This is a genomic window from Nonomuraea maritima (assembly GCF_900100395.1).
Lineage (GTDB): Bacteria > Actinomycetota > Actinomycetes > Streptosporangiales > Streptosporangiaceae > Nonomuraea > Nonomuraea maritima.
This window is the reverse complement of the sequence record NZ_FNFB01000003.1, coordinates 285,396-397,899: the sequence shown is the minus strand read 5'-3', so window position 1 is coordinate 397,899 and position 112,504 is coordinate 285,396. Positions and strand designations below refer to the sequence as shown.

The window sequence follows — 112,504 nt, the reverse complement described above, 5'->3', positions numbered from 1 at the left end:
GGCCGCTCCCGGCGAGGCCGTCACGTACGTGGACGCGCACGACAACGAGACGCTGTTCGACGCGCTGGCGTACAAGCTGCCGCAGCACACCTCGATGGACGACCGGGTGCGCATGCAGCTGCTGTCGCTGGCGACGGTGCTGCTGGCCCAGGGGGCGGCGTTCGTGCACGCGGGGTCGGAGCGGCTGCGGTCGAAGTCGCTCGACCGCAACTCCTACGACTCGGGCGACTGGTTCAACCGGCTGCTGTGGGACTGCTCGCAGGGCAACGGCTTCGGCGCGGGCCTGCCGCCCAGGGCCGACAACGAGGCGCGCTGGCCGTACGCCCGCCCGTTGCTGGCCGACCCCGCGCTGCGGCCCGGCTGCGCGGCGATCGACGCCGCCCGCGCCGGGTTCGGGGAGCTGCTGCGGATCCGGGCCTCCTCGCCGGCGTTCGCGCTGGGGTCCGCCGACGAGGTACGGCGGCGGCTGTCGTTCCCCGGCTCGGCGGACGGCGTGATCGCTCTGCACGTCAGGACGGACGGTCTCGACCCGCGCTGGTCGTCCGTCACGGTCGTCTTCAACGCCACACCGCACCCGCAGGTCCAGGACGTCCCGGTCGCGCCAGGGGAGACGCTCGCGCTGCACCCCGTCCAGGCGGCCGGACACGACCCCGTCGTGCGCGCGTCGGCGTACGACCCGGCCACCCGCGCGCTCACGGTCCCGGCGCGGACGGTCGCGGTGTTCGTCGGGTCTCCTGCCGGGTAGGGCATCCCTGATGCGGGTATGTCCCGCAGCACTGGCGTTGTGCCGCACGGCGACGCAGACTGGATAGACGGCGATCGCGTGGAGCAGTGGAGCACCCGTGGACAATCACCTTGATCACATGCCGGTCCTTTCGCGCGGCAGGCATCGCAACCCCAAGCGCGGTGCGTGTTTCATGGAGCTGGCCTCGTACCTGGCCGGTGAGCGCTGGAGCGACCACCCGTCCTGCACCCACCCCTTGCTGGCCGCACTCGCCCGGCTCATCAACGACAACACCGGCGACGAGAGCAGGGCCAAGCTGGTCGGGCTGGTGCCGTCCATCATCGGGCTGACCAGCGACGACCTGCGGGTCGACGCGCGGATCGCGCTGCGCTGCGCCACCACGGCGCTGCCGGTCGCGGCGGCCGAGCGGCAGCTCGCGCTCGCGGTGTCGGTGCTCGCGGCCGAGGAGATGCTGGCCCGGCTCGACGGCGCGCCGTCGGGGCGGATGAGCGAGCGGAGCCGGCGCGCCATGGAGGAGGTGCCGCAGGCGGCGGAGCAGGCCAGGCGCTTCAGCAGGGCGGCCAGGATCACCGAGCGGGGTTTCCGCCGTTACGCCGCGCCCAACGCGGTGCAGCTGTCGGTGGTGGGCATCGTCCAGGCGTGCGCCCCCGACCCGGACGCGCTGCTGCGGCAACTGCTCGAGGACGCGATCACCGACTGCGTCGCCCTGATCCGCGGCCCCTCGGTGACCGTCCCCACCGGTCTGCTGGCCGGTCAGGGGCGCACGTAGCGGCGGAAGGTGATCCCCGAGGCGAGGCAACGGTTCTCGACCAGGCGCAGCGGTAGTTCTTCCCGTACGGGCAGGTACGGCTTGCCGCCTCCGGCGATCACGGGGAACGCGTACACCCAGAACTCGTCGATCAGGTCGATCAGCGACGCGGCCAGCTCGGGGCCGCCGAGCTGGAGGGTGCCGTCGATCTCCTGCTTGAGCCGCGTCACCACGGACGCGGCGTCCACGCTGCGGACGATCGTGACGCCTTCGGGGACGTTCTGGACGGTGTCGGAGAAGACGTACCGCGGCGTCTCCTGGTACAGCCGGGCGAACTCCCGCTCGACGGCGGGGGCGCCTTCCTTACCGAGTTCCTGCGTCCAGGGCTGCTCCATAGCCTCGTACAGCCGCCGCCCGAACAGGAACGCCGACATCCGGCGAACATGCTCGTTCGCCTCCTGCCGAAAATCCTCGCTCGGTTCGAAGAAATCCATCCCGCCGCCGGCCTTCTCGATGTAGCCGTCGACCGAGGCGTTCATCCAGTAAATGATCTTGCCCACCGACTCCTCCTCTGCTGTCGTCCGAAGGACAGACCGCCCGAAGCCCCGGAACTGGCCGGTCGCTGACTCAACGGGCGCTCGGGGAGTCCTGCCGACCACCGACTTGTGCTGCTGAGCGTCGCAGCCGGCCCGGAGAGTGCCCTCACTCGGCCTCTTCGCGTTCCCCGTCGGCCCCGCGGAGCCGGAGTGCGCGCTCGGCGATCCCGCTGGAGAGCCTGCCCGTCACCGATCTGGCGCGGCCGAGGGTCTCGTTGCCGAGGTGCCTGGCGGCGCCGACGCCTTCGGCTCCCGTCTCCAGGACCTTGTCCCTCACCTCGGCGACCGCGTCCGCCCATCGCCTCGCCTCCCATGACTGCCGCTCCCGCTCGATCCCGAGCCGCTCGTGGAAGTCGGCCACGGCGGTCGCGACATGCTCGCTCGACCGCACCACGGCCCGCGACGTGGTCGGGTGCAGCAGCACCTTCGCGTTGGCCAGGTCGGCGGCCGCCGCCATGCGGGACAGCAGCTGCTCGGTGCTCTGCGAGATCAGTTCGAGCCGGTTCCGGCGTGCGGCCCGCAGCGCGAGGCGATGCCGGTCGAGCTCGTCAGGGGACGCGTCCAGTACCCGGTCGAGTTCGAGCACGGCGATCGCGTCCTGCAGCTGGAAGCAGCGAGCCAGCACGGCGAGCCACTCCAGGACCTTGCGCTGGGCTTCACCGGACGTCCTGACGAGCTGCCCGATCGAGGTCTTGCCGTCCATCTGTTCCATGAGCGCGTCGAGCTGCCGCAACGCGTACGCCTGGGTTCGTGCGATCGTCGCCGGGGCGGCCTGCACTTTCGACCACGTGACCTCGGAGACGCGGCCCACCTCCTCGCGGACCGTCATGACCTCCTCGACGACGAGCGCCACGCCGATCATGTCGGCCAGCACGGCGTCCTTCTGGGCGCGGAGCACGTCGTCGACCTTCTGGTCGATCGTGGCGAGATAGTCGGTGATCTCGTCCATGGTCAGTCGCATCGCGACCTGCGCCATGATCCCTGCGGCGCCCGCCAGAAGCGCCGGGTTGGTCATGGGTCCCTTCGCGAATTCCACGAAGCCTTTGATCTGGCCGCTGTTCCCCTTCAGCACCCCTGTGCTGAGACCCGACGTCGCACTTTTCCTCAGCCCGTACTTCTCGACCAGCCGTGCGGACTCATTGGTCAGCTTCATCCATCGACCTGAGTTGGCGACGACCTCGGAACCTGTCTGCGCGGCGCAGGCCCCTGCTGTGAGAACAGATTCGAGCCGTTGGACGCCGAGGTCCCTCGACGACAGCCCCTCGGAGGTGAGGAAGCGTTCGACGTCGGCCGGATTCCCGATGACCGCCAGCCCGTCGCCATCACTGATCAGCTGAATCTCGTTGTCCATCGTCGACTCCTGAAATATGGGCGGCTTCGCGGCGGTGTCTCCGCAGGACGGAGCTCACCGTCCTGCGGGCGGATGTCACGTTGACTTCGATGCCTCTGACTTGACGCTGGTTCTGCCGCCCGAGGCGTTTTCTGTGGGCTGCAAACTTGACCGTTTCTCCGGCATGTTGCGGGACGCTTCCTGGCACGGTCACTCTACGATTTCGCCATGCGCTGGTAAAAGCGGCTGCCCCGAGGTCATCGGAAAGTAAGTCGTCACCGGCGAACACCCACAGAAGGCCCGCCGTCGCCGCGGCGGATTTTGCCTTTTTCCGCATATGTCGGTTCCGGGGCGCGTAGTCGCCCCTGTTCCGGCATTCCCATAAGTCATGGAAGTCGAAGGAGAAGCCGGTGCCGCAGAGCGCACCGTCCGGCCGACCGGACAAGTCAGACAACCGCGCCACACTGACCGTGGCGGTCCCCTCGAAGGTCCTCGTGACGTCCATTCGCGCGCTGAGGTGGATCTTCTTCCTGGGCGCCATCGTCGTCCTCGCTCTCAACGGGGTCGACCCCACGGTGCCGGCGCCGTTCGTCCCGCGCCTCTGACGTCGCCGGCCACCTTCGCGCCGGAGGTCCGGTCGGCCGGACCGGCCTCCGGCGGCCCGATCACGAGGCGTCTTTTCCCAGGCCAGGCAAGCCTTTCCTTCGTTGCAGATCTTGATTCCCATCTGCCAGATTTGGGACAAAGCCGAAGAAGCGGAGGTATTTCCATGACCATCGAGCTCGATCGGCCGTACTCGCCCGAACAGCACCACAGCCACCGTGACGTGAACGGCGGCTGGCTGCGTCCGGCGGTGTTCGGGGCGATGGACGGGCTCGTGTCCAACTTCGCGTTGATCGCCGGCGTGGTCGGCGCCGCCGGGGCCGGACGCGGTGCGGTGCTGGCCGGGTGCGCCGGGCTGGTAGCCGGGGCCTGCTCCATGGCCGCCGGCGAGTACACGTCCGTCAAGTCGCAGACCGAGCTGATGCGCGCCGAGATCGCCGTCGAGCGGCGCGAGCTGGCCCGCAACCCCGTGGGCGAGCAGGCCGAGCTGGCAGCGCTCTACCGGTCGCGCGGGCTCGACGCCGAGCTGGCCGAACGCGTCGCCGAAGGGCTGTCGGCCGACCCCGAGCAGGCCCTGCGCGTCCACGTACGCGAGGAGCTCGGCGTCGACCCCGACGACCTGCCCTCTCCCCGCCTGGCCGCCGCGTCATCGTTCTGCGCGTTCGCCGTGGGAGCGCTCGTACCGCTCGCGCCGTTCCTGCTCGGGGGGTCGGGGCTGCTGGTCGCGCTGGTGCTGAGCGTGCTGGCATTGTTCGGGTTCGGGGCCGCGGTGGCGGTGATGACCGCGCGCCCGTGGTGGCGGGGCGGATTGCGCCAGCTCGTTCTGGGCGTCGGCGCCGCCACGGTGACCTTCGGCCTCGGTCACCTGCTGGGCGTCGCAGTGTCCTGACGTACTGCTGCGCAGGGCGCCTCCCAGTGGAGGCAGACGGGAAGCCTGCTCCGCGCGTCCAGCACGACCCGATCACCGAGCGGCTTCTCCAACCGCACGACACCCGTGCCGGATGCGCCGACGCCCGCACACATGCCGCCCCTCGGGTGCTGCTCCTGGACCTCGACTCCGAGGACCACCACGTCGGACCACTCCTCGGCTCGCGGGTGGACGGTCGGCGGCCGGCGACGTGAGCAGATGCCGTACTCGTAGGTCACCTGCAGCGTGCGCTGGTCGAGCACCTCGAAGCCGCTGATGTCGGCGGGAAGGTGGTCGCCGATGGCGTCCTCGACGGTGCCGAGCGTGCGGCGGTCGACCGCGACGCGGACGATCGGGCCGGGCAGGTTCGAGAAGCGCATCCGCCACGCCGGGACCGTGGCCATGCCGCGCAGGGTCCGCAACCGCGTGGTGGTGAAGGTGGCCGCGGTCAGCTTGTACGCCCGATCGTCCTGGGCGGAGGCCTCCTGCTCGTAGGGCGACAGCGCGATCAGCGCCTGGCGGGCGCTGATGACGGGGACCCGCAGGGTGGAGCCGTCGTCCCAGCGGATCTGCGCCCGGTGCGGGGTCGCGGGGAGCGGACCGGCCACGGCGAAACCGAACTCCTCGTCCCTCGAGATCCGCTTCCGCACGTCTCTCGGGATCTTGTTCAGGCCCTCCGTCGGGACGAATCCGGCGCGCCAGATCTCCGCAGCGCCACTGGTCCGCCAGGTCCAGACGGCGCGGATCGCGTGATCGTGCAAGGTGAGCCGTCCGAGGAGCAGGTGGTCGCCGCCGGCGAGCACGGTCACCGTAAGGAGCATCGCGAGTAATCGCAGCATCCGAAGATTATCGGGGTGCTCCGTCAGGGCATGCTGTGAAATCGGCCGTTCCAGGGGTGAGCGCTCGAAGGACGTTCAGCAGGTACCCCTTGGACCACACCACCAGGAGGAACCAGTGTCGTACCCCCAACCGCTCACCCCTGAAGAGGCACTCGCCGACGCGAAGGAGCGGTTGAGCCTTCCGCGTATCGTCGTGATCTGCGGCTCCACCCGTTTCATGACCGAGATGACCGAGGCCGATCTGCGGGAGACCACAGCCGGGAAGATCGTCGTCAAGCCGGGTTGCGACATGAAGAAGCCGCACGAACTGTGGTCCGACCCCGTCGAGGCCGAGGCGCTGAAGGCCCGACTCGACGATCTGCACCGAGCGAAGATCCGGCTCGCTGATGAGGTGCTCGTGGTCGGCGACTACATCGGAGACAGCACCCGAGCCGAGATCGCCTACGCCCGGTCTCTGGGCAAGCCCGTACGGTTCACGCACCCAGAAGTCGACCCCGACGCCCTCACATACGCGCAAAATCGGTTGCGCGGGTCGTCATGATGATGACATGACGTGGACAGCACCCGACGTAGAGCGGGGCACCCGGACGGACATGGCCTGTGGCGAACGCGAGATGCTGGACGACTGGTTGAAGCTCCGCCGGCTGTTCCTGCTGCGCAAATGCGCCGGCCTCACCTCCGAGCAACTGAAGACCGCCTCCGTGGAGCCATCGAACCTGACGCTGCTCGGCATCCTGCGCCACATGACGGAAGTCGAGCGCTGGTGGTTCCGCGAGAAGTTCCTGCACGAGAACTTGCCCGAGCTGCACATCACGGAGGAGTACGAAGACGGCGACTTCGACCTGGTGGCCGACGCCGACGCCGAGGCCGACTACGCCGCCTTCCTCGCGGAGACGGCTGCCTGCGACGCCGCGGTCGCGGACATCGACCTCGACGAGCCGGCCGACGACCCCCGGGCGCCGACCGGCAAGGTCAGCCTCCGCTGGATCTACATCCACCTCCTGGAGGAGTACGCGCACCACACCGGGCACGCCGACCTGATCCGAGAGCGCATCGACGGGGCCACGGGAGCGTAGCCGCTCTCCCGGCACACCGGTCCTGCCACGCCGCCGTCGGACGCGTCGCCGCCCTTCCCGCTCGGGTCCGATCCCGGCATCCTGCCCATTTTGTCCTTCGGGGTCGCCCCCTTCTGCCTGGCCTTCTCGTCCTCGACGGCATTCTCCAGCGCGGTGATGACGTCCTGGCCGAGGTGCATCCCGGCAGCGTCGTGGTGAGCGCGCACAGTGGTGGAGTCGACGCTGACCAGGGACAGGTCCGCTCCACCCCGCTTCGCGGCCTCTGTGATCAGTCCTTCCAGCAGGGCTTGGAAGACGCCTGCGTCACGCCACTGCCGGAAGCGGTTGTTGCACTCGCGTCACGTAAGAAGATCCAGCATCCCCACATGAGCCACCGCCCGCGGAGAACGCACCCCGGGGTCTTGAACGGCCCTCGGAGCGAGTTGGGGTTCCGGCCGCCAGGAACAGGAACGGCGAGCCAGGGCCTGAGGTCCGGGCCGTGGTCCATATGAGACCGCCTGCGGGCTTCAGCCTGCCGAGGTGCGTTTCGTGCCCGAGGCGCGGATGTGCTGACTGAGAAAGAGAGCGGCGCGGTCCAGTGCCTCGTCGCCTTCGTCCAGGACGCCGGCGAACGCCTGGAAGACATGTGGAACGTCGGCGGTGATGTCCAGGATGACGTCCACTCCGGCTTCCCTCGCGCGCGTGGCCATGCGTGTGGAGTCGTCCAGAAGTATTTCGTTGGTGCCCGCCTGCAGAAGCATCGGAGGGAAGCCGGTCAGGTCGGCGAGGGTGGCGGGACTGAGCATGGGCTGTTGCGGATCCTGTCCCGCAAGGTACATGGTCCCGGTGTGCTCCAGGCCCTCACGCGTGAAGAACGGGTCGATGCTCGCCTTGGTGTCCATGCTCTCGCCTGTCCGGGTCATGTCAAGTCCAGGGGAGAACGCCACGATTGCGGCGGGCATAGGCAGGCCCGCCTCGCGGGCGGCGAGGCAGGTGGTGACAGTGAGGCCGCCGCCGGCGGAGTCCCCGGCGAACGCGATCGCCGAAGGGCCTTCGCCGCTGTCGAGAAGTGCGCGGTAGGCGCTCACTCCATCCTCGATCGCGGCCGGGAACGGATACTCAGGGGCGAGCCGGTAATCCAGGGAGAACGCCCTGAACCCTGTTTTGGTCACCAGGTTCCCCGTCAGCGACATCGCCGTCTCCGGCGAACCGACCACGTAAGAGCCGCCGTGAAAGTAGAGGATCGTCCCGGCCTTCGGAGTGCCGACCGGCTCGACGAGCACCGCGGGGCGATGGCCGAGCGTCGCAGTCCGGGTGCGGATCCCAGTCGGGACGATCATTTCCCCCATCATCGCCCTGAAGCCGGCGCGAATCTCCTCCACCGACCGAGGGGCCTCCGGCTGAGGCCGTCGGACCATCGCGTCGATCTCCGCGCGCTGCTGCCTGCTCATTGTCGCCTCCATCGCGAGTGCATGCCAAGGAACTATATGCCTAGGCATGCAGGATAAAATATATGCCATGGCATCTAAGTCAAGCCGTGGCCCGATCGACCTCCCGGGCTTCTTCGCCGATCTCGTCCGCTGCGAGACACGCCTCTACAACGCGCTGAACGACCGCCTTCGCGAGCGGCACGGGATCGTCACCTCGCAGTTCGAGTTCCTGCGCTTCCTGCGCGACCACCCCGGGTCCCGGGTCGCGGACCTCGCCACCGAATTCGCCATCGGGATCGGCGCGACCAGCAAGGGCATCGACCGCCTGGAGAAGCAGGCATGGGTCATACGGCGAACTAATCCATCGGATCGCCGCTCATCACTGCTGGACCTGACCGCCGCCGGCCTGCAACTCGTCGAGGCGGCGGAGGCGACCTTCACCAAAGCGCTGGCCGAGCTGACCGCGGACGTCCTGGGCGGTCCCTCAGGACCGGCCGCCGCACAGATCTTCTCGGAGTTGCGCTCTGTACTCGAACGCGACCAGATCGGCCTGCCCACAGGCTGACCGGCATGCGCATCCAGTGCGTGTTCGTCAGCGCGGACGACGGCGAGAAAGGCATGGGCGAGCATGACCAGGGTGACCCAGCGACACCACGAGGTGAAACGGCGGACCTGGTGCCCTTCCAGTCCGGCCAGGCCCTTTCCGGACTGGAAGGTCTCCTCCACCCGCCATCTCGACCCGGCGACCCGCACCAGCCGGCGACCGGCAACGGGAGTAAGCCAGTTCACCGGTGGTGCGGTTGCGGCGGATCAGTGGTTGGTGGCTGCCGAGGCGGGGTTCGGCCAGGTCGATGACGGCCCAGTCGTAGAAGCGGTGCCCCTTGCCGCCGGCCCCCGCCGACGGCTTCAGCCAGGCCCACTTCGGCACCTTCACGGCCAGGGCATCCGCGCGGAACTTCCCCGCGCCCGTGGTGACTTCGGCCGAGCAAGCAACGGCGAGCACGTAGCCGACCTGGCGCTCTTCCAGCGCGGCCCCCAGCTTGGGGTTGCCGCCGTAGACCTCATCGCCCGCGACCCAGCCCACACGGTGCCCGGCGTCAAGGAACCGGCCGATCATGCGGGCGGCCGGCTCCGGCTTGGTCGCGAAGACGGTGTCCTCGCCCGGTCCCGCCGCCCGGCAGCGGGTCCGGGTCGCACGTCCACGAGCGCGGGACGTACAGCTCGCGGTCGATCGCCGCGTGTCCGCGGCGGCCTGCATGGACGAGGTGGACAGCGACCTGAGCGTTTTCGATCCTCCCGGCGGTGCCGGTGTACCGGCGCTGTGCGTGCCCTTCTTCACGTCCCCGGTCTCATCGACGACCAGCACCGCATCGTCGTCGTGCAGATGTTCCAGCACGTACTCGCGCACGTCATCGCGCACGGTGTCGCGCACGGTGTCGCATCCCACTCAGCCCGGCCGAGCAGGTGCTGCATTCCATGCGGACTGGCCTGCCCGGCCCGCTCGGCGATGCTCCAGCAGTTCTTGCGCGGCAGGTCCGACAGCAGCCCCAGCAGCAAGTCCCGCACCCGACGCCGGGGTTCAACCCGCGCGAACCGGCCCGCTATCCGGGACATCAGGACCTCGAACGCCTCCTGCCAGCGGGCAGGGTCTAGGCTGCGACTCGCATGATCTTCAGTCTTCACACACCGATGATCAACGGTGGCAAGCCACTCCCGACGAACGCCCCGATTTCATACCAGCTGATAATCGACCTGCTTTCGACCTGGCCAGAGGCGATAGGGAAAGGTCAAGGGCATGCCCTCGCCGGGCGGGCAGGCTCCGGGATGAGGGAAGGTCAGTGCGGACGATCTTGCTTGGTGGTGGTGCGGGGGACCGGTGATCCATCCCATCTGCCTGCCCCAGGGGCTACCAGCCCAGAAGGGGCGCGGACGGAATACGGCAGAAACGGGCCCGTACACGCGAAGGACCCGATGAGCGGTCATTACACTTCGCAGATGCTCGATCCCACAAGCCGCCCCCCTCTACAACTCCAACCGATGCTTCGCCTGCTCGCGACCCATCGAGTTGATTGGGTCATGACCGGCTCGACCGTGCTCGCCCTCTACGGCGCGGACCTCACCCCGAACGATCTCGACGTGACACCCCACCTGGAACCGTCCAACCTCCAAAGGCTCGCAGACGCGCTCCACGAGATCGAGGCGATACCCGCCTTCCTCCCAGACTGGCAGGAAGACTTCACCATCGATCACTGCCGGGCATGGCGCCCAGTCCCCGCCACGGCGGAGCAGCTCGACTACCTGTTCGTCACCCGCCTGGGCATGTTGGACGTCCCGCCACGCTTATGCGGCACGTACGACGAGCTCATGCCGAGTGCCAGACGAGTGGACATCGGAGACTGCCAGGTGACCGTCTGCGAACCGGACGAGATCCTTCGTCGGCTCGAAGGCCGCACCCGGCCAAAGGATCTCGACCGCGCGGCCGCCTACCAGTGGATCCGGGCACAGCCCTCGACTCACCGACGCCCGACAGGGGTAGATGGACTCCTGGCTCGGCTGGCCCACCGCGAGTCGCTCAGCTGAATCCAGCGTCCGTCGGTCACGTCCACGGACGTGGTGTATGAATCGATCTTCGAGTGATCCTATTTTCTGCAGGTCAAGCGGTAAGTGTCTGCGGGAGCGGGTTGGGGGCCGGTGTGTCGCCGGCGATGAGCCGGAGACGGGCCTTGGCCAGCACGTCCAGGCCCATGTAGCGGCGGGCTTCGGTCCATTCGTCGGTCTGCTCGGCCAGCACCGCCCCGACGTTCTTCCTGCACGCGACCCAGCCGCACCGCTCCCCGGCCGCCGCCCTGGCCCAGGGCATCCGCCGCACCTGCCAGAGCCTGCAGCTTCCCACCCCGCCCTGGCTGCGATGTTCAGTACAGCCTGCGCCTCACCCGAGGCGACCGCCTCGCCGAGCCCGGCACCCCTTCGCCGAGCCACCGTGGTGGCGACGACCGGCGCACACCGGCGAGGAGTACGTCCACGTCCAGGAGGTGCTGTACGGCGAGGCCGACAACGACTTTTGGGTCGGCACCGCGGATGACACCAGCCACTAACATTAGTTCCGCGCCCACCCGCTGGAGCGCCCGCCCCCGGTCACGACGCGCGAAGACCGGGCCGCATCCCTTCCGTGTCCCGCACGGGGCACGCAGCGTTCGCCCGCCGTCTCATGCCAGGAGGACACATGCAACGCGGTGAAGTCTGGTGGGTCGACTTCGATGAGCGCCGCCCGGTCGTGCTGCTCTCGGACGAGGAGTCATCCGGGTTTCAGGCGATGCAGGTCGTCGCGCCAGCGGGCGTCGACATGGGCGGCCTGGGCGTTGAAGTGCCCGTAGGAGCCCCGGAAGGACTGCCCTTCGAAGGCGTGCTGCGGTTCGCGTTCCCGCGTCCAGGCTTTACTCCGTGCACATGGCTGACCACCGTGGCCCGGGACGACCTGATCGAGCGGGCGGGCGTGTTGTCCTCCGTGAAGCTCAGCGAGGTTGGAGAAGCCCTCCGTGCCGCTGGGGAGAGGAGGGAGTGGACCCCGATGACGGCTGCCAGGATCAGCGAGATCAAAGATGCCCGCCGTCTCGAAGGACTCGAGCAGCGGACGCCTGCGCTGCCCAGCTCGATCTCGTCGACGACTGACCGCTGCCCCCTCTCCACCGCACTCCAGCAACAAGATCACGATCTACGGCTGGAGTACTAGGGGCGGCTGGAGGCGGCCAACCGGACGCCGAGGGCGATGAGGGTGAGGCCGGTCAGGGCGTCGACGGTTCTGCGGACGCCGGGCCGGGTGAACACCTTGCGTAGTGTCCCGACGATGGTCGCCACCAGCAGGAACCAGGCGATGGTGCCGGTCAGCGCGATCGCCGCGAGCATCATCGCGTTCGGCACCGAGGCGTGCGAGCCGACGAACTGCGGCACCAGCGCCACGAAGAACAGCGCGGCCTTGGGGTTGAGCACGTTGGTCAGCAGCCCTTCGGCGAACGCCGCCGCCCGGCCGCGCCTGGCGGGCTCCGGCACGTCGAGCGCGAGCGCGCCGCCGCCGCGCAGTGCCGAGCGCAGCGACCTGATCCCGAGCCAGCCCAGGTAGGCTGCGCCGACCACCTTCACCAGGGTGAACGCCGCCGCGGAGGCGGACAGCAGCGCCGCGATGCCGGTGGCCGCCGCCATCACCCACACGCATACGCCCAGGGCGATCCCCGCCGCTGCCGCCATGCCGTGGCCGCGCCCCGAGACGGCGGAGCGGCGTACGACCACCGCGAAGTCAGGCCCGGGCGACATCGCCCCGAGCACGATCACGCCGCTGAACGCCACGATCTGCGCCATGGACAACATAACCCGCATCCTACGAGCCGCCCCCGGGACCGCCCTCTGCAAGAACGCTCGGCCCCACACCGGCTTGGCAGGCCCTGTGGGCGGCGTCGCCGCAACGGTTGGACGACGCACCCGCCCGAGTCCGTGGGCGTTCAGCGGGCGAGCTTCACGATCTTGCTCGAATAGACCGCCACCGACCAGCGGGTCTGGCGGTCGTGGTCTCCTTCCGGCACGTCCACCTTCCCCGAGATGGTGACCTTTGTACCTTCAGGGATCTTCTCGGTCCACAGCATCCCGTTGGTCTCGTCCAGGGTCCGGTGGCCGCAGATCCATGCCCCATGGGAGGGTTCGTCGCCGATCTGGTAGGTGATGGGGAGCCGACCCGCCAGATGGCCCGTGCACCGGTGCTCGATCCGGAAATAGCCGCCCGGACTGGTGACCGTCAGCGTGAAGGACGAGTCACGCGGCCACACTCCCGAAGCCTGCCCAGCGAGCTGCTGGGTACCCAGTCGGGCGGGGAAGGCCTCGATGGGATCCGGTTCGACGGGCCGGGCCGGCGGCGTGTACTCGTAGACCGCCAGGGGCCAGTCGGCGGGCTGCCCGGATGCGCGGGTGGGGCACGGTTCGTCCTTCTTGCAGACCTCATCGGTGATGTCGAAGGCGATGGTCACCTCGTCGGCGCTCTTCGGCACGCTGACCGAGTCGAGAACCATGCCCTGTCCGGTGAGGCATTGCTGGAACCAGGTGTGGGACGGTTCGCCGTTGACGATCATCCTCGGTCTGGCCATGTGGACAGGGTCGCCCTCGGGGCACAGCACGGCCACTTCCAGCGGCTTGCCCGAGACCGGGACCGTGACCGACACCTTCTTCTCCCCCGCCGACCGGGCTCTGAGCGTGGTCGAGGCCAGACGGCGGTAGGCGGAGCCGTCGCCGGAGGTGAACCGTGGCGGCAGCTCGGCCGGCTGGACGGCTGTGGTCGGCTCGTGCGACGGCACGGCCGGGCCGGGATGCAGCAACGCGGGGATGAGGACGCCGGCGGCGGTCAGCATGCTCACGCCCGCCAGGGCGGCGCCGGCGGACCGGCGGCTGCTGTCCCTGCGGATGCGCCGCTCGAGCTGGGCGATGCGCCCGGGGTTGTCCGGCGCGCCGGCGCTCATGTCGTCGAACAGATCACGCAACTTGCGCTGGACGGGCGTCATCCCAGCTCTCCTTCCATACGGGACGCCACCGCCGGCGGCGCGATCTCGGGGTCGATGCGCAACTTGGCCGGCGCCTTACTGCTCTGGCTCTTGACGGTGCCGATGGAGCAGTTCAAGATTTCGGCCACGGCGGCTTCCGGCAGGTCCTCGAAGTAGCGCAGCACCAGCACCGCCCGCTGGCGTGGTGGCAGGCGTCCCAGCGCCGCCCAGAGCACCGCCCGCTCGTCGGTCATGTCCGCTGCGGCAGTCTCGGGTGGTGCGTCCGTGGGCAGTTCACGTCGCCAGAGTCGCCGTCGCCAGGACAGGTGCGTGTTGACCAACACCCGGGACACGTAGGCGTCCGGATGCTCACCCACGCGGCCCCAGACCCGCCACGCGCGCACCAGCGCGGCCTGGAGCAGGTCCTCCGCCTGCGCCCAATCACGGCAGAGCAGGTACGCGGTTCGTAACAGTCGCGGCGATCGCGCCTCGACAAATGCCACAAAATCCGCTTTATCTCGCATCGGCCGTGCCCTTCCCGTCGTACCGGCTCCCGTTATGACCCGCTGGAGCCCGGCAACGGTTGCCCACCTCCTTCGAGGGCTTCGACCGACCTCGTCCGGCACGCCGAGTCAGGCGCCCGCGTACGCTGCGACGCCTCGCCTCAGGGCCAGGCCCGCTCCTACGGACCCCCTGGTGCCGGGCAGCCGGTGTCGCGTACCGGCGGGTGCAGCCGCGCGACCGGCAGTGCGTCGAGCCTGGCCGCGGAGTGCCACGTCAACGCGAGGCTTCCTCCCGTCGCCGGTCTTCGCCGGCCGTGGCGGGGATGGCGGCGTCGATGAGGGCGGCGGCGATGGCGGCGGCGGTGGGGAAGGCGTCGGCGTCGAGGACCCGGGTGCGGGCCGCGGCACCGTCGATGAGCAGCGCGAGCTGCTCGCCGAGCTGTTCGGGGTCGGCGGCGCCGGCTTCGCGGGCGGTGTCGGCGAGCCGCGCGGCGACGGCTTTCTTGTAGTCGCGTGCGTACTGGGATGCGGGGTGCTGGGGGTCGTGCAGTTCGACGGCGGCGCCGATGTAGGGGCACAGGGGGGTGGTGGGGGGGACGTCGAAGGCGGCGAGGAGCCGTTCGCGGGGCGTGAGGTCGGTGCGGTCGAACACACCGGACAGAACGGAGGGGTCGAACCGGCGCAGGTACTCGGCGACGAGTTCGTCCTTGCCGGTGAAGTGCTGGTAAGCCGTGCGCTTGGACACCTGGGCGGCCGCGCACAGCTGGTCCATGCCGGTGCGGTTGATGCCCTGCTCGCGGAACAGCTGCTGGGACGCGCTGAGGATGCGCTCGCGGGCGCCCCGGCCCCGGCGGCGACCCGTGGGGCCCTTCTCCAACTCCGTCATGGGTCCATGGTACGCCGCCGGGTAACGACCGGTGTACATAGTTTGCGCCCCGGCCGCCTGCCCCGTACAGTAAGCACACAGATCGGTGTACATAACACCGTCACCCTGGTGCGCACGGCACCACCGACCCAAGGAAGCGACTATGGGAAAGCTTGACGGCAAGGTCGCGGTCATCACCGGCGGCACCACCGGCATGGCGCTGGCCGGCGCGAAGCTGTTCGTCGACGAGGGAGCGCACGTCTTCATCACCGGCCGCCGCCAGGAGGCCCTGGACGAGGCCGTGAAGCAGATCGGCCGCAACGTCACCGGCGTCCAGGGCGACGCCGCCGACCTGGACGACCTGGACCGCCTGTACGACACTGTCAAGCGGGAGAAGGGCAGCCTCGACGTGCTGTGGGCCAGCGCCGGCGGCGGCGAGCCCGCCCCGCTCGGCGAGATCACCGAGGCCCAGTTCGACACCTGGTTCGGGTTGAATGCCCGCGGCACCCTGTTCACCGTCCAGAAGGCCCTCCCGCTCTTCAACGACGGCGGCTCCATCTTCATGACCGGCTCCAACGCCTCCCTCGGCGCCTTTCCCGGCTGGAGCGTCTACGCCGGCAGCAAGGCCGTCCAGCAGGCCTGGGCCCGCGTCTGGCTCAACGAGCTCAAGGACCGCCGCATCCGCGTCAACGTCCTGACCCCCGGCCAGGTCGCCACCGCCAAGCAGGAAGAGCTGTTCGACGAGGACACCAAGCGCCAGTTCGAGTCCCTCATCCCCCGCGGCCGGATGGGCCGCCCCGACGAAATCGCCACGGCCGCCCTCTTCCTCGCCTCCGACGACTCCAGCTACGTCAACGGCATGGAACTCGTCGTCGACGGCGGCACGACCGCCATCTGAACCGAACAACCACCAAAGGGCAGGACATCTCGTGAGCAACATCAGCATCATCGGCACCGGGAACATGGCCCGCACCATCGGCGCGCGAGCGATAGCGGGCGGCAACACCGTCGAGGTCATGGGCCGCGATCAGTCCAAGGCCGCTGACCTGGCCAAGGCTCTCGGCGGCGGCGCAACGACAGGAGCATGGGGCACCGCTCCGGCCGGGGACATCGTCATCGTGGCCCTGTTGCACGACGGTGTCGTGCCGGTCGTCGCCCAGTACGGAGACGCTCTCGCCGGCAAGGTCATCGTCGACATCAGCAATCCCTTCAATGCCACGTTCGACGGGCTGGCCCACCGCGAGGAGACCTCGATCGCGCAGGAAGTCGCCAAGGCGGCCCCGGCCGGGGCCGGCGTGGTGAAGGCGTTCAACACCGTCTTCCGTCATGTCCTGGAGAAGGGTCGGCCCGACGTCTTCATCGCCGGCGATGACGCGCGGGCCAAGGCAAGCGTGGAGGCGTTCATCGAGAGCCTCGGTATGCGCCCACTGGACGTTGGCGGTTTGAAAATGGCGCACTGGCTGGAAGGAGCGGGCGTGGTCACGGTGGGCCTCGCCAACCATGGGGTGGGGCACTTGAACTTCGCCCTCAGCATCACCGAACTGCCCGGCTGAGCACGGCGACAGGTGTCGTCGACCGGGTCGGGCACTCGCAGCGGGTGCTCGATCTCGCGATCCGCCCGTATTCCGCACCTCGGCGCCCCCACAGGCCGAACCGAAGCGGGAGGTGTGCGGGGGCGCCGGGTCCGTCAGGGTGCGGTGTCGCAGAGAGCGGCCCTGCGGGATCGGTCAGGAGCGGTACTGGTCGCGGGGTGGGCTCGGTCAGCGGGTGCGGCGGCGTTTCTTGAGAATGGCCCGCAGGGTCAGGAGGAGGACGACGGCCACGATCTGGCCGCCGACAACGATGCGGTTGACGTCGACGGCGGGGCGCCAGATGGCGTCGCCGTCCTTCAGGACGAACACCCCCGCCGGCGTGGCGGCGAACCCGTAACCGCCGCCGCTGCCGCTGCCTTCGTCGCCCTTGTCGCCCCTGCCCTGCCCCTGGCCTCCGCCGCCGCCCTGCGCGATGCGGGCGACGGGGATCACGACCACGTCTCCGTGCCGGACAGGCTCCCCGAAGACACGCTTGACGGTGGCGATGTCTTTCGACTTCTCCACCAGCTCCATGAGATTCATGAACCCATCGTGGCTCCGGGGACCCGTCTCAGTCGAATGTCGTGGAGATGGAGTGCCAGCCGCCGGGCGGGATGCTCTGCGCCGGCTCAGGACCCCAGGTGCCCTTCTCGTACGGCAGCGGCGGCTCGGGCAGGTCGAGCACCGGCTGCACGATCCGCCACGACTCGTCCACCAGGTCGAACCTGGCGAACCTGCGCGGGTCGCCGCTGACGGCGTCGGCCAGGATGCGGACGTACGCGGCCTCCAGGGGGCCGAGCACCTTGGTGAAGTCGACGCTGACCGGCACCGGCCTGGTGCGCTGCCTGCCCGGCTCCTTGGCCAGCAGGTCGAACGTCACCCCGGCGTCGGGCTGCAGCCGGAACCTGATGAGGTTGGGGCTGTCAGGGGCGTCGCCGTGCTCGAACATCGCCACCGGCGGCTGCCGCAGCTCGGCGACGATCTCCAGGTCGGTGGTGGGCATCGCCTTGCCGGCGCGGATGCACCACGGCACGCCCGCCCACCGCCAGTTGTCGATGCAGGCGCGCAGCGCGACGTACGTCTCGGTGGTGGAGCCGGGACGCACGCCGTCGGTGTCGAGGTAACCGACGTACTGGCCGCGTACGACGTCGGAGGGCGAGATGGGCTGGACGGCGCGCAGCACCCGCCACTTCTCGTCGAGCTGGGCGCGGGCGTCCTTGGACGGCGGCGGGTCCATGGCGAGGATCGCGAGCAGCTGCAGCAGGTGGTTCTGGACGACGTCGCGGATCGCGCCGTTGGCGTCGTAGAAGCCGCCCCGGTCGTGGATGTCGAAGTCTTCCGCCATGGTGATCTGGATACTGCGGATGAAGGAGCGGTTCCAGATGGGCTCCAGCAGCATGTTGGCGAACCGGAACACCATGAGGTCTTCGACCGGTTCCTTACCGAGGAAGTGGTCGACCCGGCGCAGATGGTCTTCGTCGAAGTACTTGAGCAGCTCGTCGTTGAGCTCGCGGGCCGACTGCAGGTCGTGGCCGAACGGCTTCTCGACGACGAGCCGGGCGTCGCGGTTGAGGCCCTCGCCCGCGAGACCCTCGGCGACCGCGGCGAACAGCGCCGGCGGCACGGCGAGGTAGTGGACGAGGAACCCCTTGCCCTCGACCTCGTCGCGCAGCTGGGCGAACACCGCTGGGTCCTGGTAGTCGCCGCTCACCAGCCGCAGGTTGGACGCCAGCTTGTCGAACGCCGCGTCGTGGACGCCGCCGCACGCCTCGCGGACGTGCTCGCGCAGCCCGTCGAGGTCGAGGTCGGTCCTCGCGACGCCGATGATCGGCAGGTCGAGCCGCCGGTCGGCGGTCAGCCGGTAGAGGGCGGGCAGGATCATCTTGCGCGCGAGGTCTCCGGTGATCCCGAACAGGATCAGCGCGCCGGCCTGCTCAGGCACGACGCCCCCGCAGCTCGCGGTAGCGGCGGATGAGCTGCTCGGTGGAGGCGTCGGGGAACTCCGTCGGCGGCTCGTCGGAGGTGAGCGCGGGCGCGAGGTCGAGCGCCATCTTCTTGCCGAGCTCGACACCCCACTGGTCGAAGGAGTCGACGCCCCAGATGGTGCCCTCGACGAAGACGATGTGCTCGTAGAGGGCGACGAGCTGCCCCAGCGTGGACGGGGTCAGCTTCGGCGCGAGGATCGTCGAGGTCGGGCGGTTGCCCGGCATCACCTTGTGGGGCACGATCGCGGCCGCGGTGCCCTCGGCGGCGATCTCGTCGGCGGTCTTGCCGAAGGCCAGCGCGGAGGTCTGGGCCAGCAGGTTGGCGGTGAGCTGGTCGTGCATGCCCTCGCGGTCTTCGTAGGGCTCGGCGAACCCGATGAAGTCGGCCGGCACGAGGCGGGTGCCCTGGTGCAGCAGCTGGTAGAAGGCGTGCTGGCCGTTGGTGCCCGGCTCGCCCCAGAAGATCTCGCCGGTGTCGGTGGTGACGGCGGTGCCGTCGGCGCGGACGGACTTGCCGTTGGACTCCATCGTGAGCTGCTGCAGGTAGGCCGGGAAGCGGTGCAGCCGCTGGCTGTAGGGCAGCACGGCGCGGGTCTCGGCGCCGAAGAAGTCGGTGTACCAGATGCCGAGCAGGCCCATCAGGACCGGCATGTTGGCCTCGAACGGCGCGGTGCGGAAGTGCTCGTCGACGGCGTGGAAGCCGGCCAGCATCTCGCGGAAGCGCTCGGGGCCGACGGCGATCATCAGGGACAGCCCGATGGCGCCGTCGTAGGAGTACCGGCCGCCGACCCAGTCCCAGAAGCCGAACATGTTGTCGGTGTCGATGCCGAACTCGGCGACCTTGGCCGCGTTGGTGGAGACGGCCACGAAGTGCTTGGAGACGGCGTCGTCGCCGAGGGCCTCGACCAGCCAGCGGCGGGCGACCCGGGCGTTGGTGAGCGTCTCGAGCGTGGTGAAGGTCTTGGAGCTGACCACGAACAGCGTGGTCTCAGGGTCGAGTCCGGCGAGGTTGCCGGTGATGTCGGCGGGGTCGATGTTGGAGACGAACCGCGCCGTGATGCCGGCGTCGGCGTAGTCGCGCAGCGCCTCGTAGGCCATGGCGGGCCCGAGGTCGGAGCCGCCGATGCCGATGTTGACGACCGTCTCGATGGGCTTGCCCGTCGCGCCCCGCCACTGCTTGTCACGTACGCGGTCGGCGAAGTGGCTCATCTTGTCGAGCACGGCGTGCACGTCGGCCACGACGTCCTGGCCGTCGACGACCAGCTCGGCGTCGCGCGGCAGGCGCAGCGCCGTGTGGAGGACCGCGCGGTCCTCGCTGACGTTGATGTGCACGCCGCGGAACATGGCGTCGATGCGCTCGCGCAGCCCGGCCCGCTCGGCCAGCGCCAGGAGCAGGTCGAGCGTCTCCTGCGTGACGCGGTGCTTGGAGTAGTCGAGGAAAAGGTCTGCGGCGGTCACCGTCATGCGCCCGGCACGGCCCGGATCCTCCGCGAAAAGCTCGCGCAGCTGTCTGCCCGCCAGCTCGTCGTGGTGCTTGCCCAGGGCCGCCCACTCCTGGCTCTGGGTGATATCGCCGTTCACTCGTTCCTCCTCGCGTAGGGCCCGGATCGATCACGCGCCGATCCCATCGTCCCGTAACCGCATACCCAGACAGGTTGATTCCGCGCACGGCTGATTGGACTTTTGGCGCCTTACTACCCATAGCGGAACGGCGCCCCGGGGTTCAGCGAGGTCCGTGGTGGAAGCATCAGGAGATGGAGCACATAGACGCGTACTGGAGGGCGGCCAACTATCTGTCCGTCGGCCAGATCTACCTACTGGACAATCCGCTGCTCACCGAGCCGCTGCGTCCTGAGCACATCAAGCCGCGCCTGCTCGGCCACTGGGGGACGACGCCCGGCCTGAACTTCTGCTTCGCCCACCTCAACCGGGTCATCCGCGAGCGCGACCAGGACATGATCTACATCTGCGGCCCCGGGCACGGCGGGCCGGCCGCGGTGGCCCACGCGTGGCTCGAGGGTTCCTATTCCGAGCGTTATCCGGACGTCTCGCAGGACGCGGAGGGCATGCGGCGGCTGTTCCGCCAGTTCTCCTTCCCCGGCGGGGTGCCGAGCCACGTCGCGCCGGAGACGCCGGGCTCGATCCACGAGGGCGGCGAGCTGGGCTACTCCCTCGCCCACGCGTACGGGGCCGCGTTCGACAACCCCGACCTGGTGGTGGCCTGCATCGTCGGCGACGGCGAGGCCGAGACGGGCCCGCTGGCGGCGAGCTGGCACTCCAACAAGTTCATGGAGCACCGGCGCGACGGCGTCGTCCTGCCGATCCTCCACCTGAACGGCTACAAGATCGCCAATCCCACCGTGCTGGCCCGCATCCCGTTCGACGAGCTCGTCAAACTCATGGAGGGGTACGGTTACCGCCCCCACGTCGTGGGCCCCGACCACGCGGAGATGGCGGGCACCCTCGACACCGCGTTCGAGGAGATCGCCCAGTACAAGGCGGGCGACGCCGACCGGCTCCCGATGATCATTCTGCGTACGCCGAAGGGCTGGACCGGGCCGCGCGAGGTGGACGGCAAGCCGGTGGAGGGCACCTGGCGCGCCCACCAGGTGCCGCTGGCCAAGGTCCGCGAGAACTCCGCCCATCTCGGGATGCTGGAGGAGTGGATGCGCTCGTACCGGCCGGAGGAGCTGTTCGACGCCGACGGGCGGCCGGTGCGGCAGATCCTCGGCACGGTGCCGCGCGGCGAGCGCCGGATGAGCGCCAACCCGCACACCAACGGCGGCGAGCTGCTGGAGCCGCTGCGGCTGCCCGACTTCCGCAAGACGGCGGTCGAGGTCAAGTCGCCCGCCACGCAGTCGAGCGAGCCGACGCGGGTGCTCGGCGCGTTCCTGCGCGACGTGATCGCCGAGAACCCGAGCACGTTCCGGCTGATGGGTCCGGACGAGACGGCCTCCAACCGGCTGACGGAGGTGTTCGAGGTCACCGACCGGGCCTGGGACGCCGCGACGCTGCCGACCGACGAGGACCTTGGCCCCGACGGCCGGGTCATGGAGGTGCTGAGCGAGCACCTGTGCCAGGGCTGGCTGGAGGGCTACCTGCTGACCGGGCGGCACGGGCTGTTCAACTGCTACGAGGCGTTCATCCACATCGTGGACGCGATGTTCAACCAGCACGCGAAGTGGCTGGAGTCGTCGCAGAAGATCCCGTGGCGGCGGCCGGTGGCGTCGCTGACGTACCTGCTGTCGTCGCACGTGTGGCGGCAGGACCACAACGGCTTCAGCCACCAGGACCCGGGTTTCCTCGACGTGGTGGTCAACAAGAAGGCCTCGGTGGTGCGGGTGTACCTGCCGCCGGACGCCAACACACTGCTGTCGGTGGCCGACCACTGCCTGCGCTCGCGTGACTACGTCAACGTGATCGTGGCGGGCAAGCAGCCGGTGCTCGACCTGTTCACGATGGAGGAGGCGATCGCGCACAACACGCGCGGCCTCGGCATCCTGCCGTGGGCCTCCACCGACGACGGCACCGAGCCGGACGTCGTGCTGGCCTGCGCGGGCGACGTGCCCACGCTCGAGACGCTGGCCGCCGCCGCGCTGCTGCGCGAGCACCTGCCGCAGCTGAAGGTCCGCGTCGTCAACGTCGTCGACCTCATGCGGCTGCAGCCTCCGACGGAGCATCCCCACGGCATGTCGGACGCCGAGTTCAACGCGCTGTTCACCGTCGACAAGCCGGTCATCTTCGACTTCCACGGCTATCCGTCGCTGATCCACGAGCTCACCTACCGCCGCCACGGGCACGACAACATCCATGTACGCGGCTACAAGGAGGAGGGCACCACGACGACGCCGTTCGACATGGCGATGCTCAACGACATCGACCGCTACCACCTGGTGATGGACGTGATCGACCGCGTCCCCGGCCTCGGCTCCAACCAGGCCCATCTGCGCCAGCACATGAGCGACCAGCGGCTGCGGGCCCGCCAGTACACCCGTGACCACGGCGAGGACCTGCCGGAGATCAGAACGTGGACATGGCCGGCCGCATCCTCGTCCTGAACACCGGCTCCTCGTCCGTCAAGTACGAGCTCGTGGACATGCGCACCCGCGAGCGGCCCGCGCGCGGGCTGGTCGAGCGCATCGGCGAGGAGCAGGGACGCCTCGTCCACCACGTGGGCGACGCCCCGCCGTACGAGCGGCGGCGCCGCTTCGCCGATCACGGCGAGGCATTGTCCGCCGTCATGGCGACCTTCCGGGACGCGGGGCCCGAGCTGGACCCGGTCGCGGTCGGGCACCGGGTGGTGCACGGCGGCGACCGGTTCGACCGGGCCGTGCTGGTCGACGACGGCGTGATCGCCGCGATCGAGGAGCTGGCCCCGCTTGCGCCGCTGCACAACCCGGTGAACCTCGTGGGCATCCGGGTGGCGCGCGCCGCGTTCGCCGGGGTGCCGCAGGTGGCGGTGTTCGACACCGCGTTCCACCTGACGTTGCCGCCGGAGGCGTACACGTACGCGGTGCCGCGCGAGTGGGGGGTGCGGCGTTTCGGGTTCCACGGCACCTCCTGCGCGTACGTGTCCGGCCGCGCCGCCGCCTTCCTCGGCCGCGACCCCGCCGAGCTGAACCTCATCGTGCTGCACCTGGGCAACGGCGCCTCCGCGACCGCGCTGTCCGGCGGGCGCAGCCTCGACACGTCCATGGGGCTGACCCCGCTGGAGGGGCTGGTCATGGGCACCCGTTCCGGCGACGTCGACCCGGCGCTGGCCGGTTACCTCTCCCGCGTGCGGGGCCTGGACGCCGAGCACACCGAGCTGGCGCTCAGCCGCGAGGGCGGCCTGCACGCGCTGGCCGGCAGCGGCGACATGCGCGAGGTGCGCGCCCGCGACGACGCCGAGGCCCGCCTCGCGCTGGCCGTCTACACGCGGCGCATCCGCAAGTACGTCGGCGCCTACTACGCGCTGCTCGGCCGGGTGGACGCCGTGGTGTTCACCGGCGGCGTGGGCGAGAACGACGCCGCCACGCGGGCCGAGTCGCTCGCGGGTCTGGAGCGGCTCGGCCTCGTCGTGGAGCGGCGGCTCAACGAGTCGGGCTCCCGGCAGGAGCGCGCGGTGTCGCCTCCGGGGGCCGAGGCGGCGGTGCTGGTGATCCCCACGGACGAGGAATGGGAGATCGCCCGTCAGGCCCTCGCCCTCGTGGCCGAGGGCCGCTGACCGTCCTCTTCCGAGGTCCCGAACCTCCGGTATACCCGGCCTTTCCACCACATTGATCTTCGGCATGCCCGAAGGTGCCTCGTACCCGAAAAGTCCCTCGCGCAGGCATCGGCTGGACTTTGAATGGGTATTCCGTTGGTAAGGTGTCCGGAAATATGCCGCTCTGGACAGGTGGGATAGGTGGAGGTCGAACAGACAGCGCTGCCGGGGATCGGGCTACGGCACGATTTCACCACGCGGAAAGGACAGCGGGTGGGTGTCATCTCCCACCGCACGGGCCGCCGCGATCTGGTGATCTACGACGCAGATGACCCCGACGCGGTCTGCCACGTGGTCAAGCTCAACGACGAGGAGGCCGACGCGCTCGCCGAGCTGCTCGGCGCGCCGCGCATCGTGCAGCGCCTCAACCAGCTCCACCAGCAGGTGGCGGGACTGATGAGCGTGCAGCTGCCGATCCCCGCCGGCTCCCCCTACGTCGGCCGCCCCATGGGCGACGCCCGGGTGCGTACGCGTACGAGCGCGTCCGTCGTGGCCGTGGTCCGCGGTGAGCAGGTGTTCGCCAGCCCCGGTCCAGATTTCGTGTTCCGCACAGGTGATGTGGTCGTGGTCGTCGGCAGCGAGGACAGCACGGCCGAGGTGGCCGACATCCTGGCAGACGGGTAGGACCGCGGGTGCACCATACCGCGATCATTTTTCTTGAGTTCGGTGCTGTCGTCCTCGGCTTGGGCGTGCTCGGCGCGCTCGCGTTGCGCGTCGGCATCTCCCCGATCCCGCTCTACCTCATCGCCGGGCTGGCGTTCGGCACGGGTGGCGTGCTGCCCCTGGCCACCAGCGAGGACTTCATCTCGGTAGGCGCGGAACTGGGCGTCATCCTGCTGTTGCTCACACTCGGCCTGGAGTACAACGCTGACGAGCTCGTGACGAGCCTCACCAGCAACGCCCGGGCCGGCATCGTCGACCTGGTGCTGAACGCGGCCCCCGGCGCGATCTGCGCGCTGTTGCTGGGCTGGGGTCCGGTGGCGGCCGTGGCCATGGCGGGCGTGACGTACGCCACCTCGTCGGGTATCACGGCGAAGGTCCTTTCCGACCTCGGATGGATCGGTAACCGGGAGACGCCGACGGTGCTGTCGCTGCTGGTCTTCGAGGACCTCACGATGGCGGTCTACCTCCCCGTGCTGACGACGGTGCTCGCCGGGCTGAGCCTGGTGAGCGGCGCCATCGCGGTGGGCATCGCACTGGCGACCGTGAGCGTCGTCCTCGTGGTCGCCCTGAAGTTCGGGCGCTTCATCGAGGCCTTCGTGTCGAGCCCCAACAACGAGGTGCTGCTGCTCAAGGTCGTGGGCCTCGCCCTGCTGGTCGCGGGCCTGGCCCAGCAGCTGCAGGTGTCGGCCGCCGTCGGCGCGTTCCTCGTGGGGATCGCGCTGTCCGGCCAGCTGGCCCACGAGGCGCAGGCGTTGCTCGCGCCGCTGCGCGACCTGTTCGCGGCGGTTTTCTTCGTGTTCTTCGGACTCCAGACCGACCCGGGCAAGATCCTGCCGGTGGCCGGCCTGGCCGCCCTGCTGGCCCTGGTCAGCATGATCACGAAGTTGCTGACCGGCGCGTACGCCGCCAAACGGGCCGGCATCGCCAAGGCGGGCCAGGCCCGCGCGGGTATCGCGATGATCCCGCGCGGCGAGTTCAACATCGTCATCGCCGGCCTGGCGGTGGGTGCGGGAGCGCACCCCGACCTGGGCGCGCTGGCGGCGGCGTACGTCCTCATCCTGGCGGCCTTCGGTCCGCTGGCCGCCAAGCTGGTGCAGCCGTTCATCACGGCCATCGCCAAGCGGGCCTGACGCACGACCGGGAAAGGGGCGAGGCGCGTCGTTCGGACGACGCGCCTCGCCCCTTTCCCGCGTCAGCGAGCGTTGATCATCGCCGCGGCCGACGAGGAGAGGTAGTCCCAGAGCTGTCGTTCGAGGTGCGGTGGCAGGTGTGACTCCTCGACGGCGGCGCGCATGTGACGGAGCCAGGCGTCATGCGCGGCGAGGTCCACGTGGAACGGCGCGTGGCGCATGCGCAGGCGTGGATGGCCACGCCGCTCGCCGTAGGTGCGGGGGCCGCCCCAGTACTGCATGAGGAAGAGCCTCATGCGCTCCTCCGCAGGACCGAGGTCCTCCTCCGGGTACATGGCGCGCAGCAGCGGGTCGCCCGCCACGCCCTCGTAGAAGCGGCGGACCAGCCGGCGGAAGAACTCCTCGCCCCCGGCCGCCTCGTAGAAGGTCGCCGGGCTGTCGGTCGCGGGTTCGATCTCGCGTCACCTGCTTCGGTCGGAATCACTCGCGGGCCGCCCCCGCTCGACCGGCCCCCGTACGGGACATCAGGCGCATCCGGGCCGGTCAACGGAGTACGCGAACCGCATCGTACACCAACGATTAGTGCACCAATCGATCGGCTACACCGTGTGACCGGTCAGCTGTTCGCTCAGGTCCCACAGGCGGTCGGCGAGATCCGGGTCGACGGCGTAGGGCATCACGCCCACGGGCGTCTCCACGCGGCCCACCATCATGTCGAGGTTCTCGTCGTGCGAGGTGAGCACCGGGGAGACCTCGTTGTTCTCGCAGTAGACCCCGCCCATGCCCTCGAGCTGCTGGGCGGTGGCGCACCAGACGATGGTGGACGCCCCCTGCCCGGCGGTCTTGCGGCCCGAGTACGGGTCGACGACGCGCTCGCCGTGCTCGTCGACGAGGCCGTTCGTCCGCAGGAACTCCGGAGTGGTCCACGGGCTGAGGTTCGTGCCGATGATGAGGCCCGGGTGCAGGGAGAAGCCGCGGATGCCGGCGGCCTCGCCCCTCCGGTCCAGCCCGACGGTGAACAGGATGTTGGCGGTCTTGGACTGGCCGTAGCCGAGCCAGCCGTCGTACTCGCGCCGGTGGAAGTTCGGGTCGTCGAAGACCACGGGCGACAGGTGGTGCGCCCAGGCCGAGACCGTGACCACCCGCGCGCCCTCCGCCTGGCGCAGGGCGGGCCAGAGCCGGGTGGTGAGCTGGAAGTGTCCGAGGTGGTTCGTGGCGAACTGCGCCTCGTACCCGCGGGCGTCGCGTGTCAGCGGTACGTTCTGGATCCCCGCGCTGTTGACGAGGATGGGCAGCGGACGTCCGGTGGCGAGGAACCTGTCGGCGAACGCGTCGATCGAGGCCGGGTCCATCAGGTCGAGCTGCTCGATCTCGACGCCGTCGATCCCCGCCAGCATGGCGCGAGCACGGTCAGGGAAGCGCGCCGGGACGACCACGGTGGCGCCGGCGGAGCACAGGGCACGGGTGGTTTCCAGGCCGAGGCCGGAGTGGCCGCCGGTGACGACCGCGGTGGTGCCCGTGAGGTCCGTTCCCTTGATCACTTCGGCGGCGGTCGACGCGGCGTCGAACCCGGAGCCGATCGGCTGTTGTGGACTGGACATGTCGCGAAATTTCTCCTCAAGAAGGGGTCTGCGCATGCCTCGCGCCCCCGGGCGAGGCATGCGCGGTCGGGGCGGTGGCCCGCCCGAGAACGGCTGTCAGGCGATCGCCGTGGAGCGGCTGAGCGGCTCCCACGTGACCATGTCGGCCAGCAGAGCCTCGTGGTGGGCGCGCAGCGCGTCGACCGCGTCGCCGCCGAGGACGATGCGGAGCGGCGGGTTGTCGGCGTCGAGCACCTTGAGCACGGCGGCGGCGCCCTTCGCCGGGTCGCCCGGCTCCTTGCCCGCGATCTCCGCGACCATCTGCCGGAGACCACCTGAGCTGGCCTCGTAGGCCGGGTTCTCCGGAGCCAGCACCATGTTGTTGGTGATCTTCGTACGGAACATGCCCGGTTCCACCAGCAGGACCCGCACACCCAGGGGCGCCAGTTCACTCGACAGCGCCTCGCTGAAAGCCTCGAGCGCGTGCTTGGCGGCGTCGTAGCCGCCCAGCCCCGGGTAGACCATCCGGCCGCCCAGGGAACTCATCTGCACGATCGTCCCGCTGCCCTGCTCGCGCATCAGGGGCACGATCGCCTTGGTGACCTCCGCGGCCCCGAAGAAGTTGACCTCCATCAGCGACCGCAACTGCTCCATCGAGGTCTCCTCGACGGCCCCGATCATGGTGAACCCCGCGTTGTTCACGAGGACGTCGACGCGTCCGAACGCCGCCAGCGTCGCCCGCGCCGCGGCCTGGACGGAGTCCGGGTCCGTGACGTCCAGCGCCGCCGTGCCGACCCGGTCGCCGCCGATCTCCACCAGGTCGGCCAGCGTCTCCGGACGCCGTGCGGTGGCCATGACCCGGTCGCCGGCGGCCAGCGCGGCCAGCGCCATCTCGCGCCCGAACCCGGTCGAGCAACCGGTGATCAACCAGACGCGGCCCTGCGTTTCGCTCGTCATTCCCTACCCCTTCAAACGTGGTGTTTGCCGAGGTCAATGGTGGTGGTGGCGCAGCGGAGCCGTCCAACACCTGCTTCTTGTCACAGTTGTAGGCTTTTCTTGTGAGTCCCGACCTTCGGCAGCTGAGGTACTTCGTCGCCGTAGCCGAGGAGTCGAGCTACACCCGGGCCGCCGAACGGCTCCTGGTCAGCCAGCAGTCGCTGTCGCAGCAGATCGCGCTGCTGGAGCGCATGCTGGGCGCGAAGCTGTTCGACCGCGACACCCGGGGCACCAGCCTGACCGCCATCGGCGCGCTGTTCCTGCCCGAGGCGCGCGCGGTGCTCGACCGGGCCGACGAAGCGGTCAACGTCGTGGCACGGGCCGTACGCGGTGAGGTCGGCAGCCTGCGCCTCGCCTTCCTCGCCACCACCACGAACCACCTGCTCCCGCCGATCGTCAGGACCGTCCGGCGACGCCTGCCGGGCATCAGACTGACGACCGAGTGGACGACGATCGCCGATCTGGTCGAGGGCGTGCTCAAGGGCCGCTACGACGTCGCGTTCACCCGGCCTCCGCTGGTGGCCGGCCTGGAGACCAGGACGCTGATCAGCGAGCCGGTGTGCGCCGTCCTGCCCGAGGACCATCCGCTCGCCGGGCGGAGCGAGCTGACGCTGGGCGAGCTGGCCGGCGAACGGTGGGTGCTGACCCCGCGCAGCTCGTGGCAGCCCTGGCACGACGCCTTCGACCGCTCCTTCCGTACGGCGGGGTTCACCCCCGACGTGGTCCAGCGGGACGCTAACGTGCAGGGGCTGCTCGGCCTGGTGGCGGCCGGTGTCGGGATCACCCGGCTGGCCAGGTCCGCCCGCGATCTCCGGCGCACCGGCGTGGTGTTCGTGCCGCTGGCAGGGGAGTTCGTGCCCACAGAGATGGTGTGGTCGTCCGGCAACACCTCACCCGCGTTGCACGGACTGCTGGACGTGGTCACCGAGCTGGCCGCCTCGACCGATCTCACCGAGTCCGGCTGACGCGGCTCCCGGCAGGCGCCGGGAGCCGGCGCGCGTCAGTGGTCCGCGTCCGTCTCCTCCTGTCCGGGGGTGCGGCGCGAGGTCCTGAACACGATCCACGCGCCCACCACGATCAGCACCGCGAGGCCGCCCCAGACCCACGCGGGCACGCCGGGCTCCGTCCCGGCCGCTGCCGGCGACGGTGTCGTGGCCGCCGGTGCGGCGGCCACGCCGGAGGACGACGGGGTGGAGGCGGAGCCCTTGACGCGGAAGGGGATCTCGCCCTCGATGGGGTGCCCGTCGGACGAGACGACCCGCCAGCCGATCACGTACGCGCCGGGCGCCAGGGGCTGCGGGACGTCGGTGAGCACCTTCGGCCCGTCGAGCCGTGGCTTGTCGAGCGGGATCGCCTTCCCTGCGGCGTCGTGCAGCACCACGAACGGGAACTTCACGCTCGCGTTGTACTCGAGCTCGATCTCCGCCACGGAGGCGACCTCCGCGTCCTTGGCGGGCGAACTGCTCTTGAGGCTGTCGTGGGCGTACGCCGGCGCGGCCTGCCAGGTCAGGACGGCGGCGCAGGCGAGCGTGGCGAGGCCCGCTCCGAACCGGCGCCAGGACGGAAACTTCATGATCAACTCTCTCCAGGGGGCTCTCCGGGCGGCCCGCTCGCGATGCGGGGCCCGGACTCGTACCGGCGGACTGTCGGCAACCGCTGGCCACGGCCCCCGAGCGCGGACCGGCCGCGGGCGCGTCGACGCGCCCGCCGGTCGGCGCGACGGCGTCGAAGGACGGGACGGGCAGGGTCAGCGGGACGTGACCGGTGGGCCCCTGCGGGTGATCGCGGCGGCGACGATCCGGCCCGCGCCGGCGGGCACCGCGTACGGGAAGAGCGGCAGTGACGGCGGGCGCGGGCCGGTGTCCACGGCGGTCGGCGCGGCGGCGAAGAGGCGGATGACCGGGCGGGGCGCGCCGTACAGGCGCAGCATCAGCCACAGCGCGCGCTCGCCGCGGTGCAGCCACCACGCCGTCAGGGCCGCCACGGTGAGGTGGACGAGCGCCATGCCGGACGCCGTGTGCCCGTGACCGGCGACGTGGCCGGGCGCCAGGTGCTCGAAGAGCTGGTGCAGGACCGCCTGCGTGGTGACGGTGGCGGCGAGCACCGCGGCCGGGCCGCGTTCGCGCCCGTCGATCACGTACGCCAGAGCGAGCACGGCCAGCACCGCGGCGACGAAGGCCTCGAACGGGACGTGACCCCCGCCGGCCAGGATGTGTCCGGTCACCGACACCGCGCCGCAGGCCGTCGCGAACACGACGGCCCTGGAGAGGCGGAGCACCGCTGACGCGCGGGACACAGGCCACATCCTTCCACACGGCCCGCCCCGCTCCCGCGGCAAGACCGCCGAGGGCGGTGCACAAGGGCGGCGCGGTCAAGGGCGGCGCGGTCAGGGGCGGCGTGGTCAGGGGCGGCAGACGCGGTCGACGAGGTCGCGCCAGCCGCTCGTGAGGCGCCGCTCGGCCCTGTCGGCGGCGGCGTCGAGGGCGGACGCCGACACGTACAGCAGGAGTGGCGCGTCGAGTGCGGCGGTGAGCTGCATCGCGAGGAGATCGAGGTCGGCGGCGCCGAGGGGGATCCGGCCGAGGAGCATCCGGATGTGGGCGCGCGACAGCGGCGTCTGCGTGCCGGTGGGAACGTTCTGGCGGCCGTCGATGCTGTGGCGCGCGATCTCCCGGTGCTCCAGCAGGAACCGGATGCGGGCCTGGCCGTAGGCGATCAGCCGCTCGCGCGGCGGGGCGTCAGGGCCCAGTGGCGGCGGGCCGGACAGCACCTGCTCCTGGAAGCCGCGCTCGCTGTCGTCGAGCAGCGCCTGGAAGATGCCGGCGCGGGTGCCGAAGCGGCGGAACACGGTGCCCTTGCCGAGCCCCGAGCGTTCGGCGAGGGCGTCCATCGTGAGGCGGTCGGGGCCGGATTCGGCGAGCATCTCACGGGCCGTGGCGAGCAGCAGTCGCCGGTTGCGCGCCGCGTCGGCGCGCTCGGCGCGCGGCGCTCCCCAGGACACATCAGACGCGTTCACGCACCCCACCCTAACGGCGTCCAGATAAACGGGGTAAAGTCCGTTTCCACGTTCGCCACGGCGAACATGCCCAACAGACCGAGAAACAAGGAGCAAGCCCATGACGACGATCGACGCCTCCGAGCGCTTCACCACGCTGCCCGACGACGCGGCGCTCGCGGCCACCGTGACCGCGCTGGAGGGCAACGGGTTCACCGTCGAGGTCGTCGACGACCTCGACGCCGCCCGGCGGGCGACGCTGGCGCGCATCCCTGACGGCTCGTCGGTGATGACGAACACCTCGGTGACGCTGAAGGAGACCGGCATCGAGGACGCCATCAACGCCGGCGGTCCGTACGACTCGGCGCGCAACCGGATGAACGCCCTCGACTACCAGACCCAGCTGCAGGAGATGAAGGCGATCGCCGGGCAGCCCGACTACGCCCTGGGCAGCGTGCACGCCGTCACCCACGACGGGGCGCTGCTCATCGCGTCGGCCTCCGGCAGCCAGCTCGCCTCGTACGCTTGGGGCGCCGCCCACGTCGTCTTCGTGGTGGGCGCACAGAAGATCGTCCCGACGCTGCAGGACGCCCACGACCGGATCCACCAGCACAGCCTCGTGCTGGAGGACGTCCGCGCGCAGGCCGCCTACGGGCAGCACAGCAGCGTCAACAAGATCATGGAGATCCGCCGGGAGTTCCCGGGACGCGTGCACATCGTCCTGATCCGCCAGGTCGTCGGCTACTGACGGATCCCTGGCGAAACGGCAAGCGACACCTGGCCTTCGCGAGAGGTTATCCGCCGCGCGCGGAGGGCAGCGGGCCCGGATGGACTCTGCCTTGGGCGCCGGCGAACTGGAAGCCCGGGTCCGCAGCGTGCTGTCGGACGCGGGCTTCTCCGTCGGTCCGTCGCCGGTCTCCACCGACGGCGGGCTGTCCGTCTGGCACGACCCCGCGCGCGGCGTGGTCGTCGCCTGGGACGCCACCGCAGGGGAGCTGACCCGGTACGGCATCGTCCGCACGGCCGTCCGCCTGGCCCTGAACGCCGTCCTGCGGCACGCCGGCCACCACGTCGAGGAGGACCCGAACGGCCTGGAACTGGTCGTCACCTCCTGACCGTCCCCTGCACGCCCCTGCCGCCTGGGGCTGAAGGCCGGACACAGCGTGGGGCACCGGACGACCTCGCCGGGGTGGTGAACTGCGGGCGGCGGCAGGGGCGCGGGTCAGGGACGCCCGCCTCAGGCGGGCTGCAGGGCGGCAGCGCGGCTCTCGCCGTGGATGTGCAGGTCAGGACGGAAGGACGCGAGGTAGGCCGCCCGGTCGTGGAACGTCCCGGCGAGCGCGTCGCCGTAGTCGATGAGCTCCAGGTGGTCCGCGCGGCGGGTCTCGTACCGCAGGTGCAGCAGGCGGTCGAGCAGCGCCTGGTCGCCGGCGGCCGCGGTGACGCAGTCGGCCAGGATCTCGGCGTCGCGCAGCGTGTAGCTCATGCCCATGCCGGTCATCGGGTGGCAGGCGAACGCGGCCGAGCCGAGCAGCGCGGCGTTGCCCCGGTGGTAGGCGCCGACCCGCAGCGACGAGACCTTGATCCGCTGCCAGGAGGCCGGCCCCAGCACGTCGAAGGCGTCGAAGCTGTCGGTGACGAACTTCTTGAGCTGGTCCATGAGGATCGGGATGCCGTCCTCGAAGATCATCCGGTCGTCCTCGGGCGGCAGGCCGACGAACACGCGCGCCTCGTCGCGGTCGAGCGGGTAGAGGTAGGCAAGCCAGCCCTCCGAGCTGAAGTAGAGCCGGTTGAGCTCGGCGATCCCGGCCGTGAGCGGCACCGTGGCGACCCGCATGATCAGCCGCTCGTACGGTGTCACGACCTGGTCGACGCCGAGGACCTCGCGGACCACGGACCTGGAGCCGTCGGCCCCGACCACCGCGCCGGGCCGCAGCCGCCGGCCGTCGGTGAGGGTCAGCTCCTGGACGAGGTCACCGTCCGTGGCGATGTCGTCGACGCTGGCGTCGAACCAGAACTCGACGCCCTCCATCGCGCACGAGGCGTAGATGAGCTCGACCAGCTCGCGGTAGGGCTGGATGAGGAAGCCGCCGTCGGGGAAGCGGCACTCCTGGATGGGGTCGCCGTCGTGGTAGTAGCGGATGGTGTCGCGCCTGATGCCGTGGCGCCCGGCGAGGTCGGCGAGCCCGTGCCGGGCCAGCACCCGCAGTCCCGGGGGCTTGAGGAAGTCGGCGCCCGCGCTCGGGATCGACGGCCCCTGCTCGATGACGACGACGTGCCGGCCGCGGCGGGCCAGGAGCAGGGCGAGGAAGCAGCCTCCGAGCCCGGCGCCGACTACGGCTACGTCACACGATGTGGTTGCCATGACAAGAGCCCTTCTCAAGGTGAACTAGTTCGTGTGCCCGTGGATCCCGGCCAGCGGCCCGGGTTCGGACGCGCGCGGCCGCGGGACGCGGTCCGTCGCGGCGGGCGAGCCGGCGGCCGGGCGAGGGTCGGCGGCCGGGTCAGGGGCGCGCGTCTCGGCCGGCAGCAGCGCGTCGGCCTCGGCCGCCACGGTGGCGAGCGTCATGCGCAGTTCGAGCAGCAGCTTGCGGGGCACCTTGACCATCACGTCGTCCGGGTCGGGACGGGTACGCGTGATCTTGGTCAGGGCGAGCGCGCCGATCAGCACGGAGATCGCCACGCACAGCGCGAGCGCTCCGGCCAGGCCGGCGGACGGACCGGTCATGAACGGGTGGTCGATCACCACCGACACGACCGCGACGCCGACCGCGCCACCGACCATGCGGGCCATGGTGGCCGCGCCGACGGCGGAGGCGTACTGGTGGGGACGGGCGGCCAGGGTGGTGGCGACGGAGGTGCCGGGCGCGAGCGCCCCGACCCCCATGCCGACCACGACGCTGGCGATCAGGCCGAGCAGGGTCGGTCCGACCTGGGTGAGCACGAGCACGCACGCTCCCCCGCACAGCAGGGAGCCGGCGTAGATGAGCCCGTACGCGCCGACCCGCTTGACGAGGCGTCCGGCGACGAAGCTCGTGACGACGACGGCCACCGACGTGGGGGTCAGCCACATGGCGACCTCCAGCATCGGGTAGCCGAGGTGCAGCAGGTACAGGGGCTGCACGGTGAGCAGCCCGTACGACAGGGCGCCGAAGCCCCAGGTGGCGAGCCAGCCCCAGACGAACTTGGGCCGCCGCCACAGGGCGAGGTCGATCGCGGGCAGCCGGTGGTGCCTGGCCTGCGCGAACGCGCCGCCCAGCAGGGCGAGCGCCGCCAGCGCGAGCCACAGCACGTCCATGCCCCAGGCCATGGCCTTGGAGATGGCGAGGACGATCACGGCGATCCCGGCGGCGAGCAGCCAGGCGCCGAGGACGTCCGGCTTGCCCTTGGCGGCGGCCCGCCCGCCCGGCGGCAGCCAGGCGCAGGCGACCAGCAGGGCGACGCCCATGACGACGTCCGGGACGAACAGCGACCGCCAGCCGACGGTGGCGGCCAGCCAGCCGCCGCCCGCCTGCATGAGCAGGCAGCCGAGGCCGGAGGCGGAGCTCCACAGCGCGATCGCGCCGCGCCGCTGTGCCTCCGGCAGCTCGCCGAGCAGCAGTCCGAGGCTGGCCGGGATCATCGCCGCGGCGCCCGCGCCCTGGACCGCCCGCGCGGCCAGCACGAACGACCAGGAGTCGACGGCGACCGTGGCGATCCCGCCCAGCACGAACACCACGAGCCCGACCGCCAGCACCCGGCGGCGGCCGAACAGGTCGGCCCAGCGGCCCGCCGTGGCGAGCAGGGCCGCGATGGGGATGAACGCCGCGCTGGTCAGCCAGACCAGGTCACCGAGCGGCATGCCGGCGCCGGCGGGCGTGTAGCGCAGCACGCCGACGGCCAGGGTGGTGGCCGTGGTGTCGGCCATCACCGTCAGCATGACGCCCGCGCCGACCAGGCGCAGCATCACTCCGTGACGGCGGCTTACGCCGGCCGGTGCCGCCGCCCGGGCGGCCGCTGGTGACGAACGCACGTGGATCCTCCTGGGAGAGCTTCGGTGGTCTGCGCCGGCACGGTCCTGCCGTGCCGGCGGTGGTGCGGGGACAGTGCGGGGACAGTGCGGGGACGAGCGGGGGTCAGGCGCCGTACCGGCCGGGCGAGATGAGGCCGTCGGGGTCGAGCGCCGTCTTGAGCCGGTGCAGCATGCCGAGGCCGGCGGTGCTGGTCTCGGACCAGACGGCGGCGGCGGCGTGGTCGATGTCGGAGCGGTAGATGGCGCAGCCGTGTCCGCGCAGCAGGGCGGTGGCGTCGTTGCGGAGCTGGTGCGCGCGGTGGGCGCCGAACGGCGTGCCGCGGTCGAAGAAGATCTGCATGACGCCGTTGGCGATGTGTTCGCTGACGAGGTTCCACTCGACCATGAGGGCGGTGGTGTGGGCGTCGATCGCCGTCTGGAGCGCGGCGATGATCTGGTCGGTCTTGGCGGCGTCCATCGGCATGAGCGGCAGCATCGCGAGGAAGCCCATAGGGCCCTGGTCGATCTGGTCGCAGGAGGTGACGCGCAGCGCGTGGTGGACGCCGATGCACGTCGGGACGCCCTGCGACATGAGCGCCCTGGGGTAGAGCGGGTCGTCGGGCCCGACCTCGGCCGCGTCGACCACGCGCAGCGCCTCGGCGCCGTCGACCCCGGCCAGCGACTTGCGCAGCAGCTCCTCGGCGAGTTCCACCGCGGCGTCGCTGCCCATGAGCGGCCCGAGGACGGTGAACAGGCTCGGGTCGACGCCCGCCGGCAGCGTCCAGTCGCCGTGTGAGGGGACGAGCGACAGCTCGCGTACGCGCATCAGCCCGTCGGCGGGGTTGCCGCGGCGCAGGAAGCCGGTGAGCGCGCCGAGCGCGGTGCCGGCCTGCTCGCGCGGCAGGCGCCCGTGGACGACCGCGATGGTCTGCGGGCGCGGGATGAGCGCGACGGCCATGGCGGTGACGATGCCCAGGTTGTGCTGGACGAACGCCTGCGTCATGTCGGGCCCGGCGACCCGGCCGTGGTAGCGGCCCGCGGAGTCGAGCCCGCCGGTGGTGACGACGCTGCCGTCGGCGAGGACGGCCTCCAGCCCGGCCACGTCGTGGACGCGGGAGCGGATGGAGCCGTCGCCGCGGTCGAGCGCGTTGCCGAGGACCGAGGTGTCGGCGCACGAGGCGGTGACGTTCAGCATCCAGGGGGTGTCGCGCAGCTCGGCGGCGAGCTGGGCCTGGGTGACGCCCGGCTCGATGACGGCGTAGCCGGCCTCCAGGTCGAGGCTGCGGATGCGGTTCATGCCGCCGAGGTCCACGAGCACGTTGTCGTCGGTGACCGGCATGGCCGAGCCCATGCCCCAGTTCCTGCCGGTGCTGATGGGGTACAGGCGGCGCTTGGTCGCCGCTGCCTGGCGGACGAGGGCGCGTACCTCGCCGAGGGTCTGCGGCGTCTCGATGCCCGCCACGGATCGCGGCTGGTGGCCACCGACGTCACGCGACCTCAGCTCCACTCGCGATAGTCCCTGCATGATTCTCCTCAAAGGGTGCGGTATCGCTCTTCCGGCTCCCGGCCGGGAGCCACGGGGCACACGTCAGGCGGTGTGCAGTAGGTCGTCGATCGAGCCGATGGCCTGGTTGGACATCTCGCGGATGTCCAGCAGCCGCTGTTCGACGAACACGTCGGCCACGTCGGCCACGTCGGCCGCGAAGTCGCGGGAGCCGGACGGGACGACGGGTGCGGGGCGCTCGTGCCGGCCGTACGGGTGCCGCCGGACGTGCTCGGTGTCTCGCTGCTCGCGCCGGGGGCGGGCGGGCAGGTGCGGGGGGGTTCGCATGACGGGAGCTCTCCTACCGGACTCGGATGGGGTTTTCCGGGTGACCGCTCGCCGTTGAGCAGGTCGTGGGGTTCAGCGGGCGCCGTCCGCCAAGCCGGTGGTCCCGGCCTGGTGGGTGACGGCCACGGGGATCACCCGCGGCACGCCGTGGTTGATGACGCTCGCGGCGATGCGGCGTTCGGCGAGCCCCATGTGGGGCCGTCCGGCGCCGACGGAGCTCGGCCGTGCGGTGGCCGAGCTGCGGATCAGGGAGCTGGCGTGCACCCAGCGGCGCGATTCCGCCAGCACCTCGCGCTGGGCGCGGCGCAGGTCGCGGTGCCGCGCGTGGTGCTCGCAGACGGCCTGCGCCAGCACCCGCGCCATGACGAGGTGCTCCTCGCAGGCTGCCGCGACCTTCGCCTCCAGCCCGGTCACCTGGGCGAGGAGCAGTTGCAGGTGTGCGAGGCCCGAGCTGCGCTCGAACCCGTCGAGCTCCGCGAGCCGTCCTGGCCAGCGCAGCCGCCGCTCGATCGAGGCGCACACGTCCGCGACCACCGTGGCGGCGGGCAGGGCGTCCAGGTCGTCGGCGCCGAACCGGCCCTCGAGCTGGACGGCGCGCTGCGCTGTCGGCCCGAAGTCGGCGAGCCTGCGCAGCCCGCTCTGCAGCAGGCGTACGCGGTTGTGCAGGCAGGCGGCGCTCCAGCCGAGCACCAGCAGGCGGTCGGTGTCGGCCTCGCAGTGCCAGCCGACCAGCGCCACCTCGCGGGCCATGCGATGGTGGAGCACCCACGGCTCGGGCCCGCCGACCGGCGCGGGGGCGTCGGTCCACACCTGCAGGCCGCCCGGGGGCAGTTCGGCGACGCCGACCTCGATGCCGGGCGGCGCCACCCTGCGGCAGATCCGCCGGACGACCCGCTGCTGCGCGGCGGTCTCCGGCGCCATGGGCACAGGGGCGGGCAGCACCCGCTCGGGTGCTACCGGCGCCCTTGGCTCGATGCTCATCTGGGGCCACCTCCAGACCCGCAGGTCCTGTCGGGTACGTAAATTGACACTTAATGGTGCCGGTCCTGATGGTCGTCAGAGCGAGCGGATCTGTCAACTGCCACTTAACGAATCCAGTATGGATCGGTTGGCCGGCAGATCGGGCGGGTAATGAACTGGCGATTTCGCGCCGGTTGATCCCGGGTTACGCGACATCGCTGATCTAGAGTTCCGTACGGCGTTACTGGTGGTTGACGAGCGCGAGGGAGCGAGCCGTGCGGGTGACCGCAGCCGTGGTCACGGTCATGTCGATGACCGCCTGGCCTGACACAGAACCGGTTCCCCCGCCGGCCGGGACGCCGTACTGCGTCCTGTCGGAAGACGTCCGGCCCGCGGGGCCGGACGGGACTTACCTGATCGACAGTGCTTCCTCACCCGGATGGATACAGCCGCAGCCCGCGCCCCCGGGGCGCGAGCCCACGCCGTCCGAACGGCTCGCCTTCGCGGGCTTCCCGAACGTGTCGGTGTTCGACGTGACCGGCCCAGGAGGCGTCCCGGCGCAGAAGGTCATGACGACCTACGCGACCAACCTCGACGAGGTCATCACCCTGATGAACGGGGCGGCGATCTCCGGGGACGGCGGCGTCACCTTCGGCGAGACGGGCGAGACGCCGCTGCGCGAGTCGCCGGTCGAACTGCACGACGGCCGCTACTTCGCCACCGAGTACTATCCGGACCGCACCGGCCCGTACACCGCCCGGCTGGGCATCCTCACCTCGTCCGCGGTGCGGGCCGGCGAGAGCTGGCTGCGTACCGAGGCCACCCTGCACACCCCTGACGAGCTGATGAACGGCGGCGCCGCGTACGGCAGGCCCGTCCAGCTCGCCGACGGCACGATCCTCGTCACGGTATACGCCCGGTACGTCGCCACCGGCACGTACCAGGCCGAGCTGTACGCCAGCGACGACGGCGGGGTGACCTTCCACCGGCGCGGGGTGATCGCCCGGCCCGCCGGCGGCCTGTGGTTCACCGAGGCGAGCGTCGCGCAGGCGCTCGACGGCAGCCTGCTGGCGGTGGTGCGCCGCGACGGCGCGAAGTACTCGACCCTGCACCAGGCCCGCTCGCACGACGGCGGACGCACCTGGACGCCGCTGCGCGAGGTGCGCTTCGCTGGCATGGACTGCGTGGTGCGCGGCGTGGCGCCACGGCTGCTGCTGACGCCGGGCGGCCTGCTCGTGCTGAGCGCGGGCCGTCCGGACAACTGGCTGGCCGTCTCCCCCGACGGGCTCGGCGAGGAGTGGACGGAGCCGCGGGTGACGTACCACAACCGCGACGGCATCTGGGACGCGCATGGCTCGTCCGGCTACACCAGCATCGCCGCGGTCGGCCCGCATCGGCTGATCCAGGTGGTCGACAACTGCAAGCTGCCGGGGACCGGTCCCGACGGGACGCTCAACGAGACGGCCTGCCCGGCGCACGGCAAGTTCGAGCACGGCGGCTGGTACGGGATCAGGCGCCTGCTGTTCACCGTCGCCACTCCGGGGCGACGGCTCGACCTGGACGCCCTGCGCCGCAGCGGCGAACTGCGGGTCTCCACGACGATGAACTGGACCAGCCCCTACCGCCCGCGCTCGGGGCCGGCGGGCGCGCTCGACGGGAGCACCGGCTACTGGTCGAGTGCCGTGGCCACCGGGGTCGGCAGCTACGAGCTGCACTTCGACCGGCCACGGCGACTCAGCCGCATCGGCCTGAGCCTGCGTCCCGGTCATCCGGCCGGGGCGCGCGTGTACGCGTCCGCGGACGGACGTTCCTGGGGCGAGCCGGTCGTCACCATTCGCGACAGGACGGATCACGCGATGCGCTACAGCGTCCTCGACCGCACCGCCCGGCACCTCAGGATCATCACCGATCCCACGCTCGACTGCGACCCGGAGATCGGCGCGTCCTGCAGCATGCTGAACGAGGTCGAGCTGTACTCCTGACCGGTCGCCCCGGATTCGGGCGGCCGGAACCGCGCGGCGGAACGGCGTCCCCGGAGGACCGTTTCACGGACCTCCGCGGGACGTCGCCGTGCGGCTGCACTCACGCTGTGGTTCGCACAGGTGAGCCGGTGAACTCCGGTGCGCTCGACACCGTGTGCTCTCATACGGTCGGCGGGGGCGTCCTGCCGGTTCTGTCGTCGCGGCCGAACACGTCGCCTCTCGTCTCGCCCTCCTCGTCGATCTCCAGCCGCTCCTTGCGGATCTGGCCCTCGACGACCTCCTCGTGCCGGATCTCCTGCTTGCGGACGTGCACGCGCTCGACCGGCCGGGTCTCCTTGCCGACCACCGGACGCTCCTCGTGCAGGACGATCTGGCGGTCATCCTCGCCGATCTCGAACGTCCCCGCCGTCTCGCCGTTGCTGATCGGCTCGCGCTCGATCACGATCTCCTCGTGGGTGAGCGGGATCGTCTGCTGGACGGTCTCGGTGTCGACGTACTTGTGCAGGTGGACGCGGCCCTTCTCGCGGCTCTCCGTCCCGACGCGGAGCCGCTCCTCCGAGCGGATCATCTCGATGTCGGTCTCCTCGGTGAGGCCCTCGCGGGTCCCGCCGGTCGTGCCCGCCGCGAACGGCCTGTCCGTCGTCCCGCCGGTGGGCGTGCCGCTCACACCGCCCGCGCCGCTCGTCGTGCCTGCCTGTCCCGTCGTTCCGCTCCTTCCCTGTACGTCCTTCTCGCCGACACGCTGGCGCGGGACGGACGACGGCTGCATGCCGTAGTAGCGGTAGAGGTCGGCCTCCTCGTCGAGCGACAGGCGGTCGTCGACGTCGACGTTCGGCGCGCCCTTGATCATCTCCTTGTCGTAAGGGACTCGTACCTCGCCGCCCGAGCGGCGGGCGTTGGCCAGCGGGACGAAGGTCTGCTTCATCCCGAAGAACCCCGTGCGTACGGTCACCCATTCGGGCTCGCCCGTACGGTCGTTGAGGTAGACCTGTCCCACCTTGCCGATCGCTTGTCCGTCCGACCCGACCACGTGGCAGTCGAGAAGGTTGCGGATCTCTGTGTGCATAGCCACGACGATCCCCCTGACATGATTTCGTCCTGGTTCAAATGGGACAAATACCCTATGTACCCATAACGCCCCACTGGAGTAGCCCAGTTTTCGGCCAACGGGAAACACCTCTCCATATCCCCCCGCAAAAGTTCCGGTGCCATATTCCGGCCCCCCGGAAAAGAAACCCCACGCCGACCAACCCCACACCACACGCGCGGGCGAACTGAGCGGCCGAGCGCGGGTGAATGAGGAGCTCAGCGCGGCTGTGTAGCTGAAGGCGGGCGGGATGGGTAGGCGGCCGGCGTGAGCGAACTCCTCGTCGAAATCCCCTACTCCCACCTCCACCCCGGCCTCATCCTGGACGCCCCCGCGGGCACCACCGACTTCCTCGTGGTGTTCGGCGACGGGTCGGAGGCCCGCGCCGAGCTGCTGCGCGACCACGCGGATCGCCCGCTGCTGAGGGTCGGCGGCTACGTGACCGCGCACGGGGCCGTGTCCGACGAACGCGTGTGGACGATCCGCGAGATCGCCCCCCACGGCGACCGCGACCGCATCCGCCTGGGCGACGCACTGACCTGACATGCCGCTCCGCCCTGGAGCGGCGTACCGACCTGGAGAGGCACGCCGGCCTGACGCGGCGCCGACCAGAGGCGCGGCTGCTCTGCTCTGGAGAGGCGTACCGAACTGAAGCGGCGTGCCGGCCTGGAGAGGCGCGCCGACCCTCAGTGGTGCGGCGAGTGGGGCTACCACCACGTGCCGACTCGGCCCATGTGCAACCCTCACCTCCCTCAGCGAGGGGCAAGGGGCGATGGCGGGGAGCGCAGAATGGGATGGAAGTTTCTGTGGTTTTGGGATGAAATATCGGCATCGTTGAACGAGCCACCTGGAGACTGCTGTGCCGCTGTTCGATCTGCCGTTGGAGGAGCTCCGCGGCTACCTGCCCGACCGCGACGAGCCCGCCGACTTCGACGCGTTCTGGTCCGCGACCTTGGCCGAGGCGCGGGAGTTCGACCTGGCCGCCGAGTACGTCCCCTATGACCTGCCGTACGCGAACGTGGACGTGTTCGACGTGTCGTTCACGGGTTGGGGCGGGCATCGGATCAACGGCTGGTTCCTGCTGCCGCGCGGCGCGCAGGGCCCGCTCCCGTGCGTGATGCACTACATCGGCTACGGCGGCGGACGCGGTTTCCCGCACGACCACCTGCTGTGGCCGTCCGCGGGATACGCGGTCTTCGTGATGGAGACGCGCGGCCACGGCGGCGCCAACAACGGCCGCCCGGGTGCCACCGGCGACCCGCACGGCAGCGCGAACCCGCAGGCTCCCGGCATGATGACGCGCGGCATCCTCGACCCGTCCGACTACTACTACCGGCGCGTGTTCACCGACGCGGTCCGCGCGGTCGACGCGGCCGCGGCGCACCCGGCGGTGGACGCGTCCCGCATCGTGGTCGGAGGCGCCAGCCAGGGCGGCGGCATCGCCCAGGCGACGGCGGCGCTGCACCCGGCTGTCCGGGCGGCGCTCGTCGACGTGCCGTTCCTGACGCATTTCCGGCGGGCCGTCGAGATCACGGCGAGCGACCCGTACCAGGAGCTGGTCCGGTTCCTGTCCACCCGGCGCGACACGGCCGAGCAGGCGTTCCGCACGCTGTCGTACTTCGACGGGCTGAACTTCGCCGCCAGGGGACGGGTGCCGGCGCTCTACTCGGTGGCGCTGATGGACGACATCTGCCCGCCGTCGACGGTGTTCGGGGCCTACAACCACTGGCAGGGCCCGAAGGAGATCACCGTGTGGCCGTGGAACAACCACGAGGGCGGTGGCGGGTACCAGTCGGAGGAGCAGGTTCGCTACCTGCACAAGCTGTTCGGCGAGAGCTGAGCCGGGCGTCCGCCGCGCCGGGCCACGCGGCCCGGGCGCGGCGGTGCCGCCTCACATGTTCTTCTCGGTCACGAGGAAGGACACGCTGCCCTGCTCGTCGGCACCGGCGTCCAGTGACTTGTCCTCCAGCACGGTCGCGGCCACGGGGTCCAGGTAGACCCGCGCGCCCTCGGTCTCGACCACCGCATCCGCCGGTTCGGGGGCGGTCGCGAGGGTCAGGGTGAGCGAACTGGCGCCCTCTCCCTGGGACGAGATGCGGATCCCGCTCTGGGAAGGCTCGGGCGCCGTCGCGGTCAGATCACGGATGGCCTGGGCTGCGTTGGCTGTCAGGGTGAGCACTATGGCTCCTCCTCACGTTCGAGTGCATGAGTTGCCTGCCATTCCCCAGCGCTCTGCCCTCAACCCTTCATGACCTCATCTTTGCCGACACTTCGCCGCCGATCGTGGCGCTCGACGCGCGGATCATGGCGTGCAGAATGGGCGTATGGACATCCCGGCGCTCCGGCGGGCCATGGTGGCGGCGGTGCGCGAACGCCACGACGTCAGCGAGCCGGTGGCGGCGGCCATGCTCGCCGTACCACGCCATCTTTTCGTCCCGGACGTCGGCCCTGAGCAGGCCTATCGCGACGAGCCCATCGTCACCAAGCGTGACGTGGAGGGCCGGCCGGTCAGCTCGTCCTCGCAGCCGACCATCATGGCGATCATGCTGGACCAGCTCGGCGTCGAGCCCGGGCACCGCGTGCTGGAGATCGGTACGGGCACCGGCTGGAACGCCGCCCTGCTGGCCCGGCTGACCGGGCCGGACGGCCACGTGGTCACCGTGGACATCGACGAGGACATCGTCGCGAGCGCCAGGCGGCACCTGTCACAGGCCGGGATGTCGCAGGTGGAGGTGCTCTGCGCCGACGGAGCCCGCGGCGCCCCCGTGGGCGCCCCGTACGACCGGCTGATCGCCACGGTCGGGGTGTGGGACATGGAGCCGGCGTGGCCTGCTCAGCTGCGGCCGGAGGGGAGGCTCGTGGTTCCGCTCGACCTGCGCGGGGTCCAGGTGTCGGCGGCCATGGAGCGCGCGGACGGCCACTGGGTGAGCAGGTCGGTGGCGCCCTGCGGGTTCATGCGCATGCGCGGCCCGTCGGCGGGGCCCTCCGCGCTGGTCATGCTGCGCGAGGACCCGTACCTGTGGCTGGAACTGCCTGAGGCGCGCGAGGTCGGCGACGTGGCCGCGGCGCTCGACACGGGGGCCCGCGACGTGGTCGCCATGGAGCGGGTGCGAGGCACCCCGCTCGACCTCCACTCGGGCGTCACGCTGTGGCTGGCGCTGCACGAACCGCGCTGGTGCACGGTGGCGGGCAAGCTGGGCCGCGGGTACGGCGCCACGGCCGGGCTCGTCGAGGGTGACTCCATGGCGCTGCTGGCGCTGGAGGGCTCCCTGCTGGCGCGCGGCCACGGCCCCCGTGGCGGGCGGCTCGCCGCCGACCTGGCCGCGCATGTCAGGGCGTGGGACGACGCGGGCCGTCCCGGCATCGGCGACCTGAGGATCGAGGCGCACCACGAACCGGTGTCCGGCGCGCCGATGACGATCGAGAAGCGCCACACGACCCTGATTCTGAGCTTCGGCTGACCGTCGCCGGGCCGGTCGGCCGAGACCGTCACTCCTCCAGCGACCGCAGGGCTTCGGCGACGGTGTCGCCGGCGCCGGTCGCGCTCACGCCTCCGTCGCGGTCACGGGCGATCGCGGTCACCCCGCCGAGCGGGCCCGAGGCCAGCGTGATGGTGTGGCCTTCCGACAGCAGCGCCTCGGCGACCTGACGGCAGGCCGCCGGGCGGGCGAGCAGCCGCCGGGCGGCGACGAGGGCGGCGACCGGCCTGCGGTGGCGGGCCAGCAGCACCAGACCCTCGTCGTACGGCTGGGCGATCTGGCGGACGAGGTCGCCCAGTTTGGCGCGAGCCGTCGAGAGCGGCAGCACCGGCAGCCCGCTCAGCACCCCCGGCACCTGCGACAGCGGCACCAACGCGGCCCACTCCCAGCGCTCGCGGGTGATCAGCGTGACGGCGCCGTCGCCGGCCGCCCGCACGAGGGAGCCCCAGCGGGCGCGGGCGTCCTCCACGCCGACGGGGGCTCCGTAACGGGCTTCAAGCTCTCCGTACGGCAGCGGCTCGGTGTTGATCATACGAGAAACCGTAAGCCGCCTTACGGATATTTCGCAAGCCGCCTTACATCTTCGCTTCCTGGAAATTCAGCAGACCTGGTGCACTGGTCTGACCAGTCGCTAAGGTGCCGGTATGGGATATGACGCGCTGTTCCGCCTGGACGGGCGGCGAGCCGTGGTGATCGGGTCGGGGAGCGGCATCGGCAGGGAGGCGGCGCTCGCGCTGGCCGCGCACGGGGCATCCGTGGTGTGCGCCGACCGCGACCTCGACGCCGCCGAGGAGACCGCCGCCGGCTGCGGCGCCGAGGCCGCGCTGGTGGACGTGCTGGACGCCGACGCGGTGCGCGACCTCGCCGCTCGGCACCCGGCCGACGTGCTCGTGTTCACGGCGGCCACGAACGTGCGCAAGCGGCTGCTCGACTATTCCGGCGAGGAGTTCGACCGGGTGGTGGCGCTCAACCTGCGGGCGTCGTTCGACGTGGTCAGGGCCTTCGGGGCCGGGATGGTCGAGCGCGGGCACGGCTCGATCATCGGCTTCGCCTCGATCCGGTCCTCGGTCACCGAGCCGGGGCAGGGCGTCTACTCGGCCACGAAGGCCGGGCTGGTGCAGCTGCTGCGGACCGCCGCGGCCGAGTTCGGCCCGCACGGCGTCCGGGTGAACGCCGTCGCGCCTGGTGTGGTCGAGACGCCGCTGACCAAGCAGATCAAGGACAATCCTGCCTGGTACGACGCCTACGCCGCCAAGAGCGCGCTCGGCCGCTGGGCGAGGGCCGAGGAGATGGCCGGGGCGGTGGTCTACCTGGCGAGCGACGCCGCGAGCTTCGTGACCGGTTCCGTCCTCCACGTGGACGGCGGCTGGACGGCCGTCGACGGCCGCTTCGACCCGCCGAACTGACGCGACCGCCCCAGAGCCACCCGACCACACGCGCACGACCACACGGACGGCCGGAGCCCGGAGGCCCCGGCCGTTCACCTGTGGGCTACGGGCGGATGATGGCCATGCGGGTGACGGTCAGCTCCTCGATGGCGAAGCGCGGACCCTCCCGGCCGGCTCCTGAGTCCTTCACTCCCCCGTACGGCATGTTGTCCGCCCGGAACCCCGGCACGTCGTTGACCACCACTCCCCCGGCCTCGATCCGCTCGATCGCGGCGAACGCCGTCGCCAGCGAACGGGTGAACACCGCGGCGTGCAGGCCGTACCGTGACCGGTTGACGGCCGCGAAGGCGGCGTCGAGGTCGGGCACCGAGCGGACGCACACCACCGGTCCGAAGATCTCCTCGTCCCAGGCCGCGGCCCCGTCCGGGACCCCGTCCAGCACCGTGGGCGCGATGACGCGCCCGTCGCGGCGCCCGCCCGTGAGCGTCGTGGCTCCGGACGCGGCGATCCAGTCGAGGACGCGCTCGGTGGCCCGCTCGTCGATCAGCGGGGCGACGCGGGTGTCCGGCAGGCGAGGGTCACCGACGGAGACGTCCTTGACGCGCTCGGCCAGCAGCGCGAGGAACTGCTCCCGTACGGGCTCCTCCACGAGCACCCGCTGCACCGAGATGCACGCCTGGCCGGAGGCGTAGTAGCCGCCGCGGACGACCGCGTCGGCGGCGGCCTCCAGGTCGGCATCCGCCGCCACCACGAGCGCGGCGTTCGAGCCGAGCTCCAGCAGCACCTTGGTGGGGGCCGCGTTGCGCGCGATGGCGTGCCCGGCGGCGGCCGAGCCGGTGAACGACACCGCGCCGATCCGCCGGTCCTCGACGAGGGTCCGGCCGACCTCGACGTCCCCGGTGACGAGCTGGACGCCGGCCGGGGGCAGCGCACCCGACTCGCGCAGCAGGTGGACCAGCCACAGCGTGGCCAGCGGCGTCGCCGGGGCCGGCTTGACGATGACCGGGCAGCCCGCCGCCACGGACGGTGCGATCTTGTGGGCGGCAAGGAGCAGCGGGTAGTTGTAGCCGGTGATGCCGACGACGACGCCGATGGGCCGGCGCGTCCAGAAGCCGACCAGCCCTTCGCCCGAGGGCAGCAGGTCGAGCGGCACCGTCTCACCGTGCAGCCTGGCCACCTCCTCGGCGGCCGTGGCGAGGGTGACGAGCGTGCGGGCCACCTCCACACGGCAGTCCACGAGCGGCTTGCCGGTCTCCAGGACGAGCAGCCGCTCGAAGTCCTCGCGCCGCTCCGCGAGCGCGTCGTGGGCGTGCAGGAGCGCGGCGCGGCGGGCGTGCGAGGGCAGCGCGGCCATCGCGGGCGCGGCGGCGAGCGCCTCCTCGAGGGCGCGGCGGGCGTCCGCGACCGTGCCGAGCGGGGCCGCGGCCACCACGGAGCCGTCGTACGGGAAGATCACGTCGGTGGTGCCGGTGGTCTGCGTCCATCCGTCGCCGACGGGCAGCCCGGCGGGCCATGCGGGGTCGAACATCACGTCTCTTTCCGTAGGGCGTCTTTCCGTAGGGCGCTCGGGAACACGTCGAGGTACGCGGGCGCGCCCTCGCGTCCGGTGGCGGCCAGGACGGCGTGCGCCACCGCGCGGCTGAACACGTCGGCGGCGGCTGCCAGGACGTCCTGGAACGTTTCCTGGTCGGGGGCGGGGCGGGTGCAGGTGCCCAAACCGAAGACGGTGTCGCCGTCCGTCATCGTGTGCGCCGGTCTGATGGCCCTGGCCAGGCCGTCGTGGGCCACGGCGGCGAGCTTGCCGCACTGCGCCTTGGTGAGGGTGAGGTCGGTCGCGACGACACCGATGGTGGTGTTGAAGGACGGGCCCTTCTCCGGGTCCCAGGCCCTGGCTTCCTCGGGGGTGGGCGGGCGCAGGTGGTCGAACTCGCCGGGGAGGCCGTACCTGATGCCGGCGAGGGTGGCGTCGTGGGGGTCGAGGACCGAGCCGGCGGGGTTGGCGACGGCGAGGGCGGCGACGGTGACGCCGCTGGGGAGCACGACGCTCGCCGTCCCGACGCCCCCGGCCAGCCCACCGGCAACAGCCCCGGCCCCCGCCCCGACAGACCCGCAGGCGGTGGCCCCGGCCGTCACGAACCCCTCAGAAGCCGCAACACCTCGCGCACTCCCCACCCCTCCCCCACCGTCTGGCGCTGAGGTCCCTTCAGGGGAAAAGCGGGGCCCGCCGGGCGAGAGGGGCACCCCTCCCCCACCGTCCGGAGCTGAGGTCCCATCAGGGGGAAAGGGGGCGCTTCTGGACGAAGAAGACGCCCCTCCCCCGCCGTCCTGCGCTGACGTCCCCTCAAAGAGAAGGGGGGTGCTGCTGGACGAGGGGGACGTGCCTTTTCCGCCGTTCGGGGGTGGGGTCTCTTCTGAGGGGAAGGGGGCGGTGCCGGGTGAGGGGGGTGCGGGGGCGGTTCTCGCGGGCGTGGGGGACGGGGCTGGGGTGCGGGCGGCCTCGTAGGCGGTGGTGCCGAAGGCGGCGTCCGGGGTGGCGCGGAAGGTGCCGCCGCGGGCGAGGTCGAAGATGACGGCGGCGGGGACGATGGGGACCGCGCCGTTCGCCACCGGGTAGCCGATGCCGGCGTCCGCGAGGCGGTCCATCACCCCGCAGGCCGCTCCCAGCCCGAACGCGCTTCCGCCCGACAGCACCACCGCGTGCACCCGCTCCACCAGGTTGCGCGGGTCGAGCAGCTCGGTCTCCCGCGTGCCGGGGGCGGCCCCCCGCACGTCCACCCCCGCGACCGCCCCTTCGTCCGGCGCGAGGACGACGGTGGTCCCCGTACGGTAGCCGCCGCCGATCCGGTGGGCGTGGCCGACCCGGAGCCCGGCCACGTCCGCCAGCGAGTTCGTCGGCCCTGGACGCATCAGTGGGTGCCGTTCAGGAAGCGGTGGGCGGCTTCGGCGAAGACCCGGGTGCAGCGGACGATCTCCGCGATCTCGACGTACTCGTCCGACTGGTGGGCGATCCACTTCCCGCCGGGCCCGTACACCACGGACGGGACCCCGCCCCAGTGCGTCAGCACGGTGCCGTCGGTGGAGCCGGGCACACCGCCGTACACGGGCTCCTCCCCCGTCACGGCGCGGTGCGCGGCGGCCAGCGCGGCCACCACCGGGTCGGTGACGGGCACGTCCACCGGCGGCCGGTCCACGAGCACCGCCACCTCGGCGGTGATGCCGTCGCCGCCGGCGAGCGCGGCGACCCGGCCGGCGATCTCCTGGTGGTCGACGCCAGGAATCGTGCGCACGTCGACGAAGACGGACGCGACCGCGGGGATCACGTTCACCTGCTCCTCGGAGCCGGCCCGGAGCACGGTCGGCGTCACGTACACCGCGCCGAGGTGCTCGTGGGCGGGGTGGCGTTTCTGCAGCTCGTCCTGGAGGGCGGCGAGCCCGGCGAGCAGCGCGCCGGCGGCGGGAACGGGATTGCGGCCGTGCTGCGGCATCGCGCCGTGCGCCATCTTGCCGGTGAGGTCGACCCGCAGCCGCAGGGCGCCCTTGGCGACCGCGCAGATCTCGCCCGCCTCCGGCTCGGCCACGATGGCGCCGTCGACGTCGGCGGCGAGCCCTTCGGCGACGAAGTGGTGCGCCCCGATCATGAGGCCCTCCTCGTCGGCCAGCGCGCACACCTTGATCCGCCCGGGGAAGGGCCCCGCCTGCTGCAGCGCGCGGGTGGCGTAGAGGGTGGCGGCCAGGCCTGACTTCATGTCGGCGCTGCCCCGCCCCCAGAGTTTCCCGTCGCGGATCTCGCCGCCGAACGGGTCGACGGTCCAGGTGGACAGGTCGCCCTCGGTGACCACGTCGGTGTGGCCCTCGAACATCAGCGTCGGCCCGTCACCGCCGCCGCCCTCGACGACGGCCACCACGTTGGGCCGGCCGGGCTCGACCTCGTACACGACCGGGTCCCAGCCCCATTCGCGCATCTTCGCCTCGACCAGCTCGGCGGCGGGCCGCTCCGCGCGCCCGCGCGCCGGGTCGTTGGTACTGGGGATGCGGACCAGGGCCTGGGTGAACGCCACCACCCCGTCGGCATCGACGTCGATCAAAGCAACCCCTCCAGAGTCGGTACGGCTTCCAGCAGCTCCCGCGTGTACGGGTGGGCGGGCGCGGCCCAGACGTCGTCGACGGGCCCGGCCTCCACGATCTGCCCGGCGCTCATGACGGCGACGGTCTCGCACACGTGCCGTACCACGGAAAGGTCGTGCGAGACGAAGACGAGGGTGAGCCCCAGCTCGTCGACGAGGTCGGCGAGCAGGTTGAGGATCTGGCCGCGTACGGACACGTCGAGTGCGCTGACGGGCTCGTCGGCGACCAGCACCTTCGGGCGGGGGGCGAGCGCGCGGGCGATCGCGATGCGCTGCCGCTGCCCGCCGGAGAACTGGTGCGGGTAGCGGTCGGCCGCCGTGGCGGGCAGCCCGACGGCCTCCAGCAGCTCCGCCACCCGGTCCCCCGCGGGCAGGCCGAGGGCGACGAGCGGTTCTGCGACGAGGTCGCGGACGCGCATGCGCGGGTCGAGCGAGCTCATCGGGTCCTGGAAGACGATCTGGAGGTTCTCGCGCAGGAAGCGCAGCCGCCGCTCGGGCAGGCCGGTGATCTCGCGGCCGTCGAACCGGATGGTCCCGCTGGTGGGCTGGTCGAGCCCGCACAGCAGGCGCAGCAGCGTGGACTTGCCGGAGCCGGACTCGCCGACGATGCCGTAGCGCTCGCCGCGCCGCACGGTGAGCGACACCTCGCGCAGCGCGTGGACGACCGCGCCGGGGCGGGTGAGCGAGGTGCGGGGGCGGCGGTAGACGCGGCTGAGGTCGCGCGCCTCGATCATCGCGTCGGCCGGCGTCTCGTCGACCTGCGTCGCGTCAACCGGCGGGGTGCCAGCATGCGAAGGCATGTCCGTCTCCTGTCAGCGCGGGCGCCGTCTCGCAGGCGGGGGTGGCGTGCGGGCAGCGGTTGCGGAACACGCAGCCGCTCGGGAACCGCCCGGCCGCGGGGACGCTGCCGCTGATGGTCGGCAGCCGGGTGCCGCGCGGCGTGAGCCTGGACGCGGCGAGCAGGCCCTCGGTGTAGCGGTGGCGGGGGTGGGTGAACACCTCGCGGACGGGCCCGGACTCGACGACGCGGCCGCCGTACATGACGAGGACGCGTTCGCAGACGGAGGCGACGACGGCGAGGTCGTGCGTGATGAACAGCAGCGCGGGCGCGACCTCGGCGATGAGCTCCAGCATCTGTTTCTGCACGGTGACGTCGAGCGCGGTGGTCGGCTCGTCGCAGATCAGCAGGCGCGGCTCGTTGGCCAGGGCGATGGCGAGCATGACGCGCTGGCGCTGGCCGCCGGAGAGCTGGTGCGGGTAGGCGCGGGCGATCTCGGCGGGTTCGGGGAGCCGTACGCGTGCCAGCAGCTCGACCGCGCGCTGCCTCGCGTCCTGGCGGGATCTGCCGTGCAGGGTCATGACCTCGGCGACCTGGGCGCCGACCCGCATGAGGGGGTTGAGCGCGGTCATGGGCTCCTGGAAGACCATGGAAAGCTCGCTGCCGCGCAGTCTCTTGACCCGGGCTTCCTGGACGCCGACGAGGTCGCGGCCGCCGAGCCTGGCCGTGCCGGAGGCGACGACGCCCTCGGGGAGCAGTCCCATGAGCGACAGCGCGGTCAGCGACTTGCCCGACCCGGACTCGCCGATCAGGCCGACCCGTTCCCCCGGGCCGATCGTGAAGGAGAGGTCGTGGACGAGCTCCACGGAGTCGGCGCCGACGCTCAGCCCTTCGACGGTCAGCAGGGCGCTCACCGCTCCTCACCGCCTCGGATTCTGCTCAGTTTGGGGTCGAGGTGGTCGCGCAGGCCGTCGCCGAGCAGGTTGAAGCCGAGCACCGCGACGGCGATGGCCAGGCCGGGCCACAGGGCCAGGCGCGGGGTGGAGAACAGCAGCTCCTGCGACTCCTGCAGCATGCGTCCCCACGACGGGGTCGGCGGGCGGGTGCCGAAGCCGAGGAACGACAGCGCCGCCTCGGCGAGGATGGCGATCGCGAACGACACCGACGCCTGCACGATGAGCACGGAGCCGATGTTCGGCAGGACGTGCCGTACGGCGATCGCCGTCCGCCGCCGACCGGCGGCGCGGGCGGCGAGGATGTAGTCGGTCACCATGACCTGCAGCGTGGCGGCGCGGGCCACGCGGGCGAACGCCGGCACGGTGGCCACCCCGATCGCGATCATGGCGGTGAGCGTGCCGGCCCCGTAGACGGCGCCGAGCATGACGGCCAGCAGCAGCGCGGGGAAGGCGAACACGAGGTCGTTGACCCGCATGATCAGCTCGGACAGCCAGCCGCGCGGCGTCATCCCGGCGGCCAGGCCGAGCGGCGTGCCGACGAGCGCGGCGATACCGACCGCGACGATGCCGACATAAAGGGTGGTACGGGCGCCGACCATGAGCTGGCTGAGGGTGTCGCGGCCGAACTTGTCGGCGCCGAGCAGGTAGCCGCCGCCGGGCTCGCGCAGCTTGCGGGCGGCGTCGACCAGCGTGGGGTCGTGCGGGGTCCAGAAGAACGACACCAGGGCCGCGAGCACGACGAGCCCGACGAGCGTGCCGCCGACCAGGAGCCCGGCGTTGGTCCGGCCTCTCATCGCAGCCTCGGGTCGAGCAGGCGGTAGGCGACGTCCACCACGAAGTTGATCAACAGGACGGCTGCCACGAGGACCATCACCACGCCTTGGACGAGCAGCAGGTCACGCTGGGCGACGCCGTTGAGCAGCAGGTCGCCGAGCCCGGGGATGACGAAGACCCGCTCGACCACGACCGCGCCGATCAGCAGCGTGGCCAGTTGCAGGCCGAGCACGGTGACGACGGGGATCGAGGCGTTGCGCAGGCCGTGCCGCCACAGGGCGCCGGTGGCGCCGCGGCCCTTGGCGCGGGCGGTGCGCAGGTAGTCCTCGCGCATGACGTCGAGGACGGCGCTGCGCACGTAGCGGGTGAGCACCGCGCCCTGGACGAGGCCGAGCGACAGCCACGGCAGCACCAGGCCGCGCAGCCACTCGGCGGGGTTCTCGGCGATCGGGACGTAGCCGCCGGACGGCAGCGCCTGGGCCTGCACGGCGAAGACGAACACGAGCAGGATGCCGGCGAGGAAGGCGGGGATCGCGATGCCGAGCTGGCTGGCGACGCTGATCGCGGCGCCGAGCAGGTTGCGGTGGTGGACGGCGGCGAACGTGCCGAGCGGCACCGCGATCAGCAGCGCCAGCACCATGCCGCCGAGCACCAGCACGGCGGTGACGCCGAGCCGGTCGCCGATCTGCGGGCCGATGGGGGCGCCGGTGACGTAGGAGGTGCCGAAGTCGCCCTGCGCGAGGCCGCCTGCCCAGTCGAGGAACTGCACGACCGGGGCCCGGTCGGTGCCGAACTGGCTGCGCAGTTCTGCGACCGCTTCCGGGGTGGCGTTGACTCCGAGGGCGATCTCGGCCGGGTCGCCGGGCAGCAGCGCCATGAAGGCGAAGACCACCACCGCAGCCGCGGCGGTGCTCGCGAGGAGCACGCCGAGCCGTTTGACGAGGTACAGGGTCATCCGTGGAGTCGGGTCACTGCTTGGCGAGCGCGGTGAAGTCGAAGGACTCGGCGATGGCGTTCTTGGGCAGCCCGGTGACGCCCTTCTTCGCGACGATCAGGTTGGGGAACAGGAAGAGGAAGTCGGCGGCGGCGTCGTCGGACAGCAGTTTGGCTGCCTGCTTGAGGTCGTCGGCCTGATCCTGCTCGGAGGCCTCGTCGGCGGCGGCGAGGAGCTTGCCGAACTCGGGGTTGTCGTACCGGAAGTAATACGATTTATCCGCAAAAATCCCCATATCGCGGGGTTCGACGTGGTTGATGATGGACATGTCGTAGTCCCCCTGCGTGAACACCACGTCCAGCCAGCGGGCGGGGAACTCCAGCGGCTCGATGTCCGCCGTGATGCCCACCTGGGCCAGCTGCGACTTGACGACCTGCGCGCTGTTGACCGCGTACGGCAGGTTGGGGATGCGCATCTTCACGGTGTACGTCTTACCGCCCAGCAGTTCCTTGGCCTTGGCCGGGTCGTACGGATAGTCGCCGGTGCGGTCCTCGTACCAGGGATCGGTGGGCGGCACCATCGAGCCGATGAGCTGGCCGCGGCCGGCCCAGGCCGTGTCGAGCAGCGCCTTGTGGTCGATGGCGTACCTGACGGCCTGCCTGACCTTCTTGTCGTCGAACGGCGGGCGGCCGTTGTTCATCGACAGCACCACCTCACCGTTCGTGGTGCCCTCGACCGTCTGGAAGCGGTTGGGGTCGGCGAACTGCTGCAGCGACTCGGGCGCCTGCACGCTGGAGATGACGTCGATGCCGCCGGTCAGCAGCGCGTTGTTCATCGCCGTCGCGTCCTTGAAGTACTTGAGCGTGACGGCCGACAGCGCCGGCTTCGTGCCCCAGTAGGACGGGTTCTGCTTCAGCTGGATGGAGTCGCCGCGCCGCCACGAGCCGAGCACGTACGGGCCGGTGCCGACGGGCTTGTTGGCGAGGTCGGAGATCCCGGTGCGGCTGAACATCGCGCCGAGCCTGGTGGCCATCGAGTAGAGGAAGCCGTTGCTCGGACGCTTGAGGGTGACGACGACGGTGGAGTCGTCCTTCTTCTCCACCTTGTCGATGACGTCGAGCTGAGACTTGATCTTCAGCTTCCAGTCCGTTGCGACCCGGTCGAGCGAGAAGACCACGTCGTCGGCCGTGAACGGCGCGCCGCTGCTGAACGTGACGTTCTTGCGCAGGGTGAAGGTGTAGGCCTTCCGGTCGTCCGAGACCTCCCACTTCTCAGCCAGCAACGGCACGATCTGGCCGCTCTGGTCGAGCTTGACGAGACCCTCGTAGACGTTCACGAGCAGCGCCTGGGGGATGGCGACGCCCTCGGTGGAGGTGAAGTCGAGGTTCGCGGGCTCGGCCACGAATCCGACCGCCAGCGTCTGACCGGCGGCGGCGCCCCCGCCGGCTCCGGTGTTGCCGCCGCCGCTGCCGCAGGCGGCGGTGCCCAGCAGGAGACCGCCGACGGCGATCCAGATCCCGATGCGCCTCATCTCTTACAGCCTCCTGGCTAGTGCACTGGTCGGACCAGTAGGCTACGCACATTGCCAGTCGGCGACGACTCGGGTCAAGGGGGGCATGACGTGAGTGGTCCGAGGTTCGAGCCCGTGCGCGCCGTACGGGCTTACGAGCGGGTCGTGGAGCAGGTCGAGGAGGCCATCGAGAGCGGCACGCTGTCACCGGGCGAGCGCTTGCCGAGCGAACGCGAGCTGATGGTGCAGTTCTCCGTCAGCAGGTCGACCGTGCGCGAGGCGCTGCGGGTGCTGCAGGCGCGCGGTCTGGTGCAGTCGCGGCCCGGCGACCCGAACGGCGCCGAGGTCCTGCCGTTCACGCCCGCCGCGCTGCACAAGTCGATGACGACGCTCGCCCGGGTGGAGGAGCTGTCGCTGGCCGAGCTGGTGCAGTTCCGGATGGTGCTCGACTCGGCGGCCATCCTGCTGGCGGCGCGGCTGCGCACCGCGGAGCAGCTCGGCGAGATGGAACGCGCGGTCGCCGGCATGCGCGCCTCGGTCGAGCGGGGCGAGGACGCCTTCAGCGCTGCCGACGCCGCCTTCCACGAGGTGGTGGCACGGACGGGCGGCAACAAGCTCATCCAGATCTGCACCGACGTCGTGCGCTCGATCGTGGTCCGGCTGATCTCAGAGAAGATCGCGGGCGCGCCCGACCGCGAGCAGCTGATGCGGCGCAGCATCGGCCACCACGAGGAGGTCATCGCGGCCATCCGCGCCGGCGACGGCCCGCGGGCGGCCCGGCTGTCCAGGGAGGCGATGTACGACTACTACGCCGACTACGTGCCGGCCGCCGAACGCGGCGTCCTGGAGGCCCTGCTCGACTGATCCGCCCTCCCGAGTGACCTGGCCCACAGGGGTGTTATGTTGCCCACGTGGCCTTCGACGGGGACGGGCTGGCAGAGTCCTTTCTGCGTGAGCCGCGGCGATACACCAGCCATCAGGTGGCCGAGATGGCCGGGGTGCCGTTCTATCGAGCGCGGCGGTTCTGGCGCGCCCTCGGGCTCCCCAACGTGCCCGACGAGGCGGTCGAGTTCACCGACTCCGACGTCGAGGCGCTGCGCACACTGGTCGGCATGGTCACCTCGGGCATCTACGACGAGGAGCACGTCCTGCTGATGGCCCGGTCGCTGGGTCGCGCCATGAGCCGGCTGGCCGACTCGCAGGCCGAGCTGGGCGTGGAGGCCCTCGACCAGGCGGGCGTCCCGCTGGCCGAGCGCCCGCGCGCCTGGCGGCGGCGGGCCGAGCTGGTGGTGCCCGACCTCGCACGGCTGCTGGTCTACGCCTGGCAGCGTCAGCTCACGGCCGCCGCAGGACGCATCGCCGAGCAGGACATGAGCGCCGTACGCCTCGCCGTCGGCTTCGCCGACCTGGTCGCCTTCACCCGGCTGAGCAGGCAGATCACGGCGAGCGAGCTGGCCAGGCTGATCGACGGGTTCGAGGGCCGCTCGGCCGACATCGTCACCTCCACCGGCGGGCGGGTGGTCAAGACGCTGGGCGACTCGGTGCTGTTCGTGGCCGACCGGCCCGACGTGGCGGCCGAGATCGCGCTGCGCCTGGTCGAGCCGCACGCCCTCGGACGCGACATGCCGGAGCTGCGGGTGGGGATGGCGTTCGGGCCGGTGATCTGGCGCATGGGCGACGTGTTCGGCACGACCGTCAACCTGGCCAGCCGGCTGACCGCGCTGTCACTGCCAGGGACGATCCTCGCCGACCCCGACTTCGCCGGCGAGCTGTCCGACACCCACGCCTACCGGCTGCGCGAGGTCAACCGGCTGTCGGTGCGCGGGCTGGGCGAGCTGGCCCCGTTCACCATCACGCGTGCCGCGCGCACGTGAGCAAGTTCAGGAGGTGGCCGTGACTGACCGTGCCGTGATCGAGGGCCGGCCGGTGGACGACGCGCAGGCGCGCTGGGCGCTGCAGGCCCGGTACGGCCACTTCACCGCCATGCAGGTCAGGAACCGGCGGGTGCGCGGGCTGCAGCTGCACCTCGACCGGCTGCGCAACGCCAACCGCGAGCTGTTCGGCGCAGGGCTCGACGACGCGGCGGTGCTGGAGTCGATCCGCACGGTGCTGGGCGACGAGCGCGACGCGGCCGTGCGGGTGTACGTGCTGGAGGGCGACCGTCCGTGCGTCGTGGCGACCGCGGGCCCGCCGCGCGACCCGCTGCCCGGGCCGCTGCGCGTGCGGCCGGTCGTCTACCAGCGCTACCTGCCGCACATCAAGCAGGCGGGCGGGTTCCAGCAGGCCCACATCGTGCGGACCGCCAACCGTGACGGCTTCGACGAGGCGCTGCTCACCTCCGAGGACGGCCTGATCAGCGAGGGCGCGATCACGAACGTCGGCGGGTTCGCGGGCGGCCGGCTGGTCTGGCCGGACGCGCCGATGCTGACCGGCATCACGATGTCGCTGCTGCGGCGCATGGACGTGCCGCAGGAGCGGCGCCCGCTGAAGGTGGCCGACCTGTCCGGGTTCGACCAGGTGTTCCTGTGCAACTCGTGGGGCGTGATGCCGGTCGGCGAGGTGGACGGCGTCGCGCTGCGCCAGGACGCCGCGCTGACGGAAGGCCTGAGCGCCTTCTACGACGGCATTGCCGGCGACCCGGTGGATTGATCCGGCGGACAACCGCGTTGCACCGGTACGTGACCGCGTACTCGATTCTGGACCGTTCGCTCGTCCGGCAGGGCTCGACCCCGGCGCAGGCGCTGCGCGACACCGTACGGTTCGCCCGGCAGGCGGAGGAGCTCGGCTACCACCGGTTCTGGGTGTCGGAGCACCACGGCGTGCCGGGTGCGGCGGGGTCGGCGCCGACGGTGCTGGCGGCGGCCGTGGCCGCGGCGACCTCGCGCATCCGGGTCGGCACGGGCGGCGTGATGCTGCCCAACCACCGGCCGCTGGTGGTGGCCGAGCAGTTCGGCGTGCTGGAGTCGCTGTACCCGGGCCGGGTCGACATGGGGCTGGGACGTTCGGTGGGCTTCACCGGCGGGATCCGCCGGGCGCTCGGCCACGGCAAGGACGACGCCGACCGGTTCGGCGAGCAGCTCGGCGAGCTGCTCGCCTGGTTCACCGGCGATCAGAGAACGCACCCCGGCGTGCACGCGCTGCCCGCCGAGGGGCTGCGTCCGCAGGTGTTCGTGCTGGCCATGGGCGCGGGCGCGGAGATCGCCGCGGAGCTGGGGCTGCCGATGGTGATCGGGTCGGGCCCCCGCGCGGTGGACGCCGCGGCCCGCTACCGTTCCGGTTTCCGCGCCTCGGCGTGGGCGGCGCGGCCGTACGTGATGGTGGCGGTGGACGTCGCGGTCGGCGCGAGCGCCGAGGAGGCGGCGCGGCTGCAGCTGTCGGAGGCGTGGTCCACGGCGCGCTCGCGCACGTCCGGGTCGTTCCCGCCCCTGGCGCCCGCCGAGGAGATCGAGCGGACGCAGATGAGCGCGCGGGAGCGGGCGTACCTGGAGGAGGCGCGGAAGGGGCGCGTGCACGGCACGGAGGACGAGGTCGCCATGGCCCTCGGCAGGCTGGTCGAGGCCACCGGCGCCGAGGAGGTGCTGGTCACGATGAACACCCACGATCTCGACCGCCGGCTCGACTCCTACCGGCGGCTCGCGCGGGTCTTCGGAGGCTGAGATCCGTCCCCTCAGGGGGCTTAAGATCGGCCGCATCGGCGGCTAGGATCACCCGAACATCGCTCTGCCGGATGAAGGGTGTTCCATGATCCGTCAGCACTCCCTCGGCGATCTGCTGCGGCGCTCGGCCGCGCGCCACCCGCACAAGACCGCCATCGTGTACGGCGACATCCGGCAGAGCTACCGCGATCTCGACCGGGAGGTCAACCGCGCGGCCAACGCGCTGGCGGCGCGGGGCGTGGTCAAGGGCGACCGGTTCGCCGTCCTCAGCCACAACAACCACGCGTTCGTGGTGGCGTACCTGGCGCTGGCGCGGCTGGGGGCGATCTCGGTGCCGGTCAACTTCATGCTGAGGGCCGCCGAGGTGGCGTACATCCTGGAGCACTCCGGGGCGAAGGGCATGCTCGTCGAGGAGGCGCTGCTGCCGGTGGCCGCCGCCGCGGTGACCGAGCGGGTGACCGTACGCGGGGTGATCGGCGAGGCGTGCGACGGCTGGGAGGCGTTCGCCGCATGGGCGTCGCACGACGACGACAGCGAGCCGGGCGTCGAGATCGCCGACGACGACCCGATCCAGATCATGTACACGAGCGGCACGGAGTCGCGTCCCAAGGGCGCCACCCTGTCGAGCCGGAGCCTGATCGCGCAGTACGTCACGTGCGTGATCGACGGGCAGATGACCCACGACGACGTCGAGGTGCACGCCCTGCCGCTGTACCACTGCGCCCAGCTGCACTGCTTCCTCACGCCTGGCCTCTACCTGGGGGCCACCAACATCGTCCTGCCCGGCGCGAGCCCGGCGGCGATCCTGGCCACGATCGAGGGCGAGCGCGCCACGAAGCTCTTCTGCCCGCCCACCGTCTGGATCTCGCTGCTGCGCCACCCCGACTTCGACCGCCGTGACCTGTCGTCGCTGCGCAAGGGCTACTACGGCGCCTCGATCATGCCGGTGGAGGTGCTGAAGGAGATCGCCGCCCGGCTGCCCGACGTACGGCTGTTCAACTTCTACGGCCAGACCGAGATGGCCCCGGTCGCCACGATACTCGGGCCGGACGAGCAGCTCACCCGGCTCGGCTCGGCCGGCAGGCCCGCGCTCAACGTCGAGACCCGCGTCGTGGACGACCGGGACGAGCCGGTGCCCCCTGGCGTGGTGGGCGAGATCGTGCACCGCAGTCCGCACGCCATGCTGGGCTACTGGAACGACCCCGACAAGACCGCCGAGGCGTTCAGTGGCGGCTGGTTCCACAGCGGCGACCTCGGCGTCATGGACGCCGACGGCTACCTGTCGGTGATCGACCGCAAGAAGGACATGATCAAGTCCGGCGGCGAGAACGTCGCGGGGCGCGAGGTGGAGGAGACGATCTACCAGCATCCTGCCGTCGCCGAGGCGGCGGTGTTCGGGCTGCCCGACGACAGGTGGATCGAGGCGGTGACCGCCGCGGTCGTGCTCCGTGCGGACGCCGAGCTCACCGCCGGCGAGCTGACGTCGTTCCTGCGTGACCGGCTGGCTCCGTTCAAGGTGCCGAAGCGGGTGTTCTTCGTCGGCGAGCTGCCGAAGAACGCCTCCGGCAAGGTGCTCAAGCGGGAGCTGCGCCAGACCCTGGGATGACATGACTTCCCCATGATCGCGCTTCACCCTGGCCGCGAGCGGGAATTTCCTCTCGGCCACGACTTCCCCCGACGCCAGGGGACCCCCCGTGTCGACCGAGAGAGGCCGCATGCGAAGCCTTCCTGAGCTCCTGCACCGCACCTTGTTCCGGACGATGTCACTGCTGTCGCCGAAGGGCCAGGGCGTGATCCTGCGCCGCTACTTCGACTGGTGGCACCGCAGCCCCGACCCGTGGAAGCTGTCGAGCGACGGCTACGAGCAGCACAAGTACCGTTCGACGCTGGAGAACCTGCCCGCCAGGCCGTACGTACGGATCATGGAGGTCGGCTGCAGCGAGGGGGTGTTCACCGAGACGCTCGCGAAGACGTATCCCGAGGCGGAGATCACGGGGGTCGACGTGTCCGAGCGGGCGTTGGAACGGGCGCGGAGCCGGATGCCGGACGCCGGCCGGGTGCGTTTCCTGCGGGCCGACATCCTCACCCACCGGGCCGAGCCGCGCTACGACCTGGTGTTCTGCTCCGAGACCCTTTACTATCTGGGCCGGCACGACCGCCTGCGCCGGGCATCCGACCAGCTCAGCCGGCTGCTGGGGCCGGGGGGCGTGCTGGTGGCGGTGCATCCGTGGCCCGAGGCCGTCCGGCTGCACCGGTTCCTCGACGCGCACGCCTCGCTGTCGCGCCTGACGGAGCGGGTCTACACGGCCCCGCCGCGGCCGTTCGCGGTGACGGTCTACGGCGCCAGGTAGCGATCTGGGCGAGTGGTCCGGATTCCGGGTAGTAAATGCCACTCTTTGCCGGTACGCGGGATCTGCCATCGACACGGATGACGATCGCGCGGCTACGATCAGATACTGCCGTTTACCAGTTGTTCCAGCGGCGCGCGCTTCGAGGCCGAGGCGGTGTCCGGTTTCCCCCCGCCGCTGGAGTCAGGCCAGGGGGAAGGCCATATATGAACACGTTGCCCAACTTCGTCACCGGGCCCGCGAACTTCCTTGACGAGCGCATCGGGGGCGCGAGCTTCCTCAAGCGCAACCTGCGCAAGATCTTTCCCGACCACTGGACGTTCCTGCTGGGCGAGATCGCGCTGTACTCGTTCATCATCCTGCTGTTGACCGGCACGTTCCTGACCTTCTGGTTCGAGCCGAGCATGGACGACGTGATCTACAGGGGCCCGTACGCGCCGCTCAGAGGCGTGGAGATGTCCGCGGCGTACGCCTCGACGATGGAGATCAGCTTCGAGGTGCGGGGTGGCCTGCTGCTGCGCCAGATGCACCACTGGGCGGCTCTGCTGTTCGTGGCCAGCCTGGTCGTTCACATGCTGCGTGTGTTCTTCACCGGCGCCTACCGCAAGCCGCGCGAGATCAACTGGTTGATCGGCATCGGCCTGTTCACCATCTCGCTGTTCGAGGGCCTCACCGGCTACTCCCTCCCTGACGACCTGCTGTCGGGTGCCGGGCTGCGGATCACCCAGGGTGTGCTGATGTCGTTGCCACTGATCGGGTCGTACCTGTCGTTCTTCCTGTTCGGCGGGGAGTACCCCGGCGAGGCGGTCATCGCCCGGTTCTACTCCATGCACATCCTGCTGATCCCGGGCATCCTGCTGGCGCTCATCACCGCCCACCTGGTGCTGATGTGGGTGCAGAAGCACACGCAGATGCCCGGCAAGGGGCGTACGGAGACGAACGTGGTCGGCGCACCGCTCATGCCCGCGTTCATGGGCAAGTCCGGAGCCTTCCTGCTGTTCACCCTCGGCGTCGTGGCCGGACTGGCGACGTTCACGCAGATCAACCCCATCTGGATGTTCGGGCCCTACACCCCGGCGGACATCTCCGCCGGGTCCCAGCCGGACTGGTACATGGGCTTCCTGGAGGGTTCCCTGAGGCTCATGCCGTCGTGGGAGATCAACCTCTTCGGCACGGCCCACGCCGGCACGCTGCCGTTGAGCGTGCTGATACCGGCGCTGTTGCCCCTGGGCCTGATCATCACCGGCCTGGTGCTCTTCCCGTTCCTCGAACGCTGGGTGACCGGCGACCGCAGTGAGCACCACGTCGCCGACCGGCCGCGCAACAACCCGCACCGCACCGCGATCGGCATCTCGGCGATCACCTTCTACGGGGTGCTGTGGCTGCTCGGGGCCAACGACGTGATCGCGGCGAACTTCCACATCAGCCTCAACTGGACGACGTACATCGGCCGGGTGCTGATCTTCGTCGGCCCGGCGCTGGCGTACTTCATCACCTACCGGATGTGCCTGGGCCTGCAGCGGTCGGACGCGAACGTGCTCAGCCACGGCGTGGAGTCGGGTGTCATCAAGCGGCTGCCCCACGGGGAGTTCATCGAGGTCCACGCGCCGCCGGCCGACGACATCGAGGCCCACGTGCTCGGCAAGAAGCCCGTCCCCATGCTGCCCGCGGCCCGGGGCGACGGGCATCGTCACGTCCCGCCCAAGGAGGCCCGCAGCCTGATGGGCCGTCTGCGGCTGAAGATGAGCCGCGCGTACGGGGGCGAGAAGGTGCCGCTGGAGACGGACCACGAGCACGAGGAGACGTCCGTCGCCAGACGGGACCACTGACCCGACGCCCGGCCGCGCCGCGCGGCCGGGCCCGTCAGGGGCGGGGGTCGGCGGGGTGAGGGGCCGGGCGGCGGTCGAGGGCCTGGATCCACTTGACCGCGACCGCGGCCACCTGGACGAGTTCGGCCCGCAACAGCTCGGGGTCGCACTCGGCGAACGCCTCCCGCACCTCCTCGGCCAGGATGTGCCGCCAGGTCAGCCTCCCGGCCCTGGCGGCCGTCTCGGTCTCCTGGCGGGCGCGATCCGACTCGGCCTCCGCGCCGTCGCCGCCGGTGCCGTCCGGCAGGATCTGCATGCCCCACCTGGCGTCCTGCGCGGCCCGCTCGGCCGCCACGTCCTCGAGCGCCCGCGCCAGCGAGCCCGGCACCCCCGCGTCGCCGTCATGTGTCATGCGCCCAGTCTGGACCATGATCATTTAGAGCGGGACGGAAGCCCGGCCCCAGCGCCGTACGGCCGGAGCAGGCATGGTCGCGGAAGGCACGGGCGATCGGGGTGAGCCGGTCGCCGGCCGGCCAGCTGACGCCGATCGTGCGGAACACCCGCGGCTCCAGCGGGATCTCCACGACGTCCGCCGCCGACGGCTGGTCGGAGCGGGGCAGGACGGCCACCCCCAGCCCGGCGGCCACCAGCCCGCGCACGGTCTCCGACTCCTGGCACTCGAACGCGATCCGCGGCTCGAACCCGGCCGCGGCGCACAGGTCGTCGGTGATCTGGCGCAGGCCGTACCCGGGTTCGAGCGTCACCAGTTCCTCCCCCGCGAGCTCCGCCGCCCCCACCCGCCGCCGGGCCGCGAGCCGGTGCGACGACGGCGCCGCCAGCACCAGCTCCTGGTCGGCGAGCGGCCGGCTGACCAGGTCGGGGTCGTCCAGCGGCATGGGGGCGGCGAACACGAGGTCCACCTCGCCCTCGCGCAGGGCGCGCAGCACGTCCTGGCGGGAGCCCTGCACGAGCGCGAAGCGGACGCCCGGGTGGCGCTCGCGGAAACCGCCGATGAGGGACGGCACCAGCGTGCGTCCCAGCAGGTGCAGGAATCCCAGGACGACCCGGCCGCTGCCGGGGTCGATCTCCTCACGCACCTCGCGGGCGGCGGCGGACACGGCCGCGAGCGCGCGCGTGGAGGCGGCGGCGAGAGTGCGGCCGGCCCTGGTCAGCCGGATCCCGCGTCCCGACGGGAGCGCCAGCGGGGCGCCGACGATGCCGGCCAGCGCGGCGAGGCGGCGGCTGGCGGTGGGCTGGGGGATGCCGAGCAGTTCCGCCGCGCGCGTGACCTGGCCGGTCTCGCCGACGGCCGCCAGCAGGGCGAGCGACGGGGCCAGCCGGGCGGCCAGCTCCTCATCCGATTCATACGTCACAGTATGAATTATCGGCTATGGGCGCATTGGACGTATTCTTCCGTGCTGCCTAGCGTGAAGAAGGTGGTTACCGTCCAGGATGTTCGCGTCGACACGCGGCGGGTGAGTGCGGCCGTCGCGGCCGCCGGGCTGTCGTCGTTCGCCCTGCTGTACGCACCGCAGCCGGTGCTGCCGCAAATGGCGCGGGCGTACGGGCTCGACCCCGGCAGCGCGTCGCTCGCGATCGGGGTGGCGACCACCGCGCTGGCCGTCGCGGTGCTGCCGCTGGCATGGGCGGCGGGCGCCGTCGGGCGGCGGCGGATGATCCTCTGGTCGGTGCTGGTGGCGGCGCTGATCGGGCTGTCACTGCCGCTGGCGCCGTCCTTCCCGGTGCTGCTCGCGCTGCGGGCGGTGCAGGGGGTGGCGGTCGCCGGGTTCGCTGGAGTGGGAGCGGCGTACCTCGCGGACGTGCTCGGGACGGCGCGGCTGCCGACGGCGGTGGGCGCGATGATCGCCGGCAACTCGGTCGGCGGCATGCTCGGCCGCCTCGGCGCGGGCTTCGCCACCGGCCCCCTCGGCTGGCACGGCGCCCTGCTCGCCGTCGCCGCGGTAGCCCTCGCCTGCGCCACCTTCACCGCCCTCACCCTCCCCCGCGAACCCCGCACCACCACCGCACCCGAGCGCGACCTCCTCCACCCGGCGCTCCCCCGCGAACCCCGCACCGCTCAGGCGCTCGCCGAAAGGGGCGGCGCGATGGGGGTGCGGCGCGTGGGTCCCCGGGGTGGCTCGCGGCCGCGGCTGGGGGCGGCGATCGTGACGCCGATCCTGGTCGGCGGGCTGGGGATGGGGGCGTTCGTCGCGCTCTACAACGCCGCCGCGTTCCGGCTGTCCGCGCCGCCGCTCGACCTGAGCCCCGCCGCCGCCTCGCTCGTCTTCCTCTCGTACGCGATGGGCACCCTCACCTCGGCCGCCGCCGGCCGCCTGGCCGCCCGCCTGGGACGTACGCCCGCGGTCGTCACCGCGCTGGCCGTCACGGTGGTGGGCAGCCTGCTGACCGCGCACCCGTCCCTGCCGGTGATCGTGCTCGGGTTCGCCGTGCTGACGGCCGGGTTCTTCGCCGCGCACGCCGTCGCCAACGCGTGGGCCACCGCCGAGGCGCCGCCCGCCGCCCGGGGCCGCGCCGCCGGCCTCTACACCCTCTGCTACTACCTGGGCAGCGGCGTGGGCGGCACGGTGGGCGGCATCGTGTACGGCCACGCGGGCTGGTCCTGGCTCGTCGGCCTGACCTCCGCGTGGCTGCTGCTGGCCGCCCTCGCCGTGCTGGTGGCGCGCCGCCGTCCCGTACGGGTGGCCGAGGCGACCGGCTGAGCTCACGCCGGCAGGCTCTTCACAGCCGGCCTGACGCGCCGTCGGCATCGTCTCGAGAGGGTGGATCACGACGCGTCCTTTCGCCGTGGGCGCACCACGGCCGGCCTAGGGGGTCTTGCGGCGGTAGGTCCGCATGGCGAAGGCGTACGCGACGACGAGGATGCCGGCGCACCAGGCGAGGGCGACCCAGATGTCGGCGCCGACCGGCTGCCCGGTGAACAGGGCGCGGATGGCGTTGACGATGGAGGTCACCGGCTGGTTCTCGGCGAAGGCGCGCACCGGTCCTGGCATGGTGGCGGTGGGCACGAACGCCGAGCTGAGAAAGGGCAGGAAGATGAGCGGGTAGGAGAACGCGCTCGCGCCCTCCACGGTCCTGGCCGACAGGCCGGGGATGACGGCGATCCAGGTCAACGCCAGGGTGAACAGGATCAGGATGCCCGCCACCGCCAGCCACGCAGACACCCCCGCCCCCGACCGGAAGCCCATGAGCAGGGCCACGAGCATCACGACCGCGAGTGAGACGAGGTTGGCGACCAGCGAGGTCAGCACGTGCGCCCACAGCACCGACGACCGCGCGGTCGGCATCGACTGGAAGCGCTCGAAGATGCCGCCCTTCATGTCCATGAACAGCCGGTAGGAGGTGTAGGCGATGCCCGAGGCGACCGTGATGAGCAGGATGCCGGGCAGCAGGTAGTTCACATATGAGCCCGTCCCCGTGCTGATCGCGCCGCCGAAGACGTAAACGAACATCAGCATCATGGCGATCGGCATGACCGCGGTCGTGATGATGGTGTCCGGACTGCGCGCTATATGGCGCAGTGACCGTCCCAGCAGGACGGTGGTGTCACCGAGGAAATGCTTGCTCATGGCGGCTCGTCATCCCTTCGTGCCGACGAGGGCGAGGAAGACGTCCTCGAGGGTCGGCTGCTTCTCGACGTATTCGACCGTGGCGGGCGGGAGCAGTTTCCTGAGCTCGGCCAGGGTGCCGTTGACGACGATCCGGCCCTCGTGGAGGATCGCGATCCGGTCGGCGAGCTGTTCCGCCTCGTCCAGGTACTGCGTGGTGAGCAGCACCGTCGTCCCCCTGTCGGCGAGCTCCCTGACGGCCTGCCACACCTCGATGCGGGCCTGGGGGTCGAGCCCGGTGGTCGGCTCGTCGAGGAAGATGACGGGCGGATCGCCGATCAGGCTCATCGCGATGTCGAGGCGCCGGCGCATGCCTCCCGAGTACGTCGCCGCCCTCCGCCCGCCCGCGTCGGTCAGCGAGAACCGTTCCAGCAGGTCGTCGGCGATCTCCCCTGGATTCTTGAGGTGCCGCAGCCGGGCGACCAGCACGAGGTTCTCCCGTCCGGTGAGAATCTCGTCAACGGCGGCGAACTGCCCGGTGAGGCTGATCGACTCGCGCACGTCCGCCGCCTGCGTGGCGACGTCGAAGCCGTTCACGCGCACCGTGCCCGCGTCGGCCCTGAGCAGCGTGGACAGGATCCGCACGGCGGTGGTCTTGCCGGCTCCGTTGGAGCCGAGCAGGGCGAAGATGCTGCCCCGCGCCACCTCGAGGTCCACGCCGCGCAGCACGCGAAGCTCCTTGTACGACTTCTGCAGGCCGCACACCTGGATCGCCGGGGCGGGCTGGGTCGTCATCACTCTGTCCTGTCCTGTGGTGGGGTGGCGCCGATGGCGCGGTCGACGGCGCTGGTGAACCGGTGGCGTTCGCGGGCCCGGTACTGGCCGAGGGGGTAGTTGGACATGAAGGTCTCGACGAACTCGATGGGGTCGTCGCCGAAGATGTCGCGGATGGGGGTGGCGTCGGCCGCGCTCCGCTCGAACAGATCCGCGAGGTCCTCGTACATCTCCATCGCGCCGGAGCCGTCGACCGGCCCGAAGTGCATCAGGTAGCGCTCCAGGGCCTCGACCGCGATGCGGTAGTTCTCGGGCAGCCGCTTGATCCGTGCCTTGTACTGCCGGTAGCGCTTCTTCTCCTCCAGTGGTCCGGTGACGATCTCCAGGTACTGCAGATAGCGGTTCTTCGGCTCGTCCGACCCTGTGGTCATGTCTCCTTGCCTCCTCAGCGGGGCTCTGCCGGCCGTTCGGCCAGGAAGCGCCGGGTGCGCCACCTACTTGGTGGTACCGAGTACCAGTACAAAGTAACACTGACTACCGGTACCTAGCAATACCGAATAGCTGGAGCGTGCAGGTGCGGGGCGTGGTGATCGCTGTGCGCGATCGGTGAGCTGTTCACGGCGTCCACCATCGCCGAAGGCGCTGACACCGGCCTGTTGCCGTACTGACACGGCAACGCGGCAGGGGCGTCCGTTCGCCGTGCCCGATCGCAGCGGGCACGGCCTGACAAAGGTGCGGGCGCGGCGGCAGGCGGAGTGTCGCCGGACAAGGACTCCGCCCGGCGGATGTCACTCTCCGGCCGCGCCGGCCTTCCCGCCGATGGACTCCTGGTAGATGTCCGCGTACGTGCGCGAGTCCTTGATGAGGTCGTCGCAGAAGGCCGCGACGTCGGTGCCGATGAGCTCCAGGACGCCCCTGCCGCCCGCGACGCCCTCCTCGAAGAAATCGAGGATCCCCTCGAGCAGGTCGCTCGATCCGACCTTGAGAAGGTACTTCTGGGATCTCCTTGTAGACGATCCGGTAGTCGGGCGGGAGCGCCTTGACCCGCGCCATGTGCGCCCGCCACTGCCTCTTGCCCTCGACGATGTCCTGGATGCCCACGTCAGCCTCCCAGCCGGCCCAGCTTCTTCGCGACGTTCCTGTTGAGCTGCTCGCGCCACCGGTCGCGATGGCTGCGAGCCCCCTCTCCGCCGGCCAGCGCCGCGCAGAAGCCCGCGATGTCGTCACCCAGCACCGCGCGAACGCCCTGCCCATCGGCCGCCGTCTCCTCGAGCAGCCCGAGAGCACTGTCGAGAATCGGCATCAGCTTTCGACCCGTGAAATCCGCGTACGCGAAGAGATGACCTTTGATCTCTTCCCACGCCGCCCGATGGTCGGCGGGCAGCGCCTCGGCACGGACTTCGAACGCCTTCCAATCCCTGGTCAGGTCGCTGCCTGTCACGGCCTCCCAGACGTTCATCTCCCGCCCTCCCTGAGCTTCTCGATCCGGGACGTGACGTACTCCCACTTCTTCCAGAACGTCGCGAGCCTGTCGCGGCCCGCGTCGTTGAGCGCATAGAACTTGCGCGGCGGGCCCACCTCGGAGGGCCGTTTCACCACCTGGACGAGCCCGTTCTTCTCCAGCCTCAGCAGGATGGTGTAAACCGTCCCCTCGACGACGTCGGCGAAGCCGAGTTCGTTCAGCCGGCGCGTGATGGCGTACCCGTACGTCTCCTCGCTGCCGATGATCTCCAACACGCAGCCCTCGAGGGTGCCCTTCAGCATCTCCGTCAGGTCGTCCACCATGGCCCTCTTCATCCTGGTACCTTGTACCACCGAGTACCACTACACGGTAGCACGGAGTAGTAGTCAGGGGCAGTGCCCGTCAGGCGGGCGTGGTGCGTGCGAGGGCGTCGGTCAGCCACAGGTGCGTCGCGCCGAGCGTGGCGCGCTCGCCGCTCACCTCGCCCACCAACCGCCAGTAGCGGCGCAGCCGGGGATCCGGCTCGGCCGCGGCGACCAGCTCCCGGCGGAACGCCGGCGAGTCCGCGCGCCGCCGGGCCGTGGCGTGCGCGGCCACGAACCGGTCCAGCTCGGGCCCCTCCCGCGGCGGCTCTCCGGCCAGCACGAGGGGTTCGGCCAGTGCGCACGCCTCGCCGACCCCGTACAGCAGGCTCTCCTCGTCGTCGATCACCTGGAGGCCGGCCAGGGCCGCGGAGCGCAGGGCGCCCGAGAACGCCCGGTCGGCCGTCAGCGCGACCATCTCCGCGTACGCGACCACCTGCGCCGGCGTCGGGGCGACGGGCGGCTGGGGCACGGCCATGGTCACGAACGAGGTGAAGACGCCTTCGGGAACGGGGGCCACCCTCTGTCGCCGCCAGAACTCCACCAGCGTGTCGCGGGCGACGACACCGTCCTCCACCCCGGCCAGCAGGTCGAGCCGGGCTGCCCGGTCGGCGGGGCCCGCCGACTCCACCGCGCTCAGCGCGGCGCGCCGCCAGGAGAGACCGGCGAGCCGGACGTCCAGCGAGGCCCGCTCGGCGGCCACGGCCTCGGCCACGGAGCTCTCGCCCGCCAGCACCCGGGCGATCGCGGTGAGCCCGAGGCCGAGCCCGCGCAGCCGCCGCACCATGCCCAGGGTCTGCACCGCCGCCCGGTCGAACCTGCGGTGGCCGCCGGTGCTGCGCACGGACGCAATGATGCCCTCGTCGCAGTAGAAGCGGACGGTCCGCACCGAGACCCCGGTCAGCCGGGCCAGTTCACCGATCCCGATCGTGTCCTCGCGCAACGGCACTTGAACCTCCAGTGGGCTGGAGTTCCTACGGTAATCGCGACGAGAGGAGTGACGTCATGATGGCGGAGGACCTTCAGGAGCAGACTGCCGCGCTGGCGCGGGCGGCCGTCGCGGGCGACCCGGACGCGACGGTACCCACCTGCCCCGAGTGGCGGCTGCGCGACCTGGTGGCGCACATCGAGCAGGCGCTGCGCTGGGCGGCCGAGCTGGTGCGCGCGGCCGCGCCGCTGCCGATCCCCGACCCGCGCGCGGCCGACCCTGGCGCGATCGGCGGGTGGGAGCGCCGGCTCGCCGACGGCGCCGAGGAGCTGATCGAGGCCGTACGCGACGCCCCCGGCGACGCCCGGGTGTGGTCGGTGCTGGGGCCGGTGCCGCCGGCGTTCTGGCTTCGCCGGATGCTGAGCGACGTCACCGTCCACCGCTACGACGCGGCGGCCACGACCGGCGCCGGGTTCGAGATCTCCCCGCGGCTGGCGGCCGACGTGATCGGCGAGGGCATGGAGCTGCTGTCGGCCCCCGAGGCGGAGGCGTTCAAGCCGGACCTCGTCGAACTGCGCGGCACGGGCGAACGGCTCGCCGTCCGCCCGCACGCGATGGACGGCTGGCTGGTCACCAGGACTCCGGACGGCATCCGGGTGGCACGCGGGAACGCGGGCGCGGACGTCACGGTGTCGGGTCCGGTGACGGAGCTGATGCTCGTGCTCACCGGACGGGTGCCGCCCGCCGAGGGCGGCGTGGCCGGTGATCGAGGTCTGCTCGACCACTGGCTGGCCTGCACGAGGTTCTGACTGCTACAGCTCGACGTGGGTGTCGGGGTCGCCGCCGGTGCGGCCGGAGCCGTCGAGGGCGTTCATGCGGTCGAGTTCGTCCGGCGAGAGGCTGAAGTCGAACAGCTCGTAGTTCTGGCGCATCCGTTCCTGGTCGGACGACTTCGGGATGGGCACCGCGCCCATCTGGGTGTGCCAGCGGAGCACCACCTGGGCGGGCGTGCGGGCGTGGACGGCGGCCAGCTCGGTGACGACGGGGTCGCCGAGCAGCTTGCCGGCGCGGGCCAGCGGGCTCCACGACTCGGTGACGATGCCGTGCTCGGCGTGCCAGGCGCCGAGCTCGCGCTGGGCGAAGCCCGGGTGCATCTCGACCTGGTTGACGACCGGCCACACGCCGGTCTCCGCGACGATCCGCTCGATGTGCTGCCGCGTGAAGTTCGACACCCCGATCGACCGCGCCAGCCCCCGCTCCCGCAGGTCGACGAACGCCCGCCAGGTGTCGGCGTAGAGGTCGCGCTCGGGCAGCGGCCAGTGGATGAGGTAGAGGTCGACGTAGTCGAGGCCGAGCCGAGTGAGGCTGTCCTCGAGGCCCTGGACGGCGGCGTCGTAACCGTGCTGGGAGCCGCGCAGCTTCGTGGTGACGAACAGGTCCTCGCGCGGCACGCCCGACTCCCTGACGCCCGCCCCGACGCCCGCCTCGTTGCCGTACGCGGCGGCGGTGTCGATCAGCCGGTAGCCGAGCTGGGCCGCCAGGACGACGGACTGGCGGGCCTCCTCGTCGTTCATCGGCCAGGTGCCGAGGCCGATGCGCGGCATGGAGCGGCCGTCGGAGAGCTTGACGGTCATGGTGAGCTCTTCCTTTCCTCGGGAACCCGGAGCGCTGCCACCTTACTCCGAGCGTTCCGGTACGGATTTCCGCCATCGAGGTCGGCGGTCCTCCCCCATGGTGGGTGTCCTCCCGGCTGCCTAGCGTGGCGAAGCGTGATCGAACTCAAAGGCTTGACCAAGCGGTACGGCGATCGGCTCGCGGTCGACGACCTGTCGCTGGAGCTGAGACCGGGCGCCGTGACGGGATTCCTGGGCCCGAACGGGGCAGGCAAGTCGACCACCATGCGTCTGGTGCTCGGCCTCGACCGTCCCTCGGCGGGCACGGCGCTCGTCGGCGGGGTGCCGTACCCCCGCATCAAGGACCCGCTGCGCACGGTGGGCGCGCTGCTCGACGCGCGGGCGCTGCACCCGGCCCGCAGCGGGCGGGCGCACCTGCTCGCGTTGGCCCGAAGCAACGGCATCCCCCGGCGGCGGGTGGAGCAGGTGCTGGAGACGGTCGGCATGGCGGACGCGGCCGGCAGGCGCGCCGGGGCGATGTCTCTCGGCATGAGCCAGCGGCTCGGCATCGCGGCGGCGCTGCTGGGCGATCCTGAGGTGCTCATGTTCGACGAGCCGGTCAACGGGCTCGACCCCGACGGGGTGCGCTGGGTGCGCGGGCTGATGCGCTCGCTGGCCGCCGAGGGCCGCACGGTGTTCGTCTCCAGCCACCTGATGAGCGAGATGCAGCTCACCGCCGACCATCTCGTCGTGATCGGCAAGGGCCGTCTCATGGCCGTGATCGACGTGCGCATGCCGCCCGCGCACAAGGACGACGGGTTGCGCGCGGCGCTGGAGATCCGCGAGAGGCTGCCCGGCGTCGGGGTGCTGGTGCTGTCGCAGTACGTCGAGCAGCACTACGCCGCCCGGCTGCTGGCCGGCTCTCCCGAAGGGCTCGGCTACCTGCTGAAGGACCGCGTCTCGGAGGTCGCCGAGTTCCTCGAGTCGCTGGAGCGGGTGCGCGCGGGCGGCACCGCGTTCGATCCTGAGGTGGTGCGGCAGCTCCTGGCCCGCACCACCCACGCCGACCCGCTGAGCCGGCTGAGCCCGCGCGAGGGCGAGGTGCTGCGCCTGCTGGCGGAAGGGCTGGTGAACGCGGCCGTCGCCGAACGCCTGCACGTCTCGCTCAGCACGGTCGAGAAGCACGTCAACGCGATCATGGACAAGCTCGACCTGCCCCGCCGCGTCCTGGCCATCCTCCGCTACCTCGAAACCTGATCCGGCACGCCAGGTGCCTGAGTGGTGGGCTGCCGTCAACGGCGCAGGCCGTCCACGACGACGGCGAGCATGCGCTGGGGGCGGTCCGCTGTGGTGGGGACCTGCTCGTTGACGAGGACGATGCCGTGCACGACGAGGAGCAGATCTCCCAGGTCGACTCCTTCCCGAACTTGTCCCGCGGCCTGGGCGCGCGCCAGCAGCTCGGCGCCGGCTCGCTTCATCTGGTGGCAGCTGGTGTTGACGTCCGTACCCTCCTGCAGCTTCGCGCTCATCACGCTGGCCGCCAGGCCGCGCCCGCAGGCGCCGCTCACCAGGTGTGACTGCAACCAGGTGAGGAACGCTTCGAGCGGGTCCTTCGCGTCGAGCAGCGCGACGGCTTCGTCTCGCAGGCTGTCGGCGATCCGCAGGAAGACCGCCTCCTGAAGGTTCCGTCGCTCGGGGAAGTGGCGGTAGAGGGTGGCGATGCTGACCCCTGCGCGGCGCGCGATCTCCTCCAGCGACGCGTTGGCGCCGTGCTCGTCGAAGACGGCGTCGGCCACGTCCAGGAGTTTCTCGTAGTTGCGCCGCGCGTCGGCGCGCATCCGCCGGGCCGCGGGCGCCGTCCCGGTCTGGCTCCGCATGTCGGTGAACCTCCAGTGTGGCCTCCGGTTGCAATCGGAGGCATCCTACCTTTAGAGTCAAACGTAGGGTTCCTACGATTATGGATCGACGCCCTCGATGGCGCGTAGCGCCTGGTCAACAACCCCTTCAACCTCGACATCTGGAACTCAGTCATGCCACACCACCTTCTGCGGGGACACGTCGCCCTCGTCACCGGTGCCGGATCGGGAATCGGTCGCGCCTGCGCCCTTGGCCTCGCCGAGGCCGGCGCAACCGTCGCCGTCACCGACCTCAACCCCGACACCGCCCGGCAGACCCACGAACTCATCGCCGAGCAGGGCGGCTCATCGGCCGCCTACACCCTCGACGTCACCGAGGACAGTGCCTGGGAGGCGGTGCTCAACGACGTCCGCGCCACGTTCGCGCCGGTGATCGTACTCGTGAACAACGCCGCGCTGAAGGCGTCGGTCGCCGGGGACGGCGGCCTGCTCGACACCCCCGTGCCCGTCTGGGACCGTGTCTTCGCGGCGAATCTGCGCGGACCCATGCTGGGCGCCCGTCGGGTGCTGCCTGACATGCTGGAAGCGGGCACCGGCTCGATCATCATGATGACCTCGACGTCGGCCCTGCACAGCGTCGCCGGCTTCGCCACCGCCTACTCCTCCGCGAAGGCCGGCATGATCGGCCTGACCCGCATGATCGCGGCGACCTACGGCACGCAGGGCGTACGCTGCAACGCGATCGCCCCCGGTGTGATCATGCTGGGCGACGACACGGCCAGCCAGGAAGCCTTCCGCGAGTCCAGCGGCGGCCTCACCCAGCGGCCAGGACGCCCCACCGACATCGCCTCCACCGTCGTCTTCCTCGCCGGTCAAGCCGGCGAGTACATCAACGGACAGGTCCTCGTCGTCGACGGCGGCCTCACCACGCACATGCCCGGGCTGTCCAAGAAGGCCCGCGCCTGACACATTCCGCAGGCCCCCGCGTCGGCCTCACCGCGGATCACGTCGCCATCATTCCTGCGCATCCCTCATGGAGCTTCTCATGAACATCGTGGACGGCCAGCTTCACGCGAACCAGATCGGTCCGCACTGGCAGACAGCCGACCTGGAGACCACGCTCAACGCCACGGTCGTCGCGATGGACGCCGTCGGCGTCCACGCCGCCGTACTCGACGAGTTCACCGGGCTCGACGACAACTACCACATGCTGCCCGGGAGTTACCACGCCAACGGCGCATGGCGGCCGGAGCGGCCCTTCTCCGAACTCGCCGCGGCCACCTACCCGGACCGGTTCGTGTGGTTGACCCGCGTCGACCCCCACGACCCCGACCTCGAGGAACAGGTTGCCCGCGTGCACGCGAAGCCAGGCTGTGCGGGCATCCGCGTGCATGCCGGCTTCGACGGTGGCGTGTGGCGGGATCCGTCCTTCCTCCAGGGCGGTTACAACGATCTGTTCGCCGCCTGCGAGGCCCGGCAGGTGCCCGTGTTCATCATGATCACCCCACGGCTGGACACCCTTGAGCCGTACCTGAAGCGGTTTCCCGAACTGCCGTTCATCATCGACCACATCGGCGTCAGCTGGCCGGCCGCCGACGCCTCACCGACCGAGCGGTACGCCCGCCTCGACCCGGTCCGCGCGCTGTCGCAGTACGGCAACGCCTACCTCAAGTGGTCACATGTCGAGCGGCTCGCCGCCGAGCCGTACCCGTACCCGGACCTGATGCCGCACTTCCGCAAGGTCGTCGACGCCTTCGGCGCCGAGCGGATCCTCTGGGCGAGCGACCACACGCAGGCGGTCAAGTCCGGTCTCTCGCCTCACCCGGCTCCCTACTCGCACAGCCTGCACTACCTCCTCGACTCTGACGTGTTCTCCGCCGCCGAGAAGGAGTGGCTGCTGGGCAGGACGGTTCGTACCGTCCTGAACTGGCAGCACTGACCCCGACGCGACCTCCTGCGGGCGCTTCTGCCGAAGCCGGTGCGGAGGCGGAGGGCCGGCCATAAGATTCTCGCCCACTGGCGACGAATCGGTTGAGAGGTCATGTGTTCGGGATCATTCGCCCGTGCGGTGCGCACGGGTGCCCGTCGTTGCGCGAGGCGTGGCGGGCTCACCTGTGCGGGCTGTGCCTGACGCTGCGCGACGGGCACGGGCAGGCGGCGCGGCTGGCGACCAACTACGACACGTTGATCATCTCGGTGCTCGCGGAGGCGCAACTCCCGTCCGGGGCGCCGCGCCGTACGGCGGGGCCGTGCGCGTTACGGGGCTTGCGCCGAGCCGAGGTGGTCGACGCGCGGGCGCGCGGCGCCCGGCTCGCGGCGGGCGTCTCGCTCATGCTGGCGGCGGGCCGGATCCGCGACCACGTGGCGGACGGCGACGCGGCGTTCGGCACCGCCGGGGCGCGCACGCTGCTCGCCACCCGGTGGGAGGCGGCGGGCGCCCGCATGGCGGGCGCGGTGGGGTTCGACACCGAGCCGCTGTCGGGGACGGTCGCCCGCCAGCTCACCCTGGAACGCCGCTGCGCCGACGGCGGTCGCCGCGGACCCGACGCGCTGCTGGAGCTGACCGCTCCGACCGAGGACGCGGTCGCGGCGGCGTTCGCGCACACGGCGGTGCTCGCGGGCCGGCCGGACAACGCCGCCGCGCTGGCGGAGGCAGGCAGGTTCTTCGGCCGCGTCGCGCACCTGGTGGACGCCTACGAGGACCTGGCGGAGGACGAGGCGCGCGGGGCTTTCAACCCGCTGACCGCCACCGGCACCGGCGCCGCGGAGGCGCGGCGGCTGTGCGACGACGCCGCGCACGGCCTGTCCCTCGCGCTGGCCGAGGTGCGCTTCGAGGACCGTCACCTGGTGGACGCGCTGCTCGGCACCGAGGTCCGCCGCGCGGTGGAGCGCGCCTTCCGCGCCCCCGCCCCCGCCGCCGAGCGGCGGCAGCGGCCGGGACGGCTGCGCAGGTGGTGGGCCGGTGGGGCGATCCTGCTCACCTGCGGCCTGTGGCGGCCGGAGTGGAGCGAACTGAACGGCGAGCACTGGACCGACCGCTGCTGGGTCACCCGCCATGCCGACAACTGCACCGACTGCTGTGACTGCTGCGACTGCAGCAGCTGCGTCAAGTGCTGCTCCTCCTGTTCGGACGGCTCTTGCTGTGGCGGCTGCTCCTGCTGTGACGGCTGCTCCTGCTGTGACGGCTGCTCCTGTTGCGACTGAGCCACCCGGACCGCGTTCAGGCGTTCATCCACTCGGGGATGTCGTCGAGGAGCGCGCCCAGCTCGTCGAGCAGCTCCTCCCCCACCGTGCCGCCCGCCCGCGCCACCTCCTCCACCTGCCCGCACAGCTCGGCCTCGCGACTCGCGCCGACGGTCGCGCAGGCGCCCTTCAGCCGGTGCGCCAGCGCGGCCGCCAGCGCCGGGTCGCCGTCGCGCACCGCCCGGCGCAGCTCGTCGAACGTGCTCGCGGCGGTCGCCCGGTACGCCTGCGCCACGTCCGCCAGCGCCTCCGCCGACAGCCCCGCCAGCTCGGGGGGCAGCCCGGCGGAGGCCGTCCACTCCGGGATCCTGGCCAGCACCCGCTGCCAGTCGACCGGCTTGGCGAGGTGGTCGTCCATGCCCGCCTCGAGGCAGCGCAGGCGGTCCTCCGGCATGGCGGCGGCGGTCATCGCGATGATCGGGGTGTGGACGTCCTCGCGGGCCCTGATCTCGGCGGTGGCGGCCAGGCCGTCGAGCACCGGCAGCTGGCAGTCCATGAACACCAGGTCGTACCCGCCTGCCAGCACCGCCCGCACGGCCTTGGCGCCGTCCTCGACGCCGTCCGCCTCGTGCCCGGCCTGGCCGAGGACGAGCAGCGCGACCTGACGGCTCACCTCGTCGTCCTCCGCCACGAGGACCCGCACAAATCTGCGCACGTCGCCCGCCTGGTCGATCTCGCGCGGCTCGCCTGAGCGCTCCGCCGTGCCGAGGGCGTTCTCGACGGCGTTCTCGACGGCGTTCTCGACGGCGGCGAGCAGGCGCCGGCGGCTGAGCGGCCGGGTGATCGACTGCACCCGCTCCCCCACCGCGCCCGGCCAGGCGAAGGCCGCCCGTCCCGGGGTGACGACGACGATGACGCCGGTGTCCTGGAACTCCGGGTCGGTGAGGATGGTGTGGGCGAGCGAGCGCGACTCCCCATCGGCCCCCGTCGCGGGCTCCGCGCCGAGCTCCAGGGCGACCACCGCCAGCTCGTACGGGCTCCCGTCCCTGGCCGCGGCGCGCAGCAGCTCCAGGACGGACTGCTCGTCGCGTCCCTCGTCGATGCGCAGCCCCGCCCCGGCGAGGAAGCGCGCGGCGAGGGCCCGGTCCTGCGGGCGCGGGTCGGCGACGAGGGCACGCCGTCCCGCCAGCGCCGCGTGCTCCGGCTCGGTCCAGGTCAGCACGTCGAACGGCAGCGTCACCCAGAACCGGCTGCCCACGCCCTCGACGCTGTCCAGCCCGATCCGGCCGCCCATGAGCCCGACGAGCTGCCGGCTGATGGCCAGGCCCAGCCCGCTGCCGCCGGTGCGGCGCGTGATGGGCGAGTCGACCTGGCGGAAGACGCCGAACACGCGCTCGCGGTCGTCCTCGCCGACGCCGATGCCGGTGTCGGCCACCGCGAACCCGAGCACCGCCCGCTCCTCGCCCGGCGCGCCGTCCTCCAGCGTGACGTGCAGGTCCACGCCGCCCTTGACGGTGAACTTGAGCGCGTTGCCGATGAGGTTCGTCAGCACCTGGCGCAGCCGTTCCGGGTCGCCGCAGACCTGCCGGGGCACGCCCTCGTCCAGATGCAGCGTGAGCCAGAGCCCCTGCTCGTAGGCGCGCGGCGCGAACGGGGCCACCACCTCGTCGCACAGGCGCGGCAGGTCGAACGGCACCGCGTCGACCTGAAGGTGTCCCGCCTCGATCCTGGACAGGTCGAGGAAGTCGTCGAGCAGGCGCAGCACGTTCTGCGCCGACGACTGGGCGGTGCCGGCGTAGTAGCGCTGCTCGTCGTCCAGCCGGGTGCCCATGAGCAGGGAGTTCATGCCGAGCACGCCGTTGATCGGGGTGCGGATCTCGTGGCTGATCTTCGCCACGAACTCCGACTTCGCCTTCGAGGCGGACAGGGCCTCGTCGCGGGCGGAGGCCAGCTCGGCGGCGTAGCGGGCGAGGGTGGCCTGGGCGCGGCGGCGTCCGTGCTCGCTGCGGATCTGCAGCGCGAGCCCGATGAGGATGAGCAGGGCGAGCAGGGCCGCGACGGTGAGCACGTTGGCGCGGACCTGCTGGGCCCCGGCCAGCGCCACGGCCGTCGACACCTCGGCGGTGACCGTCCAGCCGATGCTCGGGATGGGCTCGGAGGCCGACAGCACCCCGCCGTCCATGCCGCCGTGCTCGCCGCTCCATGACTGCCCGGCGAGGGCGGCGTCCACCCTCGGGTCCTCGCGCAGCGAGGTGAGGGCGAGCAGCTTCCTGCCGGGGTCGGCGACGAGCACGCCGGCCCGGTCGGTGATGAGCAGCCGGATGTCCTGCGCCTCGGCGGCCTCCTCGGCGAACTCCTGGATGGCGTCGAGGCTGTAGACGACCGCGAGCATGCCGAGCATGCCGACGCCGTCCTGGCTGGGGATGGGCGCGGCCACCGCGACCGCCCGCGACACCCCGACCATCGTCGGCGTGTACGCCTGCGACACGTGCGCCTGGGGCCGGTCGCGCACGGCGCGGTACCAGTCGGTGCTGGTGATGTCCTGGGGCAGCACGGCCGGCGGCTCGGCCCCCAGCATGCCGCCCTCCGGGGAGATCATGATGAGGCCGCTGACGCCGTCGCGCATGCGCCGGAGCTCCTCCAGCCAGTCGGGCAGGAGAGCGTCGTCGGAGGCGCCCGCCGCCTCACGTACCCGGGTGCGCTGCGCGAAGGCGGTGACGAGCTGCTTGAGCGAGCTCATCTGCTGGTCGACGAAGACGCGGCTGACGGACGCGGTGGTCCTGACCCGGTCGCGGACCTCGTCGCGCATCGCGTTCTCCGCCAGGGAGATGCTGGAGGAGGTGAGCAGGGCCAGCGGAAGCAGTCCGAGAAGCGTCCACAGGGCCGTCACCGCGAGCAGCCATCGCACCGCCGTCCGCCCCTCCCTGCCCGACAACGGGTAACAGATTAGGTGGAAAGGCGGCCGAGCGCCTTTTCCCGCTGAGCAGAACGAGCAAAACTCGAAATTCCCCAATAAAACGCGCTTAAGCTGCAGAGATCTACTTTATGGACGAGGAGCGTGGCGGTGCCTGAGCTCAGGGACATCACCGTTCTCATCGTGGACGACGACCCGGTCGTCACCGCGGCCCTGCATGCCCAGGTCAACCGCGTCCTGCGCTTCAAGGTCGCGGGGATCGCCCACACCGGGCACGCGGCCCTGGCCGCGGCGAGCCGCTTCGCGCCCCGCCTCGTGCTGCTCGATCTGCACCTGCCCGACATGCCCGGCCTGGAGGTGGCCCACCGGTTACGCCGCCCCGACCAGCCTCCCGTCGACGTCATCGTCATCTCCGGACGCAAGGAGTCGGCGACCGTGCGCGCGGCCATGCAGCGCGGCGCCCTGCACTACCTGGTCAAACCCATCCGTACGGGCACCCTTGAGCAGACCCTGCTGCGCTACGCGGCCACGGCCGAGCAACTGGAGTCGGGCGGGCGGTTCACCGAGCAGCAGGAGATCGACCGCCTCTTCCGTTCCATGCACCACGACCAGACGGCCCGGCCCGGGAGCATCTCGGCGGCGACCGAGCAGGCGGTGCTGGACGCGCTGGCCGAGGTGGAGGAGGACGCCTCGGCCCAGGAGCTCGCCACGCTGATCGGCGTCAGCCGCGCCACCGCCCGCCGCTACCTGGAGCACCTCGCCGACCGCGGCCTCGTCGAGGGCCGTCCGAGGTACGGGCCCACCGGGCGTCCCCAGCACCGGTACCGGGTACGGTGACCGGCTTGCGCGTACTGCTCGCCGCGGTGCTGCTCTGCCTCCTGCCGGTCGGCTGCGGCGGGGCGAGTCCGTTCCCCGAGGGCTCCACGATGGCGCGGATCAGGGAGCGCGGGGTGCTGACCGTGGGCATCAAGTTCGACCAGCCGATGTTCGGCTACAAGGACCCGGTCAGCGGGCGCATCACCGGCTTCGACGCCGAGATGGCCCGGCTGGTGGCCAAGGACCTCACCGGCAGCGAGCGCAACATCAGGTTCGTGGAGACCGTCTCGCGCGAGCGGGAGAACTTCGTCTCCCAGGGTGTGGTGGACCTCGTCATCGCCACGTACTCGATCACGAAGACGCGTGCCCGGCGGGTGTCCTTCACCGACCCGTACTACTACGCCGGGCAGGACCTGCTGGTGCGGGGCGGCGACTCCACCATCGACGGCGTCGAGGACCTGGCCGGCAAGACCGTCTGCACGGCGAAGGGCTCCACCTCCGTCGAGCGGCTGCGCGAGGTGGTGCCGGACGCCGAGCTGGAGATCGTGGACGCGTACAGCATCTGCGTGCCGGCGCTGGTGGCCGGGCGGGTGGACGCGCTCAGCACCGACGACACCATCCTGCTCGGGCTGCTGGCCCAGCATCCGGCCGCGCTGCGGCTGGTCGGCAAGCCGTTCGGGCGCGAGCCGTACGGGATGGGGGTCCGCAAGGACGACACCCAGTTCCGTGACCATCTCAACGGGCTGATCGCCCGGTGGCTGCGCGACGGGCAGTGGGACCGCGCGTACATGGCCACCATCGGCGTCACCGGCGCAACCTCCACCTCCTCCCGACCGGCCACCCGCTGACCTCCGCCCGACTCCCACCGGTCCAGCCCCCATGACCTCGCGAGCACCCCCTCCGGCTGACGCCCGCCCGACCCCCGGGCGGGAGGAGTCGGGCGTCAGCGGGCGGTGGGGCGGCAGCCACCCACTGCGGGGCTTCTTGTGTGTACAAAAGAGGACATGTCGCTCCCCCATGGCCCCTTCCACGGCCGCAGCATCGCCGCCCTCGCCGACGACCTCCGTGCCGGCCGCACCACCTCCGCCGACCTCACCCGCCGGGCCCTCGACGCCGTCGCCGCCCTCGACGCCGAACTGAACGCCTTCGTCACCGTCGACGCGGACGGGGCGCTCGCCGCCGCCCGCCGCGCCGACGAGGAACTGACCGCGGGGACCGACCACGGTCCGCTGCACGGCGTGCCCGTCGGGGTGAAGGACCTCGTGGAGGTGGCCGGCCTGCCCGCGACCATGGGGTCGCGGCACTTCGCCGGGTACGTCCCCGGGACCGACGCCGCGTGCGTGACGGCCCTGCGCCGGGCGGGCGCGGTCGTCGTCGGAAAGACCACGACGCACGAGTTCGCCTACGGGCCCACCGGCGACCGTTCCGCCAACGGCCCCTCGCGCAACCCGTGGGACCCGCGGCGCATGTCGGGCGGCTCCAGCGGCGGCAGCGCGGCGGCCGTCGCGGCCGGCATGGTGCCGCTCGCGATCGGCACGGACACGGGCGGGTCCGTCCGCATCCCGTCCGCCCTGTGCGGGATCGCCGGGTTCAAGCCCGCGTACGGCGCCATCCCCGCCGACGGCGTGTTCCCCCTGTCACGAACGTACGACCACGTGGGCGTGCTCGCGGGCGACGCGGCAGACTGCCTGCTCGCCTACCGAAGCCTGACCGGCCCGCTGGAGGACGCGCCCGAGCCCGCGCGGGTCGCCTGGCTCGATCCCGCGAACCTCTTCCCCGGCGATTCCCGCGTGGCGGCCACCGTCCGCGCCGCCGCCGAGCAGCTCGGGGCCAAGGACGAGGTCCGGCTGCCGGACGGGGCCTTCGAGGAGCTGCGGGAGACGTACACGGTCGTGCAGAGCTGCGAGGCGGCGGCCGTGCACGCCGAGCGGATGGAGCAGGCCCCCGAGCGGTTCGACCCCGAGGTGCTCGAACGGCTGCGGCTGGCCGCCGAACTGCCCGGCTGGCGCTACGTCCAGGCGATGGAGGCGCGCACGCGGCTCGCCGCCCTCACCGACGTGCTGTTCGCGCGGCACGACGTGGTGGCGCTGCCGACCGTACCCGTCGTCGCGCCGCACCTCGACAGCCGCGAGATGGAGGCGGACGGCCGCGCGTTCGCGGTGCGCGCCGCGCTGCTCTCGCTGACCAGCCCGTGGAACGTGCTCGGCCTGCCCGCGCTGACCGTGCCGGCCGGGACGGTGGACGGCCTGCCGGTCGGCCTCCAGCTCGTGTGCCGCCCCGGCGACGAGGCGTTCCTGTTCGCCACCGCCGCGTCCTGACGTCTCAGGTACGGCGCCAGCGCGACTCGCCGAAGCAGTAACCGGCGAACAGCAGCAGCCCCAGCGCCACCACCACGAGGAGCCACGGCCCGAAGGGCGTGTCGGCGAACTGCCGCAGCGTCGCGTCGATGCCGCCCGCCTCCTCGGGATCGTGCGTGATCGCCGCCTGGACGACGAGGATCCCGGCCAGCGCGGCGATCACACCTCTGGCCGCGTACCCGCCGAGCCCGAGCCGGTCCATCACCGTACGGGCCCGCGGGGACATCCGTCCCAGGTCGAGGTCCTCGCGGAACCCCTTCGTGAGGCCCTGCCTGACCCAGTACACGCCGAGGGCGACGACGCCGAGCCCGATCGCCCCCACGATGAACGGGCCGCCGGGCAGGTCGAGCAGCTTGGCGGTGAGGTCCTGCGACTTCTGGTCGTCGGACGGCGCCCCGTGGGCGGTCAGCACGCTCAGCAAGGTGGCGAACACCAGCGCGTACACGCCCGTGCGCGCCACCGCCTCGACCCGGTCGAGGGCCTTGCCGTGGCCGAACAGCGCCTCCGACGCCTGCCACAGTGCCAGCGCGGCGAACCCCACCGCCATGATCCACAGCAGCACGGAGCCGAACGGCAGCCCGGCCAGCGTGGAGATCGCCCCCGACTTGTCCGCCTCCTGCGAGGCGTCGCCGAAGGCGATCTGCACGGCCACGATCCCGATCAGCGCGTACAGCACTCCGCGGCAGGCCAGCCCGACGCGGGTCAGCACCTCCATCGGCCGGCTGGACGTCGCCCGCCGGGTTGCGGTCCTCGCCTCTTGCGCAGTGTTCACCGTTCCTCCATCAGGTCCGCCGGAGAAACCCGCATGCCCGGAAAACCGCCGCCTAGGCGTCACGGGAACTTTTCGCTGGTGCTGGGTACGGGAACGACGTGACCCACGACCAGCAGGGCCTGGCGATGACGGGCGCCGGGGCCGTCGCGGCCCGCCACTACGACCGGGCGATCGATCACCTGCTGCACTTCCGGGCCGAGGTGGCGGGCGAGGCGGACGCCGCGCTGGCCGAGTCGCCCGGCTTCCCGATGGGCAACGTCCTGGCGGCGTACCTGCGGCTGCTGACCACCGAGGCCGCGGACGCGCGCGCGGCGCGGACGGCGTTCCTGGCCTTCCTGCGCAGGGCCGACGAGAGCCGGCTCGACCCGCGTGAGCGCGCTCACGTGGCGGCCGTGCGGGCGCTGCTCGACGGCGACCTGCTTACCGGCGCCGCGCGGCTGGCCGAGCTCACGGTGGCGTACCCGCGTGACGTCCTGGCGCTCGCGGCCGGTCACCAGCTCGACTTCCTCACCGGCGACGCGCGCATGCTGCGCGACCGGATCGGCGGCGCGCTGAACGCCTGGCACGAGGACGACCCGCACTACGGACGCCTGCTCGGCATGTACGCCTTCGGCCTGGAGGAGGCCGGCCACTACGACCGGTCGGAGGAGGTCGGGCTGCGGGCGGTCGAGCTCGACCGGCGCGACGTGTGGGGCGTCCACGCCGTGGTGCACACGTACGAGATGCAGGGCCGCTTCTGCGACGGCCTGCGCTACCTCGACGCCCGGATGCCCGACTGGTCGGCCGGGACGTTCTTCAACGTGCACACCTGGTGGCACTACTGTCTGTACGCGCTGGAGGCCGGCGAGGAGGCGCGGGTGACGGCCGTCCACGACGCGGTGATGAGCGGCGGGCGGTCGTGCATGGAGCTGCTCGACGCGGCGGCACTGCTGTGGCGGCTGCACCTGGAGGGCTCCGACCAGACGGACCGCTGGCAGGCGCTCGCCGACGCCTGGCAGGAGCGCGTCGCCGAGCCGTTCTACGCGTTCAACGACATGCACGCGGTCATGTCGTACGTGGGCGCCGGGCGGTTCGGCGCGGCCGAGAGGCTCATCGCCGGGCGGGAGGCGTACGCGCTGGAACCGCGTCCCGGGGTCACCAACCGCGACATGACGCTGCGGGTCGGGCTGCCGGTGTGCCGGGCGATCCTGGCGTTCGGGCGCGGCGACCACGAGGCCGTCGTCGACCTGCTGTACCCGTTGCGGCACCGGGTCAACTCGTTCGGCGGCAGCCACGCGCAGCGCGACGCGGTGCAGCGGACCCTGCTGGAGTCGGCGCTGCGCGCCGGGCGGCTCGACCTGGCGAGGATGCTGGTGAGCGAACGGATCAACCTCCGCCCCTGCAGCCCGTACAACTGGCTCAAACAGGCGACCCTGGCCGATGCGGCCGGCAACCACGCCGCCGCCGCCACCGCCCGCACCCACGCCATCCACCTCTCCCGTACGAACGCCTCCCCCAACCCACACCGCCGAAGCACACCCACGGCCCCACCGACAACGAGCAACAGGCGAGCCGGTGAGGATGCGGCGCGCGAAAGTGTCGGGGGCGGCGAGTAGGGTTCGGGCCATGGATCGCCAACTCACCCTCATGGTCGTGCACGCCCACCCCGACGACGAGTGCCTCAGCACGGGCGGCGTGCTCGCCCGCTACTCCGACGAAGGGGTCCGCACCGTTCTGGTCACCTGCACCAACGGCGAGCAGGGCGACGGAGAGGGCGGCGCCAAGCCGGGCGAGCCGGGTCACGACGACGCCGCCGTGGCCGCCAAGCGTCTGTCCGAGCTGCGCGAGTCCGTCTCCCTCCTCGGGATCAAGCATCTCGAGCTGCTCGGCTACCGCGACTCGGGCATGGAGGGCTGGGACGGCAACGGCCACCCCGACGCGTTCGCCAACGTCCCGGTCGAGACGGCCGCCGCCCGGCTCGCCGAGCTGATGGAGCGCTACCAGCCGCAGGTCGTGGTCACCTACGACGCGACGGGCGGCGGCGGGTACGGCCACCCCGACCACGTGCAGGCCCACCGCATCACCGTCGCGGCCACCGAGCTGTCCGGCATCCCGGCCAAGCTCTACCACACCGCCATGCCGCGCTCGTCGATGAAGCGCATGTTCGAGATGATGCGCGAGAGCGGCCTCGACCTCGACTTCGAACCGTCCGACGACTTCGGCACCCCCGACGAGCTCGTGACCACCGTCGTCGACGTCGCCCCCTACGTCGAACGCAAGCTCAAGGCGCTGCAGGCCCACGAGAGCCAGGGCGACAACATCTTCCTGTGGCGTATGCCGGAAGAGCTCCGCCAGGAGGCGTTCTCCCACGAAGCCTTCGAACGCGTCCTCGACCGAGGCGACGTCTCCCCCGCCGACGAAGACGACCTGTTCGCCGGCCTCCGCAACTGACCCCCACCCCACACACCGGGCTCCGTGGGGTGTGGGGTGGGTCAGCTCCCTCGCCAGCGCCCCACACGCCTGAGGGCTCGGCGAGGTGTGGGGGCGTCAGCACCATCCGCGGCGCCCAGCCCCCTCCTCGACCCACCGCCCCGCACGGGGGTGGAGCGTGGGGGTGTCAGATCCTCCCGTTCCGCGCGGAGCCGGGGGTGGTGGTGGGGCGGTGGGGTGTCAGATCCAGCCGCGGCGGGTGGCTTCCATGGCTACCTGGAAGCGGGTCTGCGCGCCGAGGCGGCGCATCAGCTTGGTGATGTGCCGCTGCACCGTCCGTTCGCTCCAGCCCAGCGCGCGGCTGGCCGCCTTGTCCGTGGCTCCCGACGCCAGCAGCGTCAGGAGCCGTTCCTCGTCCTGCGACAGCTCGGTGCCCTGCGGCGTCAGCCGTACGGGCACGCTGCGCTCCCATAACGCGTCGAACAACGCGATCAGCGCGTCCAGCAGCGGCGACGGATGGATCAGGTACGACGCGGTGACCGCGCTGTCGCCCGCCCGCAGCAACGGGATCATGGCCAGCCGGTCGTCGGAGATCGCCAGCTTCATCGGCAGGTCGGCGGAGATGCGGGCCTGTTCGCCGTGCTGCATCCCGGCCGTCACGTCGTCGAGCCAGCCGGGCAGCTCCAGCACGCTGGTGTCGTAGATGACGCGGTACTTCACGCCGCGCCGCAGCAGGTCGAGTTCGACGGGGTTCGACTGGGTGTGCTGCTCAGGCGCGGCGTACGGCGGCCGGTCGAAGCCGCGCATCTCCACCTGGGTGCTCTGCTGCATCTGGACGAAGCGCTGGTTGACCTCGTCCCGTCCCGAGATGACCTCGATCAGCTCGCCGGGGTGGGCGAAGCGGGTGCCGGCGCGGTAGGCGTCCATGAGCACGCGGATGTGGGCGCGCACCCCGTCGAGCTCGCGTTCGCGCTCGCGCAGGATCGTTTCCAGGCTGCTGTCGGGTGGGGCGGCGATGTAGCGGGTGGGCCGGCCGGCGGAGCGGGTGGCGAGGCCCAGGTCGCTGAGCGACTGCAGGACGCGCCGCGTGACGGTGGCCGGGAGGTGGGAGTCGGCGGCGAGTTCGGCGGCGGTGGCCTGCGCGCGGCGGACCAGAGCGGCGTACACCTTCTCGTCCTGGCCACTGAGTCCGATGGCCTGCAGCACGGCCGCCTCCCCCGATGTCTGGTTCACGCCAGGTGACGGAAACTCGTCACCCGAGAATCTTGTCAGGAAATATCGGGAGATGTCAGCGTTCTAGCGCACCATCGGCCCCAAGGGCCACAGGAACACAAGGAGTGCCATGCCGCTGACCACCCGCCCCTCACCCAGACGTCTGCTCGCAGCCGTCTTACCTGCGGTGTTACTGACCGCGGGCACGTCAGGGACGCTCGTGCCGCTGATCGCGGCCCCCGCGGAGGCGCAGGCCGTCACCGTCGAACCGGGCGCCCAGCCGAAGATCGACCCCAAGCTGGCCGAGCAGATGAAGAGCGCGCGCGGCCGGATCGAGGCGGTCGTCGTGCTGCGTACGGTCCAGGAAACGCCCGCGATCGAATCGCGCGCCGAGGCCCGCGCCGCACTGACCGACAGCGCCGAACCGACGCAGGACCCGGTCGCCGCGCTGATCGCCCAGCGCGGCGACACCGTGGTCAACCGGTTCTGGCTGAAGAACATGCTCCTGGTACGGGCCACCCCCGCCACCCTGGGCGCCCTCGCCGAGCTCGACCTGGTCGACCGGATCATCCCCAACTTCACCCTGACGGCCCCCGACCCGGAAAAGCCGGAGCAGGTGGCCACCCCCAAGGCCAAGGCCGCCGCCTCGGGCACGACGTGGGGCCTGGCGAAGATCGGCGTGGACCGGGTGCGCGACGAGCGCGGGCTGACCGGCAAGGGCGTGCGCGTCGCGGTGCTCGACACCGGCATCGACGCCACCCACCCCGACCTGGCCGGCAAGCTCGCCACCGCCGACGCCTCCGACCCGAAGCATCCCGGCGGCTGGATCGAGTTCGACCCGTCCGGCATGCCGGTGGCCTCCGAACCGCACGACAGCGCCTTCCACGGCACGCACGTGGCCGGCACCATCGCCGGAGGCGACGCGTCCGGCACCCAGATCGGGGTGGCGCCGGGCGTCGAGCTGATGGCCGGCCTGGTCATCCCGGGCGGCACGGGCACCCTCGCTCAGGTGATCGCCGGCATGCAGTGGGCCATCGCGCCGTACGCGGCCGACGGCACCCCGGTGGGCAAGCCCGCGGACGTGGTCAGCATGTCCCTGGGCGCCGAGGGCTACGCCGACGAGTTCATCGAGCCGGTCAGGAACATCATCAAGGCCGGCGCGTTCCCGGCGTTCGCCGCCGGCAACGACTGCGTGGAGGGCGAGTCCAACAGCCCGGGCAATGTGTACGAGTCCGTCGGCGTGGGCGCGACCGACGTGAACGACGACGTGGCCGACTTCTCCTGCGGCAGCAACGTGCAGCGCACCGACTGGTTCAACGCGCCGGCGGACTGGCCCGCCACCTATGTCGTGCCCGACGTCTCGGCTCCGGGCGTGGACGTGGTCTCGACCATCCCGGGCGGCGAGTACGGCTCGCTCGACGGCACCTCGATGGCCACCCCGCACGTCAGCGGCACGGTCGCCCTCATGCTCGAGGCCCATCCCGACCTGACGGTGGAGGCGACCGAGGAGATCCTCGCCGGCACCTCGGTCTCCGACGACCGCTACGGCCCGCGTCCGAACCGGCGCATCGGCCAGGGCCGCATCGACGCCTACGCCGCCGTCGCCGAGGCCTCGCTGCAGAGCGGCGTGCACGGCACGGTACTCGACAAGCGCGGCCACAAGCCGCTGGCCGGCGTCAAGGTCTCCACGGAGAACGGCCGCAGCACCGTGACCGACGCCGAGGGACGCTTCGAGGTGCGGCTGCCGGCCGGCACCCACGCGCTGACCCTGTCCCGGTTCGGCTACAAGGACCTCGTCCGCAACGTCGGCGTCCAGGACGGCAAGCTGTCGGACGTGCGCTGGGACCTGGACCGGACCCACTGGAGCACGATCACGGGCACGGTGACGTACGAGCCGACCGGCTTCGCCGTCCCCGGCGCCACGGTGTCGGTGGTCGGCGTGCCCGACGAGCTGACGGCCACGACCGACGGCAAGGGCCACTACACGATCAAGGACGTGCCGGTCGGCGACCGCGAGGTCTCCGCGCACGCCGCGGGCGTCTCCCGCTCCAAGCCCATGCAGGTCACGGTGGGTAACGGCAAGGCCCGCGCCGACGTCGTCCTGCCGCGCCGCCCGCAGACCGAGCGCGTGTCGGTCGGCTCGGGCGGCCACCAGGGCAACCACGACTCGTGGTGGCCGAAGGTGAGCGGCGACGGCAGCGTGGTCGTGTACGCGAGCTTCGCCTCCAACCTCGTCGACGACGAGGACAACAACGGCGAGCTGGACATCTTCGCCACCGACCTGCGCACCCGCACGACCGAGCGGGTCTCGGTGCCGACGGGCGGCGGCCTGGCCGACTCGTTCTCGCTGACGCCGTCGGTCAGCCATGACGGACGGTACGTCGGGTTCAGCAGCGGCGCGACCAACCTCGTCGACGGTGACACGAACGGCCAGACGGACGCGTTCGTCCACGACCGCCAGACGGGCAGGACCGAGCTGCTCTCGGTGTCGTCCGACGGCACCCAGGGTGACGGCATGACGGGCGCGCCCGTCCTCAGCGGTGACGGCCGCTACGCGGTCTTCATCAGCGACTCCACGAACCTGGTGCCCGGCGACACCAACGGCCGCACCGACGTGTTCCTGCGCGACCGCCAGGCCGGCACGACCGTGCGGGTGTCGGTCTCCCAGGACGGCGCCCAGCTGAACGGCCAGGGCCGCGAGCCGTCCATCAGCGGCGACGGCCGGTACGTCGCCTTCCAGAGCGACGCCTCCGACGTGGTGCCCGGCGACACCAACGGCGTGACCGACGTGTTCGTGCTCGACCGCCAGACGGGTTCGGTGAAGCGGGTCGAGGCACCCCGCCCGGACACCGACTCCACCGCGCCGGTGCTCAGCGCCGACGGCAACGTGGTGGTCTTCGGCAACGGCCTGGGCCTCGGTGAGCTCTACGCGCAGAACCTGACGACCGGCAGGACCGACATGGTGTCGATCACCCGGGACGGCCAGGGCGCCAACGCCCTGACCTACGGTCCGAGCCTGACCGCCGACGGCGGCAAGGTGGTGTTCTCCAGCGACTCGGCCAACCTCGTCGAGGGCGACACCAACGGCCGCAACGACGTGTTCCTGCGTGACATCGCGGCGGGCACCACCACGCTGCTGTCCCGCGACCCCGACGGCGGGGCGGCCGACGACCGCTCTGAGATACCGTCCATCAGCGCCGACGGACGGTACGTGGCCTACCAGACGGTGGCGAACAACCTCACCGAGGGCGACACCAACCACCGCTCCGACATCTACGTGTACGACCTGGTGGCCGGGCCGGAGTCGCTCTTCACGCTGAGCGACCTCAAGGTCTCCGCCGACCGGTCGGGACGTGTGGACGTGCGCGCGACGGTGACGAACATCGGCGAGCAGGAGGGCTCGTACCAGGCGGTGCTCCGCGTGGACGGCGAGGAGAAGCAGCAGCGCACGGTGTCGCTGAAGCCCGGCCGCGACGCGAAGCTCTCCTTCGACGTACGCGGCATCGCCCCTGGCGACCACGTGATCGACCTCGGCACCCTGACCGGGACCATCACGATCAAGCACTAGCCGACGCGGACCGCCCGAACAGCGGCCCACGTCACCGCGGAAACTCCCCGCACCAACACCGCAGGCCCGCCCACCTCGGGCGGGCCTGCGCCTTTTCCTGGCCCGCCGAACGGGGTCACTCCCTTGGAGGACCCGCCTGTCCCTCCCGGACGGCCCTGCCTGTCCGAGGACCCGCTGAGGGATGAGCGGTGAGCCTGGTCAGTCGGCGGGGACGGTGCGGTAGCCGTTCCAGACGAAACGGGCGGTCGTGACCGCGTCGTCGCCGTCGCCCGTGATGAGCTGGTGGATCGCGATGCCGTCGAGCTCGCGGTACTCGCACCACTCGTGGTCGGACGTCAGCACGAGATCCAGCCCCAGGTCGACGAGCAGGTCGAGCACCTGGCCGCGGTTCGTCCTGTCGACCCCGACGAACACCTCGTCCAGCAGGATGAAGCGGGGGCATCCGGGGTCGGTCTGGTAGTGCGCGGCCACGGCGGCGAACAGCGGCAGGTGCAGCGCGATCGCCTTCTCCCCGCCCGACAGCGCGCCGTGCAGCTTCCTGGTCAGCTCCTGCCACCCCTGCCCGTCGCCGCGGTCGAGCTTGACCGCGAAGCGGTGCCAGGCCGTGTAGTCGAGCACCTTCATGAGCTGGTCCTCCCAGCTCGCCGAGGAGTCGTCGGCGCGTGCCTCCTCGACACGTTCGCGGAAGAACACGTACAGCGCCTCCCTGTCGGCCTCGCTCAGCCCGGCGGGGTCGCTCAGCAGCAGGTCGCGCGCGGCGCGCGTGCCCGCCGACTGCGCGGGATCGACCTGCCACACCAGGCGGACGGCCACCCGGGAGGCGGTGCGGACGCGTTCGAGCCGCTGGTTCATGCTCTCCACCAGCGCCGTCGCCTGCCGGATGCGGTCGGCGAGGTGCCGCCGCGTGTCGCCGGCGAGCGTACGGTCGAACAGGTCGCGTTCGGCGTCGGTGATGGCCGCCCGCCGCTCGTCGCGTTCCCCGCGCAGCGCCCTGCTGAGCGCGGCGGCCCCGGTGCGGACGCCGTTGACGGTCGCGGTGAGCACCTGGACGTCGTCGTCGGGGGCGAGCTCCAGGTCGGCGCGGCCGGCGAGGATCTCGCGGGCGTGGTGGAAGGCGTCCCGCAGGCGGGCCTCGGCCTCCCTGACGTTCTTGTGCTCGTACGGCACCGTGGCGAGCTGCCCCGCCACCGACCGGGCGGCCTCGAGGACGGCCCGCACCCCGGCCCCGGCGGGCAGCTCGACCGTCACCTCCGCGTCCACCGGCAGGTGTCCTGCGACCAGCCGGCGGAACCGGTCGGACGCCTCGTCGCGCACCCGCCCGGCCTCGGCGTGCCGGTCCTCCGCGGTGCCGAGCTCGCCGCGCAGCCGGCCGAGCCCGGCGTTGAGCCGGGCGAGGTCGTCGTGGCCGGTCTTGATGACGCGGCGGCACGCCTGGTAGGCGTCCTGGACGTCGCGGAGCCGGTCGAGGACGTGTCCTGGTTCTGGGGCGTCGACGGCCGACTCGACGGCGGCCAGCCGCTCGGCCAGCACGACGGCCTGCGAGGCGGCCTGCTCGGCGCGTTCGACGGCCTCGACGGCGAGCCGTTCGTACTCGTGGGCGGTCTCGGCGGCCGGTTCCGCGCGTTCGCGGGCGGCGCGGGCGTCGGCGCGCCGGTCGTGCCAGAGGGCGGCGGACGCCTCGGCGGCGCGCAGCGCCTCCTCCAGGTTGTCGAGCGCGGGCGCCGCCGTGGGCAGCCCGTGGCGGGCGGCCAGCTCGGTGAGCCCGCGCAGCGAGCGGCCGACCTCCTGCTCGCGCTCGCGCAACCGCTCCTCGCACAGCCGCAGCTGGTCCTCCAGCAGCGCGACCTTCCGCACCGCGACGTCGCGCGCCTGCACGGACTCGGCGTACGGGCGGCGGTCGGGCCTGCGGCGCAGCTCGGCGCCGAGGGTCTCGCGCTCGCCCTCGACCACGGCGAGCAGGTGGTCGCACTCGGCGATGCGCCCGGACAGCGCGCTGATGCGGTCGTCCAGCTCGGCGACGCGCCGCCGCCTGGCGCGCTCGCGTGCGGTGGCGCCGATGTAGGACGGCTCGGGCTTGACCCAGCGGCCCGCCGCGGGGCCGAGCCGCCAGGTGCCGTCGGCGCCGATGACGGCCGGGTGGTCGACGCCGATCGCGGTGGGCGCGAACGCGATGCCGCCGAGCACGGCGTCGGCCGGCACCGGCGAGTCGGGCTCGGTGAACAGCACGTGGGCCAGGCTGTAGCCGGGCGCGGGCCGCGACAGCGCGGCGACGGCGAACGCGTCGTGCTCGCCCGGGTCGAACCCGCCGTCGGGACGCAGCCACAGGTCGAGCAGGCCGGAGGCCTCGAGCGCGGCCTCGACGCCGGCCTGCGCGACCGGGTCCAGCCCCGACCGGAACGCCACCGCCCGCCACAGCGGCGTGCCGGCACCCCGCCGGGCCGCCGCGCCCCTGGTGTGCGGGGCGGGGGGCTCCATGACGGCCTGGTCGTCGAGGCGCGCGCGGGCGGCGGCCAGCTCGGCGCGCTCGGCCGTCAGGCGCTGGCGTTCTGCGGTGACCTGCTGCTCGCGGGCGGCCAGCTCGACGGCGGCCATCGTCCGTACGGTGCCGACCAGCTCGTCGGCGCGGGTGAAGTCCTCGGCGAGGGAGGCGAGCGTGCCGGGGTCGAGCTGGAGCTGCGTGCAGCCGCCCGCCCATTCGCCGAGGTCGGCGGACAGGTCGCGGGACCGTTCCGCGCACAGGCGCTCGGCCCGTTCGTGGGCGTCCTGGGCGGCGGCGAGCTCGTCGCGGGCGCGGTCGCGGTCGAGCTCGGCGGCGGTACGCCTGCGCACGGCGTCGGCGTGCTCGGCGCTGCCCGCTCTGACCTCCCTGATCTGCGCGGCCCGGCTGGTCACGGCGGCACGCAGCAGCTCCCTGGTCCGCCGCCCGGCGTCCGCGGCGTCGTCGCCGCCGCCGTCGGTCGGGTCGGTCGGGTCGGCCGGCTCGGCGTGCTCGGACTCCTCGTGGACGGCGAGCAGCCCGGCGCGTTCGGCGGCGCGGCGGGCCTCGGCGCGGGCGCGTTCGGCGAGCGCGCCCGCGGTGCGGGCCGCGGCCTCGGCCTCGGCCGCCAGCGCCTGCTTGACCGTGACGGCGTGCGCCCACTGCCCGGCCTGGTCGCGCAGTCGGGCGGCGGCCTCGTGCGCCTCCTGCGCCTCCGTGCGCAGCCGGTGCAGGTCACGGCCCGACTTGTACGCCTCGCTCTCCTTGAGGCCGTCGATCTGCGCCGCCAGGGCGAGCTCCTGCGCCTCCTGCTCGGCCAGCCGGGCGGTGGTGGCGGCCAGCTCGCGTTCGGCGTCCTTGAGCGCCTCGCGCCTGTCCTTGAGCTCGGCGGTCAGTGACTCGAGCGCCGCGCCTGACGAGGTGACGGCCGCGGCGGCGGCCCGCAGCACGCGCTGGGCGTAGCCGCGCTGCCGGCCGGCGAGGCGGTCGGCCTCGGCCACGTCGCGGTCGAGCAGCCGCAGCTCCTCCCGCTGCCGGTCGAGCCGCTCGAAGCCCTCGGCGATCTCGTGGATCTCGCCCTCGCCGAGCGGCGGCAGGGCGCTCGACAGCAGGTCGGACAGCAGCCCTGGGTCGAGCCGCTCGGACAGCTTCGGGGTGCGCAGCTGGCGCAGCGCGGTCAGCAGCGAGTCGTAACGCTGCTCGTTGAGCCGGGGGTAGAGGGTCCGGCGCACGACCGTGCGGTAGGCGTCGGCGGAGTCGTACACCGTTCCTGAGACGCCGAGTTCCTCGACGAGCTGGGCCCGGGTGAGTGGCTGGCCTCCGTCGCCGCCGAGCCGGATGCCGTCCGGGGTGTCCACCCGCGCCTCGGTGGTGAAGTAGGCGGCGGTGACGTTCTTGGTGTGAACGGTCGCCTGCAACCGGGCGCCGCAGGTGAACCAGCGTCCGTCGGAGTGCGCGAACTCCAGCCACACGTAGCCGACCCGGGTGGCGCCGCCTGCGCCGTCGCCCATGAGGTTCCAGTGCATGGTGCGCTCGGTGCCGCCGAACGTGGACAGCCGGCTGGGCTTGAGGCTCGCGTCCAGCAGGAACGGCAGCAGCAGCTCCAGGACCTTCGACTTGCCGCTGCCGTTGGGCCCGCGCAGCAGCAGCCTGCCCCGGTGGAACTCGAACACCTCGTCGTAGTAGCGCCACACGTTGAGGATCCCGGCGCGCACGGGCGTCCAGCGTGCGTCCACGCCGCGCGCGGCGCGCGGCTGGGCGAGCTCGGTCACGGTCATTGGTCCTCCTGTACGGCAGACCCCGGTTCGACGCGGTAACGGGCGGCGGCGGGCAGGGCGGCGACCCGGTCGCCCGTACGGCGGGCCAGGCCGAAGAGCGTGAGCACCTCCAGCGCGTCGGCGGCGAGCCGCGCCCCGCCGCCGTCGGACTGGTAGGACTTGGCCCACTGCGGGAAGCGGAGCAGCAGGTCGGCGGCCTCGGCGTCGAGGCGGGCGGCGGGCAAGGGGCCGTCGGTGACGAGCAGGTCGAGCAGCAGCAGCGCGGCCACCTTGGCGTGGCTGCCGTCGTCGGGGAAGCGGGTGTCGGTGGCGATCGCGTCGGCGTCGACGAGCATGAACCCCTCGGCCCGCTCCTCCAGCACGAAGCCGGCCTCCTCGGCGACGCGGCGGACGAGCCGCCGCCCGGCGACCGAGGCGGCGTAGGCGGCCTGGTCGGGGGTCAGCTCGTCGCGGTAGACCACGGGCTCGTCCAGCAGGCGGCGGATGAGCGAGTGGCGGGCGTGCAGGGTGCGCTGGGTGTCGGTACGCTCCTCGCCGCCGTAGCGGGACTCGGCGAGCAGCGAGCGGGGCAGGCCGCCGGCGTCGGCGCGGGAGGGCGGCACGGGCGTAGCCAGCAGCCTGATCAGGCGGGTCGTGTCGACCCGGTAGAGCACCTTGGCGCCCTCGTCGCCGAGGTAGGACTCGGTGCGGCCGTCCATGGCGGTGACGGCGCCGTGGTGCTCCAAGAGTTTGAGTGCGTCCACGAACGCGGCGCGCTCGTCGTCGCTGACCGGGTCGAAGGCGGGCACGCCCGGCTCGACCGCGGCGGCCTGCATGACGCGCTGGGCCAGCATCCCGATGGTGGTGACCGGCGCGGCGAGCAGTTCGGCCGCGCACAGGCACAGCAGCGTGTAGCGGCGGCGGTTGAAGGGCGCCCTGACGGTGCGGCGCCGGCGGGCGGGCCGGGTGGCGACGGGCTCGGAGTGCACCTTGACCAGGCGGGCGTACCCCAGGCGCGGCTCGACGACGAGCCGCCAGCCACAGAAGTAGTCGAACCACTGCACGAGCGGCCCGCGGCGCTTCCTGACGAGGTCGAACGCGGCCTGGTCGTCGTGCCGCGACACCAGCGGGCGGGCGAGCAACGTTCTGATCGCGCGGGCGATCTCGTCCTTTTCGGCGCTGACGAGCTGGTTGGACAGGCTGCTCATGCGCCCGCCGCCCAACTGCCCGCGGGGCTGTCGCCGAGGGCTCGGACGTCGACCAGGTAGTCGGGGCCGCGCAGCCAGCCGGCCGGGGTGCGCAGCACCGCCACGGCCCCGTCGCCGGGGGCCCGCAGCACGATCTCGACCCGCCCGTCGGAGGTGACGGCCCGCCGTGCCCCGGTGGCGTCGGGACGTTCGGCGAGGGCCCGGCCGAGCAGGTCGAGCAGCCGTCCGAACCTGTCGTGGTCGAGTTCGCCGAGTTCCGACAGCCGCAGGGCCCCTGTCGTGGCCAGCGACGCCCAGGCGGTCTCGAGTTCGGCGCGTTCCTTCTCGGCCCTGGCCCGCCGTTCGGCTCGGAGCGCGGCGACGTCGCGGATGCGGCCGGTGCGTCCCATCCGTTCGGTACGTCCGCGCGAGCGCAGCAGCGCGGAGACCTCGACCGGTTCGGCCTCCGCCCAGGGGATGCCGGCGGGGATCAGCTCGGCGTCGGCGTGGCCGAGGTGGGCGTGCCTGGCGGGGCCGAGCCCGAACGCGGCGTCCCAGAGCCGGTGGGCGTCGTCCTCGGCGGGCGCGGCGGCGAACCAGCGGGCCAGCGTGCGGAAGTCCGCGGCGGCGCTGGCGGAGCGGCGGCGGGAGTCGGTGATCCGGTCGAGCATCTGCAGCAGGGCCACGATGGCCCGCCGCGCGACGTCGTGCAGCAGCCGTATCCGGGGAACCGCCCCGACGCCCCCGACCGGGGACACGGCAGCGATCCCGGCGGTATGCGCTGTGAGGTGAGCGCCGGCGTCCGCTGCGGCCGGGGCTGCGGCCGGGGCTGCGGCCGGGGCTGTGGCCGGGGCTGTGGCCGGGGCTGTGGCCTCCTCGGGGGCGAACCACTGCCGCAGTTCCTCCCAGCGCGCGGCCCGCGCGGCCAGCCAGGCCGCGGTGTGGCCGGACCCCGGCAGCAGGTCGGCCCCGTCGAGCGCGCGGGCGTGCAGGACGGCGACGCCGTGCGCCGCGACGGCCCGCAGCGCGGCCGCGATGGTGTCGCCGCGCTGCTCGAGATCGGTCACGAATTCCTGCAGGTAGGCGACCGTGGCCGACTTGACCTCGTGGAAGGTCGCGAGGTCGGTCGTCTCGACGTGCATCAGCCGCCGCAGCTCGCCGTCGAAGCGCCTGGTGTTGTCGCGCAGCGCCTGAAGGTGCGCCTCCAGCTCGTGCAGAGCCGTGAAGACGCGCCGGTTGCGGCCCGGGTCGGGGTCGCGCAGCAGGGCGTCCAGCTCGGCCAGCCGGTCGGCCACGGCGTCGAGCACGGCGGTCTGCAGCGCGCCCGCCGAGTCGAGCACGGCCGTCGCCTGGTGGATGCCGGCGAGCGCGGCCTCGCCTCGCCGGGTGAGCGCGTACTGCAGGTTCCTGCGCTCGTACTCCTCGGCGGTGGCGAAGCCGCCCGCGTGGTTGAAGATCACATCGAGCAGCCCCCAGCCGGTGAGCTGCTTGAGTACGCCCGCCAGCTCCTGCTCGCTGACCGCCGCGCCCAGTTTGTCGCGTACGTGCTGGGCCGTCAGCGCAGTCTCCAGCCGCTCGCCCGCCTCGTCGAAGACGTGGAGCACCGCGGTGTGCAGATCTGCCCGCTCTGTGGTGGTGAACCGGAACATCTCCGGCGGCACCCGTGGCGGATTCGCCATCACCGCGCTCCCTCCCCGGCCCGATTTTCAGCGCAGGGCAACCGTAGCGGCACGGAGCGTGGCGTTGGCCGTTGTTTGCAAGCACATCACGGGGGTACGGCGCCCGCATTATCCGGAAGCGGGGAGGACGGCATGGCGGAGTTCGAGGCGACACGTGGAATGCCGGCGGAGAGCATGATCGTCTTCGGCGTCGCGTCCGACGTGGAGATCATGGACCGCTGGCTGCCGCAGGGCCTGTCGGTGCACGACTCGGGGCCCGGCACCGTCGAGGCCGAGGGCGAGCTCGTGCCGGGCTCCGGCCACCACGAGGGCCGCATCCGCGTCTCGCCGGACCGGCTGCGGGTCGAGTGGGGCGGCAGCGACCACCCCGCGTACGCGGGCTGGCTGCAGGTGTCGGACGCGGCGAGCGGGACGAGCGAGGTCACCGTGCACATCAGCCTGCCCGACGAGCCGGTCTCCGGCCCGCGCGCCGACGAGGTGCGCGAGCTGCTCGACCGGTCGCTCGACCGCCTGGCCGACGAGGTCGGCGACCGCGTCCACGAAGGCGGGTGAAAGAGGCCGCCGCTTTACGAAATCGCCGTCGCGGTAGGCCTTTTCGTACCAGGAAACGTGAAAGCGGAAAGGCCCTGTTGCCACAGGGCACTTCTGTGACCTGGAATTTTACCTTCTATGGTCTTCGTGCCAGGAGGGCTGTTCCGCTACCCTGAATGGGATATTCCTCGCAAACGATCTATGCGGCCCTCGATGAAGCGTGCCGAAGTGTTTGCCGTCCAGGAACCCTTGGGAATGATGCGACTCCTCTCCAAAATCCTTGCGCCTCTCATGGCCGGCTCGCTCAGCCTGGCGGGCCTGACCTCCACGAGCGCGGCGGCTGCACCCCCCGGAAAGCTCAATACTTTCTACAGTCAACGCCTGACGTGGACCGACTGCGGCAACGGTTACCAATGCAGCAAAATGGCCGTCCCGCTCGACTATGCACAGCCGGACGCCGACAAGATCAAGATATCGATGATCAGGCTTCCCGCCACCGGTAAGAAGCTCGGCTCGATCGTCCTCAACTTCGGCGGCCCCGGTGCCTCCGGCGTCGAGTCGCTCCGGCAGAGCCACGGCACCGTCGACGCGGCCGTCCGGCAGCACTTCGACGTGGTCAGCTTCGACCCCCGCGGCGTGGGAGGCTCCTCCCCCGTGCGCTGCATGGGAACCCTCGACCTCGACGCCTACCTCGCGATCGACCCGACCCCCAACAACCGCAAGGAGGAGAAGCAGGCGGAGCGGTGGGACCGCACCTTCGCCAAGAACTGCCTCGTCCACTCCGGCAAGAAGCTGCTGGCCCACGTCGGCACGGTCGACGCGGCCCGCGACATGGACGTCATGCGGGCGGCGCTCGGCGACACCGGCCTCACCTACCTGGGCTTCTCGTACGGCACCTACCTCGGCTCGATGTACGCCGACATGTTCCCCAAGAACGTGCGGGCCATGGTGCTGGACGGCGCCGAGGACCCGTCCCAGGACATGGAGTCCTTCTCGGCGGACCAGGACCGCGGCTTCCAGGTCGCGAAGGAGTCCTTCCTGCGCAACTGCTTCAAGGAGAAGAACTGCCCGTTCCGCTCCCGCACGGTCAAGGGCGCGTTGAAGGAACTCGACAAGCTCTACAGCCGCGCCGACAAGGCACCGCTGCGCAACACCCGCGACGCACGCCAGGTCAACGAGGCGATCGTCCGGTCGGCGGTCGACTTCGCGATGTACCAGACGTCGTCGTGGCCGCTGCTGCGCAAGGCCCTCGTGGACGCCTTCAAGGGTGACGGGACCAAGCTGCTGCAGCTGAACGACGTGGGCAACGGCCGGCGTTCCGACGGCACCTACGACAACGACTTCGAGGCCCTCATGGCCATCAACTGCGTCGACCACCCCGAGGACCCCTGCCCGTACTGGCCGGTCAAGGGCACCCACTACCCGAAGAAGGTCAGGGCCGCGGGCTCGCCGCCGATCGTGGTGGTCGGCACCACGCGCGACCCCGCGACGCCGTACAAGCTGGCTCAGGCGCTCGCCAAGCAGCTGGAGCACGGCGTGCTGCTGACCAACGACGCCGACGGCCACACCGCGTACGGCGGCAACAAGTGCCTCGACTCGCAGATCGACGGCTACCTCATCACCGCGAAGACCCCGCAGCAGAACACCTGCAAGGCCTGATTCCTCCCCTGAGGCCCCGCACCGTGCCACGGTGCGGGGCCTCCTCACGTTCCGGGGCCCGTATGACGTCCCACACCTCGGTGTGGGACTGGTGACGTTCGGGTCAATCCCGGGAGCGCCTGCGGGGCCGTGGTGACCCGAGCGGGCAGATTGGGCGGACGTAGCCGCTTATTTCCCGCCCGAGGAGCCCATGGAGTCGCTGCTCGTCCTGCACGCGGTCGCGGCGGCCGGCGCTCCCTGGCTGGCCACGCGCCTCGGGCGCGCCTCCCTCGCCGTGCTCGCCCTGCCCCCGGCCGCCGGCTTCTGCGTCACCGTGTGGCTCGCGGTACGCGGCCTGCCCGTGTCGCAGAGCCGGCCGTGGGCGCCCGTGCTGGGGCTGGAGCTGGCCTTCCGCGTCGACACGCTCGCGGTGCTGATGCTGTCGCTCGTCACCGGCTTCGGCGTGCTCGTGCTGCTCTACAGCGTCCGGTACTTCTCCGCCGGCGACGACGGGCTCGGCCGCTACGGCGGCGCCATGGTCGCGTTCGCCGGGTCGATGCTGGGCCTGGTCGCGGCCGACGACCTGCTCCTGCTCTACGTCTTCTGGGAGCTGACCACCGTCTTCTCCTACCTGCTCATCGGCTCCGACCCCGAGAGCCGGCTGAGCCGGCAGGCCGCGATGAAGGCGCTCGTGGTCACCACGTCCGGCGGGCTGGCCATGCTGGCCGGGTTCGTGGTGATCGGCGAGACGGCGGGCACGTACCGGATCTCCGAGATCGTCGCCCGTCACCCGGACGTGGCCCCGGTCGCCCTCGTGCTGGTGCTCGCGGGAGCGCTCACCAAGTCGGCGCTGTTCCCGTTCAGCACCTGGCTGCCGGCCGCGATGGCCGCGCCCACGCCGGTGTCGGCCTACCTGCACGCGGCGGCCATGGTGAAGGCCGGTGTCTATGTGGTGGCCCGGCTCGGGCCCGTGTTCGGCGACGCGGCGCTGTGGCGGGCGGTGGCGGTGCCGTTCGGCCTGGTGACGATGCTGCTGGGCGGCTGGCGGGCGCTGCGCGAGACCGACCTGAAGCGGCTGCTGGCGTACGGGACGATCAGCCAGCTCGGGTTCCTCGTGGCGCTGTTCGGCGCGGGCGCCCAGGGGGCGGCGCTGGCCGGCGTCGCCATGCTGCTGGCGCACGCGCTGTTCAAGGCGACGCTCTTCCTGGTGGTGGGCATCGTCGACCGCGCGACGGGCACCCGCGAGATCGGCGAGCTGAGCGGAGTGGGCCGCGCGATGCCGTGGGTGTGCGGCGCGGCGGTGCTCGCGGGGGCGTCCATGGCGGGGCTGCCGCCGCTGGCCGGGTTCGCCGGCAAGGAGGCTGCGCTGGAGGCGCTGCTCGACGCGCCGCTCGCGCTGGCCGGCGCGATCGCGGGATCGGCGCTGACCGCGGCGTACACGCTGCGGTTCCTGTGGGGGGCGTTCGCCGTGAAGCCCGGCGTCCCGCCGCGGCCGGTGGACGCGACGCCCGCGCTCATGCTCGCCCCGGCCGCGCTCCTGGCGGCGCTCGGGCTGGTGCTCGCACCGTTCGCTCCCTGGTACGCGGGCGCGATGTCCGGCTACACCGGCACCTTCCGCGACCCGGGGCACGAGGTCCACCTGGCGGCGTGGGCCGGCTTCTCCGTGCCGCTGCTGCTGTCGGCGGCGGCGCTCGTCGCCGGGGCGGTGCTGTTCCTGGCCCGCGAGCCGGTGGCGCGGCTGGGGGCGGCGCTCGGCGTGGTGGAGTCGAGCCGGCTGTTCTGGGCGATGGTACGGCGGTTCGACCGCTTCGCCCTCCAGGCCACCGGCCTCGTCCAGCGCGGCTCGGTGCCCGACTACCTGCTGCTCACGCTGCTGGCCTCGGTGGGGGTGGGCCTGTTCTCGGTGGCCTACGGCGGCGCCCCCCGTCTGGACGTTCCGGTCGTCGGCTGGCAGCGGCCCGAGCAGCCGGTCGTCGTCGCGCTGGTGGTGACGGCGGCGGTGATGGCGCTGCGGGTGCGCTCCGCCATCCTGCTCGCGATCGTCGTCGGCCTCACCGGGTACGGCACCGCGCTGCTGTTCCTCTTCCACGGCTCCCCCGACCTGGCGCTCACCCAGTTCCTGGCCGAGACGCTGAGCCTGGTGGTGTTCGCGCTCGTCCTGCGGCGGCTGCCGATCGACCCGGCGAGGGGCCGGCTGCGCTTCCCGTTCCGCCTGGCCGTCGGGCTCGCGGTCGGCGCGGTGGCGACCGGCGCGGGCATGGTGGCGATGAGCGCGCGCGCGACGCGGCCGGTCGGCGAACTCATGGGCGCGGCGGCGGAGCAGGCGGGCATCGCCAACATCGTCAGCGCGGTGATCCTCGACATCCGGGCGTGGGACACCCTCGGCGAGAGCGCGGTGCTGATCGTGCTGACGCTGGGCGTGACGAGCCTCGTGTTCCTGCGGCGCACGGCGTACCGGATCGAGCGGACCGGGACGCGGCGGCGGGACCGCGGGCCGCACTGGCTGGCCTCCACCTTGCCGCACGGGCAGTGGGCGCTGGCGTTCGAGGTGGCGATCACGCTGACCTTCCACACGGTGCTGGTGCTCTCGGTCTTCCTGCTGTTCATCGGGCACAGCGGGGTCGGCGGCGGGTTCGCGGGCGGCATCGTGGCCGGGCTGGCGATCACCGCGCGCTACCTGGCGGGCGGCAGGAACGAGCTGGCCGCGGCCGTGCCGGTGCACGCGGGTGTGCTCATGGGCGTGGGGCTGACGCTGACGACGGGCACGGCGCTGGCCGGGCTGCTGTTCGGCACGGCGGCCCTGCAGATGCTCTCGGCGGACGTCGCCGTACCGGTCGTGGGGCACCTGCACCTGTCGACCGGCCTGGTCTTCGACCTCGGCGTGTACCTGTCGGTGGTCGGCATGGTGCAGGACGTGCTGCGCGGGCTCGGCGCCGAGCTCGACCGGCAGATCGACGCGGAGACCACCTCGTGAGCGCCTCGTGAGCGTCGGCCTGCTGCCCTTCCTGGCCTGCGGCGTGCTGATCGCCGCGGGGGTGACGCTGCTGCTGGAACGGAGCCTGGTGCGGGAGCTGGCCGGCGTGATCCTCCTCGGCAACGGCGTCAACCTGCTCATCGTCACCGCGGGCAGCACCGCGGGCAGGCCGCCCTTCACCGGGACGGCCGGCATCGCCGACCCCCTGCCGCAGGCCATGGTGCTGACCGCGATCGTCATCACCCTCGGTATGACGGCGTTCGTGCTGGCCCTGGTGCACCGGTCGTGGCAGCTGTCGGGCAGCGACGAGGTGCAGGACGACACCGAGGACCGCCGGGTGCGGCTGCGCTCCCGGCGCGGCGAGCTGAGCGCCACCGTGACGAGCCGGCAGGACGCCTACCGGCGGCTGCTCGCCGACCAGCGGGCCGAGCTGGCGCAGCTGGAGGCCGAGCAGGCAGAGCGCGGACGGCTGCAGGAGGCCGACCTGGAACGACGCATCGCCCGCGTGCACGCAGAACTGGAGGAGTGGACGGAGCGGCTGCGCGCGCAGGGCCTGACGGAGGAGGAGCTGCACCACCGTCTGGAGCAGGCCGGGCGGCGCGCGGAGCAGGCCGCCATGGACAACGAGGAACGCATCGAGCAGTTGAGGGAGGAGCACGCCCGCACGCGGAGGGAGCAGGCGGCGCGCAAGCGGGAGCTGCGCAGGAAGCTCAAGGCGCGCCAGCGGGAGGCCCGCAGGCAGATGCGGGCGGCCATCCGGGAGGAGCGCGAGCGGCAGGCGCTGGCGCAGGACCCGGAGCTCGAGGGCGAGGACTGACCGGATGGACCGCCTGATCACGCTGGAGGGCCTCGTCTGCGCGCCCGTGCTGCTGCCGCTGCTGGCCGCCGGGGTGAAGCTGGCGATCGGCGGGCGGCTGCGCCGGGTGCAGTCGTTCATCAGCCTCGGCACGCTGTGCGTGACGCTGGCGGTGTCGGTGGTGCTCCTGGTCGCCGCCGACGCGCGGGGGCCGCTCGTGACGGACCTCGGGGGCTGGCCGGAGCCGATCGCGATCTGCCTGGTCGCCGACCGGCTCTCGACGCTGGTGCTGGTGGTCTCGCAGGCGGTGACGCTGTGCGTGATGGTGTACTCGGTGGCCGACGCCTACGACCGGCAGGAGCACGACGCCCCCATGGCGATCTTCCATCCGGCGTTCCTGGTGATGGTGGCCGGGGTGAGCAACGCGTTCCTGTCGGGCGACCTGTTCAACCTGTTCGTGGCCTTCGAGCTGCTGCTGAGCGGCTCGTACGTGCTGCTGACGTTCGGCGGCACCGAGTCGCGCATCCGGGCGGGGGCCACGTACACGCTGATGGCGCTGGTGTCGTCGATGCTGTTCCTGATCGCGCTGGCCGTCACGTACGCGGCCGCGGGGACGCTGTCGCTGGCGCAGCTCGCCGTGCGGTTCGGCGGCCTGCCCGATCAGGTGAAGCTGCTGGTGGAGCTGACGCTGCTGCTGGCGTTCGCGATCAAGGCGGCGATCTTCCCGATGCAGGCGTGGCTGCCCGACTCCTACCCCACCGCGCCCGCCCCGGTGACGGCCGTGTTCGCCGGGCTGCTCACCAAGGTCGGCGTCTACTCGATCATCCGGCTGGAGGCGCTGCTGTTCCCGGGCGGGCCGGTCGCGTCGCTGCTCATGTGGGTGGCGCTGGCCACCATGCTGGTCGGCGTGCTGGGCGCGGTCGCGCAGACCGACATGAAGCGGATGCTGTCGTTCACGCTGGTCAGCCACATCGGCTACATGGTGTTCGGCGTGGCGCTGTCGACGGTGGCGGGCCTGGCGGGCGCCGTGTTCTACGTGGTGCACCACATCACCGTGCAGACGGGCCTGTTCCTGGTGGCGGGGATGGTCGAGCGGCGCGCCGGGACGACGTCGGTCAACCAGTTGGGCGGCCTGATGAAGGCGACGCCGCTGATCGCCGTGCTGTTCTTCGTGCCCGCGATGAACCTGTCCGGCATCCCGCCCATGTCGGGCTTCCTGGGCAAGCTCATGCTCGTCCAGGCCGGGCTGGCCTCCGGGGGCTGGCCGGCGGTCACGCTGGTGGCCGGGGGCCTGCTGACGAGCCTGCTCACGCTGTACGCGGTCGCCAAGACGTGGGCCAAGGCGTTCTGGCGCGCCCCTCGCGGCGAGCGCATCGGCACGGTGGTGGAGAGCGAGGAGGCCACCGGCGAGGAGCCGACCGTGACGACGGCGAAGCTGCCGGTGGCGCTGCCGCTGTCGGTCATCGCGCTGGTCGCGCTCGGGCTGGCGTTCACCGTGCTGGCGGGGCCGCTGTCGGCGCTGACGTTGCGGGCGGCCGGGGAGCTGATGGCGCGCGAGCCGTACATCTCGGCGGTTCTGGGGGAGGTGCCGTGAACCGTTGGTGGCCGGCGCCGCGGCTGCTCGGCCGGCAGGTGCCGCTCATGATGGTGGCCTGGCTGACGCTGGTGTGGGTCACCCTGTGGGGCGATCTGTCGGTGGGCAACGTGCTCGGCGGGCTCGCGACGGCGATCGTCGTGACGTGGCTGCTGCCCATGCCGGTCACGGACCCCGGCATCCGGATACGTCCCGTCGCGCTCGCCGGGTTCCTGGTGACCTTCGGGTGGGACCTGATCGTCTCGACCGCCCGGGTGGTGTTCTGGGTGGCCCACCCCGGCCAGCCGCCGTCGCAGGTCGTGCGCGTGCCGCTGCGGACGACGTCCGAAGCCATGGTGGTGCTTGTCCTCGTCGCGCTGACCACCGTCCCCGGCAGCCTCGTCCTTGAGGTGTACGAGCGGGAGCTGGTGCTGCACGTCCTCGGCCGGCCGGGTGACGTGGCCGACGACATCCGGGCGGACGTGGCGCAGGTCGAGAGGCGGATCGTGCGGGCGTTCGGCACCCGACGCGACCGGGAGGAGCTGGGATGACGGCGGTGTACGCGGTGACGGTCGGCCTGCTCGGCTGCGCGGCGGCGGCCACGCTCTACCGGCTGGGGCGCGGGCCGTCGATGCTGGACAGGGCGATGGCGCTCGACGTGCTGACGGCGCTGTCGATGTGCGGGGTCGGGACGTTCGCCGTGGCCCGCGACGACTATTCCGACCTGCCGATCCTGCTGGTGCTGTCACTGCTGGGGTTCGTGGGCGCGGTGTCGCTGGCGCGGTTCTTCTCGGGACGGTCGCGGTGAGCCCGCTCGACACGGCGGCGGCGGCCTGCCTGCTGCTGGGGGCGGCGCTGACGCTGTCGGCGAGCGTCGGGCTGCTGCGCTTCCGCGCCATGCTCGACCGGATGCACGCGGGGACGAAACCGCAGGTGGTCGGCGTGCTGCTGGTGCTGCTCGCCATGTGGCTGCACCGTCCGAGCTGGCGGTACGCCGGGCCGCTGCTGCTCGTCGCCGCCGCCCAGGTGATCACCGTCTCCGTGGCGGCGTACATGGTGGCGCGGGCGGAGTACCGCGATCAGTCGTCGCGCGACGACGACGCGCCCGCGGACTGATCCGACCGGTCGAGCGCGGGCTGCCCGAACCACGTCCACAGCGCGAGCAGCGCCAGCAGACCCGCGGTGATCGTCGCCACGGCCACGTCGAACAGGTAGTCGATCACGAACATCGTGGACGTCGTCATCGACACCGTGAGGGCCAGCGCGCCAAGGATGCCGTAGAAGTTGGAGCGGCGTACCAGCGTCTCCTTCAGTCCCTGCCGGAACAGCACGCGGTGCTGCGCGGTCGGCGCGATGTAGCAGATCGACGCGAACGCGGCGCTGCACAGCGCCGCGTAGTACAGCCACCGGTCGGCCTGGTCGAGGCGGGCGAACCCGGACGAGAACGGCACGGTCAGCAGGAACGCGAACAGCACCTGCACCCCGGTCACCGCGACGCGCGCGCCCTGGAGCAGCTCCACGAAGTTCCGGTCCGCGCGCTGCTCCTGCGACTCCCGCCGTGCCTCTTCCTGCTGTTTCACGTACGCCTCCCGCCGCGTCGAACGAGAGACTTCCTCTTCCGCGTCAAAAAGGGCTAAAACCTCGACATGAGGATCTTCGCCGGCGTGATGGGGAGTTCGCGCAGGCGGTGCCCGGTGGCGTGGAACACGGCGTTGCCGATCGCGGCGGCCGTGCCGACGATGCCGATCTCGCCGATGCCCTTGCTGCCCATCGGGTTGAGCTCCACGTCGCGCTCGTCCAGCCAGACGGCCTCCACGTCGCGCACGTCGGCGCAGGCGGGTACGTGGTACTGCGCGAGGTCGCGGCGCAGGAAGCCGCCGAACTCCTCGTCGGTCAGCGTCTCCTCCATCAGCGCCATGCCCATCCCCATCGTCATGCCGCCGATGAACTGCGACCTGGCCAGCTGCGGGTCGATGATGTGGCCGGCGGCGAAGACGCCGAGCAGGCGCGAGACGCGCACCTCGCCGGTGACGGAGCTGACCCGCACCTCGGCGAACTGGGCGCCGAACGCGTGCCTGGCGAACTGGGCGTCCCCCTCGATCTCCTCCGTGGTGTCGGCCACGCCCTCCCTGCCGTCGCTCTTGAGCTCCTCGCAGGCGCGCACGACCGCCGACCCCCACGACGCCGTGCCCATCGAGCCGCCCGCGACCGGCGCGGCCGGCAGGTCGCTGTCGCCCAGCTCCACGTGCACCTGGTCGGGGTCGACGCCGAGCGCGCCCGCCGCGATCGTGGTCAGCGCCGTACGCGCGCCCGTGCCGATGTCGGCGGCGGCCACCTGGACGAGGTAGTCGCCGTCCTCGCGCCGCACGGCCCGCGCCCGCGACGGCCGGCGCCTGGCCGGGTACGTCGAGGCCGCCACGCCGGTGCCGACCAGCCATTCCCCGTCGCGCCTGACGCCCGGCGCGGGGTCGCGCCGTTCCCATTCGAAGCGGCGCGCGCCCTCGCGCAGGCAGCCCACGAGGTCGCGGGAGCTGTACGGCAGGCCGCTGTGCGGCTCGGTGTCCGGTTCGTTGACGACGCGCAGTTCGATCGGGTCCATGCCGGCGGCGTAGGCCAGCTCGTCCATCGCCGACTCCAGCGCGTACATGCCGGGCGCCTCCCCCGGGGCGCGCATCCACGACGGCGTGGCGACGTCCAGCCGCACCAGGCGGTGCGCGGTGCGCAGCGCGGGCGTGGCGTACATGATCCGCGTCGGCGTGGCGGTCTGCTCGGCGAACTCCTCCAGCGTGGAGCTCTGCTCGTACGCGACGTGCTCCAGCGCCGTCAGCCGGCCCTCGGCGTCGGCGCCGAGCCGCAGCCGCTGGATCGTCGGCGTGCGGTAGCCGGTGACGTCGAACATCTGCTGCCGGGTCAGCACGGCCTTGACCGGGCGGCCCACCGCCCTGGCGGCCAGCGCGGCCAGCACCGCCTGCGGACGGGGCGTGCCCTTCGAGCCGAAACCGCCGCCGACGTGCCGGGACACCACCCGCACCCGGTCGGCAGGCAGGCCGAGGACGCGAGCGAGGATGTCGCGGCTCCACGTCGTGCCCTGGGCGGTGTCGTACACCAGGAGCCGGCCCTCGTCGTCCCAGCAGGCGATCGCCGCGTGCGGCTCCATGGGGTTGTTGTGCAGGACGGGCGTCGCGTACGTGACCTCGACGACGGTGGCCGCCGCGGCCAGGCCGGCCTCGACGTCGCCCTTCTCGGTGTCGGTGGGCAGCCCTGGGTTGACCGTGTCGGGCTTGTAGAGGCCCGGATGGTCGGCGCGCAGGCTCACGTCGTGGTCGTCGGGGTCGTACCCGACGCGGACGGCCGCCGCGGCGGCGCGGGCGTTGTCGAGGGTGTCGGCCACGACGGCGGCGACGAGCTGGCCGCGGTAGGCGACCTCACGGCTCTGGAACAGGGCCAGCTCCCCGCTCGCGGCCGCGGCCAGCTCGGGCGGGTCCTCGCTGGAGAGCACCGCGAGCACGCCCGGCATCGCGAGCGCCTGCGCGGCGTCCACCTGCCTGATGCGGCCCTTGGCGATCTGCGACTGCACGGGGAAGGCGTGGACGAGGCCCTCGACCGGGTACTCGGCCGCGTACGTCGCGAGCCCGGTGACCTTGACGCGCCCCTCGATACGGTTCACGATGCCAGCCCCTCGAGCGTGGAGACGATCAGGTTGCGCGTCAGCGGCACCTTGTAGGCGTTGCGCGGCAGCGGACTGGCCTGTTCGAGCTCGGCCTCGGCGGCCCGCAGGAACGCCTCGCCGGTCGCGGGCCCGCCGAGCAGGGCCTGCTCGGCGCGCTCGGCCCGCCAGGGCACGTGCGCCAGGCCGCCGAGGGCGATGCGGCAGCCGGCGACCGTGCCGTCGGCGCCGACGTCCAGCGCCGCGGCGATGGACACCAGCGCGAACGCGAACGACGCCCGCTCGCGCACCTTCCGGTACACCATCGCGCCGGGCGGCGGTGGCGGCAGCTCGACGGCGACGATGAGCTCGCCGGGCTCGAGGACGGTGTCGCGTTCCGGCTCGTCGCCGGGCAGGCGGTGCAGCCCCGGCATCGGTATGACGCGGTCGCCGCCCGTCCCCGTCACGTGGACCTCGGCCCCGAGCGCCGTCAGCGCCACCGCCATGTCGGACGGGTGGGTGGCCACGCACGCCTCGGACGCGCCCATGATCGCCAGGTTGGTGTGGTCGCCCGCGATCGCCGGGCAGCCCGAGCCCGGCCGGCGCTTGTTGCACGGCCGGGTGACGTCCTGGAAGTACGCGCACCGGGTGCGCTGCAGCAGGTTGCCGGCGACCGTGGCGACGTTGCGCACCTGCCCCGACGCCCCCGTCAGCACCGCCCTGGCCAGCATGGGGTAGCGCGCGCGGATTCCAGGGTCGGCCGCGAGGTCGCTGTTGCGCACGGTCGCGCCGATGCGGACGCGGTCGCCCGCCTGCTCGATCCGGTCGAGCGGCAGGCGGCTCACGTCCACCAGCCGGTCGGGCTCGGCCACGCCCAGCCGCATGAGGTCGACCAGGTTGGTGCCGCCGCCGAGATACATGGTGCCCGGTGCGTGGTCGCGCACGGCCTCGGCCGCGGAGTCCGCGCGGGCGTAGTCGAAGGTCTTCACCTGGCCACCTCGGAGATCGCGCTGACGATGTTGACGTACGCGCCGCACCGGCACAGGTTGCCGCTCATGCGCTCCCTGATCTCGTCGGGTGTCAGGCCGGGGTCGGTGCGGAGGTCCTCGGTGACGGCGCTCGGGCCCGGCTCGTCCAGCATCCCGGCCGCCGAGCAGAGCTGGCCAGGGGTGCAGTAGCCGCACTGGAAGGCGTCGTGCTCGATGAAGGCCGCCTGCAGGGGGTGCAGGTCGTCGCCTGACGCGAGCCCCTCGACGGTGGTGACGGCGCGGCCCTCCACCGCCACCGCCAGCGCCAGGCACGACAGGGCGCGCCGACCGTCGAGCAGGACCGTGCAGGCGCCGCACTGGCCGTGATCGCAGCCCTTCTTGGCGCCGATCAGCCCGAGTCGCTCCCGCAGCAGGTCGAGAAGCGATATCCGCGGGTCCACGTCCACCGTGCGGGCTTTCCCGTTCACCTGCAGCGTGATCTCCATGGCGCATCGCCTACCCGGGGGGCAAAAGAGGCAACCCCAGACCACGGTAAAGCGGCCGTTCCCGACATTCGTTTCGCGCCGGTACGGGCGGGTAGCCGGGCGGGCATGGGCTGGGCACCGGATGCGGAGACGGGCGAACCCGCGGCGATCCTCACGGTCAACGCGGGCTCCTCCAGCCTGCGCCTCGACCTCGTGCAGGGCGGCTGCGTGATCGACAGCGCGCGCTCCGAGCGGGCCGTCGAACCGGGTTCGGCCAGTGAGGAGCTGGCGTCGTTCCTCGGCGGGCACTTCGACCGCGACGTCCGGGCGGTGGCGCACCGCGTCGTCCACGGCGGCGACCTGCTCTCGCAGCCGGCGGTGGCCGACGACGAGACGGCGGACGCGCTGCGCGGCCTCGTCCCCCTGGCGCCGCTGCACCTGCCGCCCGCGCTCGCGCTGCTGGAGGCGGCCCGCGAGCAGCTCCCTGCCGTGCCGCACGTGATCTGCCCCGACACCGCCTTCCACGCCGGCCTGCCGGACGCGGCCGCCACGTACCCGCTGCCGCGCGAGTGGCGCGAACGGCACGGCCTGCGCCGCTACGGCTTCCACGGCCTGTCGTACGCGTGGGCCACCGACCGGGTGGCCGAGCTGCTCGGCCGTCCGGTGGACGAGCTGGAGCTCGTGCTGGCGCACCTGGGCGGCGGCTGCTCGGTGTGCGCGGTGTCGGGCGGGCGCAGCCTCGACACCTCGATGGGGTTCACGCCGCTCGACGGGCTGCCCATGAGCAGGCGCTCGGGCAGCGTCGACCCGGGGATGCTGACCTGGCTGCTGGCGCAGGGCCACCTGTCGCTGGAGGAGCTCACCGACGGCCTCGAACGCCGCTCGGGGCTGCTCGGCCTGTCGGACGGACGTTCCGGCGACACCCGCGACCTGGTCGCGGCCGAGCGGGACGGCGACGCGGCCGCCGCCCTCGCGCTGCGCGTCTTCGCCCACCGGGTCGCCAGGGAGATCGCCGCCTCCGCCACCTCGCTCGCGCGGGTCGACGCGCTCGTGTTCACCGGCGAGATCGGCTGGGACCAGCCCGAGGTGCGCGAGGCCGTGTGCCGCCGCCTCGGCCTGCTCGGCGTCCGGCCGCCGGTGCGCGGCAACCGTCCCGACGACGGGCCGGTCAGCCCGTACGACGCCGCCGTGCCCGTCCTCGTGGTGCAGGTGCGGGAGGAACTCCAGCTCGCCCGCGAATGCCTGGCGGTCCTGGCGGCGGAGGTCGTCTGACGGCCGCGCCGTTTGTCGGTGGCAGGTGGTTGGATCTCTGGTGTGGAGGCGTCGGTCGAACAGCTCGTCTACGTCCGCGAGGACGCGTACACCGTGGCGCGCATGAGCGCCGACGGCGTGCCGGCTTTCGTGGCGACCGGGCGCGCCCTCGCGGGGGTGCAGCCCGGCGAGACGCTGCGGCTGCTCGGCGACTGGAGCACCCATCCCCGGTACGGCCGCCGGTTCGCGGTCACCGAGTGCGAGCGGGTCACGCCGTCGTCGGTGCGGGCCATCCGCGTCTACCTCGGCTCGGGGCTGATCCGCGGCATCGGGCCACGGCTGGCGTACGCGATCGTCGACCACTTCGGGGAGCACACGCTCAAGGTCATCGATGCCGAGCCGGAACGGCTCACCGAGGTCGTCAACATCGGGCCGCTGCGGCAGGCGCAGATCGTGCAGGCGTGGCAGGAGCAGAAGGCCATCGCCGCGCTCATGGTGACGCTGCAGGGGCTCGGGGTGAGCCCGCTGCTGGCCACCAAGATCTACCAGGTGTTCGGCGCCGACGCCGACGAGGTGCTGGCCACCGACCCTTACCGCCTCATCGGCCGGGTCAGGGGCGTCGCGTTCCGCGTCGCCGACCGCATCGCCCTGCAGGCCGGGGTGCCCGAGCGCAGCCCGCAGCGGGTCAGGGCGGCGCTGCTCGACCGGCTGGAGGCGGCGGGCAGCCGCGACGGCCACTGCTTCGTACCGGTGCCGGCGCTGGTGCGCGAGGCCGCCGAGCTGATCGAGCAGGACCACGAGCTGGTGCGCCCGGTGGTCGACGCGCTGGCGGCCGAGCGG

The 112,504-nt window shown here is 71.8% G+C and carries 106 protein-coding genes and 3 pseudogenes (2 of these 109 only partly in view); 52 read left to right on the top strand and 57 right to left on the bottom strand.

Annotation, left to right across the window (positions count from 1 at the left end; translation table 11 throughout):
- Together pulA and BLR04_RS08685 are read left to right on the top strand one after the other, a co-directional pair.
- Positions 1-745 carry the 3' end of a pullulanase-type alpha-1,6-glucosidase gene (pulA, locus tag BLR04_RS08690; protein WP_176903003.1) on the top strand. The gene continues 1,919 nt to the left of window position 1, outside the view, so 745 of the gene's 2,664 nt are visible here — the last part of the coding sequence; the start codon falls outside the window, past its left edge; it ends in the stop codon at positions 743-745.
- A 118-nt stretch (positions 746-863) separates the two neighbouring features.
- Positions 864-1,514: a hypothetical protein gene (locus BLR04_RS08685; RefSeq protein ID WP_245740114.1), complete on the top strand. Its 651-nt coding sequence runs from the start codon at positions 864-866 to the stop codon at positions 1,512-1,514.
- Here BLR04_RS08685 and BLR04_RS08680 read toward each other — a convergent pair.
- Both BLR04_RS08680 and BLR04_RS08675 read right to left on the bottom strand, forming a co-directional pair.
- Positions 1,499-2,053: a dihydrofolate reductase family protein gene (locus BLR04_RS08680; protein ID WP_090761479.1), complete on the bottom strand. Its 555-nt coding sequence runs from the start codon at positions 2,051-2,053 to the stop codon at positions 1,499-1,501. The two genes, BLR04_RS08685 and BLR04_RS08680, sit on opposite strands and share 16 nt — an antisense overlap.
- 142 nt (positions 2,054-2,195) lie before the next feature.
- A complete protein-coding gene (locus BLR04_RS08675; RefSeq protein WP_090761476.1) occupies positions 2,196-3,440 on the bottom strand; it encodes a hypothetical protein in 1,245 nt (414 codons plus the stop codon).
- A 389-nt stretch (positions 3,441-3,829) separates the two neighbouring features.
- Between BLR04_RS08675 and BLR04_RS08670 the strand changes: the two genes are divergently transcribed.
- The gene (locus BLR04_RS08670; protein ID WP_090761474.1) at positions 3,830-4,024 is read left to right on the top strand and encodes a hypothetical protein; all 195 of its coding nucleotides are present in this window, start codon (positions 3,830-3,832) and stop codon (positions 4,022-4,024) included.
- A gap of 164 nt (positions 4,025-4,188) precedes the next feature.
- Positions 4,189-4,911, top strand: a complete 723-nt coding sequence (locus BLR04_RS08665) for a VIT1/CCC1 transporter family protein (protein ID WP_090761472.1) — start codon at positions 4,189-4,191, stop codon at positions 4,909-4,911.
- Here the strand turns inward: BLR04_RS08665 and BLR04_RS08660 are convergent.
- Positions 4,884-5,768, bottom strand: a complete 885-nt coding sequence (locus tag BLR04_RS08660) for a hypothetical protein (RefSeq protein ID WP_143021988.1) — start codon at positions 5,766-5,768, stop codon at positions 4,884-4,886. The two genes, BLR04_RS08665 and BLR04_RS08660, sit on opposite strands and share 28 nt — an antisense overlap.
- A 115-nt stretch (positions 5,769-5,883) precedes the next feature.
- On the opposite strand from BLR04_RS08660, the gene BLR04_RS08655 reads away from it, so the two are divergent.
- Both BLR04_RS08655 and BLR04_RS08650 read left to right on the top strand, forming a co-directional pair.
- Positions 5,884-6,309 carry a hypothetical protein gene (locus BLR04_RS08655; protein WP_090761468.1) on the top strand — a complete coding sequence of 142 codons (426 nt, stop codon included), beginning with the start codon at positions 5,884-5,886 and terminating at the stop codon, positions 6,307-6,309.
- Positions 6,310-6,316: 7 nt separating this feature from the next.
- Positions 6,317-6,844, top strand: coding sequence for a DinB family protein (locus tag BLR04_RS08650; protein WP_090761465.1), 528 nt, complete (start codon positions 6,317-6,319; stop codon positions 6,842-6,844).
- Here BLR04_RS08650 and BLR04_RS41650 read toward each other — a convergent pair.
- Positions 6,830-7,167 (bottom strand): annotated as a pseudogene (locus BLR04_RS41650) (hypothetical protein); the annotation flags it as partial. The gene BLR04_RS08650 and the pseudogene BLR04_RS41650 sit on opposite strands and share 15 nt — an antisense overlap.
- Positions 7,168-7,350: 183 nt before the next feature.
- The gene (locus tag BLR04_RS08645; protein ID WP_090761463.1) at positions 7,351-8,274 is read right to left on the bottom strand and encodes an alpha/beta hydrolase; all 924 of its coding nucleotides are present in this window, start codon (positions 8,272-8,274) and stop codon (positions 7,351-7,353) included.
- 67 nt (positions 8,275-8,341) lie between these two features.
- On the opposite strand from BLR04_RS08645, the gene BLR04_RS08640 reads away from it, so the two are divergent.
- Positions 8,342-8,818 carry a MarR family winged helix-turn-helix transcriptional regulator gene (locus BLR04_RS08640; protein ID WP_090761591.1) on the top strand — a complete coding sequence of 159 codons (477 nt, stop codon included), beginning with the start codon at positions 8,342-8,344 and terminating at the stop codon, positions 8,816-8,818.
- Between the two features lie 27 nt (positions 8,819-8,845).
- Here BLR04_RS08640 and BLR04_RS08635 read toward each other — a convergent pair whose 3' ends face one another.
- Positions 8,846-9,685 (bottom strand): transposase, encoded by an 840-nt coding sequence (locus BLR04_RS08635; RefSeq protein WP_425413431.1) that lies wholly within the window; start codon positions 9,683-9,685, stop codon positions 8,846-8,848.
- Between the two features lie 605 nt (positions 9,686-10,290).
- On the opposite strand from BLR04_RS08635, the gene BLR04_RS08630 reads away from it, so the two are divergent.
- Positions 10,291-10,833 carry a hypothetical protein gene (locus tag BLR04_RS08630; protein WP_090761461.1) on the top strand — a complete coding sequence of 181 codons (543 nt, stop codon included), beginning with the start codon at positions 10,291-10,293 and terminating at the stop codon, positions 10,831-10,833.
- A gap of 73 nt (positions 10,834-10,906) precedes the next feature.
- On the opposite strand, the pseudogene BLR04_RS08625 reads toward BLR04_RS08630, so the two are convergent.
- Positions 10,907-11,053, bottom strand: a pseudogene (locus tag BLR04_RS08625) (IS256 family transposase); the annotation flags it as partial.
- 423 nt (positions 11,054-11,476) lie between these two features.
- Here BLR04_RS08625 and BLR04_RS08620 point away from each other — a divergent pair.
- A complete protein-coding gene (locus tag BLR04_RS08620) occupies positions 11,477-11,983 on the top strand; it encodes a type II toxin-antitoxin system PemK/MazF family toxin (RefSeq protein WP_218128769.1) in 507 nt (168 codons plus the stop codon).
- On the opposite strand, the gene BLR04_RS08615 is transcribed toward BLR04_RS08620, so the two are convergent.
- The 4 genes from BLR04_RS08615 to BLR04_RS08600 form a co-directional block, all read right to left on the bottom strand.
- Positions 11,980-12,615, bottom strand: coding sequence for a LysE family translocator (locus BLR04_RS08615; protein ID WP_090761457.1), 636 nt, complete (start codon positions 12,613-12,615; stop codon positions 11,980-11,982). The two genes, BLR04_RS08620 and BLR04_RS08615, sit on opposite strands and share 4 nt — an antisense overlap.
- A gap of 131 nt (positions 12,616-12,746) precedes the next feature.
- Positions 12,747-13,793: a hypothetical protein gene (locus tag BLR04_RS08610; RefSeq protein ID WP_090761455.1), complete on the bottom strand. Its 1,047-nt coding sequence runs from the start codon at positions 13,791-13,793 to the stop codon at positions 12,747-12,749.
- Entirely contained in the window at positions 13,790-14,275 is a 486-nt protein-coding gene (locus tag BLR04_RS08605) for a SigE family RNA polymerase sigma factor (RefSeq protein WP_245740113.1), read from the bottom strand. The genes BLR04_RS08610 and BLR04_RS08605 overlap by 4 nt, the downstream gene beginning before the upstream one ends.
- A gap of 274 nt (positions 14,276-14,549) precedes the next feature.
- The gene (locus BLR04_RS08600; protein WP_090761451.1) at positions 14,550-15,161 is read right to left on the bottom strand and encodes a TetR/AcrR family transcriptional regulator; all 612 of its coding nucleotides are present in this window, start codon (positions 15,159-15,161) and stop codon (positions 14,550-14,552) included.
- A 142-nt stretch (positions 15,162-15,303) separates the two neighbouring features.
- Here BLR04_RS08600 and BLR04_RS08595 point away from each other — a divergent pair, with 142 nt between their 5' ends.
- Together BLR04_RS08595 and BLR04_RS08590 are read left to right on the top strand one after the other, a co-directional pair.
- Positions 15,304-16,038 carry an SDR family NAD(P)-dependent oxidoreductase gene (locus BLR04_RS08595; RefSeq protein WP_090761449.1) on the top strand — a complete coding sequence of 245 codons (735 nt, stop codon included), beginning with the start codon at positions 15,304-15,306 and terminating at the stop codon, positions 16,036-16,038.
- Positions 16,039-16,069: 31 nt separating this feature from the next.
- The gene (locus BLR04_RS08590) at positions 16,070-16,693 is read left to right on the top strand and encodes an NADPH-dependent F420 reductase (protein WP_090761447.1); all 624 of its coding nucleotides are present in this window, start codon (positions 16,070-16,072) and stop codon (positions 16,691-16,693) included.
- 207 nt (positions 16,694-16,900) lie between these two features.
- Here BLR04_RS08590 and BLR04_RS08585 read toward each other — a convergent pair whose 3' ends face one another.
- From BLR04_RS08585 to pgi, 3 genes are read right to left on the bottom strand one after another with little or no spacing between them, the layout of a single operon-like run.
- Positions 16,901-17,254, bottom strand: a complete 354-nt coding sequence (locus tag BLR04_RS08585; protein ID WP_090761446.1) for a spore germination protein GerW family protein — start codon at positions 17,252-17,254, stop codon at positions 16,901-16,903.
- A 28-nt stretch (positions 17,255-17,282) separates the two neighbouring features.
- Positions 17,283-18,653, bottom strand: coding sequence for a glucose-6-phosphate dehydrogenase (gene zwf / locus BLR04_RS08580; protein ID WP_090761444.1), 1,371 nt, complete (start codon positions 18,651-18,653; stop codon positions 17,283-17,285).
- Positions 18,646-20,277, bottom strand: coding sequence for a glucose-6-phosphate isomerase (gene pgi, locus BLR04_RS08575; protein WP_090761442.1), 1,632 nt, complete (start codon positions 20,275-20,277; stop codon positions 18,646-18,648). The genes zwf and pgi overlap by 8 nt, the downstream gene beginning before the upstream one ends.
- Before the next feature lie 173 nt (positions 20,278-20,450).
- Here pgi and BLR04_RS08570 point away from each other — a divergent pair, with 173 nt between their 5' ends.
- The 4 genes from BLR04_RS08570 to BLR04_RS08555 all read left to right on the top strand — a co-directional run bounded on the left by BLR04_RS08570 (position 20,451) and on the right by BLR04_RS08555 (position 25,734).
- Positions 20,451-22,754 (top strand): phosphoketolase family protein, encoded by a 2,304-nt coding sequence (locus tag BLR04_RS08570; RefSeq protein ID WP_090761440.1) that lies wholly within the window; start codon positions 20,451-20,453, stop codon positions 22,752-22,754.
- Positions 22,730-23,902, top strand: a complete 1,173-nt coding sequence (locus tag BLR04_RS08565; RefSeq protein ID WP_090761589.1) for an acetate/propionate family kinase — start codon at positions 22,730-22,732, stop codon at positions 23,900-23,902. The genes BLR04_RS08570 and BLR04_RS08565 overlap by 25 nt, the downstream gene beginning before the upstream one ends.
- Before the next feature lie 180 nt (positions 23,903-24,082).
- Entirely contained in the window at positions 24,083-24,565 is a 483-nt protein-coding gene (locus BLR04_RS08560; RefSeq protein WP_090761438.1) for a cation:proton antiporter regulatory subunit, read from the top strand.
- Between the two features lie 8 nt (positions 24,566-24,573).
- Entirely contained in the window at positions 24,574-25,734 is a 1,161-nt protein-coding gene (locus BLR04_RS08555; RefSeq protein WP_090761436.1) for a cation:proton antiporter, read from the top strand.
- Between the two features lie 71 nt (positions 25,735-25,805).
- Here BLR04_RS08555 and BLR04_RS08550 read toward each other — a convergent pair.
- From BLR04_RS08550 to BLR04_RS08540, 3 genes and pseudogenes are all read right to left on the bottom strand, one after another.
- Positions 25,806-26,189 (bottom strand): annotated as a pseudogene (locus BLR04_RS08550) (globin); the annotation flags it as partial.
- 144 nt (positions 26,190-26,333) lie between these two features.
- Positions 26,334-27,335 carry an SDR family NAD(P)-dependent oxidoreductase gene (locus tag BLR04_RS08545; protein ID WP_090761432.1) on the bottom strand — a complete coding sequence of 334 codons (1,002 nt, stop codon included), beginning with the start codon at positions 27,333-27,335 and terminating at the stop codon, positions 26,334-26,336.
- A 96-nt stretch (positions 27,336-27,431) separates the two neighbouring features.
- Positions 27,432-28,271, bottom strand: coding sequence for an SDR family NAD(P)-dependent oxidoreductase (locus tag BLR04_RS08540; protein WP_090761431.1), 840 nt, complete (start codon positions 28,269-28,271; stop codon positions 27,432-27,434).
- 101 nt (positions 28,272-28,372) lie between these two features.
- On the opposite strand from BLR04_RS08540, the gene BLR04_RS08535 reads away from it, so the two are divergent.
- Positions 28,373-29,275: a LysR family transcriptional regulator gene (locus tag BLR04_RS08535; RefSeq protein ID WP_090761429.1), complete on the top strand. Its 903-nt coding sequence runs from the start codon at positions 28,373-28,375 to the stop codon at positions 29,273-29,275.
- A 35-nt stretch (positions 29,276-29,310) separates the two neighbouring features.
- Here BLR04_RS08535 and BLR04_RS08530 read toward each other — a convergent pair whose 3' ends face one another.
- The 3 genes from BLR04_RS08530 to BLR04_RS08520 form a co-directional block, all read right to left on the bottom strand.
- Positions 29,311-29,883 carry a copper resistance CopC family protein gene (locus BLR04_RS08530; RefSeq protein WP_143021987.1) on the bottom strand — a complete coding sequence of 191 codons (573 nt, stop codon included), beginning with the start codon at positions 29,881-29,883 and terminating at the stop codon, positions 29,311-29,313.
- Between the two features lie 174 nt (positions 29,884-30,057).
- Positions 30,058-30,606 (bottom strand): hypothetical protein, encoded by a 549-nt coding sequence (locus BLR04_RS08525; protein ID WP_090761425.1) that lies wholly within the window; start codon positions 30,604-30,606, stop codon positions 30,058-30,060.
- A 105-nt stretch (positions 30,607-30,711) separates the two neighbouring features.
- A complete protein-coding gene (locus BLR04_RS08520; RefSeq protein WP_218128768.1) occupies positions 30,712-31,326 on the bottom strand; it encodes a TetR/AcrR family transcriptional regulator in 615 nt (204 codons plus the stop codon).
- Positions 31,327-31,426: 100 nt separating this feature from the next.
- Here BLR04_RS08520 and BLR04_RS08515 point away from each other — a divergent pair, with 100 nt between their 5' ends.
- Together BLR04_RS08515 and BLR04_RS08510 are read left to right on the top strand one after the other, a co-directional pair.
- The gene (locus tag BLR04_RS08515; protein ID WP_090761420.1) at positions 31,427-32,053 is read left to right on the top strand and encodes an LUD domain-containing protein; all 627 of its coding nucleotides are present in this window, start codon (positions 31,427-31,429) and stop codon (positions 32,051-32,053) included.
- A gap of 79 nt (positions 32,054-32,132) precedes the next feature.
- Positions 32,133-32,420, top strand: a complete 288-nt coding sequence (locus tag BLR04_RS08510; RefSeq protein WP_143021986.1) for a hypothetical protein — start codon at positions 32,133-32,135, stop codon at positions 32,418-32,420.
- 122 nt (positions 32,421-32,542) lie between these two features.
- Here the strand turns inward: BLR04_RS08510 and BLR04_RS08505 are convergent, their stop codons facing one another.
- From BLR04_RS08505 to BLR04_RS08485, 5 genes are all read right to left on the bottom strand, one after another.
- Positions 32,543-33,670 (bottom strand): FAD-dependent oxidoreductase, encoded by a 1,128-nt coding sequence (locus BLR04_RS08505; RefSeq protein WP_090761416.1) that lies wholly within the window; start codon positions 33,668-33,670, stop codon positions 32,543-32,545.
- A 24-nt stretch (positions 33,671-33,694) separates the two neighbouring features.
- Complete coding sequence (locus BLR04_RS08500; protein ID WP_143021985.1) at positions 33,695-35,317, bottom strand: MFS transporter; 1,623 nt, start codon at positions 35,315-35,317, stop codon at positions 33,695-33,697.
- A 103-nt stretch (positions 35,318-35,420) separates the two neighbouring features.
- Entirely contained in the window at positions 35,421-36,821 is a 1,401-nt protein-coding gene (locus BLR04_RS08495) for an FAD-binding oxidoreductase (RefSeq protein ID WP_090761412.1), read from the bottom strand.
- Between the two features lie 63 nt (positions 36,822-36,884).
- Positions 36,885-37,127 (bottom strand): hypothetical protein, encoded by a 243-nt coding sequence (locus tag BLR04_RS08490; protein ID WP_090761410.1) that lies wholly within the window; start codon positions 37,125-37,127, stop codon positions 36,885-36,887.
- 72 nt (positions 37,128-37,199) lie between these two features.
- Positions 37,200-38,108: a hypothetical protein gene (locus tag BLR04_RS08485; RefSeq protein WP_143021984.1), complete on the bottom strand. Its 909-nt coding sequence runs from the start codon at positions 38,106-38,108 to the stop codon at positions 37,200-37,202.
- A 254-nt stretch (positions 38,109-38,362) separates the two neighbouring features.
- On the opposite strand from BLR04_RS08485, the gene BLR04_RS08480 reads away from it, so the two are divergent.
- Entirely contained in the window at positions 38,363-40,069 is a 1,707-nt protein-coding gene (locus tag BLR04_RS08480; protein WP_090761406.1) for an exo-alpha-sialidase, read from the top strand.
- Positions 40,070-40,229: 160 nt separating this feature from the next.
- Here the strand turns inward: BLR04_RS08480 and BLR04_RS40500 are convergent, their stop codons facing one another.
- Positions 40,230-41,135 carry a DUF2382 domain-containing protein gene (locus BLR04_RS40500; protein ID WP_176903002.1) on the bottom strand — a complete coding sequence of 302 codons (906 nt, stop codon included), beginning with the start codon at positions 41,133-41,135 and terminating at the stop codon, positions 40,230-40,232.
- A gap of 288 nt (positions 41,136-41,423) precedes the next feature.
- Here BLR04_RS40500 and BLR04_RS40495 point away from each other — a divergent pair, with 288 nt between their 5' ends.
- Both BLR04_RS40495 and BLR04_RS08470 read left to right on the top strand, forming a co-directional pair.
- Positions 41,424-41,699: a hypothetical protein gene (locus tag BLR04_RS40495; RefSeq protein ID WP_176903001.1), complete on the top strand. Its 276-nt coding sequence runs from the start codon at positions 41,424-41,426 to the stop codon at positions 41,697-41,699.
- 316 nt (positions 41,700-42,015) lie between these two features.
- Positions 42,016-42,996, top strand: a complete 981-nt coding sequence (locus BLR04_RS08470; protein WP_090761402.1) for an acetylxylan esterase — start codon at positions 42,016-42,018, stop codon at positions 42,994-42,996.
- A 51-nt stretch (positions 42,997-43,047) separates the two neighbouring features.
- On the opposite strand, the gene BLR04_RS08465 is transcribed toward BLR04_RS08470, so the two are convergent.
- A complete protein-coding gene (locus BLR04_RS08465; RefSeq protein WP_090761400.1) occupies positions 43,048-43,335 on the bottom strand; it encodes a HesB/IscA family protein in 288 nt (95 codons plus the stop codon).
- 145 nt (positions 43,336-43,480) lie between these two features.
- On the opposite strand from BLR04_RS08465, the gene BLR04_RS08460 reads away from it, so the two are divergent.
- Complete coding sequence (locus BLR04_RS08460; RefSeq protein ID WP_090761398.1) at positions 43,481-44,617, top strand: methyltransferase domain-containing protein; 1,137 nt, start codon at positions 43,481-43,483, stop codon at positions 44,615-44,617.
- Between the two features lie 28 nt (positions 44,618-44,645).
- Here the strand turns inward: BLR04_RS08460 and BLR04_RS08455 are convergent, their stop codons facing one another.
- On the bottom strand, positions 44,646-45,167 hold the full coding sequence (locus BLR04_RS08455; RefSeq protein WP_090761396.1) for a hypothetical protein: 522 nt from the start codon (positions 45,165-45,167) through the stop codon (positions 44,646-44,648).
- A 112-nt stretch (positions 45,168-45,279) separates the two neighbouring features.
- On the opposite strand from BLR04_RS08455, the gene BLR04_RS08450 reads away from it, so the two are divergent.
- The gene (locus BLR04_RS08450; protein WP_090761394.1) at positions 45,280-46,041 is read left to right on the top strand and encodes an SDR family NAD(P)-dependent oxidoreductase; all 762 of its coding nucleotides are present in this window, start codon (positions 45,280-45,282) and stop codon (positions 46,039-46,041) included.
- Positions 46,042-46,126: 85 nt separating this feature from the next.
- Here BLR04_RS08450 and BLR04_RS08445 read toward each other — a convergent pair whose 3' ends face one another.
- Genes BLR04_RS08445 through BLR04_RS08410 form a run of 8 tightly spaced genes read right to left on the bottom strand, consistent with a single transcriptional unit; the run spans position 46,127 to position 55,120 of the window.
- On the bottom strand, positions 46,127-47,551 hold the full coding sequence (locus tag BLR04_RS08445) for an aldehyde dehydrogenase family protein (RefSeq protein ID WP_090761392.1): 1,425 nt from the start codon (positions 47,549-47,551) through the stop codon (positions 46,127-46,129).
- Positions 47,551-48,930: a P1 family peptidase gene (locus tag BLR04_RS08440; protein ID WP_090761388.1), complete on the bottom strand. Its 1,380-nt coding sequence runs from the start codon at positions 48,928-48,930 to the stop codon at positions 47,551-47,553. Before BLR04_RS08440 ends, BLR04_RS08445 begins: the two co-directional genes overlap by 1 nt.
- Positions 48,930-50,108 (bottom strand): M20 family metallopeptidase, encoded by a 1,179-nt coding sequence (locus tag BLR04_RS08435; RefSeq protein ID WP_090761386.1) that lies wholly within the window; start codon positions 50,106-50,108, stop codon positions 48,930-48,932. Before BLR04_RS08435 ends, BLR04_RS08440 begins: the two co-directional genes overlap by 1 nt.
- Positions 50,105-50,947: an ATP-binding cassette domain-containing protein gene (locus tag BLR04_RS08430; protein ID WP_176903000.1), complete on the bottom strand. Its 843-nt coding sequence runs from the start codon at positions 50,945-50,947 to the stop codon at positions 50,105-50,107. The genes BLR04_RS08435 and BLR04_RS08430 overlap by 4 nt, the downstream gene beginning before the upstream one ends.
- Complete coding sequence (locus BLR04_RS08425; RefSeq protein WP_090761385.1) at positions 50,916-51,839, bottom strand: ABC transporter ATP-binding protein; 924 nt, start codon at positions 51,837-51,839, stop codon at positions 50,916-50,918. The genes BLR04_RS08430 and BLR04_RS08425 overlap by 32 nt, the downstream gene beginning before the upstream one ends.
- The gene (locus tag BLR04_RS08420; RefSeq protein WP_090761383.1) at positions 51,836-52,675 is read right to left on the bottom strand and encodes an ABC transporter permease; all 840 of its coding nucleotides are present in this window, start codon (positions 52,673-52,675) and stop codon (positions 51,836-51,838) included. The genes BLR04_RS08425 and BLR04_RS08420 overlap by 4 nt, the downstream gene beginning before the upstream one ends.
- Positions 52,672-53,610 (bottom strand): ABC transporter permease, encoded by a 939-nt coding sequence (locus BLR04_RS08415; RefSeq protein WP_090761381.1) that lies wholly within the window; start codon positions 53,608-53,610, stop codon positions 52,672-52,674. The genes BLR04_RS08420 and BLR04_RS08415 overlap by 4 nt, the downstream gene beginning before the upstream one ends.
- Positions 53,611-53,623: 13 nt before the next feature.
- Positions 53,624-55,120: an ABC transporter substrate-binding protein gene (locus tag BLR04_RS08410; protein ID WP_090761379.1), complete on the bottom strand. Its 1,497-nt coding sequence runs from the start codon at positions 55,118-55,120 to the stop codon at positions 53,624-53,626.
- 90 nt (positions 55,121-55,210) lie between these two features.
- On the opposite strand from BLR04_RS08410, the gene BLR04_RS08405 reads away from it, so the two are divergent.
- The 7 genes from BLR04_RS08405 (at position 55,211) to qcrB (ending at position 62,932) form a co-directional block, all read left to right on the top strand.
- Entirely contained in the window at positions 55,211-55,963 is a 753-nt protein-coding gene (locus tag BLR04_RS08405; protein ID WP_090761377.1) for a FadR/GntR family transcriptional regulator, read from the top strand.
- A 47-nt stretch (positions 55,964-56,010) separates the two neighbouring features.
- Positions 56,011-56,973, top strand: coding sequence for an adenylate/guanylate cyclase domain-containing protein (locus BLR04_RS08400; protein WP_090761375.1), 963 nt, complete (start codon positions 56,011-56,013; stop codon positions 56,971-56,973).
- A gap of 19 nt (positions 56,974-56,992) precedes the next feature.
- Positions 56,993-57,748, top strand: coding sequence for an aminotransferase class IV (locus BLR04_RS08395; RefSeq protein ID WP_176902999.1), 756 nt, complete (start codon positions 56,993-56,995; stop codon positions 57,746-57,748).
- 17 nt (positions 57,749-57,765) lie between these two features.
- Entirely contained in the window at positions 57,766-58,755 is a 990-nt protein-coding gene (locus BLR04_RS08390; protein ID WP_218128766.1) for an LLM class flavin-dependent oxidoreductase, read from the top strand.
- Between the two features lie 85 nt (positions 58,756-58,840).
- Positions 58,841-60,361 carry an acyl-CoA synthetase gene (locus tag BLR04_RS08385; RefSeq protein ID WP_090761372.1) on the top strand — a complete coding sequence of 507 codons (1,521 nt, stop codon included), beginning with the start codon at positions 58,841-58,843 and terminating at the stop codon, positions 60,359-60,361.
- A gap of 109 nt (positions 60,362-60,470) precedes the next feature.
- Positions 60,471-61,106 carry a class I SAM-dependent methyltransferase gene (locus BLR04_RS08380; RefSeq protein ID WP_090761370.1) on the top strand — a complete coding sequence of 212 codons (636 nt, stop codon included), beginning with the start codon at positions 60,471-60,473 and terminating at the stop codon, positions 61,104-61,106.
- Positions 61,107-61,309: 203 nt separating this feature from the next.
- Complete coding sequence (gene qcrB / locus BLR04_RS08375) at positions 61,310-62,932, top strand: cytochrome bc1 complex cytochrome b subunit (RefSeq protein ID WP_090761368.1); 1,623 nt, start codon at positions 61,310-61,312, stop codon at positions 62,930-62,932.
- A 34-nt stretch (positions 62,933-62,966) separates the two neighbouring features.
- Here the strand turns inward: qcrB and BLR04_RS08370 are convergent, their stop codons facing one another.
- Both BLR04_RS08370 and BLR04_RS08365 read right to left on the bottom strand, forming a co-directional pair.
- Positions 62,967-63,323 carry a hypothetical protein gene (locus BLR04_RS08370; protein WP_090761366.1) on the bottom strand — a complete coding sequence of 119 codons (357 nt, stop codon included), beginning with the start codon at positions 63,321-63,323 and terminating at the stop codon, positions 62,967-62,969.
- The gene (locus BLR04_RS08365) at positions 63,313-64,284 is read right to left on the bottom strand and encodes a LysR family transcriptional regulator (protein ID WP_090761364.1); all 972 of its coding nucleotides are present in this window, start codon (positions 64,282-64,284) and stop codon (positions 63,313-63,315) included. Before BLR04_RS08365 ends, BLR04_RS08370 begins: the two co-directional genes overlap by 11 nt.
- Before the next feature lie 54 nt (positions 64,285-64,338).
- On the opposite strand from BLR04_RS08365, the gene BLR04_RS08360 reads away from it, so the two are divergent.
- A complete protein-coding gene (locus BLR04_RS08360; RefSeq protein ID WP_245740112.1) occupies positions 64,339-65,631 on the top strand; it encodes an MFS transporter in 1,293 nt (430 codons plus the stop codon).
- Positions 65,632-65,736: 105 nt separating this feature from the next.
- On the opposite strand, the gene BLR04_RS08355 is transcribed toward BLR04_RS08360, so the two are convergent.
- The 7 genes from BLR04_RS08355 to BLR04_RS08325 all read right to left on the bottom strand — a co-directional run bounded on the left by BLR04_RS08355 (position 65,737) and on the right by BLR04_RS08325 (position 70,024).
- Positions 65,737-66,498: an ABC transporter permease gene (locus BLR04_RS08355; protein ID WP_090761360.1), complete on the bottom strand. Its 762-nt coding sequence runs from the start codon at positions 66,496-66,498 to the stop codon at positions 65,737-65,739.
- A gap of 9 nt (positions 66,499-66,507) precedes the next feature.
- Positions 66,508-67,272, bottom strand: coding sequence for an ABC transporter ATP-binding protein (locus BLR04_RS08350; RefSeq protein WP_090761358.1), 765 nt, complete (start codon positions 67,270-67,272; stop codon positions 66,508-66,510).
- The gene (locus BLR04_RS08345; RefSeq protein ID WP_090761356.1) at positions 67,272-67,682 is read right to left on the bottom strand and encodes a DUF1048 domain-containing protein; all 411 of its coding nucleotides are present in this window, start codon (positions 67,680-67,682) and stop codon (positions 67,272-67,274) included. The genes BLR04_RS08350 and BLR04_RS08345 overlap by 1 nt, the downstream gene beginning before the upstream one ends.
- A 357-nt stretch (positions 67,683-68,039) precedes the next feature.
- A complete protein-coding gene (locus BLR04_RS42260) occupies positions 68,040-68,204 on the bottom strand; it encodes a DUF1048 domain-containing protein (protein WP_281191350.1) in 165 nt (54 codons plus the stop codon).
- A gap of 149 nt (positions 68,205-68,353) precedes the next feature.
- Positions 68,354-68,710 carry a DUF1048 domain-containing protein gene (locus tag BLR04_RS08335; protein ID WP_090761354.1) on the bottom strand — a complete coding sequence of 119 codons (357 nt, stop codon included), beginning with the start codon at positions 68,708-68,710 and terminating at the stop codon, positions 68,354-68,356.
- Complete coding sequence (locus BLR04_RS08330) at positions 68,707-69,033, bottom strand: PadR family transcriptional regulator (protein ID WP_090761583.1); 327 nt, start codon at positions 69,031-69,033, stop codon at positions 68,707-68,709. The genes BLR04_RS08335 and BLR04_RS08330 overlap by 4 nt, the downstream gene beginning before the upstream one ends.
- Positions 69,034-69,115: 82 nt before the next feature.
- Positions 69,116-70,024 (bottom strand): MerR family transcriptional regulator, encoded by a 909-nt coding sequence (locus BLR04_RS08325; protein WP_218128765.1) that lies wholly within the window; start codon positions 70,022-70,024, stop codon positions 69,116-69,118.
- A 56-nt stretch (positions 70,025-70,080) separates the two neighbouring features.
- Here BLR04_RS08325 and BLR04_RS08320 point away from each other — a divergent pair, with 56 nt between their 5' ends.
- On the top strand, positions 70,081-70,812 hold the full coding sequence (locus BLR04_RS08320) for a maleylpyruvate isomerase family mycothiol-dependent enzyme (RefSeq protein WP_090761350.1): 732 nt from the start codon (positions 70,081-70,083) through the stop codon (positions 70,810-70,812).
- A gap of 3 nt (positions 70,813-70,815) precedes the next feature.
- Here the strand turns inward: BLR04_RS08320 and BLR04_RS08315 are convergent, their stop codons facing one another.
- A complete protein-coding gene (locus tag BLR04_RS08315) occupies positions 70,816-71,637 on the bottom strand; it encodes an aldo/keto reductase (RefSeq protein ID WP_090761348.1) in 822 nt (273 codons plus the stop codon).
- A 135-nt stretch (positions 71,638-71,772) separates the two neighbouring features.
- On the opposite strand from BLR04_RS08315, the gene BLR04_RS08310 reads away from it, so the two are divergent.
- Positions 71,773-72,873 carry an ATP-binding cassette domain-containing protein gene (locus BLR04_RS08310; protein WP_090761346.1) on the top strand — a complete coding sequence of 367 codons (1,101 nt, stop codon included), beginning with the start codon at positions 71,773-71,775 and terminating at the stop codon, positions 72,871-72,873.
- Positions 72,874-72,908: 35 nt separating this feature from the next.
- On the opposite strand, the gene BLR04_RS08305 is transcribed toward BLR04_RS08310, so the two are convergent.
- A complete protein-coding gene (locus tag BLR04_RS08305; protein WP_090761344.1) occupies positions 72,909-73,493 on the bottom strand; it encodes a TetR/AcrR family transcriptional regulator in 585 nt (194 codons plus the stop codon).
- 153 nt (positions 73,494-73,646) lie between these two features.
- Here BLR04_RS08305 and BLR04_RS08300 point away from each other — a divergent pair, with 153 nt between their 5' ends.
- From BLR04_RS08300 to BLR04_RS08290, 3 genes are all read left to right on the top strand, one after another.
- Positions 73,647-74,438 carry an SDR family NAD(P)-dependent oxidoreductase gene (locus BLR04_RS08300; RefSeq protein ID WP_090761342.1) on the top strand — a complete coding sequence of 264 codons (792 nt, stop codon included), beginning with the start codon at positions 73,647-73,649 and terminating at the stop codon, positions 74,436-74,438.
- Positions 74,439-74,517: 79 nt separating this feature from the next.
- Complete coding sequence (locus BLR04_RS08295) at positions 74,518-75,411, top strand: amidohydrolase family protein (RefSeq protein WP_176902998.1); 894 nt, start codon at positions 74,518-74,520, stop codon at positions 75,409-75,411.
- Positions 75,412-75,560: 149 nt separating this feature from the next.
- Positions 75,561-76,676: a DUF5685 family protein gene (locus BLR04_RS08290; protein ID WP_245740111.1), complete on the top strand. Its 1,116-nt coding sequence runs from the start codon at positions 75,561-75,563 to the stop codon at positions 76,674-76,676.
- Positions 76,677-76,692: 16 nt separating this feature from the next.
- Here the strand turns inward: BLR04_RS08290 and BLR04_RS08285 are convergent, their stop codons facing one another.
- Positions 76,693-79,563, bottom strand: a complete 2,871-nt coding sequence (locus BLR04_RS08285) for a hybrid sensor histidine kinase/response regulator (RefSeq protein WP_090761336.1) — start codon at positions 79,561-79,563, stop codon at positions 76,693-76,695.
- A 156-nt stretch (positions 79,564-79,719) separates the two neighbouring features.
- Between BLR04_RS08285 and BLR04_RS08280 the strand changes: the two genes are divergently transcribed.
- The 3 genes from BLR04_RS08280 to BLR04_RS08270 all read left to right on the top strand — a co-directional run bounded on the left by BLR04_RS08280 (position 79,720) and on the right by BLR04_RS08270 (position 82,703).
- Positions 79,720-80,406, top strand: a complete 687-nt coding sequence (locus tag BLR04_RS08280; RefSeq protein ID WP_090761581.1) for a response regulator — start codon at positions 79,720-79,722, stop codon at positions 80,404-80,406.
- 5 nt (positions 80,407-80,411) lie between these two features.
- The gene (locus tag BLR04_RS08275) at positions 80,412-81,233 is read left to right on the top strand and encodes a glutamate ABC transporter substrate-binding protein (RefSeq protein ID WP_245740110.1); all 822 of its coding nucleotides are present in this window, start codon (positions 80,412-80,414) and stop codon (positions 81,231-81,233) included.
- A gap of 156 nt (positions 81,234-81,389) precedes the next feature.
- Positions 81,390-82,703 (top strand): amidase, encoded by a 1,314-nt coding sequence (locus BLR04_RS08270; protein WP_090761335.1) that lies wholly within the window; start codon positions 81,390-81,392, stop codon positions 82,701-82,703.
- Positions 82,704-82,707: 4 nt separating this feature from the next.
- On the opposite strand, the gene BLR04_RS08265 is transcribed toward BLR04_RS08270, so the two are convergent.
- Entirely contained in the window at positions 82,708-83,514 is an 807-nt protein-coding gene (locus BLR04_RS08265; protein WP_245740109.1) for a DUF1206 domain-containing protein, read from the bottom strand.
- Positions 83,515-83,612: 98 nt separating this feature from the next.
- Here BLR04_RS08265 and BLR04_RS08260 point away from each other — a divergent pair, with 98 nt between their 5' ends.
- Positions 83,613-85,109: a tetratricopeptide repeat protein gene (locus tag BLR04_RS08260; protein ID WP_245740108.1), complete on the top strand. Its 1,497-nt coding sequence runs from the start codon at positions 83,613-83,615 to the stop codon at positions 85,107-85,109.
- Positions 85,110-85,119: 10 nt separating this feature from the next.
- Positions 85,120-85,944, top strand: a complete 825-nt coding sequence (locus tag BLR04_RS08255) for a PIG-L family deacetylase (RefSeq protein WP_090761330.1) — start codon at positions 85,120-85,122, stop codon at positions 85,942-85,944.
- A gap of 219 nt (positions 85,945-86,163) precedes the next feature.
- Here BLR04_RS08255 and BLR04_RS08250 read toward each other — a convergent pair whose 3' ends face one another.
- Positions 86,164-87,156 (bottom strand): helix-turn-helix transcriptional regulator, encoded by a 993-nt coding sequence (locus tag BLR04_RS08250; RefSeq protein WP_090761328.1) that lies wholly within the window; start codon positions 87,154-87,156, stop codon positions 86,164-86,166.
- 109 nt (positions 87,157-87,265) lie between these two features.
- On the opposite strand from BLR04_RS08250, the gene BLR04_RS08245 reads away from it, so the two are divergent.
- The gene (locus BLR04_RS08245; protein WP_090761326.1) at positions 87,266-90,703 is read left to right on the top strand and encodes a S8 family serine peptidase; all 3,438 of its coding nucleotides are present in this window, start codon (positions 87,266-87,268) and stop codon (positions 90,701-90,703) included.
- Positions 90,704-90,901: 198 nt separating this feature from the next.
- Here BLR04_RS08245 and BLR04_RS08240 read toward each other — a convergent pair whose 3' ends face one another.
- From BLR04_RS08240 to BLR04_RS08230, 3 genes are read right to left on the bottom strand one after another with little or no spacing between them, the layout of a single operon-like run.
- On the bottom strand, positions 90,902-94,957 hold the full coding sequence (locus BLR04_RS08240) for a TIGR02680 family protein (protein WP_090761324.1): 4,056 nt from the start codon (positions 94,955-94,957) through the stop codon (positions 90,902-90,904).
- Positions 94,954-96,144, bottom strand: a complete 1,191-nt coding sequence (locus BLR04_RS08235) for a TIGR02678 family protein (RefSeq protein WP_090761577.1) — start codon at positions 96,142-96,144, stop codon at positions 94,954-94,956. Before BLR04_RS08235 ends, BLR04_RS08240 begins: the two co-directional genes overlap by 4 nt.
- A complete protein-coding gene (locus BLR04_RS08230; RefSeq protein ID WP_218128764.1) occupies positions 96,141-97,802 on the bottom strand; it encodes a TIGR02677 family protein in 1,662 nt (553 codons plus the stop codon). Before BLR04_RS08230 ends, BLR04_RS08235 begins: the two co-directional genes overlap by 4 nt.
- Positions 97,803-97,934: 132 nt before the next feature.
- On the opposite strand from BLR04_RS08230, the gene BLR04_RS08225 reads away from it, so the two are divergent.
- The 8 genes from BLR04_RS08225 (at position 97,935) to mnhG (ending at position 106,430) form a co-directional block, all read left to right on the top strand.
- The gene (locus tag BLR04_RS08225; protein WP_090761322.1) at positions 97,935-98,354 is read left to right on the top strand and encodes an SRPBCC family protein; all 420 of its coding nucleotides are present in this window, start codon (positions 97,935-97,937) and stop codon (positions 98,352-98,354) included.
- A gap of 456 nt (positions 98,355-98,810) precedes the next feature.
- Positions 98,811-99,992: an alpha/beta hydrolase gene (locus tag BLR04_RS08220; protein ID WP_245740107.1), complete on the top strand. Its 1,182-nt coding sequence runs from the start codon at positions 98,811-98,813 to the stop codon at positions 99,990-99,992.
- 190 nt (positions 99,993-100,182) lie between these two features.
- The gene (locus BLR04_RS08215; RefSeq protein WP_090761318.1) at positions 100,183-102,945 is read left to right on the top strand and encodes a Na+/H+ antiporter subunit A; all 2,763 of its coding nucleotides are present in this window, start codon (positions 100,183-100,185) and stop codon (positions 102,943-102,945) included.
- A gap of 7 nt (positions 102,946-102,952) precedes the next feature.
- Positions 102,953-103,762, top strand: coding sequence for a Na(+)/H(+) antiporter subunit C (locus tag BLR04_RS08210; protein WP_090761316.1), 810 nt, complete (start codon positions 102,953-102,955; stop codon positions 103,760-103,762).
- 4 nt (positions 103,763-103,766) lie between these two features.
- Positions 103,767-105,335: a Na+/H+ antiporter subunit D gene (locus BLR04_RS08205; RefSeq protein WP_218128763.1), complete on the top strand. Its 1,569-nt coding sequence runs from the start codon at positions 103,767-103,769 to the stop codon at positions 105,333-105,335.
- Positions 105,332-105,865: a Na+/H+ antiporter subunit E gene (locus BLR04_RS08200; RefSeq protein WP_090761314.1), complete on the top strand. Its 534-nt coding sequence runs from the start codon at positions 105,332-105,334 to the stop codon at positions 105,863-105,865. Before BLR04_RS08205 ends, BLR04_RS08200 begins: the two co-directional genes overlap by 4 nt.
- Positions 105,862-106,122: an MrpF/PhaF family protein gene (locus BLR04_RS08195; protein ID WP_090761312.1), complete on the top strand. Its 261-nt coding sequence runs from the start codon at positions 105,862-105,864 to the stop codon at positions 106,120-106,122. Before BLR04_RS08200 ends, BLR04_RS08195 begins: the two co-directional genes overlap by 4 nt.
- Complete coding sequence (gene mnhG / locus BLR04_RS08190; RefSeq protein WP_090761310.1) at positions 106,119-106,430, top strand: monovalent cation/H(+) antiporter subunit G; 312 nt, start codon at positions 106,119-106,121, stop codon at positions 106,428-106,430. Before BLR04_RS08195 ends, mnhG begins: the two co-directional genes overlap by 4 nt.
- On the opposite strand, the gene BLR04_RS08185 is transcribed toward mnhG, so the two are convergent.
- The 4 genes from BLR04_RS08185 to BLR04_RS08170 are packed head-to-tail and all read right to left on the bottom strand — an operon-like array spanning position 106,394 to position 110,434.
- A complete protein-coding gene (locus tag BLR04_RS08185) occupies positions 106,394-106,894 on the bottom strand; it encodes a DUF6328 family protein (RefSeq protein ID WP_090761308.1) in 501 nt (166 codons plus the stop codon). The genes mnhG and BLR04_RS08185 overlap by 37 nt on opposite strands.
- Positions 106,895-106,947: 53 nt before the next feature.
- Positions 106,948-108,981 (bottom strand): xanthine dehydrogenase family protein molybdopterin-binding subunit, encoded by a 2,034-nt coding sequence (locus BLR04_RS08180; protein WP_090761306.1) that lies wholly within the window; start codon positions 108,979-108,981, stop codon positions 106,948-106,950.
- Positions 108,978-109,949 (bottom strand): FAD binding domain-containing protein, encoded by a 972-nt coding sequence (locus tag BLR04_RS08175; RefSeq protein WP_090761304.1) that lies wholly within the window; start codon positions 109,947-109,949, stop codon positions 108,978-108,980. Before BLR04_RS08175 ends, BLR04_RS08180 begins: the two co-directional genes overlap by 4 nt.
- On the bottom strand, positions 109,946-110,434 hold the full coding sequence (locus BLR04_RS08170) for a (2Fe-2S)-binding protein (RefSeq protein WP_090761302.1): 489 nt from the start codon (positions 110,432-110,434) through the stop codon (positions 109,946-109,948). Before BLR04_RS08170 ends, BLR04_RS08175 begins: the two co-directional genes overlap by 4 nt.
- Before the next feature lie 105 nt (positions 110,435-110,539).
- On the opposite strand from BLR04_RS08170, the gene BLR04_RS08165 reads away from it, so the two are divergent.
- Together BLR04_RS08165 and recD2 are read left to right on the top strand one after the other, a co-directional pair.
- Entirely contained in the window at positions 110,540-111,685 is a 1,146-nt protein-coding gene (locus BLR04_RS08165) for an acetate/propionate family kinase (RefSeq protein ID WP_090761300.1), read from the top strand.
- Positions 111,686-111,727: 42 nt separating this feature from the next.
- Positions 111,728-112,504: the beginning of an SF1B family DNA helicase RecD2 gene (recD2, locus tag BLR04_RS08160; protein ID WP_090761298.1), read on the top strand. 1,356 nt of this gene lie beyond the right edge of the window; only the first 777 of its 2,133 coding nucleotides appear in the window; the start codon lies at positions 111,728-111,730; its stop codon lies off the right edge, out of view.

What these genes read in the sequence shown, in the direction of transcription:
- BLR04_RS08685 (WP_245740114.1), top strand. Translation starts at nt 864, where the DNA reads ATGCCGGTCCTTTCGCGCGGCAGGCATCGCAACCCCAAGCGCGGTGCG.
- BLR04_RS08675 (WP_090761476.1), bottom strand. Translation starts at nt 3,440, where the DNA reads ATGGACAACGAGATTCAGCTGATCAGTGATGGCGACGGGCTGGCGGTC.
- BLR04_RS08665 (WP_090761472.1), top strand. Translation starts at nt 4,189, where the DNA reads ATGACCATCGAGCTCGATCGGCCGTACTCGCCCGAACAGCACCACAGC.
- BLR04_RS08660 (WP_143021988.1), bottom strand. Translation starts at nt 5,768, where the DNA reads ATGCTGCGATTACTCGCGATGCTCCTTACGGTGACCGTGCTCGCCGGC.
- BLR04_RS08650 (WP_090761465.1), top strand. Translation starts at nt 6,317, where the DNA reads ATGACGTGGACAGCACCCGACGTAGAGCGGGGCACCCGGACGGACATG.
- BLR04_RS08645 (WP_090761463.1), bottom strand. Translation starts at nt 8,274, where the DNA reads ATGAGCAGGCAGCAGCGCGCGGAGATCGACGCGATGGTCCGACGGCCT.
- BLR04_RS08640 (WP_090761591.1), top strand. Translation starts at nt 8,342, where the DNA reads ATGGCATCTAAGTCAAGCCGTGGCCCGATCGACCTCCCGGGCTTCTTC.
- BLR04_RS08630 (WP_090761461.1), top strand. Translation starts at nt 10,291, where the DNA reads ATGCTTCGCCTGCTCGCGACCCATCGAGTTGATTGGGTCATGACCGGC.
- BLR04_RS08620 (WP_218128769.1), top strand. Translation starts at nt 11,477, where the DNA reads ATGCAACGCGGTGAAGTCTGGTGGGTCGACTTCGATGAGCGCCGCCCG.
- BLR04_RS08615 (WP_090761457.1), bottom strand. Translation starts at nt 12,615, where the DNA reads ATGTTGTCCATGGCGCAGATCGTGGCGTTCAGCGGCGTGATCGTGCTC.
- BLR04_RS08610 (WP_090761455.1), bottom strand. Translation starts at nt 13,793, where the DNA reads ATGACGCCCGTCCAGCGCAAGTTGCGTGATCTGTTCGACGACATGAGC.
- BLR04_RS08600 (WP_090761451.1), bottom strand. Translation starts at nt 15,161, where the DNA reads ATGACGGAGTTGGAGAAGGGCCCCACGGGTCGCCGCCGGGGCCGGGGC.
- BLR04_RS08595 (WP_090761449.1), top strand. Translation starts at nt 15,304, where the DNA reads ATGGGAAAGCTTGACGGCAAGGTCGCGGTCATCACCGGCGGCACCACC.
- BLR04_RS08585 (WP_090761446.1), bottom strand. Translation starts at nt 17,254, where the DNA reads ATGAATCTCATGGAGCTGGTGGAGAAGTCGAAAGACATCGCCACCGTC.
- BLR04_RS08570 (WP_090761440.1), top strand. Translation starts at nt 20,451, where the DNA reads ATGGAGCACATAGACGCGTACTGGAGGGCGGCCAACTATCTGTCCGTC.
- BLR04_RS08565 (WP_090761589.1), top strand. Translation starts at nt 22,730, where the DNA reads ATGGCCGGCCGCATCCTCGTCCTGAACACCGGCTCCTCGTCCGTCAAG.
- BLR04_RS08545 (WP_090761432.1), bottom strand. Translation starts at nt 27,335, where the DNA reads ATGTCCAGTCCACAACAGCCGATCGGCTCCGGGTTCGACGCCGCGTCG.
- BLR04_RS08540 (WP_090761431.1), bottom strand. Translation starts at nt 28,271, where the DNA reads ATGACGAGCGAAACGCAGGGCCGCGTCTGGTTGATCACCGGTTGCTCG.
- BLR04_RS08530 (WP_143021987.1), bottom strand. Translation starts at nt 29,883, where the DNA reads ATGAAGTTTCCGTCCTGGCGCCGGTTCGGAGCGGGCCTCGCCACGCTC.
- BLR04_RS08515 (WP_090761420.1), top strand. Translation starts at nt 31,427, where the DNA reads ATGACGACGATCGACGCCTCCGAGCGCTTCACCACGCTGCCCGACGAC.
- BLR04_RS08510 (WP_143021986.1), top strand. Translation starts at nt 32,133, where the DNA reads ATGGACTCTGCCTTGGGCGCCGGCGAACTGGAAGCCCGGGTCCGCAGC.
- BLR04_RS08505 (WP_090761416.1), bottom strand. Translation starts at nt 33,670, where the DNA reads ATGGCAACCACATCGTGTGACGTAGCCGTAGTCGGCGCCGGGCTCGGA.
- BLR04_RS08495 (WP_090761412.1), bottom strand. Translation starts at nt 36,821, where the DNA reads ATGCAGGGACTATCGCGAGTGGAGCTGAGGTCGCGTGACGTCGGTGGC.
- BLR04_RS08490 (WP_090761410.1), bottom strand. Translation starts at nt 37,127, where the DNA reads ATGCGAACCCCCCCGCACCTGCCCGCCCGCCCCCGGCGCGAGCAGCGA.
- BLR04_RS08485 (WP_143021984.1), bottom strand. Translation starts at nt 38,108, where the DNA reads ATGAGCATCGAGCCAAGGGCGCCGGTAGCACCCGAGCGGGTGCTGCCC.
- BLR04_RS40500 (WP_176903002.1), bottom strand. Translation starts at nt 41,135, where the DNA reads ATGCACACAGAGATCCGCAACCTTCTCGACTGCCACGTGGTCGGGTCG.
- BLR04_RS08460 (WP_090761398.1), top strand. Translation starts at nt 43,481, where the DNA reads ATGGACATCCCGGCGCTCCGGCGGGCCATGGTGGCGGCGGTGCGCGAA.
- BLR04_RS08455 (WP_090761396.1), bottom strand. Translation starts at nt 45,167, where the DNA reads ATGATCAACACCGAGCCGCTGCCGTACGGAGAGCTTGAAGCCCGTTAC.
- BLR04_RS08450 (WP_090761394.1), top strand. Translation starts at nt 45,280, where the DNA reads ATGGGATATGACGCGCTGTTCCGCCTGGACGGGCGGCGAGCCGTGGTG.
- BLR04_RS08445 (WP_090761392.1), bottom strand. Translation starts at nt 47,551, where the DNA reads ATGTTCGACCCCGCATGGCCCGCCGGGCTGCCCGTCGGCGACGGATGG.
- BLR04_RS08440 (WP_090761388.1), bottom strand. Translation starts at nt 48,930, where the DNA reads ATGCGTCCAGGGCCGACGAACTCGCTGGCGGACGTGGCCGGGCTCCGG.
- BLR04_RS08430 (WP_176903000.1), bottom strand. Translation starts at nt 50,947, where the DNA reads ATGCCTTCGCATGCTGGCACCCCGCCGGTTGACGCGACGCAGGTCGAC.
- BLR04_RS08420 (WP_090761383.1), bottom strand. Translation starts at nt 52,675, where the DNA reads ATGAGAGGCCGGACCAACGCCGGGCTCCTGGTCGGCGGCACGCTCGTC.
- BLR04_RS08415 (WP_090761381.1), bottom strand. Translation starts at nt 53,610, where the DNA reads ATGACCCTGTACCTCGTCAAACGGCTCGGCGTGCTCCTCGCGAGCACC.
- BLR04_RS08410 (WP_090761379.1), bottom strand. Translation starts at nt 55,120, where the DNA reads ATGAGGCGCATCGGGATCTGGATCGCCGTCGGCGGTCTCCTGCTGGGC.
- BLR04_RS08385 (WP_090761372.1), top strand. Translation starts at nt 58,841, where the DNA reads ATGATCCGTCAGCACTCCCTCGGCGATCTGCTGCGGCGCTCGGCCGCG.
- BLR04_RS08380 (WP_090761370.1), top strand. Translation starts at nt 60,471, where the DNA reads ATGCGAAGCCTTCCTGAGCTCCTGCACCGCACCTTGTTCCGGACGATG.
- qcrB (WP_090761368.1), top strand. Translation starts at nt 61,310, where the DNA reads ATGAACACGTTGCCCAACTTCGTCACCGGGCCCGCGAACTTCCTTGAC.
- BLR04_RS08370 (WP_090761366.1), bottom strand. Translation starts at nt 63,323, where the DNA reads ATGACACATGACGGCGACGCGGGGGTGCCGGGCTCGCTGGCGCGGGCG.
- BLR04_RS08355 (WP_090761360.1), bottom strand. Translation starts at nt 66,498, where the DNA reads ATGAGCAAGCATTTCCTCGGTGACACCACCGTCCTGCTGGGACGGTCA.
- BLR04_RS08350 (WP_090761358.1), bottom strand. Translation starts at nt 67,272, where the DNA reads ATGACGACCCAGCCCGCCCCGGCGATCCAGGTGTGCGGCCTGCAGAAG.
- BLR04_RS08345 (WP_090761356.1), bottom strand. Translation starts at nt 67,682, where the DNA reads ATGACCACAGGGTCGGACGAGCCGAAGAACCGCTATCTGCAGTACCTG.
- BLR04_RS08335 (WP_090761354.1), bottom strand. Translation starts at nt 68,710, where the DNA reads ATGAACGTCTGGGAGGCCGTGACAGGCAGCGACCTGACCAGGGATTGG.
- BLR04_RS08320 (WP_090761350.1), top strand. Translation starts at nt 70,081, where the DNA reads ATGATGGCGGAGGACCTTCAGGAGCAGACTGCCGCGCTGGCGCGGGCG.
- BLR04_RS08315 (WP_090761348.1), bottom strand. Translation starts at nt 71,637, where the DNA reads ATGACCGTCAAGCTCTCCGACGGCCGCTCCATGCCGCGCATCGGCCTC.
- BLR04_RS08305 (WP_090761344.1), bottom strand. Translation starts at nt 73,493, where the DNA reads ATGCGGAGCCAGACCGGGACGGCGCCCGCGGCCCGGCGGATGCGCGCC.
- BLR04_RS08300 (WP_090761342.1), top strand. Translation starts at nt 73,647, where the DNA reads ATGCCACACCACCTTCTGCGGGGACACGTCGCCCTCGTCACCGGTGCC.
- BLR04_RS08295 (WP_176902998.1), top strand. Translation starts at nt 74,518, where the DNA reads ATGAACATCGTGGACGGCCAGCTTCACGCGAACCAGATCGGTCCGCAC.
- BLR04_RS08270 (WP_090761335.1), top strand. Translation starts at nt 81,390, where the DNA reads ATGTCGCTCCCCCATGGCCCCTTCCACGGCCGCAGCATCGCCGCCCTC.
- BLR04_RS08255 (WP_090761330.1), top strand. Translation starts at nt 85,120, where the DNA reads ATGGATCGCCAACTCACCCTCATGGTCGTGCACGCCCACCCCGACGAC.
- BLR04_RS08245 (WP_090761326.1), top strand. Translation starts at nt 87,266, where the DNA reads ATGCCGCTGACCACCCGCCCCTCACCCAGACGTCTGCTCGCAGCCGTC.
- BLR04_RS08240 (WP_090761324.1), bottom strand. Translation starts at nt 94,957, where the DNA reads ATGACCGTGACCGAGCTCGCCCAGCCGCGCGCCGCGCGCGGCGTGGAC.
- BLR04_RS08235 (WP_090761577.1), bottom strand. Translation starts at nt 96,144, where the DNA reads ATGAGCAGCCTGTCCAACCAGCTCGTCAGCGCCGAAAAGGACGAGATC.
- BLR04_RS08230 (WP_218128764.1), bottom strand. Translation starts at nt 97,802, where the DNA reads ATGGCGAATCCGCCACGGGTGCCGCCGGAGATGTTCCGGTTCACCACC.
- BLR04_RS08225 (WP_090761322.1), top strand. Translation starts at nt 97,935, where the DNA reads ATGGCGGAGTTCGAGGCGACACGTGGAATGCCGGCGGAGAGCATGATC.
- BLR04_RS08220 (WP_245740107.1), top strand. Translation starts at nt 98,811, where the DNA reads ATGATCAGGCTTCCCGCCACCGGTAAGAAGCTCGGCTCGATCGTCCTC.
- BLR04_RS08215 (WP_090761318.1), top strand. Translation starts at nt 100,183, where the DNA reads ATGGAGTCGCTGCTCGTCCTGCACGCGGTCGCGGCGGCCGGCGCTCCC.
- BLR04_RS08205 (WP_218128763.1), top strand. Translation starts at nt 103,767, where the DNA reads ATGGACCGCCTGATCACGCTGGAGGGCCTCGTCTGCGCGCCCGTGCTG.
- BLR04_RS08195 (WP_090761312.1), top strand. Translation starts at nt 105,862, where the DNA reads ATGACGGCGGTGTACGCGGTGACGGTCGGCCTGCTCGGCTGCGCGGCG.
- BLR04_RS08170 (WP_090761302.1), bottom strand. Translation starts at nt 110,434, where the DNA reads ATGGAGATCACGCTGCAGGTGAACGGGAAAGCCCGCACGGTGGACGTG.
- BLR04_RS08165 (WP_090761300.1), top strand. Translation starts at nt 110,540, where the DNA reads ATGGGCTGGGCACCGGATGCGGAGACGGGCGAACCCGCGGCGATCCTC.